The sequence below is a fragment of the Microbulbifer yueqingensis genome (assembly GCF_900100355.1).
Classification (GTDB): Bacteria; Pseudomonadota; Gammaproteobacteria; order Pseudomonadales; family Cellvibrionaceae; genus Microbulbifer; species Microbulbifer yueqingensis.
Map to the genome: position 1 here is coordinate 252,652 of NZ_FNFH01000001.1, position 115,343 is coordinate 367,994.

The 115,343-nt window shown below is 63.1% G+C and carries 111 protein-coding genes, 1 pseudogene and 1 riboswitch (2 of these 113 only partly in view); of the genes and pseudogenes, 51 read left to right on the plus strand and 61 right to left on the minus strand.

Annotation, left to right across the window (positions count from 1 at the left end; all coding sequences use genetic code 11):
- The 13 genes from BLT26_RS01125 to ffh all read right to left on the minus strand — a co-directional run.
- Positions 1–261: the 5' portion of a hypothetical protein gene (locus tag BLT26_RS01125; RefSeq protein WP_091506842.1), read on the minus strand. The gene continues 189 nt to the left of window position 1, outside the view; the window shows 261 of its 450 coding nt (coding positions 1–261); the start codon lies at positions 259–261; its stop codon lies beyond the left edge, outside the window.
- Between the two features lie 45 nt (positions 262–306).
- Positions 307–942, minus strand: coding sequence for a LysE family translocator (locus tag BLT26_RS01130; RefSeq protein WP_091506846.1), 636 nt, complete (start codon positions 940–942; stop codon positions 307–309).
- Positions 943–944: 2 nt separating this feature from the next.
- Entirely contained in the window at positions 945–1,856 is a 912-nt protein-coding gene (locus BLT26_RS01135) for a DMT family transporter (protein WP_091506850.1), read from the minus strand.
- 93 nt (positions 1,857–1,949) lie between these two features.
- Entirely contained in the window at positions 1,950–3,677 is a 1,728-nt protein-coding gene (recJ, locus tag BLT26_RS01140) for a single-stranded-DNA-specific exonuclease RecJ (RefSeq protein ID WP_091506853.1), read from the minus strand.
- A gap of 26 nt (positions 3,678–3,703) precedes the next feature.
- Positions 3,704–5,092 carry a threonine synthase gene (gene thrC, locus BLT26_RS01145; protein WP_091506857.1) on the minus strand — a complete coding sequence of 463 codons (1,389 nt, stop codon included), beginning with the start codon at positions 5,090–5,092 and terminating at the stop codon, positions 3,704–3,706.
- Positions 5,093–5,255: 163 nt separating this feature from the next.
- Positions 5,256–6,608 (minus strand): homoserine dehydrogenase, encoded by a 1,353-nt coding sequence (locus BLT26_RS01150; protein ID WP_245720574.1) that lies wholly within the window; start codon positions 6,606–6,608, stop codon positions 5,256–5,258.
- 295 nt (positions 6,609–6,903) lie between these two features.
- Positions 6,904–7,650, minus strand: a complete 747-nt coding sequence (locus tag BLT26_RS01155) for a DsbC family protein (protein WP_091506864.1) — start codon at positions 7,648–7,650, stop codon at positions 6,904–6,906.
- Positions 7,651–7,835: 185 nt separating this feature from the next.
- Entirely contained in the window at positions 7,836–8,729 is an 894-nt protein-coding gene (gene xerD / locus BLT26_RS01160) for a site-specific tyrosine recombinase XerD (RefSeq protein ID WP_091506867.1), read from the minus strand.
- 130 nt (positions 8,730–8,859) lie between these two features.
- The gene (gene rplS / locus BLT26_RS01165; RefSeq protein ID WP_281245462.1) at positions 8,860–9,216 is read right to left on the minus strand and encodes a 50S ribosomal protein L19; all 357 of its coding nucleotides are present in this window, start codon (positions 9,214–9,216) and stop codon (positions 8,860–8,862) included.
- A gap of 107 nt (positions 9,217–9,323) precedes the next feature.
- Complete coding sequence (gene trmD / locus BLT26_RS01170; protein ID WP_091506874.1) at positions 9,324–10,097, minus strand: tRNA (guanosine(37)-N1)-methyltransferase TrmD; 774 nt, start codon at positions 10,095–10,097, stop codon at positions 9,324–9,326.
- 4 nt (positions 10,098–10,101) lie between these two features.
- A complete protein-coding gene (gene rimM, locus BLT26_RS01175; RefSeq protein ID WP_091506878.1) occupies positions 10,102–10,641 on the minus strand; it encodes a ribosome maturation factor RimM in 540 nt (179 codons plus the stop codon).
- Positions 10,642–10,670: 29 nt separating this feature from the next.
- Entirely contained in the window at positions 10,671–10,910 is a 240-nt protein-coding gene (gene rpsP, locus BLT26_RS01180; protein ID WP_091506882.1) for a 30S ribosomal protein S16, read from the minus strand.
- Between the two features lie 194 nt (positions 10,911–11,104).
- Complete coding sequence (ffh, locus tag BLT26_RS01185; RefSeq protein ID WP_091506885.1) at positions 11,105–12,511, minus strand: signal recognition particle protein; 1,407 nt, start codon at positions 12,509–12,511, stop codon at positions 11,105–11,107.
- A gap of 220 nt (positions 12,512–12,731) precedes the next feature.
- Between ffh and BLT26_RS01190 the strand changes: the two genes are divergently transcribed.
- Together BLT26_RS01190 and BLT26_RS01195 are read left to right on the plus strand one after the other, a co-directional pair.
- Entirely contained in the window at positions 12,732–13,532 is an 801-nt protein-coding gene (locus BLT26_RS01190; protein WP_091506888.1) for a cytochrome C assembly family protein, read from the plus strand.
- An 88-nt stretch (positions 13,533–13,620) separates the two neighbouring features.
- The gene (locus tag BLT26_RS01195; RefSeq protein ID WP_091506891.1) at positions 13,621–14,895 is read left to right on the plus strand and encodes an HlyC/CorC family transporter; all 1,275 of its coding nucleotides are present in this window, start codon (positions 13,621–13,623) and stop codon (positions 14,893–14,895) included.
- 140 nt (positions 14,896–15,035) lie between these two features.
- On the opposite strand, the gene rnhB is transcribed toward BLT26_RS01195, so the two are convergent.
- From rnhB to rpsB, 15 genes are all read right to left on the minus strand, one after another.
- Positions 15,036–15,701, minus strand: coding sequence for a ribonuclease HII (gene rnhB / locus BLT26_RS01200; protein WP_091506894.1), 666 nt, complete (start codon positions 15,699–15,701; stop codon positions 15,036–15,038).
- Entirely contained in the window at positions 15,679–16,869 is a 1,191-nt protein-coding gene (lpxB, locus tag BLT26_RS01205; RefSeq protein WP_091506898.1) for a lipid-A-disaccharide synthase, read from the minus strand. The genes rnhB and lpxB overlap by 23 nt, the downstream gene beginning before the upstream one ends.
- Before the next feature lie 111 nt (positions 16,870–16,980).
- On the minus strand, positions 16,981–17,760 hold the full coding sequence (gene lpxA / locus BLT26_RS01210) for an acyl-ACP--UDP-N-acetylglucosamine O-acyltransferase (RefSeq protein WP_091506901.1): 780 nt from the start codon (positions 17,758–17,760) through the stop codon (positions 16,981–16,983).
- Positions 17,761–17,870: 110 nt separating this feature from the next.
- A complete protein-coding gene (gene fabZ, locus BLT26_RS01215) occupies positions 17,871–18,308 on the minus strand; it encodes a 3-hydroxyacyl-ACP dehydratase FabZ (RefSeq protein ID WP_091506905.1) in 438 nt (145 codons plus the stop codon).
- Between the two features lie 119 nt (positions 18,309–18,427).
- The gene (gene lpxD / locus BLT26_RS01220) at positions 18,428–19,498 is read right to left on the minus strand and encodes a UDP-3-O-(3-hydroxymyristoyl)glucosamine N-acyltransferase (protein WP_091506909.1); all 1,071 of its coding nucleotides are present in this window, start codon (positions 19,496–19,498) and stop codon (positions 18,428–18,430) included.
- A gap of 18 nt (positions 19,499–19,516) precedes the next feature.
- Complete coding sequence (locus BLT26_RS01225) at positions 19,517–20,032, minus strand: OmpH/Skp family outer membrane protein (protein WP_091506913.1); 516 nt, start codon at positions 20,030–20,032, stop codon at positions 19,517–19,519.
- Between the two features lie 79 nt (positions 20,033–20,111).
- A complete protein-coding gene (bamA, locus tag BLT26_RS01230) occupies positions 20,112–22,700 on the minus strand; it encodes an outer membrane protein assembly factor BamA (protein ID WP_091506916.1) in 2,589 nt (862 codons plus the stop codon).
- 192 nt (positions 22,701–22,892) lie between these two features.
- Positions 22,893–24,248, minus strand: coding sequence for an RIP metalloprotease RseP (gene rseP, locus BLT26_RS01235; RefSeq protein ID WP_091506920.1), 1,356 nt, complete (start codon positions 24,246–24,248; stop codon positions 22,893–22,895).
- A 57-nt stretch (positions 24,249–24,305) separates the two neighbouring features.
- Complete coding sequence (gene ispC, locus BLT26_RS01240) at positions 24,306–25,493, minus strand: 1-deoxy-D-xylulose-5-phosphate reductoisomerase (protein WP_091506923.1); 1,188 nt, start codon at positions 25,491–25,493, stop codon at positions 24,306–24,308.
- Positions 25,494–25,636: 143 nt separating this feature from the next.
- Positions 25,637–26,482, minus strand: a complete 846-nt coding sequence (locus BLT26_RS01245; protein ID WP_091506925.1) for a phosphatidate cytidylyltransferase — start codon at positions 26,480–26,482, stop codon at positions 25,637–25,639.
- Between the two features lie 36 nt (positions 26,483–26,518).
- Entirely contained in the window at positions 26,519–27,280 is a 762-nt protein-coding gene (gene uppS, locus BLT26_RS01250; RefSeq protein ID WP_091506928.1) for a polyprenyl diphosphate synthase, read from the minus strand.
- The gene (frr, locus tag BLT26_RS01255) at positions 27,280–27,837 is read right to left on the minus strand and encodes a ribosome recycling factor (protein ID WP_091506932.1); all 558 of its coding nucleotides are present in this window, start codon (positions 27,835–27,837) and stop codon (positions 27,280–27,282) included. The genes uppS and frr overlap by 1 nt, the downstream gene beginning before the upstream one ends.
- Positions 27,834–28,571 carry a UMP kinase gene (gene pyrH / locus BLT26_RS01260; protein ID WP_091506935.1) on the minus strand — a complete coding sequence of 246 codons (738 nt, stop codon included), beginning with the start codon at positions 28,569–28,571 and terminating at the stop codon, positions 27,834–27,836. The genes frr and pyrH overlap by 4 nt, the downstream gene beginning before the upstream one ends.
- A gap of 153 nt (positions 28,572–28,724) precedes the next feature.
- Positions 28,725–29,588, minus strand: a complete 864-nt coding sequence (gene tsf / locus BLT26_RS01265; protein ID WP_091506938.1) for a translation elongation factor Ts — start codon at positions 29,586–29,588, stop codon at positions 28,725–28,727.
- Between the two features lie 118 nt (positions 29,589–29,706).
- Entirely contained in the window at positions 29,707–30,453 is a 747-nt protein-coding gene (rpsB, locus tag BLT26_RS01270) for a 30S ribosomal protein S2 (protein WP_091508668.1), read from the minus strand.
- 387 nt (positions 30,454–30,840) lie between these two features.
- On the opposite strand from rpsB, the gene map reads away from it, so the two are divergent.
- The 8 genes from map (at position 30,841) to BLT26_RS01310 (ending at position 41,070) form a co-directional block, all read left to right on the plus strand.
- Entirely contained in the window at positions 30,841–31,611 is a 771-nt protein-coding gene (map, locus tag BLT26_RS01275; RefSeq protein WP_091506941.1) for a type I methionyl aminopeptidase, read from the plus strand.
- A gap of 81 nt (positions 31,612–31,692) precedes the next feature.
- Entirely contained in the window at positions 31,693–34,416 is a 2,724-nt protein-coding gene (locus BLT26_RS01280) for a [protein-PII] uridylyltransferase (protein ID WP_091506944.1), read from the plus strand.
- A 39-nt stretch (positions 34,417–34,455) separates the two neighbouring features.
- A complete protein-coding gene (dapC, locus tag BLT26_RS01285; RefSeq protein ID WP_091506949.1) occupies positions 34,456–35,628 on the plus strand; it encodes a succinyldiaminopimelate transaminase in 1,173 nt (390 codons plus the stop codon).
- Between the two features lie 111 nt (positions 35,629–35,739).
- Entirely contained in the window at positions 35,740–36,408 is a 669-nt protein-coding gene (gene nth, locus BLT26_RS01290) for an endonuclease III (protein ID WP_091506953.1), read from the plus strand.
- Positions 36,409–36,418: 10 nt separating this feature from the next.
- The gene (locus tag BLT26_RS01295) at positions 36,419–36,763 is read left to right on the plus strand and encodes an ArsC family reductase (protein ID WP_091506956.1); all 345 of its coding nucleotides are present in this window, start codon (positions 36,419–36,421) and stop codon (positions 36,761–36,763) included.
- A gap of 12 nt (positions 36,764–36,775) precedes the next feature.
- Positions 36,776–37,807 carry a 2,3,4,5-tetrahydropyridine-2,6-dicarboxylate N-succinyltransferase gene (gene dapD / locus BLT26_RS01300; RefSeq protein WP_091506963.1) on the plus strand — a complete coding sequence of 344 codons (1,032 nt, stop codon included), beginning with the start codon at positions 36,776–36,778 and terminating at the stop codon, positions 37,805–37,807.
- 88 nt (positions 37,808–37,895) lie between these two features.
- Positions 37,896–39,023, plus strand: a complete 1,128-nt coding sequence (dapE, locus tag BLT26_RS01305; protein WP_091506967.1) for a succinyl-diaminopimelate desuccinylase — start codon at positions 37,896–37,898, stop codon at positions 39,021–39,023.
- Positions 39,024–39,099: 76 nt separating this feature from the next.
- Positions 39,100–41,070 (plus strand): alpha/beta hydrolase family protein, encoded by a 1,971-nt coding sequence (locus tag BLT26_RS01310; RefSeq protein WP_091506970.1) that lies wholly within the window; start codon positions 39,100–39,102, stop codon positions 41,068–41,070.
- A 22-nt stretch (positions 41,071–41,092) separates the two neighbouring features.
- Here BLT26_RS01310 and BLT26_RS01315 read toward each other — a convergent pair whose 3' ends face one another.
- From BLT26_RS01315 to BLT26_RS01325, 3 genes are all read right to left on the minus strand, one after another.
- Positions 41,093–41,479 (minus strand): hypothetical protein, encoded by a 387-nt coding sequence (locus BLT26_RS01315; RefSeq protein ID WP_245720541.1) that lies wholly within the window; start codon positions 41,477–41,479, stop codon positions 41,093–41,095.
- Positions 41,472–42,023 (minus strand): flavodoxin, encoded by a 552-nt coding sequence (locus tag BLT26_RS01320; RefSeq protein ID WP_091508676.1) that lies wholly within the window; start codon positions 42,021–42,023, stop codon positions 41,472–41,474. Before BLT26_RS01320 ends, BLT26_RS01315 begins: the two co-directional genes overlap by 8 nt.
- A gap of 263 nt (positions 42,024–42,286) precedes the next feature.
- Complete coding sequence (locus BLT26_RS01325) at positions 42,287–42,763, minus strand: Spy/CpxP family protein refolding chaperone (protein ID WP_091506974.1); 477 nt, start codon at positions 42,761–42,763, stop codon at positions 42,287–42,289.
- 223 nt (positions 42,764–42,986) lie between these two features.
- Between BLT26_RS01325 and BLT26_RS01330 the strand changes: the two genes are divergently transcribed.
- The 3 genes from BLT26_RS01330 (at position 42,987) to BLT26_RS01340 (ending at position 45,897) form a co-directional block, all read left to right on the plus strand.
- Positions 42,987–43,691 carry a response regulator transcription factor gene (locus tag BLT26_RS01330; RefSeq protein ID WP_091508685.1) on the plus strand — a complete coding sequence of 235 codons (705 nt, stop codon included), beginning with the start codon at positions 42,987–42,989 and terminating at the stop codon, positions 43,689–43,691.
- Positions 43,691–45,064, plus strand: a complete 1,374-nt coding sequence (locus tag BLT26_RS01335; RefSeq protein ID WP_091506979.1) for an ATP-binding protein — start codon at positions 43,691–43,693, stop codon at positions 45,062–45,064. Before BLT26_RS01330 ends, BLT26_RS01335 begins: the two co-directional genes overlap by 1 nt.
- Positions 45,065–45,198: 134 nt before the next feature.
- On the plus strand, positions 45,199–45,897 hold the full coding sequence (locus tag BLT26_RS01340; RefSeq protein WP_091506981.1) for an SRPBCC family protein: 699 nt from the start codon (positions 45,199–45,201) through the stop codon (positions 45,895–45,897).
- 68 nt (positions 45,898–45,965) lie between these two features.
- Here the strand turns inward: BLT26_RS01340 and rluB are convergent, their stop codons facing one another.
- The 5 genes from rluB to BLT26_RS01365 form a co-directional block, all read right to left on the minus strand.
- Positions 45,966–46,838: a 23S rRNA pseudouridine(2605) synthase RluB gene (rluB, locus tag BLT26_RS01345; RefSeq protein WP_091506984.1), complete on the minus strand. Its 873-nt coding sequence runs from the start codon at positions 46,836–46,838 to the stop codon at positions 45,966–45,968.
- Entirely contained in the window at positions 46,835–48,004 is a 1,170-nt protein-coding gene (gene scpB / locus BLT26_RS01350; RefSeq protein ID WP_091506987.1) for an SMC-Scp complex subunit ScpB, read from the minus strand. Before scpB ends, rluB begins: the two co-directional genes overlap by 4 nt.
- Before the next feature lie 87 nt (positions 48,005–48,091).
- On the minus strand, positions 48,092–49,120 hold the full coding sequence (locus tag BLT26_RS01355) for a segregation and condensation protein A (RefSeq protein WP_245720542.1): 1,029 nt from the start codon (positions 49,118–49,120) through the stop codon (positions 48,092–48,094).
- Between the two features lie 77 nt (positions 49,121–49,197).
- Entirely contained in the window at positions 49,198–49,821 is a 624-nt protein-coding gene (locus BLT26_RS01360) for an L-threonylcarbamoyladenylate synthase (protein WP_091506992.1), read from the minus strand.
- Complete coding sequence (locus tag BLT26_RS01365) at positions 49,821–50,738, minus strand: PHP domain-containing protein (protein WP_091506994.1); 918 nt, start codon at positions 50,736–50,738, stop codon at positions 49,821–49,823. Before BLT26_RS01365 ends, BLT26_RS01360 begins: the two co-directional genes overlap by 1 nt.
- Before the next feature lie 277 nt (positions 50,739–51,015).
- On the opposite strand from BLT26_RS01365, the gene BLT26_RS01370 reads away from it, so the two are divergent.
- From BLT26_RS01370 to BLT26_RS01420, 11 genes are all read left to right on the plus strand, one after another.
- Entirely contained in the window at positions 51,016–51,753 is a 738-nt protein-coding gene (locus BLT26_RS01370) for a VC0807 family protein (protein ID WP_091506997.1), read from the plus strand.
- 47 nt (positions 51,754–51,800) lie between these two features.
- On the plus strand, positions 51,801–52,100 hold the full coding sequence (locus BLT26_RS01375) for a YciI family protein (RefSeq protein ID WP_091507000.1): 300 nt from the start codon (positions 51,801–51,803) through the stop codon (positions 52,098–52,100).
- Positions 52,101–52,161: 61 nt separating this feature from the next.
- Positions 52,162–52,848: a TIGR04211 family SH3 domain-containing protein gene (locus tag BLT26_RS01380; RefSeq protein ID WP_091507002.1), complete on the plus strand. Its 687-nt coding sequence runs from the start codon at positions 52,162–52,164 to the stop codon at positions 52,846–52,848.
- Positions 52,849–52,918: 70 nt separating this feature from the next.
- Positions 52,919–53,512 carry a peptidylprolyl isomerase gene (locus tag BLT26_RS01385; protein ID WP_091507005.1) on the plus strand — a complete coding sequence of 198 codons (594 nt, stop codon included), beginning with the start codon at positions 52,919–52,921 and terminating at the stop codon, positions 53,510–53,512.
- 3 nt (positions 53,513–53,515) lie between these two features.
- Complete coding sequence (locus tag BLT26_RS01390; RefSeq protein ID WP_091507007.1) at positions 53,516–54,274, plus strand: pyridoxine 5'-phosphate synthase; 759 nt, start codon at positions 53,516–53,518, stop codon at positions 54,272–54,274.
- Positions 54,274–55,158, plus strand: coding sequence for a Rossmann-like and DUF2520 domain-containing protein (locus tag BLT26_RS01395; protein ID WP_091507010.1), 885 nt, complete (start codon positions 54,274–54,276; stop codon positions 55,156–55,158). The genes BLT26_RS01390 and BLT26_RS01395 overlap by 1 nt, the downstream gene beginning before the upstream one ends.
- Entirely contained in the window at positions 55,155–55,934 is a 780-nt protein-coding gene (locus tag BLT26_RS01400; RefSeq protein WP_091507013.1) for a TrmH family RNA methyltransferase, read from the plus strand. The genes BLT26_RS01395 and BLT26_RS01400 overlap by 4 nt, the downstream gene beginning before the upstream one ends.
- Positions 55,935–56,148: 214 nt before the next feature.
- On the plus strand, positions 56,149–57,186 hold the full coding sequence (locus BLT26_RS01405) for an OmpA family protein (RefSeq protein ID WP_091507017.1): 1,038 nt from the start codon (positions 56,149–56,151) through the stop codon (positions 57,184–57,186).
- Between the two features lie 556 nt (positions 57,187–57,742).
- Entirely contained in the window at positions 57,743–59,731 is a 1,989-nt protein-coding gene (locus BLT26_RS01410; RefSeq protein WP_091507020.1) for a type IV pilus assembly protein FimV, read from the plus strand.
- 241 nt (positions 59,732–59,972) lie between these two features.
- A complete protein-coding gene (locus tag BLT26_RS01415; RefSeq protein ID WP_091507024.1) occupies positions 59,973–61,496 on the plus strand; it encodes an adenylate/guanylate cyclase domain-containing protein in 1,524 nt (507 codons plus the stop codon).
- On the plus strand, positions 61,489–62,550 hold the full coding sequence (locus BLT26_RS01420) for a tetratricopeptide repeat protein (RefSeq protein ID WP_139169347.1): 1,062 nt from the start codon (positions 61,489–61,491) through the stop codon (positions 62,548–62,550). The genes BLT26_RS01415 and BLT26_RS01420 overlap by 8 nt, the downstream gene beginning before the upstream one ends.
- A 107-nt stretch (positions 62,551–62,657) precedes the next feature.
- Here the strand turns inward: BLT26_RS01420 and guaA are convergent, their stop codons facing one another.
- Positions 62,658–64,235: a glutamine-hydrolyzing GMP synthase gene (guaA, locus tag BLT26_RS01425; protein ID WP_091507030.1), complete on the minus strand. Its 1,578-nt coding sequence runs from the start codon at positions 64,233–64,235 to the stop codon at positions 62,658–62,660.
- A 100-nt stretch (positions 64,236–64,335) separates the two neighbouring features.
- A complete protein-coding gene (gene guaB / locus BLT26_RS01430) occupies positions 64,336–65,823 on the minus strand; it encodes an IMP dehydrogenase (protein ID WP_091507034.1) in 1,488 nt (495 codons plus the stop codon).
- A 159-nt stretch (positions 65,824–65,982) separates the two neighbouring features.
- On the opposite strand from guaB, the gene xseA reads away from it, so the two are divergent.
- Positions 65,983–67,347, plus strand: a complete 1,365-nt coding sequence (gene xseA, locus BLT26_RS01435) for an exodeoxyribonuclease VII large subunit (RefSeq protein ID WP_091507037.1) — start codon at positions 65,983–65,985, stop codon at positions 67,345–67,347.
- An 84-nt stretch (positions 67,348–67,431) separates the two neighbouring features.
- A pseudogene (locus BLT26_RS16570) lies at positions 67,432–69,444 on the plus strand (MltF family protein); the annotation flags it as partial.
- A 250-nt stretch (positions 69,445–69,694) separates the two neighbouring features.
- Here the strand turns inward: BLT26_RS16570 and BLT26_RS16575 are convergent.
- The 4 genes from BLT26_RS16575 to pdxH all read right to left on the minus strand — a co-directional run bounded on the left by BLT26_RS16575 (position 69,695) and on the right by pdxH (position 74,506).
- On the minus strand, positions 69,695–70,672 hold the full coding sequence (locus tag BLT26_RS16575; RefSeq protein WP_091508689.1) for an NAD(P)H-quinone oxidoreductase: 978 nt from the start codon (positions 70,670–70,672) through the stop codon (positions 69,695–69,697).
- Between the two features lie 95 nt (positions 70,673–70,767).
- Positions 70,768–73,050, minus strand: coding sequence for a TonB-dependent receptor (locus tag BLT26_RS01450; protein ID WP_091507044.1), 2,283 nt, complete (start codon positions 73,048–73,050; stop codon positions 70,768–70,770).
- Positions 73,051–73,595: 545 nt separating this feature from the next.
- A complete protein-coding gene (locus BLT26_RS01455) occupies positions 73,596–73,874 on the minus strand; it encodes a cupin domain-containing protein (RefSeq protein WP_091507047.1) in 279 nt (92 codons plus the stop codon).
- Positions 73,871–74,506 carry a pyridoxamine 5'-phosphate oxidase gene (gene pdxH, locus BLT26_RS01460; RefSeq protein WP_091507050.1) on the minus strand — a complete coding sequence of 212 codons (636 nt, stop codon included), beginning with the start codon at positions 74,504–74,506 and terminating at the stop codon, positions 73,871–73,873. Before pdxH ends, BLT26_RS01455 begins: the two co-directional genes overlap by 4 nt.
- A 242-nt stretch (positions 74,507–74,748) precedes the next feature.
- On the opposite strand from pdxH, the gene BLT26_RS01465 reads away from it, so the two are divergent.
- The 7 genes from BLT26_RS01465 (at position 74,749) to BLT26_RS16660 (ending at position 81,782) form a co-directional block, all read left to right on the plus strand.
- On the plus strand, positions 74,749–76,359 hold the full coding sequence (locus tag BLT26_RS01465; protein ID WP_091507054.1) for a 5-guanidino-2-oxopentanoate decarboxylase: 1,611 nt from the start codon (positions 74,749–74,751) through the stop codon (positions 76,357–76,359).
- Positions 76,360–76,435: 76 nt separating this feature from the next.
- Positions 76,436–77,869: an aldehyde dehydrogenase family protein gene (locus tag BLT26_RS01470; protein ID WP_091507058.1), complete on the plus strand. Its 1,434-nt coding sequence runs from the start codon at positions 76,436–76,438 to the stop codon at positions 77,867–77,869.
- Between the two features lie 212 nt (positions 77,870–78,081).
- A riboswitch (SAM-I-IV-variant riboswitch) is annotated at positions 78,082–78,206 on the plus strand.
- 56 nt (positions 78,207–78,262) lie between these two features.
- The gene (locus tag BLT26_RS01475) at positions 78,263–78,478 is read left to right on the plus strand and encodes a hypothetical protein (protein WP_091507062.1); all 216 of its coding nucleotides are present in this window, start codon (positions 78,263–78,265) and stop codon (positions 78,476–78,478) included.
- A gap of 51 nt (positions 78,479–78,529) precedes the next feature.
- Complete coding sequence (gene kbl, locus BLT26_RS01480) at positions 78,530–79,729, plus strand: glycine C-acetyltransferase (RefSeq protein ID WP_091507066.1); 1,200 nt, start codon at positions 78,530–78,532, stop codon at positions 79,727–79,729.
- Between the two features lie 99 nt (positions 79,730–79,828).
- Positions 79,829–80,854: an L-threonine 3-dehydrogenase gene (tdh, locus tag BLT26_RS01485; RefSeq protein WP_091507069.1), complete on the plus strand. Its 1,026-nt coding sequence runs from the start codon at positions 79,829–79,831 to the stop codon at positions 80,852–80,854.
- A gap of 255 nt (positions 80,855–81,109) precedes the next feature.
- Positions 81,110–81,640 carry a superoxide dismutase family protein gene (gene sodC / locus BLT26_RS01490; RefSeq protein WP_091507072.1) on the plus strand — a complete coding sequence of 177 codons (531 nt, stop codon included), beginning with the start codon at positions 81,110–81,112 and terminating at the stop codon, positions 81,638–81,640.
- Between the two features lie 10 nt (positions 81,641–81,650).
- Entirely contained in the window at positions 81,651–81,782 is a 132-nt protein-coding gene (locus tag BLT26_RS16660; RefSeq protein WP_281245453.1) for a hypothetical protein, read from the plus strand.
- 27 nt (positions 81,783–81,809) lie between these two features.
- Here BLT26_RS16660 and BLT26_RS01495 read toward each other — a convergent pair whose 3' ends face one another.
- Complete coding sequence (locus tag BLT26_RS01495) at positions 81,810–82,520, minus strand: alpha/beta fold hydrolase (RefSeq protein WP_091508692.1); 711 nt, start codon at positions 82,518–82,520, stop codon at positions 81,810–81,812.
- A 208-nt stretch (positions 82,521–82,728) separates the two neighbouring features.
- Here BLT26_RS01495 and BLT26_RS01500 point away from each other — a divergent pair, with 208 nt between their 5' ends.
- The gene (locus tag BLT26_RS01500; protein WP_091507076.1) at positions 82,729–83,283 is read left to right on the plus strand and encodes a DUF1439 domain-containing protein; all 555 of its coding nucleotides are present in this window, start codon (positions 82,729–82,731) and stop codon (positions 83,281–83,283) included.
- On the opposite strand, the gene BLT26_RS01505 is transcribed toward BLT26_RS01500, so the two are convergent.
- Together BLT26_RS01505 and BLT26_RS01510 are read right to left on the minus strand one after the other, a co-directional pair.
- Positions 83,267–84,538 carry a cation:proton antiporter gene (locus BLT26_RS01505; RefSeq protein WP_091507079.1) on the minus strand — a complete coding sequence of 424 codons (1,272 nt, stop codon included), beginning with the start codon at positions 84,536–84,538 and terminating at the stop codon, positions 83,267–83,269. The genes BLT26_RS01500 and BLT26_RS01505 overlap by 17 nt on opposite strands.
- A 13-nt stretch (positions 84,539–84,551) precedes the next feature.
- Positions 84,552–86,096, minus strand: coding sequence for an FMN-binding glutamate synthase family protein (locus tag BLT26_RS01510; protein WP_091507082.1), 1,545 nt, complete (start codon positions 86,094–86,096; stop codon positions 84,552–84,554).
- A 188-nt stretch (positions 86,097–86,284) separates the two neighbouring features.
- On the opposite strand from BLT26_RS01510, the gene BLT26_RS01515 reads away from it, so the two are divergent.
- Positions 86,285–86,725, plus strand: a complete 441-nt coding sequence (locus BLT26_RS01515) for a hemerythrin domain-containing protein (RefSeq protein WP_091507085.1) — start codon at positions 86,285–86,287, stop codon at positions 86,723–86,725.
- Between the two features lie 82 nt (positions 86,726–86,807).
- Positions 86,808–87,902 (plus strand): PA0069 family radical SAM protein, encoded by a 1,095-nt coding sequence (locus tag BLT26_RS01520; protein WP_091507089.1) that lies wholly within the window; start codon positions 86,808–86,810, stop codon positions 87,900–87,902.
- 152 nt (positions 87,903–88,054) lie between these two features.
- Here the strand turns inward: BLT26_RS01520 and BLT26_RS01525 are convergent, their stop codons facing one another.
- Positions 88,055–90,424 (minus strand): nitric-oxide reductase large subunit, encoded by a 2,370-nt coding sequence (locus BLT26_RS01525; protein WP_091507093.1) that lies wholly within the window; start codon positions 90,422–90,424, stop codon positions 88,055–88,057.
- A gap of 17 nt (positions 90,425–90,441) precedes the next feature.
- Positions 90,442–91,131: an iron-sulfur cluster repair protein YtfE gene (gene ytfE / locus BLT26_RS01530; RefSeq protein WP_091507097.1), complete on the minus strand. Its 690-nt coding sequence runs from the start codon at positions 91,129–91,131 to the stop codon at positions 90,442–90,444.
- 145 nt (positions 91,132–91,276) lie between these two features.
- Between ytfE and BLT26_RS01535 the strand changes: the two genes are divergently transcribed.
- From BLT26_RS01535 to BLT26_RS01545, 3 genes are all read left to right on the plus strand, one after another.
- Positions 91,277–91,702, plus strand: a complete 426-nt coding sequence (locus BLT26_RS01535; RefSeq protein ID WP_091507100.1) for a YbaN family protein — start codon at positions 91,277–91,279, stop codon at positions 91,700–91,702.
- Positions 91,699–92,154, plus strand: a complete 456-nt coding sequence (locus BLT26_RS01540; protein ID WP_091507104.1) for an Rrf2 family transcriptional regulator — start codon at positions 91,699–91,701, stop codon at positions 92,152–92,154. The genes BLT26_RS01535 and BLT26_RS01540 overlap by 4 nt, the downstream gene beginning before the upstream one ends.
- An 88-nt stretch (positions 92,155–92,242) precedes the next feature.
- The gene (locus BLT26_RS01545; protein ID WP_091507106.1) at positions 92,243–92,560 is read left to right on the plus strand and encodes a GIY-YIG nuclease family protein; all 318 of its coding nucleotides are present in this window, start codon (positions 92,243–92,245) and stop codon (positions 92,558–92,560) included.
- A gap of 11 nt (positions 92,561–92,571) precedes the next feature.
- On the opposite strand, the gene BLT26_RS01550 is transcribed toward BLT26_RS01545, so the two are convergent.
- The 3 genes from BLT26_RS01550 to BLT26_RS01560 all read right to left on the minus strand — a co-directional run bounded on the left by BLT26_RS01550 (position 92,572) and on the right by BLT26_RS01560 (position 94,285).
- On the minus strand, positions 92,572–92,790 hold the full coding sequence (locus BLT26_RS01550) for a zf-HC2 domain-containing protein (RefSeq protein WP_091507108.1): 219 nt from the start codon (positions 92,788–92,790) through the stop codon (positions 92,572–92,574).
- Positions 92,791–92,807: 17 nt separating this feature from the next.
- Positions 92,808–93,407 carry an RNA polymerase factor sigma-70 gene (locus tag BLT26_RS01555; RefSeq protein ID WP_245720543.1) on the minus strand — a complete coding sequence of 200 codons (600 nt, stop codon included), beginning with the start codon at positions 93,405–93,407 and terminating at the stop codon, positions 92,808–92,810.
- Positions 93,408–93,589: 182 nt separating this feature from the next.
- Positions 93,590–94,285, minus strand: a complete 696-nt coding sequence (locus BLT26_RS01560; protein WP_091507113.1) for an SDR family oxidoreductase — start codon at positions 94,283–94,285, stop codon at positions 93,590–93,592.
- 12 nt (positions 94,286–94,297) lie between these two features.
- Between BLT26_RS01560 and BLT26_RS01565 the strand changes: the two genes are divergently transcribed.
- The 5 genes from BLT26_RS01565 to BLT26_RS01585 all read left to right on the plus strand — a co-directional run bounded on the left by BLT26_RS01565 (position 94,298) and on the right by BLT26_RS01585 (position 97,816).
- Positions 94,298–94,657, plus strand: a complete 360-nt coding sequence (locus tag BLT26_RS01565; protein WP_245720544.1) for a DUF3301 domain-containing protein — start codon at positions 94,298–94,300, stop codon at positions 94,655–94,657.
- A gap of 19 nt (positions 94,658–94,676) precedes the next feature.
- On the plus strand, positions 94,677–94,889 hold the full coding sequence (locus tag BLT26_RS01570; protein ID WP_091507120.1) for a DUF1653 domain-containing protein: 213 nt from the start codon (positions 94,677–94,679) through the stop codon (positions 94,887–94,889).
- A 115-nt stretch (positions 94,890–95,004) separates the two neighbouring features.
- The gene (locus BLT26_RS01575; RefSeq protein WP_139169348.1) at positions 95,005–96,072 is read left to right on the plus strand and encodes a saccharopine dehydrogenase family protein; all 1,068 of its coding nucleotides are present in this window, start codon (positions 95,005–95,007) and stop codon (positions 96,070–96,072) included.
- A 152-nt stretch (positions 96,073–96,224) separates the two neighbouring features.
- Positions 96,225–96,755, plus strand: a complete 531-nt coding sequence (locus BLT26_RS01580) for a phosphatase PAP2 family protein (protein ID WP_091507123.1) — start codon at positions 96,225–96,227, stop codon at positions 96,753–96,755.
- A complete protein-coding gene (locus tag BLT26_RS01585; RefSeq protein ID WP_091507126.1) occupies positions 96,752–97,816 on the plus strand; it encodes an MJ1255/VC2487 family glycosyltransferase in 1,065 nt (354 codons plus the stop codon). The genes BLT26_RS01580 and BLT26_RS01585 overlap by 4 nt, the downstream gene beginning before the upstream one ends.
- A gap of 41 nt (positions 97,817–97,857) precedes the next feature.
- Here BLT26_RS01585 and BLT26_RS01590 read toward each other — a convergent pair whose 3' ends face one another.
- The 8 genes from BLT26_RS01590 to BLT26_RS01625 all read right to left on the minus strand — a co-directional run bounded on the left by BLT26_RS01590 (position 97,858) and on the right by BLT26_RS01625 (position 105,114).
- Positions 97,858–99,201 (minus strand): ATP-binding protein, encoded by a 1,344-nt coding sequence (locus tag BLT26_RS01590; protein WP_091507129.1) that lies wholly within the window; start codon positions 99,199–99,201, stop codon positions 97,858–97,860.
- Between the two features lie 24 nt (positions 99,202–99,225).
- Positions 99,226–99,900, minus strand: coding sequence for a response regulator transcription factor (locus BLT26_RS01595; protein ID WP_091507133.1), 675 nt, complete (start codon positions 99,898–99,900; stop codon positions 99,226–99,228).
- Positions 99,901–99,937: 37 nt separating this feature from the next.
- Positions 99,938–100,288, minus strand: coding sequence for a PepSY domain-containing protein (locus tag BLT26_RS01600; RefSeq protein WP_139169349.1), 351 nt, complete (start codon positions 100,286–100,288; stop codon positions 99,938–99,940).
- Positions 100,289–100,403: 115 nt separating this feature from the next.
- Positions 100,404–100,937, minus strand: coding sequence for a glycine zipper 2TM domain-containing protein (locus BLT26_RS01605; RefSeq protein ID WP_091507140.1), 534 nt, complete (start codon positions 100,935–100,937; stop codon positions 100,404–100,406).
- A 78-nt stretch (positions 100,938–101,015) separates the two neighbouring features.
- A complete protein-coding gene (locus tag BLT26_RS01610) occupies positions 101,016–101,735 on the minus strand; it encodes an alpha/beta fold hydrolase (protein ID WP_091507143.1) in 720 nt (239 codons plus the stop codon).
- An 82-nt stretch (positions 101,736–101,817) separates the two neighbouring features.
- Positions 101,818–103,185, minus strand: coding sequence for an L-cystine transporter (locus BLT26_RS01615; RefSeq protein WP_091507146.1), 1,368 nt, complete (start codon positions 103,183–103,185; stop codon positions 101,818–101,820).
- A 122-nt stretch (positions 103,186–103,307) separates the two neighbouring features.
- Positions 103,308–103,772 (minus strand): TlpA family protein disulfide reductase, encoded by a 465-nt coding sequence (locus BLT26_RS01620; protein WP_091507150.1) that lies wholly within the window; start codon positions 103,770–103,772, stop codon positions 103,308–103,310.
- Positions 103,714–105,114, minus strand: a complete 1,401-nt coding sequence (locus BLT26_RS01625) for a YihY family inner membrane protein (protein WP_091507154.1) — start codon at positions 105,112–105,114, stop codon at positions 103,714–103,716. Before BLT26_RS01625 ends, BLT26_RS01620 begins: the two co-directional genes overlap by 59 nt.
- Positions 105,115–105,234: 120 nt before the next feature.
- Between BLT26_RS01625 and arsC the strand changes: the two genes are divergently transcribed.
- From arsC to BLT26_RS01660, 7 genes are all read left to right on the plus strand, one after another.
- Complete coding sequence (gene arsC / locus BLT26_RS01630; RefSeq protein ID WP_091507157.1) at positions 105,235–105,579, plus strand: arsenate reductase (glutaredoxin); 345 nt, start codon at positions 105,235–105,237, stop codon at positions 105,577–105,579.
- Positions 105,579–106,193, plus strand: a complete 615-nt coding sequence (gene wrbA, locus BLT26_RS01635) for an NAD(P)H:quinone oxidoreductase (RefSeq protein ID WP_091507160.1) — start codon at positions 105,579–105,581, stop codon at positions 106,191–106,193. The genes arsC and wrbA overlap by 1 nt, the downstream gene beginning before the upstream one ends.
- Positions 106,190–106,537 (plus strand): DUF2069 domain-containing protein, encoded by a 348-nt coding sequence (locus tag BLT26_RS01640; RefSeq protein WP_091507164.1) that lies wholly within the window; start codon positions 106,190–106,192, stop codon positions 106,535–106,537. Before wrbA ends, BLT26_RS01640 begins: the two co-directional genes overlap by 4 nt.
- 30 nt (positions 106,538–106,567) lie before the next feature.
- A complete protein-coding gene (sppA, locus tag BLT26_RS01645) occupies positions 106,568–108,427 on the plus strand; it encodes a signal peptide peptidase SppA (RefSeq protein ID WP_091507167.1) in 1,860 nt (619 codons plus the stop codon).
- A gap of 222 nt (positions 108,428–108,649) precedes the next feature.
- Positions 108,650–109,393, plus strand: a complete 744-nt coding sequence (locus BLT26_RS01650; RefSeq protein WP_091507171.1) for a glycine zipper 2TM domain-containing protein — start codon at positions 108,650–108,652, stop codon at positions 109,391–109,393.
- Between the two features lie 234 nt (positions 109,394–109,627).
- Positions 109,628–110,044, plus strand: a complete 417-nt coding sequence (locus BLT26_RS01655) for a helix-turn-helix domain-containing protein (protein ID WP_091507176.1) — start codon at positions 109,628–109,630, stop codon at positions 110,042–110,044.
- Between the two features lie 120 nt (positions 110,045–110,164).
- Entirely contained in the window at positions 110,165–110,413 is a 249-nt protein-coding gene (locus tag BLT26_RS01660; protein ID WP_091507180.1) for a superinfection immunity protein, read from the plus strand.
- 170 nt (positions 110,414–110,583) lie between these two features.
- Here the strand turns inward: BLT26_RS01660 and BLT26_RS01665 are convergent, their stop codons facing one another.
- The 3 genes in view from BLT26_RS01665 to BLT26_RS01675 are tightly spaced (at most 49 nt apart) and all read right to left on the minus strand, a layout consistent with a single transcriptional unit that may run on beyond the window.
- Positions 110,584–111,372 carry a CLCA_X family protein gene (locus BLT26_RS01665; protein WP_091507183.1) on the minus strand — a complete coding sequence of 263 codons (789 nt, stop codon included), beginning with the start codon at positions 111,370–111,372 and terminating at the stop codon, positions 110,584–110,586.
- A gap of 49 nt (positions 111,373–111,421) precedes the next feature.
- Positions 111,422–113,920, minus strand: coding sequence for an ATP-dependent DNA helicase (locus BLT26_RS01670; RefSeq protein ID WP_245720545.1), 2,499 nt, complete (start codon positions 113,918–113,920; stop codon positions 111,422–111,424).
- Positions 113,921–113,937: 17 nt separating this feature from the next.
- A protein-coding gene (locus BLT26_RS01675; RefSeq protein WP_091507186.1) for a VRR-NUC domain-containing protein crosses the window boundary here: on the minus strand, positions 113,938–115,343 show its 3' portion. 274 nt of this gene lie beyond the right edge of the window; the window shows 1,406 of its 1,680 coding nt (coding positions 275–1,680); its start codon lies beyond the right edge, outside the window — the gene reads right to left on this strand; its stop codon occupies positions 113,938–113,940.

The window sequence follows — 115,343 nt, forward strand, 5'->3', positions numbered from 1 at the left end:
CACTCCCGCGGCACTGAGCTGATTCCGGCTCTGCTCCAGTGTCGTGCCCCCGTTCTCACACTGCCGGTTGCCGCGGGCGCGGAAGACCCAGATCAGCTCCTCGGCCGGAACCGCCTGGAGCCCGTTTTTTTCCTCCTGCGCCGCAGCACCGTTATCGGCGGACGTATCCTCCGCAGCGGGAGTGTCTTCTTCCTCGCGCGGCGCGCAACCAAAAATGGCCAGCAGCAGGACTGCCGCCAGCAGGGTCCGGTATTTTTTCATGGGTTTATCTTCCTCCTTAAAGCGTGCGCCATTGCATGGCGCACGTTACCCGAATGCCAGCCAGCCTCCCACACCCAACATCAGGCTGCCGGCGACACGATTGATCGCCGTCACATTCTCACTGCGCTGCAGCAGCCGCCCGAGCCCCTGTCCGCCGCCGGCATAGATGAGCATGCACAGGGTTTCCAACAGCAGAATGATAGCAACCAGCACCGCTAACTGCGGCGCCAGCGGCAGGCTGTCGTTGATAAAGGGGGGCAACAGGGCAATGGTGAAGGCCCAACCCTTGGGGTTGGCCACCGCGGTGACGAATCCCTGGGTGGCGAGCGCGCGCCGCGCCGGCAGCGGCTCGTCTCCCCGTGCCGAGGGCGACACCATGACCATGCGCCCACGGGAGCGCCACATCTGCACGCCCACCCAGGCAAGATAGGCGCCGCCAACATACCTGAAGACGGTAAACGCTGCGGGGTATTTCAGTATCAGCGCCGCGATACCCAATACCGCCGATACCGCCACCAGCGCAACGCCGGCCAGCTCGCCGACCATCATCCAGGCAGTGCGGCGCACACCCACTGTCATACCCAGTGTCAGTGCCAGGGTCATACACATACCCGGTGTAATGGAGACAAGGAAAAAGGTTGGCACGAAGAGCGCCAGCAGAGACAGGTCGATCAGCCCCATGGTCAGTGGTGGGTTCCCGTGTGGTTGCCGTAATGGCTGACCAGCATACCAGCCAGCATCAGGCCGCAGCCAACCAGTTCGCGGGCGGTGAGCAATTCATTCAGCAACAGCCAGCCCGCCGCCAGGGCAAAGACGGCCTCCAGGCTCATGATCACCGTGGCGTGGGATGGGGCGGCATCGCGCTGGGCCAGCAGCTGGAAAGTGAAGGCGATGGCAGTGGAGAAGACCATCATGTAGGCGATGGGCCAGGCGGCGTCGGCCGCTGCCGACAGGGTGGGCTGCTCCACCAGCAGCGACGCCACCGCGGACAATAACCCACACACCAGGAACTGGATGCAGGCCAGCCGCAGCGCGTCGTAGCGGCGCACAAAGTGGTCTGCCGACAATACCTGCACCGCAAACACGAACGCACTGGCGAACACCATCAGGTCACCGATCAGCTGCGCCTCCGCGCTGAAATCCGCCAGCCAGTAGAGGCCCACCAGCGCCAGCCCGATGCCGGCCCAGGTCCAGCGATTGGTGCGGTGCCCGAGCGACAGGCCGATCACCGGCACCAGCAACAGGTAAAAGCCGGTGATAAAGCCGGCCCGCCCGGCAGCGGTGTACAACAGTCCGGCCTGCTGCAGGGCCGCCCCCAGGAACAGCCAGAACCCCAGCACCGCGCCGCCGGGCAGGCACCGCCGCCAGCTGTGGTTAACACGGTGGCCGCCGTCTTCACCCGGTTGCAACGCGCGGCGTGACGACAACCAGTAGACGAGGGGTACCAGCACCAGGCCGCCGAGGATAAAGCGCCAGGCGTTGAAGGCCAGCGGCTCGATATGGGCCATGGCGATTTTCTGCGGCACAAAGGCCAGCCCCCAGAACAGGGCAGCCAGCAGCAACAGGATTTCTGCCCGGGCTTGTTTGCGGTTCATTCGGGTATATCCACAGGGCCGCGCCGCCCCGGGGCGCAGCAATCCGGTTTATCGGGTTCGGGGAAGTTCCGCCGGCGACTCCCGGTCCCGCCCTCAGGCGGGTTCCAGGTAGTCCACCAGCAGCTGCAGCGATTCGCGACCGCGATATTCGTTGATATCGAGCTTGTAGGCCAACCTTATTTTTTCCGCGGGCGCGGGCCACTGCTCCGTGTCCACGTTGAAGGCGATGGCATCGATCGCCCGCTGCGGGTCTGCCTCCGGCGCGACTGTCATTTTCAGGTGCCGCTCGCCGACGATGCGCTGCTGCAGCAGCAGGAATTCGCCGTCGAACAGCGGCTCCGGAAAAGCCTGCCCCCAGGGGGCGCAGTTGCGCAACAGCGCAGCGGTGTGCAGGGAGAAGTCCGCCGGCTCCAGCTCACCGTCAGACTCGATCACCGCCTGCAGGCGGGACTCGTCCAGCCGCGCGCGCACCGCAGCCTCGAAGGCTGCACGGAAAGAATCGAGGTTTTCCGCCGGCAGGCTGAGGCCCGCCGCCATGGCGTGGCCGCCGAACTTGCTGATCAGGTCGGGGTGCGCCGCAGCCACATCGCTCAGAGCATCGCGGATGTGCAGACCGGGAATGGAGCGCGCGGAGCCCTTGACCAGGCCGTTATCACCCTCGGCAAAAGCGATCACCGGCCGGTGGAACTTCTCCTTGATGCGGCTGGCGAGAATCCCCACCACCCCCTGGTGCCAGCCCGGGTCGTAGAGGCACAGGCTCCAGGGAATGTCGCCGCCGAGCTGCAACTTCTCCAGTGCCGCCAGGGCCTCGCGCTGCATGCCCTGCTCGATCGCCTTGCGATCGCGATTGAGCGCGTCCAGTTCAGCCGCCAGCTCGCGTGCCTCCGCCGGGTCCTGCGTGAGCAGGCAGCGGATGCCGGTGCCGATGTCGTCCAGGCGGCCGGCAGCGTTGATGCGCGGACCGAGGATGAAGCCGATATCCGTGGTGGACAGGCGGCTCTGGTCGCGCCCGGCCACCTGCAGCAACGCGGTGATCCCCGGCCGGCAGTGCCCGGCGCGGATACGCGCTATACCCTGGTGCACCAGAATGCGGTTGTTGTGGTCCAGCGGCACCAGGTCAGCCACCGACCCCAGTGCCACCAGGTCCAGGTAATCGGCCATGTTCGGCGCCGCAATGCCGGTCTCGGCGAACCAGCCGCTCTGCTCCAGCGCCGTACGCAGGCGACTGAGCAGGTAAAAAATCACCCCTACCCCGGCCAGGTTCTTGCTGGGAAAGTTGCACCCGGGCTGGTTCGGGTTGACGATGGCATCGGCCTCCGGCAGCTCGCTGCCGGGCAGGTGGTGATCGGTCACTATCACCCGCATGCCCGCGGCGCGGGCAGCGGCAACGCCGTCGATACTGCTGATGCCGTTGTCCACCGTGATCAGCAGGTCGGGCCGGTACTCCTTCGCCACCTCGACGATTTCCGGGGTCAGGCCGTAGCCGAAGTCGAAGCGGTTGGGTACCAGGAAGTCCACTCCCGGCGCGCCCATGGCACCCAGGGCGAGTACCGCAAGCGTGCTGGAGGTGGCCCCGTCCGCGTCGAAGTCGCCGACTATCAGGATCTTCTGCTGCGCGCGCACCGCCTCCACCAGCAGCTCCACGGCCGCCTGCACGCCGCGCATCGTATCGGGGGCGTGCAGCCGGGCCAGGCGGTGCTCCAGGGCGTCCTCGCTGGTCACGCCGCGACCCAGCAACACGCGCTGCAGGATCCGGGGGGTATCAGAAGCAAAACGGCCAGTGGAGAGATCCACTGGCCGTCGCTGAATTTTCTTGGTCATTCTGTTTCAGCTGTTTGAATGCGTATTCACAGGGCAGTCGCCATGAAATCGTGGACCCGGCCCAGGTCGTTGGGCAATACCTTGTAGCGCTCTGCGCGCTCGAACAGGTCCGCCATATGGGGTGGCAACTCTATCTTGTGGGTCGGCAGCGCCCTGGCTACCGCCTCGGGGAATTTTGCCGGATGCGCGGTGGCCAGGCAAACCATGGGCTGGACCGCGGAGTGACGGGTACGTCGTGCCGCCTCCACGCCGATGGCAGTGTGCGGGTCGAGCAGGTAGCCCGTAGACTGGAATACCTCGCGGATCACCTCGACGGTGCGCGCATCGTCAACCCGACAGGATGAGAACACTTCCCGCGCACGCTGCAGCACATCCGGATCGAGCTGCATGGGCGCGCTGCGGTCAGCCAGCAGGCTGGCCACCGCCTCCCCGTCGCGCCTGTAGAGATCGAATAACAGTCGCTCAAAATTGCTCGACACCATGATATCCATGCTCGGCGACAGGCTGTGCACCAGCTCACGGGGCGAGTGGTCGTTGTCGCTGATACAGCGGTGCAGGATATCGTTGGCGTTGGTGGCAATCACCAGCTGGTCGATGGGCAGCCCCATCTTGCGGGCCAGGTAACCGGCGAAAATATCGCCGAAATTGCCCGTGGGCACCGAGAAATTGACCGTGCGATCCGGCGCACCCAGGTTCAGGGCCGCGTAGAAGTAGTAAACGATCTGGGCCATGATCCGCGCCCAGTTAATGGAGTTAACCGCCACCAACCGTCGCCCATCGGGCAGGAAGGACTGGTCGGCGAAGCTCGCCTTGACCATGTTCTGGCAGTCGTCGAAGTTCCCTTCCAGGGCGATATTGAACACGTTGTCCGACAGCACCGTGGTCATCTGCCGGCGCTGTACTTCCGACACCCGGTTGTGCGGGTGCAGGATGAAGATATCGATATTGTCGCAGTGGCGACAGCCCTCGATCGCGGCGGAGCCGGTATCCCCGGAAGTCGCACCCATCACCACCACCCGCTCGTTGCGCTCTTTCAGCAGGTGGTCGAACAGCTGGCCGAGGAACTGCAGGGCAAAATCCTTGAATGCCAGCGTGGGCCCCTGGAACAGCTCCAGTACCCACTCGTTCGGGCCGCTCTGCACCAGGGGCGCAACCGCCGGGTGGCGGAAATTACTGTAGGCGCGGTCGATGATGCCGCGCAGGTCGTCGTCGGCCACGTCCCCGCTGGCGAACGGCTGGATGATGCGGAATGCCAGCTCCCGGTAGTCGAGCCCCGCCATCGCGCGGATCTCGTCACCGGAGAACTGCGGCAGGGTTTCCGGGACATAGAGGCCGCCATCACTGGCGAGGCCGGTGAGGACCGTATCGGCAAAGGACAGGGACGGCGCGCGGCCACGGGTACTGATAAATTTCACGGCTATTTCAATATCTGACTTTGGAGAGTTGCCCAGACGCGGAGCCGGGGGGCCGGCAGGCAAGCAATTGCCGATGAGGCTGTTTGCCTGGTGGCTCCCGGCTGCGCGGCCGGTCGGGTTCGCGGCCATGGGCCGCCCCTACGGAAACTTGTGTGGGAGAAAGTCAGCCCAGCGGCTCGACACGGATGCGCACAACCTCGCCCTCGACCGTATCGAGCGCCTCGATCTGCGCCACCGCCTCCCGCAGGCGAGCCTCACGGGCGCGACTGGTGAGGATCACCACCGGCACCAGCGCCTCGCCCTCGGCGGGTTCATGCTGGATCAGGGCCTCGATGCTGATGCCCTGGTCACTGCAGATGCTGGCCACCTGGGACATGACGCCGGGCTTGTCATGGGCCGAGATACGCAGGTAATAGCTGGTCACCACTTCGTCCATGGGCAGTACCCGGGTGCCACCCTGGCTCCCCCTGGCCACCCCCGCCAGGGGTACCCGCTCCTCGGGGCGCGACTCCAGTGTGCGCGCCACGTCCACGATATCCGCGATCACCGCCGATGCGGTGGCCTCGGCGCCGGCACCGGCGCCATAGTAGAGCGTCGGCCCAACCGCATCACCACTGACCAGGATCGCGTTCATCACCCCGTTTACATTGGCGATCAGGCGCCGCTGCGGTATCAGTGTGGGGTGGACGCGGAGTTCCACGCCCTTTTCAGTCCCGCGGGCGATGCCGAGGTGCTTGATGCGGTAGCCCAGCTCGTCGGCGTAGCGGATATCCTCGCTGCTCACGCCGCTGATGCCCTCGGTGTAGACCTTGTCGAATGCCAGCGGCATGCTGAATGCCAGCGACGCCATGATCACCAGCTTGTGGGCGGCATCGATACCCTCGACGTCGAAGGTGGGGTCCGCCTCGGCGTAGCCAAGGTCCTGGGCCTGGCGCAGGGCCTCCTCAAAGCTGCGGCCCTTCTCCCGCATCTCGGTGAGGATATAGTTGCCGGTGCCGTTGATGATGCCCGCCAGCCACTGGATGCGGTTACCTACCAGCCCCTCGCGCAGCGACTTGATGATCGGGATACCGCCGGCCACGGCGGCCTCGTAAGCGATGGTCACACCCTTCTCCGCGGCCGCGGCAAACAGTTCGTTACCATGCTCGGCGATCAGGGCCTTGTTGGCTGTCACCACGTGCTTGCCGCTGGCAATGGCCGCCAGCACCAGCTCGCGCGCCACAGTGGTACCGCCGATCAGCTCGACCAGCACATCCACTTCCGGGTTGGCAGCGACATCGAAGATCTCGCGCGAGACGTCCACGCCGCTGGTGTCGCAGGCCGGATTGTCGCGGCGCGCGCCGATCTGCACTATCTCCACCGGTCGGCCGCAGCGGGCGGCGATCTCGTCGCGGTTACGCGCCATCACATTCACCGTACCACTGCCCACGGTGCCCAGGCCGCAGATGCCGATACGCACTGCCCGACGGGATTCGCCGCTGGTGTCCGGGGTGGTTGCAGGTGTGGTTTGTTCGATGGTTGCGCTCACAACTTCCCTCCGCGCAATCGGCCCCTGACACGCCCGACAGCCCGCGAGGAGCCGCGGGTGGCCTGTGCCGGGCCAGGCAATAGCGCAATAAGTAGTATAAAAATCGATGAAAGAGCGCCAACCTTACTGAGCAAACGGGGAAATTGTCAATAAAATTGCGCGACCAAATCAATCGCCCGGCAAATGGAGAGCACGGCCTGCGCCCTTTCCACCCGCCATAAACTAAAAAGGCGCCCACCGGCCACAGCCGGGGGCGCCCTGTGGAAACTTACCGGACCGGCGGTCAGATACCCAGCGCCTTTGCCATGGTCGCCGGGGGGACGTAGCCGGGCACCACGGTGCCGTCCTGCATCACAATGGTCGGAGTGCCACGCACATCGATCACCTCGTTACCCAGCTTGTACTGCTCGGCGACTGGATTGTCGTTGCACACCTTGAGCGGCACATTTTCGCGGTTCTTGAGTGCAGTCAGGGTCTTGTTGGGGTCATCGGCACACCAGGCGGTGGCAATCTTGCGGTAGCCGAGCGAATTCAGCCCCCCGCGCGGGAAGGCCAGGTAGCGCACCTCGATACCCCGCTTGTTCAGCTCGGGCACATCCTGGTGCAGCTTGCGGCAGTATCCGCAGTCCACATCGGTAAACACATACACGTGGGCCTTTTTCTTCCCCTTGGCGGGAAATACGATCATGTCATCGGTATCGAGTGACTCCATCACCCTGGCGCGCTTGCCGGCACGACGCTGCTCGGACAGGTTCACCAGCTCACCGCTTTTTACCTGAAAAAGATCGCCGTAGACAAAATGACTGCCGTCCTTCGATACGTAGAGGGTAGTGGTACCGTCCACCTCGATCTCGTAGAGGCCGTCAATCGGGCTCTCGCGTACTTCGCCGTAACTGGCCTTGGGGTTGGCAGACTGCAGCCTGGTCTTGATGGCTTTGGCCACGTCCGCATCGACTTCTGCGTGAGCACCCTGCACCAGCAGGCCCAACAGTGCGCCGACCAGGATCAGCGGCTTTCTTATCAGCGTCATTCTCTCTCTTTCCTCAGTCTCTTCCATTCGCTTCGACTTGCCCGACAGCGGCAGGTTCCAGCCAGTATGGCATGCTTCGACGCCATTCGTTATCCATGACGCGTTTTACAGCAAACCACAGGCTGATACCACCTTCGCTCCCCGGCGACAGCACGGCCGCGCCCAACGCCTGAAGCACAGAACACTCAGCCCCGGGGGTGGTGATCCTGGTGAAGCGACTTCAGGCGCGCCCGCGCCACGTGGGTGTAGATCTGGGTGGTGGACAGGTCGGTGTGGCCCAGCAGCAACTGCACCACCCGCAGATCCGCGCCGTGGTTAAGCAGGTGGGTAGCGAAAGCATGGCGCAGGGTATGTGGCGAGAGCGGCTTGTCGATTCCCGCCACTTTCGCCCAGTGCTTGACCCGGTACCAGAACGCCTGGCGAGTCATGGGGCGCCCGGCACGCCCGGGGAAACAGGTATCGGTCTCTCCCGGGGGCAACAGGCCGGGGCGCACTTGGGAGAAATAGCGCTGCATCCACCGCTGCGCCGTCTCCCCCATGGGTACCAGCCGCTCCTTGCCACCCTTGCCAAATACCCGCACCACCCCCTGGCGCAGGTTCACCTGGGACACGCGCAACTCCACAAGCTCAGTGACCCGCAGGCCGCAGGCGTAGAGTAACTCCAGCATGGTGCGGTCGCGCTGGCCGATTTCGCTGTCCAGGTCCGGCGCGGCAAGCAGCGCCTCGACATCCGCCTCCGACAGGGACTTGGGCAGGGGTTTTGGCAGCCTGGGATTTTCCACCAGCGCCACCGGATCCTCCCGCACCAGCCCCTGGCGCAGGCAGTACTGGTAAAAGCTCCGCAGCGCCGCCAGTGCCCGCGCGCTGGACCGGGCGGCGCGGCCGGCCCGGTGCCGCTCGCCGAGGAAGGCCAGTACGTCGGCGCTGCCGCAGCCCAGCAGGCCCGGCTTGCAGGTGGCTGCAAAGGCGCGCAGGTCACGGCCGTAGGCGGCCCGGGTGTGCTCGCTGGCACCGCGCTCGGCCCACAGCATGTCGAGCCAGGATTCGATCAGCTGGTTCTGTTCGGGGGGGAGTTGCATGGAGGCTATTAAACCACAGGGAAGGAGGCGGCGGGGCTCCCGGCCGCCCGCTCAACCTGACGCGCGAATAAGTCACGGGCATAAAAAAACCGGGGCATGGCCCCGGTTTTTCGCGTATCGCAGAGCGCTCTTAGTTGAGCTTCTCCTTGATGCGTGCTGCCTTACCAGTCAGGTTGCGCAGGTAGTACAGCTTGGCCTGGCGCACGTCACCGCGACGCTTGACCTTGATGCTGTCGATCAGCGGGCTGTGAGTCTGGAAGGTACGCTCCACGCCAACACCGTGGGAAACCTTGCGCACGGTGAAGGAAGAGTTCAGGCCGCGGTTACGCTTGCCAATCACCACACCTTCGAACGCCTGCAGACGCTCGCGGTTACCTTCCTTTACCTTTACCTGGATGACAACGGTGTCGCCCGGGGCAAAAGCGGGAACGTCGCTCTTCAGCTGTTCCTGCTCCAGCTGCTGGATGATTTTGTTGGTCATTTGGATTTCTCCCAAATACTAATATGTAGCTTCTCAGCTAGGTTGCCGGACTACTCTCGCCTCCCGGCGAATCCGACGTATCAATACCCCCGGCATACACCGGGAGCCAATGTTCACTTCTCTCCGCCACCGCTTTCGAGCTCGTGCCGGATCTCGTCCAGCAACGCGCCCTGCTCGTCGGTCAGCTCGATTCGCTCGAGAAGATCCGGTCGCCGCTGGCGGGTGCGCGCCAGCGCCTGCTTGAGGCGCCAGCGCCGGATTTTTTCGTGGTTACCGGAAAGCAATACTTCCGGCACCGACCTCCCCCGGTATTCTTCGGGGCGGGTATAGTGCGGGCAGTCCAGCAGCCCCTGGGCGAAGGAGTCCTCCACCGCCGACTGGTCGTGTCCGAGGGCTCCCGGTATCAACCGGGTAATGGCATCGACCATCACCATCGCGGCCAGCTCGCCACCACTTAAAACATAGTCGCCGATCGACCACTCTTCGTCGATCAGGGTCTCGACGATCCGCTCGTCGATCCCCTCGTAACGCCCTGCCAGCAGCACCAGGTTGCCGGCTGCGGACAGTTCCTCGACCCCGCCCTGGTCCAGCTGCCGCCCCTGGGGAGACAGGTAGATGGAACGGACAGCCTCACCGCCCTCTTCTGCCCAGGCCCGGGCAGCACCCAGGGCCTGGTACAGCGGTTCCGCCAGCATCACCATGCCCGGCCCGCCGCCGTAAGGGCGGTCGTCCACGGTGCGATGCCGGTCGCTGGTGAAATCCCGGGGATTCCAGCAGCGCACTTCCAGCAGGCCGTCCTTTACCGCCCGGCCGCTGATACCGTAATCGGTCAGGGCGGCGAACATCTCCGGAAAGATGCTCACCAGTGCGATTCGCCGGGCAGTCATGGCGTCAGAATTCCGGATCCCAGTCGACGGTGATCACACCGGCTTCCAGGTCGATATCGGTTATGTACTCCCCCGGCAGGTAGGGGATCAGGCGCTCGCGCCCGTCTTTGCCCCCGCGCACGACCATGACGTCGTTGGCGCCGGTCTCCATCAGGCGAACCACCTTGCCGAAGTCGTGCTCGCCGCCCTCGAAGTGGCTGACGACACGCAGGCCCTCGAGCTGGTGCCAGTAGTACTCGCCCTCGGCAAGCGCCGGCATCTGCTCCCTGGAGATGGCGATATCGCGCTGGCAGTAGCGCGCGGCCAGGTCACGGTCGTCCACATCCTTGATGTGCACGATAAGACCCTTGCCGTGGCGCCTGCCCCCGTCTATCTGCAGGGGCTCCCAGCCGTCCTCACCCCGCAGCCACCAGCCGTGGAACTGCAGGATATTGTCCATCGGCTCGGTATAGGAGTGGACCTTCACCCAGCCGCGCACGCCATATACGGCGGTTATGCGCCCGACTGTGACCAGTTCTCCGGAGGTGGATCCGCTCTCTGTCACGGGCGCACTCGCTGGGTTTCCGCGCGGACTCAGGCGGATTCTTTCAGCAACTTGCTGACGCGGTCGGATACCTGGGCGCCCTGGCCTACCCAGTACTCGACACGCTCACGATCGATGCGCAGGCGCTCTTCCTGACCGCGGGCGACCGGGTTGAAGAAGCCGACGCGCTCGATGAAACGACCGTCGCGGGATTTGCGGCTGTCGGTCACAGTCAGGTGATAAAACGGGCGCTTCTTAGCACCGCCACGAGCCAAACGAATGGTTACCATGTAGCTTTCCTGTAGGTTCAACACTGGGCGGTCGCGTTGGGCGACCGCTTACAACAACAAGCCGGCAGCTCACCCGGCTGAAAGGCGGCGTATTCTAAAGTAACGCCTGAAATTTGTATAGCGCTTAAAAGGCAGTCGAAAAGGGTTTTTTCAATCTCGCTCCCGGCAGCCGCTGGAGGCCGCCCGGAGGGGCCTTATTTCTTCCGGAAACCGGGCGGCAGGCCACCGGGCATGCCACCCATTCCGCCGGCACCGCCCATGCCCGGCATGCCACCCATGCCCCGCATCAGCTTGCTCATGCCGTTGCCCTTGAGCTTCTTCATCATCTTGCCCATCTGCTTGTGCTGCTTGAGCAGGCGGTTGAGATCCTGGACCTGGGTACCCGAACCGGCGGTGATGCGGCGCTTGCGCGAGCCGTTGAGGATATCCGGGTTGCGGCGCTCGGCCGGGGTCATGGAGCCGATGATGGCGTCCATGCGCTTGAATTCCTTGCCCATGTCCGCCTGCTGGGCCATCTGGGCCATGTTGCCCATGCCCGGCATCTTCTCCAGCAGGGAACCAAAGCCGCCCATGTTCTGCATCTGCTGCAGCTGGTCCCGCAGGTCCTCGAGGTCGAACCCCTTACCCTTCTGGACTTTCTTGACCAGTTTCTCGGCCTTGCCGCGGTCAATCTTCTGCTCCGCCTCCTCGATCAGCGACAGGATGTCGCCCATCCCGAGAATCCGGGAAGCGATACGGTCGGGGTGGAAGGTTTCGAGGGCATCGGTCTTCTCGCCGACGCCGATAAACTTGATCGGCTTGCCGGTGACATGACGCACCGACAACGCAGCACCGCCACGGGCGTCGCCGTCAGCCTTGGTCAGGATCACACCGGTCAGGGGCAGCGCGTCGTTGAACGCGCTGGCGGTGTTGACCGCATCCTGGCCAATCATGGCATCGATAACGAACAGCGTTTCGGCCGGGTCCAGCTCGTTGTGCAGCTCGCGAATCTCGCCCATCAGCTGCTCATCGATATGCAGCCGACCCGCAGTATCCACAATCAGCACATCGGCAAACTGGCGCCTGGCGGCGTCCATCGCGCTGCGCGCGATGTCCAGCGGCTTGTCCTCGGCCGCGGATGGATGGAAGAGCGCTCCCACCTCGCCGGCGAGGGTTTCCAGCTGCTTGATGGCGGCGGGGCGGTACACGTCGGCACTCACCACCATCACCTTTTTCTTCTCGCGCTCCTGCAGGTACTTGGCTAGTTTGGCCACGCTGGTGGTCTTACCGGCACCCTGCAGCCCCGCCATCAGGATCACGGCCGGTGGCTGCACCGCCAGGTTCAGCGGCGTGGCCGCCTCGCCCATCACCTGTACCAGCTCGTCCTGCACGATCTTGACGAACTGCTGGCCCGGGTTGAGGGCCTTGCTGACCTTCTGGCCCACCGCGGCAGTGCGCACCTGCTGGACGAAGGCCTTGACCACTGGCAGGGCGACATCCGCCTCCAGCAGGGCCTTGCGCACCTCGCGCAGGGTGTCGCGGATATTGTCATCCGTCAGGCGGGCCTTACCGGTGACCTTTTTCAGTGCCGTGGAAAGGCGATCACTCAGGTTGTCGAACATATTACGTCTCGATCTCTGTCTGGACCGGCCGGTCAGCGGCCGCCGGTCACGGCGATATTCATCAGGTTTTCAGGGTTCCGGGACGCTAAGCCGCCTCCGGGGCGCGGCAGTATAGCCCAGGAGCACCCCCGGCAGAAATAGCACCGGCCGGCACAGGCTTTCCAGTACCGGCGCGCTGTGCCACACTGCCGCCCTATCATAATGACAGACGGATTTATCGATGGCGGCGTTCGCTCACTGGACGGCAATCCTGCTTTACCTGGCCACGACGGTCGTGGCCGCCCAGACCGTATTCCGGCAACATCGCAGCCGCAACCCGCTGCTGCTGGTGCTGCTCGGCGGGGCACTGCTGGCGCACGGCGTATCCCTCTCCTTCACCCTTATCGCCCCCGGCGGCTATCGTTTCGACCTGCTGGCGATGCTGTCGCTGGTGGCATGGGTCGTCAACCTGCTGATCCTGGTCCTGGCCTGTCGCCACCCGCTTACCCTGCTGGTGCTGATCCTGGCCCCCCTGGGCGCCCTGGCCGAGCTGGCTGCGGTCCACTCCTGGGGCGAGGTAGCTCCCCGCCAGCGGCTGTCGGCCGGTATCGGCATGCATGCCCTGCTGTCCATCGCTGCCTACTCGCTGCTGGCCCTGGCGACGCTGCAGGCCATCTACCTGCACTACCTCAACCAGCAATTACACAACCACCGTCCCGGCGGGGTCAGCCGCTTCCTCCCGCCGCTGCAGACCATGGAATCGCTGCTGTTCGGCCTGGTGGCATTCGGGCAGCTGCTGCTCACCGCGTCGCTGGTGACGGGTTTCCTGTTCGTGGACAACCTGTTCGAGCAGGACCTGGTACACAAGACCACCCTGTCGCTGGTGGCGTGGGCGCTCTACAGCGTACTGCTGTGGGGCCACTGGAAACTGGGCTGGCGCGGCAACACCGCAGTGCGCTGGACCCTGGCAGCCTTCGCTGTGCTGATGCTGGGCTATTTCGGCAGCAAGCTGGTGCTCGAGGTAATCCTGCAGCGCGGCTGAGGCAAATCGTGCCCTCACCCGCGCGGCAGCTTGCGGCGCGGGAAATTCTGTTTCAATATCGCGGTTCGCAAATAACAAGAGCTTCCCCTTGAACGAGATACCTCCCGGCCTGCTGTTCAGCCTGCTGGCTGTGCTGATTGTCATTTCCGCCTTCTTTTCCAGCTCCGAAACCAGCATGATGGCGCTGAACCGCTACCGCCTGCGCCACCAGGCCAAGAGCGGCCACCGCGGTGCAAAACGGGCGATGGAACTGCTGGCGCGGCCGGACAAGCTGATCGGGGTCATCCTGATCGGCAACAACCTGGTCAACATCCTCGCCTCGGTGCTCGCCGGGGTGGTATTCACAAAGCTCTACGGCGACGCGGGCGTCTTCTATGCCACCGCTGTCCTGACCATCGTCATCCTGATCTTTGCCGAAGTAACCCCCAAGACCATCGCCGCCCTGCATCCGGAGAAGATCGCCTTCCCCGCCTCGCTGGTACTGCGCCCGCTGCTGTGGCTGCTGGCACCGGCTGTGTGGCTGGTGGGCAGTGTCTCCAACGGCCTCGCGCGCCTGGTCGGGGTGGAGGCCGGGGAACAGGCCGAAGCCGAACACCTGGCCCCCGAAGAGCTGCGCACCGTGGTGTTCGAGTCGGGCGCGCTGCTACCGAGCAAGCACAAGGGCATGCTGCTCAATGTGCTGGACCTGGACCAGGCCACGGTGGAAGACATCATGATCCCCCGCAACGAGGTGGTGGGGATCGACCTGGAGGACTCCGGAGACGAGATCCTGCAGCAGCTGGCTGAGAGCAGCTATACCCGCCTGCCGGTGTACGAAGGGGATATCAACCGGGTGATCGGGATCCTGCACCTGCGCCGCGCGGCACAGATCCTGCGCGAGGGACCGGAAGCCTTCAGCGCCGCGCAACTGAAATCGTTTACGGACGAGCCCTACTTCGTGCCGGAGGCGACCCCCCTGCCCACCCTGCTGATGAACTTCCAGAAGAAGAAGCGTCGCATGGGCCTGGTGGTGGACGAGTACGGCGAGGTGATGGGCATCGTCACGCTCGAAGACCTGCTGGAGGAAATTGTCGGTGACTTTACCGCCAGCCCCGTGCCCGGCGACGAGGAGGAGATCGTCGCCCAGGGGGACGGCTGGTACTCCATCGAGGGCGGCACCTCGATCCGCGACATCAACCGCACCCTGCACTGGGAACTGCCCACCGATGGTCCCAAGACCTTCAACGGCCTGGCGATGGAATACCTGGAGAGCATCCCCGACGGCAATATCAGCTTCTACATCCTTGATTACCTCGTGGAGATCGAGGAGGTTTCAGAGAAGATGATTACGAGGGCGAGAGTGAAGAAAGTCGCGGGGCGGTAAACTGCCCACACCGGGCAATATGGGCGGGCTTATCCAGCCTCCCGTAGCGCCCGCAAGCTTTTCAAGCCACAGCTCACCTTGATCAAATAACCGGTCACGCCGATCGGACGGGGGCAGGACAAGCCACGCCGGAAGGTTCGCTAAAACTCCATCACCAACTGCCGGACCGGTGCAAAGCTCTGCCGGTGAATGGGCGTGGGTCCCAGCTGCTCCAGCGCCTGCAAATGCGCTTTCGTCGGGTATCCCTTGTGGCCTGCCAGGCCATAGCCAGGGTACTGCACATCCAGCGCCACCATTTCCCGGTCGCGGGTGACCTTGGCCAGGATCGACGCCGCCGAGATCGCCTCTACCCGGGAATCACCCTTTACCACTGTATCGCAGGCATAATCCCAGTCCGGCTTGCGGTTGCCATCCACCAGCACGAACTCGGGCTGTAGCTGCAGATGCTCCACAGCCCGGCGCATGGCCAGCAGGCTGGCGTGGAGTATGTTGAGCTGGTCGATCTCTGCCACCGTGGCCCTGGCTATGGCAAAACAGCGCGCATTTTCGCGAATCTCCTCAAACAACTGCTCGCGGCGCTTTTCCGTGAGCTTCTTGGAGTCCGCCAGCCCGGCAATGGGGCGGTCCGGGTCGAGTATCACTGCCGCAGCGACGACGTCACCGGCCAGGGGCCCGCGACCGACTTCGTCGACCCCCGCCAACAAGTCCCCCTGATAACCACATATGTAGGGACCCGGCTCGCTTTTCTTCCCGCTCTTTCCGCGCTTAACCACCGCCACTCGATCAACCTCCGGGCTCTTGTTCATGACTGGGGTTGGTTTCCCGCGACGCGAGAAGCCCGCAGATAGCGTCGGCCGCACGCGAGGAGGCATTCCGCCGTAGCTGCTGGTGCAGCTCGGTGAACTCCCGCTGCAACTGGTCATACAGCAGCGGGTCATCAAAGTATTGCAGCAGCGCCGCACCGAGCGCTTCCGGAGTTGCGTCATCCTGCAGGATTTCCGGCACCAGCTCCCGCTGTGCCAGCAGGTTGGGCAGGGCCACCCAGGGCGTCTGCAGCATGCGGGAGAAAATGGCGTAGGAAAGCCGGGCCATCTTGTAAGCCACCACCATGGGCTTCTTCAGCAGCATGGTTTCCAGGGTGGCTGTGCCGGAGGCGATGAGCACATTGTCTGCCGCGGCCAGCGCGGTATGGGACTCGCCCTGCAGCAGGGTTACGTCCAGGTCTGCATAGCCCTCCAGCATCGCGGCCAGCTCGGCGTGGCGCGCTTCGTTTGCGGCCGGCAGCACGAACTTCAGCTCCGGGCGACGCTGGCGACACCAGCGTGCCGTCTGCAGGAACAACGGCCCCAGCAGCCGCACCTCACCGCCGCGGCTACCGGGCAGCAATGCTATCACGCGGTCTTCCGGCTCGAACCCCAGCTGTCGCCGTGCGCTCAGGGAATCGGGTTCGAGCGGGATTTCATCTGCCAGTGGATGACCGACAAAAGACACCGGTACCTCGTGCTCGCGGTAAAACTCCGCCTCGAAGGGCAGCAGCGCCAGCATGTGGTTCACGGCCCTCGCAATCTTCTTGATACGACCGCGGCGCCAGGCCCAAACCGAGGGGCTTACATAGTGTACCGTTGGTATCCCTGCCTGCTTCAGTGACTCTTCCAGTGACAGGTTGAAGTCCGGGGAATCGATGCCGATGAAGACATCGGGCGGATCCTGCAGGAAATGGTCGCGCAATGTGCGGCGAATCCTTAGCAGTTCCGGCAGCCGCTTGAGCGGTTCCACCAGTCCCATCACCGACAGGCGCTCCATGGGAAACAGGGACCTGGCACCCCGGGACAGCATGCGCGGGCCGGCGATCCCCTCCACCTGCAGGCCTGGAAAGCGGGATCGCATTTCTGCCACAAGGCCGGCACCGAGGATATCGCCGGACATTTCGCCGGCCACCATGCCGATACGCAAGGGTCTCTCTGCTTCGGTCACGCGCCAGGCTCTCCCTGAAAATAAACCGACAGGTGGTATCGCACGAACAATATTTGCCCCCACAACCTCAATCGAGGTACTGATACTGTTCCGGGAATCTGGCAGGGCGAATCAGCGCACAATGCCCCGGGTAGAGTTCTTGAGTGAATCGATCCAGGGCTGAACCACATCGGACTGCTCGCGGAGTTCATTGAGCGCCTCCAGCGCCTCCTGCAGCGTCAGGCCGCGGCGATAGACGATCTTGTAGGCCTTGTTGATGAGGGATATATCATCGCGGGAGAAACCGCGGCGGCGGAGCCCCTCGGCGTTGATGGTCTTGGCCTCAGCGGGATTGCCAGCGACCATGACATACGCGGGTATATCCTTGCCGATAGCAGCGCCCATACCGGTAAAGGCATGTTCACCGATGGTACAGTGCTGGTGCACCAGGCTGAACCCGCTGAGGATGGCCCAGTCCCGGATCTCTACATGGCCCGCCAGGGCCACATTGTTGACGAGGATGGTGTGATTCCCGATAACGCTGTCGTGACCCACGTGGGCGTATGCCATGATCAGGTTGTCGTTACCGATGGTGGTCTCGCCCCGATCCTGCACAGTGCCCCGGTGGATGGTAACTCCCTCGCGAATCACGTTGTTATCGCCCACCACCAGGGTGGTATCCTCGCCCTGGTACTTCTTGTCGGGCGTATCCTGACCCACTGAAGCGAACTGGTAGATCCGGTTGTTCCTGCCCAGCCTGGTAGGCCCTGTGAGCACCACGTGGGAGGCAATTTCACAGCCGTCACCGATCTCCACACCAGGCCCTATCACTGAATACGGCCCGATGGTCACCCCCGCACCGATGACAGCGGAATCATCGATAATCGCGGTGGGGTGGATATTCGTCTGCATGCTGTGTCCTACTCCCGGGGTTTATGCGGCCGGTGCCTGCGGCCCCGGCGCTTACGTCGCTGGATACAATTCTGAAAAAATAACGGTAGCGACCGCCAATTATAAATTGGTCAGACTTGTTTTACCGCACACAAAACATTGGCGGCTGCGGCCAGCTCGCCGTCCACGCTGGACTTACAGGCAAACTTCCAGATGCCGCGGCGCTCGGACACCACTTCGCTTTCCAGCTGGAGTGTGTCACCCGGCACCACCTGCCGCTTGAAGCGTACGTTATCAATACCCGCAAACAGGTACAGGAATCCGTCTTCAGGCTTCTGGCCCAGGGTCTTGAAACCAAGGATACCGGAAACCTGGGCCATAGCCTCGACGATCATCACACCGGGGAAAATTGGCGCCTCAGGAAAGTGACCATTGAACACCTCCTCATTCACGGTGATGTTTTTATAGCCTTTGATGTATTTCCCCTCTTCCAGCTCAACCACGCGGTCCACCAGCAGGAATGGATAGCGATGAGGCAGGTATTGACGAATTTCGCGCACGTCCATCATGGTAAATGTCCCCAGAAACCATTTCGGGGCGTGAATACGCCCCGAATAAAAAACAATCAAAGATGCTGGCCTGCAAGCGCTCCCGGCGCTGTCAGGCCCCGCTGTTCAATCCACCCGGCTCACTCGCCGTCGCCCGCTTCCGGGCGGTTGCCCTGGAGCGAGGCCACTTGCCTTTCCAGTTCCCGCAGGCGGCGCGACATCTGGTCGAGCTGTGCAAAACGCACTGCATTGCGTCGCCAGCTGCGGTTATCGGAAAAAGGCGTACCGCTGGAATAGGCCCCGGCCGTGTCGATGGATTTAGTGACCAGGGTCATGGCGGTTACGTGGGTGAAATCCGCCACCGTGACATGGCCCACCACACCGGCGCCGCCGGCGATCGTACAGTGTTTGCCGATGCGGGCGCTGCCCGCGACTGCGGAACAGGCGGCGATGGCTGAGTAGTCACCAATTTGCACATTGTGCGCGATTTGCACCTGATTGTCGATCTTGACCCCTCGCCCAATCACAGTGTCTCCGAGCGCCCCACGGTCAATGCAGGTGCAGGCACCCACCTCGACCTCGTCTCCGATCTCGACACCACCGAGCTGGTGAATCTTGGTCCAGCGTTTCTGGTGGGGGGCGAAACCGAAACCGTCGGCACCGATCACCGCCCCGCTGTGAATGACGCAGTCGCGGCCTATGGTGCAGCCGTGATACACAGTGACTCCCGCATGCAGGCGACTGCCGCGGCCGATGTCACTCCCCTCCCCCACCACGCAGCGGGGGCCGATAACAGCGCCGGACCCAATCCGGGCAGCCGCCTCCACAACAGCCCCGGGACCGATACTGGCAGATGGATCCACATCGGCATCCGGATGCACTGTTGCCGCAGGGTGAATACCGGGTACTGGCTCAGGAGCCGCGTCATAGACAGCGGTGGCAAGCGCGAAGGAATGGTAGGGGTCATCCACTACGAGGGCCGACACAGGGCACTCAGCGGCAAGATCAGCCGTAAGGATCACAGCACAGGCGCGAGTATCGCGGAGGAAGCGGCGATAGGTTGCGCTGGCTAGAAAGCTCACATCGGACGGCGTCGCATCCTGAAGAGTGCTGAGCCCCAGGGGAATATCCTCAGGACTGGCACTGGGCGCAAGATGCAATTCAGCACCCAGCTGGGAAGCCAGCTGGGCGAGGCTTGGTTTTTTTGACATTCAACTGTGCTGGCCGAATTACTTGTCCGCATTCATGCGCTTGACGACCGCAGCGGTCAGGTCAACATTGGGGCCGGCAAAATAAGCCGAGTTCGCGTCCAGCACCAGGTCCAGATTCTGCTCCTTGATGATGGCCTCCAGGGCGGTCTTCGCCTTCGGACCCATAGTCTTCTGGATCTCCTGGCCGACCTGGGCCTCCATGGCGCGCAGCTTCTTTACCGCGGTCTCGAAATCGGAGCGCTTGAAGTTCATCTTGCGCTGGTGCTCTGCCTTCTGCTCATCGGACCAGGTAACGGCATTTTTCTGCGCGTCCTCTGCCAGCTTCTGCACTTCGCCACGAATGGACTCCGCAGTACTCTGCAGCTTGGAATATTCGGAACTCGTCTTGAGTGCGTTGACCTTGGACTTTGCCGCCTCGGTGCTCATGATGGCCGCCTGCAGGTTGAATACCGCAACCTTGCTCTGCGCCATGGCAGCCCCGGAAAAGATGATTCCAACAAACAGGACTGCAATAATTTTTACTGATTTAAGCACGTCGGTTTCTCCATTTTGCTTACTTATATCACACGGCGGCTCTCACCGGCCGCCTGCTTCGAGTCGCTCCCGGGACAGATCAGAAACTGTTACCCAGGGAGAACTGGAATACTTCGACCTCGTCTTCGTCGTTCTTCTCCAATGCCTTGGCCACGCTGAAGGTGAGCGGGCCAAAACCGGAAATCCAGGTCAACCCGATACCTGCCGAGACATTCACCCGCTCGAGATCCACATCGTAGCAGTTGAGCTGGGATTCGCCACAGCTGGTATCAAAGACATTACCCGCATCGATGAAGAAAGCGGATTGCATCGATCGCTGGTCCTTGATGAACGGCAGCGGGAAAATTACCTCTGCGCTACCCTCCATCAGGATGTTGCCGCCGAAGGGCTGCGGTTCACGAAAAGACGGCTGCACTGCCAAGGTGTCTCCCGCAGCATTTTGCACGTAGCAGACCTCCGTAATCACTCCGTCTTCAGTCGCGCAGGCTACAGTCGCATAAGGCGTGGGGGGAGTCGAACGTGGACCGAGCGTATTACGCTCGAAACCGCGCACGGAGCCGAAGCCACCGCCGTAGAAGTTCTCAAAGAAAGGTAGCTCGGAAGTATCGCCAAAACTGTCAGCATAGCCCAGGCGCGTGCGCAACCGCAGCGTCAGGTCCTTGGTCAGAGGACGGAAGTACTGGGCAGTGTAGATAAACTTGTAATATTCCAGATCCCCGCCGGGTACTGCCACCTCTACCGAGGCACGTTGCGATGAGCCGCGGGTGGCCAGGATGCCCCGGTTGAGGGTCGAGCGGGCATAAGAACCGGTGACCGAGAAGGTATCAAATTCGTCTCCATTAACATCCACGAATCCGTCCAGGTCGGTGTTGAGCAAAGCGGGATCTACCGGCGCACTGAGATCGAGCGCCTCTCCGGCCGCGCGTGCCTCCTGCAGCTCGGGAGAAAAATAGCGTTGGGCCGCTTGATCGAAAACCACATCGCTGGACTGAATACTACTATCGATACCTTCTATCGGCCGGGGAGTTTCACTGATTTCCTTGACCGAATTGGTGCGCGTACCGAGTTCCAGGTGGCTGAAGCCGAAGTTGACGCCCACGCGGGAAATTTCGGAAATCGGGTAGCCGAAGTTCAGGCCGGCACCATAAGTTGTGGTGTTGTAGCTTGCCAGGTTGATTTCGGAGTAATCGCGCTCCTGGTAGAACACATTGAAACCGCGGCTGACACCATCCGGGGTGAAATAGGGATCTGTGTAGGAGAAGTTGGCAACGGTCTGGTAGCGGGAAGTGTTAATTGCCACACCAACCGATTTGCCCGTGCCGAGCCAGTTATTCTCCTGCACATTGGCACCAAGGACGATGCCGCTATTCTGGGCGTAACCTACGGTGCCACCGATGGTACCGGAGGGCTGCTCCTCGACTGTGTACTCCACGTCGATCTGGTCCGAGGTGCCCGGCACCTCGGTGGTTTCGACCTGCACTTCCTTGAAGTAACCCAGTCGCTCCAGGCGAACCTTGGATTGCTCGATGCGCGCAGACGAGGCAGATGATGACTCCATCTGGCGCATCTCCCGGCGGAGCACCTCGTCAGAGGTGCGGGTATTGCCACGGAAGTTGATTCGCCGCACGTAAGCCCGCTTGCCCGGGTCAATGAAGAAGGTCACCTTGACCGTCTTGTCTTCCTCATTGGGCTCCGGCATGCCATTGACCTCGGCAAAGGTATACCCCTCGTTGCCGAGCCGCTTGGTAATGTAGTCCGAAGTAGTGGTCATCAATACCTGGGAGAACGTCTGTCCTTCCCGCACCAGCAGGAGACGGCGGATCTCCTCCTCGGAAACCACCGGGTCACCGGCGAGATCGACTTCACTCACCTTGTAGACGTCGCCCTCGGTCACATTGACGGTAATAAAGACACTTTCCTTGTCCGGGCTCAGGGATACCTGGGTGGAATCAATCTTGAACTCCAGGTAACCGCGGTCGAGGTAATAGGACTCGAGGCGCTCCAGGTCGCCGGTGAGCTTCTCCCGGGAGTACTTGTCGTCACTACTCAGCCACGAGAGCCAGCCACTGGTCTGCAGCTCGAAAATTTCCTCGAGCTCCTCGTCGGAAAAAGCCTGGTTACCGACGATATTGATATGCTTGATGGCCGCGACGGAACCCTCATCGACGATCACCTTGAGTTCGACCTGGTTGCGAGGCAGCTCCTTGACCTCAGTCTTCACGCTGGCACCGTAGCGACCCTGCGCCACATACTGGCGCTCAAGCTCCTGCGCCAGTCCCTCGAGCGTCGCCCGTTTGAAAATCTGGCCCTCGGCGAGACCGTTCTCCGCCATGCCCTTGAGCAGGTCCTCGGTCTGGATGGCCTTGTTACCGGTGATCTCAATCTCGGAAATCGCCGGGCGCTCACGTACGGTGATCACCAGGACACCGTTCTCGCGACCAATCTGGATATCCTGGAAGTAGCCGGTGCGGAACAGCGCGCGCGTGGCGGTCTGGATCTCCAGGCTCTCGACGGTGTCGCCAACCCTTACGGGCAGGGCGGCAAATACCGTACCCGCCGAAACCCGCTGCAGGCCTTCCACCCGAATATCGTTAACCACGAACGACTGGGCAACCACGCTTACCGGCAGGGCCAGCCCAAGCGAGGCCGCTTTCAGGAAATCTTTCATCAACAAAATCCAAAGTGTTTATTCGCAATTCCAGTGGAGCTGGCCGCACGTTTGCGCCCGTCTCCCGCCCCTCCTCCGCGACGCGGGGGAGGGACCTGGGGACAGTGCCGTCTTTGTGCACCCGTCCCCGCCCCAGTGGGCCACCCCGCCACCACAAATGGACGGGGTTCAATGCTATGTAGCGCCACTGCGCTACAAACGCAGAATATCGTTATAAAGGGCCAGCCCCATGATACCCAGCACCAGTGCCATGCCAACCTGCAGGCCGATCATCTGCACCCGCTCCGACACTGGCGAGCCTTTGATTACCTCGATGCCATAATAGAGCAGGTGCCCCCCATCCAGCACCGGGATCGGCAGCAGGTTGAGTACCCCCAGGCTGACACTCAGGAGGGCCAGCAGCGACAGGAATGACTGCCAGCCGGCCTCCGCCGAAGTGCCGGCCACTTTAGCAATGGTGATAGGACCGCTCAAGTTCTTGGTCGATAGCTGGCCGAATACCAGTTTCTTGAGGCTGTTAAGGGTAAACAGGGTCTTGTCCCAGGTCTCCTTTGTCCCTTTCACCAGGGCCCCCAGCACGCCGTAGTGATACGTACGCACGCGGTCTTCAGGCCAGGACTCAACCACTGGCAAAACACCGATACGGCCTATCCGCTCACCGCTCTCCAGGGTCACCAGCGCCGGGATCACTGTCAGGTCAAGCCGCTCCCCGTTGCGCTCCACGCCAACCTTGAGAGGCTGATCGGCACGGGCACGCACATACCCGGTCCATTCCTCCCAGCTCTCAAAGACCCTGCTGTCAGTGGACACTATCCGGTCGCCGGCCTTGAGCCCGGCTGCGGCGGCCGGGCTCTCCGGGGTCACCTGTGCCAGGGTCATCGTGACCGGCGGGGTCCAGAGCTCCAGGCCGGTTTCCGCCACCGGGTCCGGCACCTCCTGGCCCGCCAGCCAGCGGTCGATATCGGCGACCGAGTGATACTCCAGGTCCGAATCCGGGTAGCGAACGGTAAACTCGATCGTGCCCGAGTCCCCCAGCCGGTTGGCCAGGCGCCAGTTGAGGGCCTGCCAGGTCGGCGTCGGCTGGCCATCGACGGCCAGGATCTCCTGTCCGGTCTCCAGACCCGCGCGGGCAGCGATGCTCCCGGGCTCTACCTCTCCCACTACCGGCACGGGCCCTGCAGTCCCGCCCATGAACACGGCCCAGAACAGCACAATGGCAAGCAGGAAGTTCGCAAGCGGCCCGGCCGCGGCAATGGCAATACGGGCCCACACATTCTTGCGATTGAAGGCCTGGCCGAGCTGTTCAGGCGGCACCGGCCCCTCGCGCTCATCGAGCATCTTTACATAGCCGCCCAGCGGAATGGCGGAGACAGTAAATTCCGTGCCGTGCCGGTCGTAGCGCGACACAAGGCGGCGACCGAAACCCACGGAAAAGCGCAGCACCTTCACACCGCAGAGTCTGGCGACCAGGAAGTGCCCGAATTCGTGAAAAGATACCAGGACCCCGAGAGCGACCAGCGCCCAGAGTACCGTCTGAATCAGATCCATAGTTACTCGTCAGTTAATGCCACTCTCGTGGCCCGGCTGCGATAATCCGGGCCCGCTTCAGGCGGACTCCAGCATCTCTGCAGCCAGGGCGCGAGCCCGGCTATCCGCATTTTCGACTGCTTCCAAGCCCGTCAGTTCAACCGCTGGCATGGATCCCATGACACGCTCGATCACTTCCGGGATGGCGGTAAACGACAGCCGGCCCTCGAGGAAGGCCTCTACCGCCACCTCATTGGCGGCATTGAGCACTGTGGGAAGGCTGCCGCCCGTGGCCATGGCCTCGCGCGCTAGCCGCAGGCATGGGAAGCGCCCCGGGTCCGGGGCCTCGAAGTCGAGGCGACCCTGGGCGATGAGGTCCAGCGCCGCCACACCGCTATCGATCCGCTCAGGGAAAGCCAGTGCGTGGGCGATCGGCGTACGCATATCCGGGTTCCCCATCTGCGCCAGCAGTGAGCCATCCCGGTACTGCACCATAGAGTGCACGATACTCTGCGGGTGAACCACTACCTCGATCTGGGCCGGTTCCGCGTCGAACAGCAGGCAGGCCTCAATAAACTCGAGCCCCTTGTTCATCATGGTGGCTGAGTCGACCGAAATCTTACGCCCCATAGACCAGTTGGGGTGGGCACATGCCTCATCCGGAGTCACGTGATGCAGGGAGTCCAGCGGGTGACGCCGGAATGGGCCCCCGGAGCCAGTCAGCAGGATCTTTTCCACCCCGGCGGCTGTCAGGCCGCCGCAGGGCTGAGGCAGGCACTGGAAAATCGCATTGTGCTCGCTGTCGATCGGCAGCATCACTGCGTCGCTGGCTGCGAGGGCCCGCATAAATACAGGCCCGGCCATCACCAGGGCTTCCTTGTTAGCCAGCAGCACCCGTTTGCCGGCCTCAACAGCCGCCAGGGTGGGACGCAGTCCCGCGGCGCCGACGATGGCGGCCATAACGGTATCCACCCGGGGATCGGACGCCACCCGGCATAGCCCCTCCACACCCCAGAGCACTTCTGTGGGCAACTCGCTGTCCGCCAGCATCCGCCGGAGCCGCGCCGCGCCTTCCTCATCAGCCACCACAGCAAATTCGGGCGCAAAGCGGCGGCATTGCTCGGCCAGCTGTTCAATGCGCTCGCGAGCGGTCAGCGCAAAGACAGAGTACCTCTGCGGATGACGGGCGAGCACATCCAGGGTGCTCAGGCCGATTGATCCGGTCGCGCCCAGTACGCTCACGGATTGTTGCTGCTGGGATTGCATAGATTCCTGCTTTACCTCTCTGGGCCCGCAATGTCCCACCCTGTTTGGGTAGAACTGCGGGAAATTCCGCGGCCTTCCGCGGATAGTTCGTACGGGCTTGCGCGACTAAAGCCCTGGCTTACGCAACTGAACTGAAGGTATGTTTAAAGATACTTCGGCAACTCACTGGCCAGTGCCGCCATGGTAAACACCGGCAGGGCCGCCGAAAGACTATCCAGCCGGTCGAGAATACCGCCATGCCCCGGCAGTATGCGACTGCTGTCCTTGATTCCCCGGTGCCGCTTGAACATGCTCTCTGACAGGTCGCCGATTACCGAGGCCACCGCCGTGACCAGGATCCCAAAGGAGAAAAGCGCACTGTTCTTGAAGGGCAGCTCGAGCAGGATGGAGACGGAAACAGCCAGGATCAGGCAGGCCGCCAGCCCACCGAAAAAACCCTCCCAGGACTTGCCGGGACTGACCTCTCGCGCGAGTTTGTGCTTGCCGAAGCGCCGGCCGACAAAGTAGGCGCCGACATCCGCGGCAACAACCACCGCGACCACAAAAAGGACCAGCCAGGCACCGTGCTCCTGCCCACGCAGGATGACCACTGACAGCCAGGCCGGCACCAGTACCACCAGGCCGATCAGGCCCCGGGCCCAGCGATTGCCCCACAGCATGGCACTGGCAGGGTAGCTCTGCACCCACAGGAAAGCGAGCGCCCACCAGCCGCAGGCCACGGCCAGGATATGCCGCGCTCGTGCGGTATCCGGGCTGCCAAAGTCCATTGCGAACACATATTGTGCCGCAGCGATCAGGGCGATCCCCAGGGCGCCGAGAAAGACGAAGCGCAGGGCGCGGTTGAGATTCGAGAGATTGGCCCACTCCCAGCCACCCAGCAGGATGACCGCTACCGTGGCGAGCGAGAACCACTGGATCGGCAGCAGGAACAGCGCGCCGAGAAACAGGGCCACCAATACCAGCGCGGTAATTATTCTTTGTTTTAGCACCGTAAAACCCTTTGTTGCCTAGTCATAGGATGGATGTCAGGCCTGCGCTTTCAGCCCACCATCACCACTGCGCCCGCCATAGCGCCTATCGCGTCGGGAGTAGGCGGCGATCGCCGCGTCCAACTCACCCTCACCGAAATCCGGCCAGAGGGCGTCGGTAAAGTAAAACTCGCTATAAGCCGCCTGCCACAGGATAAAGTTGCTGATCCGCTGCTCCCCGCTGGAGCGGATTAACAGGTCGACCGGTGGCAGGTCGGCCAGCTGCACATACTCTGCCAGTGTCTGCTCCGTAATGGAATCCGGCGTCCGGTTTCCCGCAGCCACTTCTTCGGCAAGGCGGCGCGCGGCGGCGACGATATCCCACTGCCCACCGTAGTCGGCTGCAATCACCAGGTTGCCCTGGGTACCGTCGGCGGTGACCGTTTCAGCCTCTTCGATAGCCCGCCGCAGGCGCGGCGAAAAGCGATCCCGGCGGCCGATTACCCGCAGCCGCACCCCTTCCTCCTTCATGCGCACTGCCTCTTTGCGCAGGTAGGAGTAAAACAGGCTCATCAGCAGCTCCACCTCTTTCGGCGGTCGCTGCCAGTTCTCGCTGGAAAAAGCAAAAAGGGTAAGCGCCTCGACCCCCCTCTCCTTGCAGGCGGAAACCAGGTCGCGTATCCGCTCGACGCCGGCCTTGTGACCGGCCGAGGGGGGCAGGCCACGCTGGGCCGCCCAGCGACCATTACCGTCCATGATAATGGCGATATGCCGCGGTCCCTCGCGGGTTACCTCTTCGGGGGAACCACCAACAGCCATCAGATTTCCATCAGGTCCTTTTCTTTCGCCGCCAGCGCCTTGTCTACGTCGGCCACATACTGGTCAGTGATTTTCTGGATTTCATCATTGGCCCGGCGCTCGTCGTCCTCGGAGATCTCCTTGTCCTTGAGCAGGGCCTTGACGTCCGCCAGTGCATCCCGGCGGATGTTGCGGATGGATACCCGGGCGGTTTCCGCCTCGCTCCTGGCCTGCTTGATGAAGTTCTTGCGGGTCTCCTCGGTCAGCGCCGGCATCGGGATGCGGATGACGGTCCCTGCAGTGCTGGGGTTGAGGCCCAGGTCGGATTTCATGATCGCCTTTTCGATCTCCGGTACCAGGTTCTTTTCCCACGGTGTAACGGAGAGGGTCCGGGCGTCCTCGACATTTACATTGGCGACCTGCGACAGCGGGGTGTCGGCACCGTAGTAAGAGACGTGGATACCGTCGAGGATGCTGGGGTGTGCACGGCCGGTACGGATTTTATTGAAGTTGCTACCCAGGGCGTCGAGGGCCTTGCCCATGCGCACCTTGGCATCTTTCTTGATATCTTCGATCACTGTCTCACTTCCTCTTCAATTAACGTGCCCTCTTCACCACCCACTACGATATTGAGCAGTGCACCGGTCTTGTCCATGCGGAAAACCCGCACGGGCATATTGTTGTCCCGGCACAGGCAGATTGCAGTTAAATCCATTACACCCAGCTTTTTGTCCAGCACCTCATCGAAGGTCAACTGGTCATAGCGGGTCGCCGTCGGGTCCAGTACCGGGTCGGCGGAGTAAACACCATCGACCTTGGTCGCCTTCAGTACCAGCTCCGCCTCAATCTCGATACCGCGCAGGCAGGCGGCGGAATCGGTGGTAAAGAAGGGGTTGCCGGTCCCGGCGGCAAATATCAGCACCTCACCGCGCTCAAGGTGACGCACGGCCGCCCGGCGGTCATAGTGGTCGACGATACCACTCATCTGGATCGACGACATTACGCGCGAGGAAATATTGGAGCGCTCCAGCGCATCGCGCATCGCCAGCGCATTCATCACCGTGGCGAGCATCCCCATGTGGTCACCGGTGACCCGGTCGAGCCCGGCCGCATGCAGTGCCGCGCCGCGAAAGAGGTTGCCACCACCAATCACAAGGCCCACCTGGACCCCGATGCCCACCAACTGCCCAATTTCCAGGGCCATCTTGTCCAGTACCTTGGGGCTGATACCAAACCCCTGGTCTCCCATCAGCTCTTCACCGCTGAGCTTCAACAGGATTCGCTTGTACTTGCGGTCTTTTACACCGGGCATCCTCTGTTCCTCACTAGCGCTGGCAGGTATTGCCGCCGAACATTACAACAATTTCGGTCATTTACACAGAGGGGTGCCGCGATGACCCCCTGAGAGCCCACCACAAGCACCCCTCTGCAGCTGGCCGCCCGCCGGGCGGCCACAAGTCATCGATTAAGAAGAAGATTTGACCTGAGCGGCCACTTCGGCGGCAAAGTCCACATCTTCCTTCTCGATACCCTCGCCCACCTCGAAGCGGACAAAGCTGACCACATCGGCACCGGCATCTTTCGCCAGCTTGCCCACGGTCAGGTCCGGGTTCTTGACGAAAGGCTGTTCCACCAGGCTGTTCTCCTTGAGGAACTTCTTGATACGGCCACCCATCATCTTCTCGACGATCTCAGCCGGCTTGCCTTCCATATCAGGCTGGGCCTTGATGATTTCCTTTTCCTTCTCCAGCACCTCGGCCGGCATATCTTCCGGCTTGTTGACCTGCGGGTTGACCGCAGCCACGTGCATGGCCACGTCACGCGCCAGCTCCTGGTCGCCGCCGCTCAGGGCAACGAGGGAAGCGATGCGGTTGTTGGAGTGGACGTAGGCGCCGACCACCGGAGCTTCAACTACCTGTACACGGCGCACGCCGATGTTTTCGCCAATCTTCTGCACCAGGGCCTCGCGGGCGGTTTCCAGCTCGCCGTCCATCAGTGCGGCAACATCTTCCTGGCGCTCGGAGAAAGCCTTCTCAACCACCTTCTCGACGAATGCCTTGAAGTTGTCGTCCCGGGCCACGAAATCAGTCTCGGAGTTAACTTCTACCAGCACGCCGTAGCTGCCATCCTCGGCAACCTTCGCAGCCACCACACCATCAGCCGCGGTACGGCCGGCTTTCTTGGCCGCCTTCAGGCCGGAGGCCTTGCGCAGGTCCTCAATCGCCTTCTCGATATCGCCATCGGCCTCGCTCAGGGCTTTCTTGCACTCCATCATCGGCAGGCCGGTGCGCTCGCGCAGTTCTTTTACCATAGACGCGGTAATCGCCATGATTCAATCCTCGGGGTTCGTTCGCTAATGAATAGGATTTGAAAAAAAGGGGCCAGTAGTGGGCCCCTTTCCAATTCGCAGTGCAACGCTTCACTGTCGCACCGCTGCGCCCTGCGATTTACTCCGCAGCGGCTTCGTCGTCGCTCGCTTCGACGTACTCGTTCTGCGCCGCGCTGCCACCTGCTTCTGCGGCGCCGGCGATAACGGCGTCCGCCACAGCGGTAGTGTACAGCTTGATCGCGCGAATCGCGTCGTCGTTGCCGGGGATGACGTAGTCCACGCCCGCCGGATCGCTGTTGGTGTCAACTACGGCGATCACCGGGATACCCAGCTTGTTCGCTTCCTGAATGGCGATGCGCTCGTGCTCGACGTCGATCACGAACAGTGCGTCCGGGAGGCCACCCATGTCCTTGATACCACCGATGGAGCGCTCGAGCTTCTCCATCGTACGGGTGCGCATCAGGGCTTCTTTCTTGGTCAGCTTCTCGAAGGTACCGTCCTGGGACTGGGCCTCCAGGTCACGATAGCGCTTGATGGAAGCGCGGATGGTCTTGTAGTTGGTGAGCATGCCGCCCAGCCAGCGGTTGCTGACGTAAGGCATGCCAGAGCGCTCGGCCTGCTCGCGGATGGACTTCTGCGCGGCGCGCTTGGTGCCGACGAACAGAATCTTCTTCTTCTGCGCGGCCATACCCTTGATCACCTGCAGGGCTTCGTTGAAAGCCGGCACAGTGTGCTCGAGGTTGATGATGTGGATCTTGTTGCGGGCGCCAAAGATGAACTGACCCATCTTCGGGTTCCAGTAGCGGGTCTGGTGGCCAAAGTGGACACCAGCCTGCAGCATATCGCGCATGCTGACTTGCGGCATAGGTAAAACCTCAATATCTACGGAAGCAGCCATCCGAGGCCGGCAGCTCCTTCCCGGGTTATATCCTCCACACACCCCATGCGCCAATCCCGTTGCAGATGCAGTTCCGGGACACCCAGGCACATGTGCCGGTGTATGTGAGACGTTTGTCAATGAATGTTCGCCCGGGGCCGACGGCCCAGAGCGGCGCGCTTTATACCATATCCAGCCAGGCGCTGGAAGCCAAAAAGCCGACAAGGCCCTCCCAGCGGCGGACCGGGCCACTCCCGGGCCCGGCAGGCCATGCCGGTTATGCCCGGCGCCACTGAATCCGCTACAATACCGCGCCCGCCGGGGCATTGCCCGGCTTCATGGACCCAGCAGCAACCAGCCCGGACAGAGTAGAGTATGACCACATCCATCAAGACCCCGGAACAGATCGCCAAAATGCGCACCGCCGGCCGCCTGGCCGCCGAGGTGCTGGAGATGATCGGCGAATACGTGGTTCCCGGCGTCACCACCGAGGAGCTGGACCGGCGCTGCCATGACCATATCGTCAATGTGCAGAATGCCATCCCCGCATGCCTGGGCTACCGCGGCTTCCCCAAGTCGATCTGCACTTCCGTCAACGAGGTGGTCTGCCACGGCATCCCCGCTGAGAACAAGACCCTGAAGAAGGGTGACATCATCAATATCGATGTCACCGTCATCAAGGACGGCTGGTACGGGGATACCAGCAAGATGTACTTCGTCGGCAACCCTGCGCCCCACGCCGAGCGACTGGTCAGGATCACCCAGGAATGCCTTTACCGCGCCATCGAGCTGGTGCGACCGGGCACCACCCTCGGCGATATCGGCCATGTAATCCAGCAGCATGCAGAGAAGAACTACTACTCCGTGGTGCGGGACTTCTGCGGCCACGGCATCGGTGACGTCTTCCACGAGGACCCGCAGGTGCTGCATTACGGCAAGCCCGGCACCGGCCTGGTCCTCGAGGAGGGCATGACCTTTACCATCGAACCGATGATCAACGCCGGCAAGCCGGACACCAAGGTACTGCGGGATGGCTGGACGGCAGTAACCGTTGATCGTCGCCTGTCGGCCCAGTGGGAGCACACCATGGCGGTGACCAGCGACGGAGTCGAAGTCCTCACCGCCCGCAGCGAAGAGAACTTCTGATTCGGGGCCAGGCCGACCCCTGACTCGCGGGTCTCCGCAGCCATCCGCAATACCGCCCAAGAGGGACCGAGGAACTGATCGATGCAGCTGGCCAACACCCCCTATTTCACACGCCCACTGTTCTTTTTTGACCAGGCCCGGTTCCGTCGCGCCCTTGCGGCGGGAGAGAAGCCGGCCCTGGAGATATTCAAGGATGCAGCCGGCGCTGCCGACACGCAGATGGAGCAGCGTTTTCGCGAGGGGGAGGACGTCCGCACCCTGGTCCACGAGCGGGCCCTGTTCGTCGACTGCCTGCTCCACTATGCCTGGCATCAGTACCAGTGGCCCACCGGCGTTGGCCTGTTGGCAGTGGGCGGTTACGGCCGCGGCGAACTGCACCCCCACTCCGATATCGACCTGCTGATACTCACCGGCGCCCAACCTGACCCCCAGGTGGTGGACAATATCGAGCGCCTGGTGGCCTTCCTGTGGGACCTGGGGCTCGATATCGGCCACTCGGTACGCTCCATCGAGCAGTGCCTGGAGATGGCGCGAAGTGACATTACTGTCGCCACCAACCTGATGGAATGCCGCACCGTGGTAGGCGACGACAAGCTGCGCGGGCAGCTTGCGGAACAGATGACGCCGGACCGGCTGTGGCCAGCCGATGAGTTTTTCGAGGCCAAGTCCGCCGAACAGCGGGAGCGGCACAGCCGCCAGAAAGGCTCCGAGTACAACCTCGAACCCAATATCAAGAATGCGCCCGGCGGCCTGCGGGACATCCAGACCATCGGCTGGGTGGCCAAGCGCTATTTCCAGGTGCGCACCCTCAAGCAGCTCCAGGGCAAAGGCTTCTTTACCGAGGAGGAGTTCGGCATCCTCCAGTCCGGTGAGGACTTCCTGTGGCGTGTGCGCTACGGCCTGCACCTGCTGGCCGGCCGCGCCGAGGAACGCCTGCTGTTCGATTACCAGCGCGAGCTGGCGAAGCAGTTTGGCTACGAGGACAGCGATACCCAGCTGGCGGTGGAGCAGTTCATGCACAGCTATTACCGCATCGTGATGGCACTGCGGGAACTCAACGATGTCCTGCTGCAGTTCCTCGACGAGGCCATCCTCCAGCGGGGCCAGAGCGAGAGCGTCACCCCCATTAACGAGCGCTTCCAGCTGCGCGACAATACCATCGAGGTGACCCAGACCGGCGTCTTCGTGGAGGACCCGTCGGCGCTGCTGGAAATCTTTGTACTGATGGCGGAAAACCCGAAAATCGAGGGTGTGCGGGCCTCGACCATCCGCCTGATCCGCGAGCACCGCCACCTGATCGACGACCACTTCCGTGCGGACCCGCACAACGCGGAACTCTTTATACAGCTACTGCGCGCCCCGCGGGGACTCTCCACCCAGCTCACGCGCATGACCCGCTACGGCATCCTGGGAAGGTACCTGCCCGAGTTCGGCCGCGTCACGGGCCAGATGCAGCACGACCTTTTCCACATCTACACCGTGGACGCCCACACCCTGCAGGTGGTGCGCAACATGCGCAGTTTCCGCGGTCCGGAAGCGTGGGAGAAATACCCCATCGCCGCCCAGATCATGGCGCGCCTGCGCAAACCGGAGCTGCTCTATATCGCCGGCCTGTACCACGATATCGCCAAGGGCCGCGGCGGCGACCATTCAATCCTGGGCATTCGCGATGCCGATGCCTTCTGCCGGCGCCACCACTTGCCGGCCCGCGACCGTCGGCTGGTCTGTTGGCTGGTGGAGAAACACCTGCTGATGAGCGCGGTCTCCCAGAAGCAGGACATCAGTGACCCCGAAGTTGTGCACGAATTTGCCCGCGAGGTTGGTGACCGGGAGCACCTGGATTATCTCTACGCGCTCACCGTGGCGGACATCAACGCCACCAATCCGGAATTGTGGAACAGCTGGCGCGCCAGCCTCATGCGCCAGCTCTACCAGGCCACCCAGGGCGCGCTGCGCCGCGGCCTCGAGAACCCCATCGACCGGGAGGAAATCATCGAGGAGACCCGCGCCCAGGCGAGCGCCAGCCTGCGGACACTGGGGCTGCCGCAACAGGCCGTCGAGGATATCTGGGCGCAGATGGGTGATGACTACTTCGTCCGCGAGAGCGCCGACAATATCACCTGGCACACCGCGGCCATCCACCAGCTGATGTGTGCCAGTGAAAAGGGCGAGGAGAACGACACCCTGGTCCTGACCAGGAACTCGGGACGCGGCGAGCATGACGGCGCCACCGAGGTGTTCGTGTACACCCCCGACCGCGCCAATGTCTTCGCGGCCGTGGTTACCGGCCTCGACATGCTCAACCTGAACATCCATGATGCCCGCCTCTACAGCTCGGCGTCCGGCTACACACTCGATACCTTCTATGTGCTGGACGAATCCGGCCAGCCACTGCTGGAGGACCCCACCAGGCTGGAGCAGATTCGCTCCACCCTGCAGGAGGAACTGGCACTGGTGGAGGATTACTCCAAGGTTATCAAGCGGCGCACGCCGCGCAGGCTGAAGATGTTCGAACTGGAAACACGGGCCAGCCTGTCCACCGAACCCGGCGACCACTACAGCACACTGGAAATCACCAGCGCCGACCGCCCCGGCCTGCTGGCACGCATCGCACGGATTTTTATCGACCACGACCTGCGCCTGCACAATGCCAGGATTTCCACCCTGGGCGAGCGAGTGGAAGATATCTTCCATATTACCGACGCAGAGGGAGAGCCCCTGCTGGACGAGTCCGCCAACCGGGAGCTGGAGGAAGCCATCTGCCGGGAACTGGACGCGCACCAGACTACCCAGCGGCCACAATGAGGCGGAAAGCGCAGGGATAACAACAGGCAGCGAATAACGATGAATCCGAATCTGGACAAATTACAGCCCTACCCCTTTGCCAAGCTGGCCAGCCTCAAGCAGGGCCTGGTGCCTGCCGACAAACCCCACATTGCCCTGTCGATCGGCGAACCCAAGCATCCGGCACCGGCCTTCGTGCGCGAGGCACTGGTAGACAACCTGGACCAGCTCGCCGCCTACCCGGCCACCCGCGGCCTCGATATCCTGCGCCAGACCATCAGTGACTGGCTGTGCAGCCGCTTCGGGCTCGGGGAGGTCTGCGCCGAAAGCCAGGTGCTGCCCGTAAACGGCACTCGCGAGGCCCTGTTCGCCTTTGCCCAGGCGGTGGTCTCGCCGGGCAGCCGCGTGGTGATGCCCAACCCCTTTTACCAGATTTACGAGGGCGCGGCCCTGCTGGCGGGCGCCACCCCCTATTTTGTCAACTGCTCCGCCGCGGAAGGATTTCGCCCCGATTTCGCCGCAGTGCCTGAAGCGGTGTGGCAGGATTGCGAACTGCTCTACCTGTGCACTCCCGGCAACCCCACCGGCGCACTGCTGGGGATGGATGACCTGCGCGACCTGATCGGGCTGGCCGATCGCTACGACTTCACCATCGCGTCGGACGAGTGCTACTCCGAGCTGTATTTTGACGAGGACGCCCCGCCACCGGGCCTCCTGCAGGCGTGCCGGGAGATGGGCCGCGACGACTACCGTCGCTGTGTGGTATTCCACAGCCTGTCGAAGCGCTCCAACCTCCCCGGGCTGCGTTCCGGCTTCGTCGCCGGCGATGCGCAGGTACTGGAGAAATTCCTGCTCTACCGCACCTACCACGGCTGCGCCATGCCGCTGCCGAGCCAGCACGCTTCTGTAGCGGCCTGGCGGGACGAGGAGCACGTGCGGGAGAACCGCGCCCTCTACCGGGACAAGTTTTCCGCGGTACTGGACATCCTCGACGGCTGCCTGGACCTGACAGTGCCCCCGGCAGGTTTTTACCTGTGGCCGCGCGTCGGCGATGGCGAACAATTCGCACGGGAATTGTTCGAGCAGCAGAACATCACCGTTTTGCCCGGCAGTTTCCTCGCCCGGGACGCGGCCGGGATAAACCCCGGGCGCGAATATGTGCGCATGGCACTGGTGGCAACCTTGGGCGAATGCATCGAGGCCGCGCACCGCATCCGCTCGTTCTGCACCTGACAGTCTTGCGCAAGTTTCCCGGCTGAGAATGGCAGGGAACAGAAACCTTTTGGCAGGCGGGGCCGGCTTCCCCGACAATCCGTCGGCTACAGGCACCCGATTGAAAATATCATGGCAGTAAAAAACCTACTCAAGAAAGAACGCGTCGATTTCATCCTGGACAAACTGGAGTCACTCTATCCCGAGACTCCGGTTCCGCTCGACCACACGGACCCCTACACGCTGCTCGTGGCAGTCCTGCTGTCGGCGCAGTGTACTGATGAGCGAGTCAATCAGGTGACCCCGGCCCTGTGGGAGCTGGCTGACAACCCCCGGGACATGGCTCGGGTGCCGGTCGAGGAAATCCAGCGGGTCATTCGCCCCTGCGGCCTCTCCCCCCAGAAAGCGCGGGCAATCAGCAGGCTGTCGCAGATACTGGTCAACGAATATCACGGGCGGGTACCCGAGAACATGGCCGCCCTGGAAACCCTGCCGGGAGTGGGCCACAAGACCGCCAGCGTGGTAATGGCCCAGGCTTTCGGCCACCCCGCCTTCCCGGTGGACACCCATATCCACCGGCTGGCCCAGCGCTGGGGCCTGACCAGCGGCAAGAACGTGGCCCAGACCGAAAAAGACCTCAAGCGGGTGTTCCCCCGCGACCGCTGGAACAAGCTGCACCTGCAGATCATCTTCTATGGCCGCGAGTACTGCACCGCCCGGGGCTGCGACGGCACCGTGTGCGAGATCTGCACCACCTGCTACCCCGCACGCAAGAATCCCAAGAAAACCAGAAAGGCATGACGGCACGACAATGATTACCCTCTATGGCATCAAGAACTGCGACACCGTGAAAAAAGCCCGCAAGTGGCTTGAGAGCAACGGCATAGACTACCGCTTCCACGATTTTCGTGAGGACGGCATGGGCGATGTGCCACTGCAGCAGTGGCTCGAGGAATTCGGCTGGGAGCAGGTACTGAACCGCCGCTCCACCAGCTGGCGTGCCCTGGAAGAAACGCAAAAGAACGCAATGGACAACAACGCCGCACTCGCGGCGGCCCGGGCAACCCCCACCCTGATCAAGCGTCCCGTGACCGCCTGTGGCGACCGGACGATTTTCGGTTTCCGGGAAGCAGCATTCAAAGAACTGGCGAACTAAGGAAGCACTGCAATGAGTGAGATTTACAGCATCGGATTCGGCGTCGGCACCTGTAATGGCAAAGGTGAGTGGCTGGAGGTCTACTACCCCCAGCCACTGCTGAAACCGGAAGCCGCCGTCGCCTCAGCAATCCAGGAGGTTCTCGGGATCGACAGCGGCAACCACGCCCTCGCCCTGGATCCGGCCCAGCTGCAACCACTGGCGGAGCGCCTCGCAGAGGCGGGGGCCAGTCGGCAGGCGGAAATCCTGCAGCAGTTTGCCCATACCCAGCGCCCGCTGGTCGCGGTGGTACTGCACGCGGACGAGGCGCCGGAATCGGTACCCGAGGCCTACCTCAAGCTGCACCTGCTGTCCCACCGGCTGGTGAAGCCCCACGAGACCTGTCTGGACGGCATTTTCGGCAAGCTGGTCAATGTGGCCTGGACCAACCAGGGTGCCATCGACCTGGCGGAACTGCCGCAGCGCCAGCTGGAGGCGCGCCTGAAGGGCGAACTGCTGGATGTCGACTGCGTCGACAAGTTCCCCAAGATGACCAATTACGTGGTGCCGCAGGGCGTGCGTATCGCCCATACCGCCCGCGTACGGCTCGGTGCCTACCTGGGCGAGGGAACCACCATCATGCACGAGGGCTTCGTCAACTTTAACGCGGGCACCGCGGGCCCCGGCATGATCGAGGGCCGCATCTCTGCCGGGGTGTTCGTCGGCGCGGGCTCCGACCTGGGCGGCGGTTGCTCCACCATGGGCACCCTCTCGGGCGGCGGCAACATCGTCATCTCCGTCGGTGAAAACTGCCTGCTGGGTGCCAATGCCGGCATCGGCATTCCGCTGGGGGATCGCTGCACCGTGGAAGCCGGCCTCTACATCACCGCCGGCACCAAGGTGGCGCTGCTGGACGATGCCGGCGAGCTGGTGGAGCACGTCAAGGCCCGCGACCTGGCCGGCAAGCCCGACCTGCTGTTCCGCCGCAACTCCACCAACGGTGCGGTTGAGTGCCTGACCAACAAGAGCGCAGTCGAGCTGAACGAGGCGCTGCACAGCAACTGAGCCGGCCCCGCCCCAGGCCCGCCCCGATACGGGCGGTGCCCCGGGGCCTTTTGCCACTTGAAGGAATCCACCCGAGGAACACCACCCCATGACCCCCACGGTACAACTCGCCAGTGACCTGATCCGCCGCCGCTCCGTCACACCCGAAGACGCCGGCTGCATGCAGCTGATGATGGAGCGGCTGGAAAAAATCGGCTTCCGAGCCACTTACCTGCGCCGGGGCGACACCGACAACCTCTGGGCCGTGCGCGGTGACAGCGGCCCCCTGTTCGCCTTCGCCGGTCACACAGACGTGGTACCCACCGGGCCGGAATCCAACTGGCAACACCCGCCCTTCGAGCCCGTAATCGAGGATGGCTACCTGTTCGGGCGCGGCGCGGCTGACATGAAGGGCTCACTGGCGGCGATGGTGGTTGCCTGCGAGGAATTCGTCGCCGCGCACCCCGACCACAACGGCCGCATCGCGTTCCTGATTACCAGCGACGAAGAGGGTCCCGCGGACAATGGCACGGTCAAGGTTGTGGAGTGGCTGGAGGAACAGGGGGAAAAGATCGACTGGTGCCTGGTGGGCGAGCCCTCCAGCACCGAACGGGTCGGCGACGTGATCAAGAACGGCCGCCGGGGATCCCTGGGGCTTGAGCTAACCGTGTTCGGGGTGCAGGGGCACGTGGCTTACCCGCACCTGGCCGAGAATCCGGTACATCGCCTCGCACCGGCGCTGGCCGAGCTGGCATCGGAAAAATGGGACGACGGCAATGACTTCTTCCCGGCCACCAGCTTCCAGGTGTCCAATATCAACGGCGGTACCGGTGCCACCAACGTGATACCGGGCGAGGTAAAGGTGATTTGCAACTGGCGCTTCTCCACCGAGCTGACAGCGGAAGAACTGCAGCGCCGCGCCCGGGCCATTCTCGACCGCCACGGCCTGAAATATGAGGCGAACTTCAAGCTCTCCGGCCAGCCGTTCCTGACCGCCAAAGGGGCACTGGTGGAAGCCGCGCAACGAGCCATCGAGTCCGTTTCAGGAGAGGCGACGGAGCTGTCCACGGCAGGTGGCACCTCCGACGGCCGCTTTATCGCGCCTACTGGCGCCCAGGTGGTCGAGCTCGGCCCGGTCAATGCCACCATTCACAAGGTCGATGAGTGCGTGTGCGCAGGGGACCTCGATACCCTGAAAGATATGTACCGTGAAATACTGTGTAACCTGGAAATGTGACGCAGTTCTCCCCACAGCCTTGCCCGACCGCTGTGCCCTAGCATAATCGTAGCAACACACACAGTGGAGCACGGTTATGCTTGGGCGCCGATTTCACCTGATCCTGCTTGTCATTCTCTCCCTGCCGGCATGGGGTACACCACAGGTGCCTCTGCGCGACCTGGTGAAACACGCCGAAATCCAGCAGGTAAAGATCTCGCCCAGCGGTACCCATATTGCGGTGCAAAAGCTGCATGAGGGTGAACGCGTCCTGGTCTTTATGTCCCTTAGCCCACTGGAAATCACCGGCACCCTGCGATTTCAGGGTAATGAAGAGGTCGGGGATTTCTATTGGGCCAACGATGAGCGAGTGGTTGCCGAGGTTCTCTCTCGGCGGGCCGCCCTCGAGGCACCGGTCAATTACGGCTCTCTCTACGCCATCAATTATGACGGCTCTCGCGGCAAGACTATTTTTGGCTGGGCGGCAGGAGAAATGCAGACGGGCTCGCACATCCGCCGGGCTGAAAGAACCAACGCGCACGCCATCCTGATTGACCCGCTGCTGCACAATAAGAAAGAGGCCCTTGTCTCCACTTATCCCTGGGACCGAAACTGGGAAACCCTTGGCGAGGTCCTCCGCGTGAATATCTATACCGGGGTGCGGAGACGAGTGGCGAGTCTTCCCCAGGTCGGCGGGCGCGCCTTCACCGACGGACGCGGCGAACTCCTGTTTGCCAATGGCACTGACCAGGACGACGAGTACCAGCTGTTCCGCCGGGATGGCATAAACTGGAAAAAAGTGGAGCACCCCGCACTCAAGCGCGGCACGCCGGTTGGCTTCAACTACAGTGAAAATACTGCCTACCTGATCATCGACCGCAAGGGCGACACCGAGCAGCTGGTACGACTGGATATGGAAAGTGGCGAAGTCATCCCGGTTTTCAGCCATGAATTCGCAGATATTTCTGAAGTAATCCGTGAGCCAGTGGCAAAGCAGCCGGTTGGCGTCTATATCGATCCTGACCAGCCCCAGGCACAATTTTTCGACGAAACCGGTGACTTCGCCGCGTTTTTTCGCGGGCTAAAGAAAGCCTTCACGGGTTACCGGATCAGCTTCACCAGCTTCACCGACGACGGGCGCAAGGGCATCCTGGAAGTAACGGGCGATCGCCTTCCCGGGGATTATTTCCTGGTGGACCTCGAGACCAAAAAGGCCGAATTCCTGCTGGCCTCCGCCCGCTGGCTCGACCCTGAAATGCTCAACCCGATGCAGCCCCATTCATTCACTGCCGAAGACGGTATGCGCATCGGCCTCTACCTGACCTTCCCCCGGAACCGCGAGCAAAACCTGCCGATGGTGGTGATGCCTCACGGCGGTCCCCATGCCCGTGACTATTGGAGCTACGATCAAGACGCCCAGATTCTTTCCCAGAATGGTTACCTGGTGCTGCAGGTGAACTTCCGGGGCTCAACGGGGTATGGGGATGGGTTCTTTGCTGCCGGCCGACGGGAATGGGGCGGTGCTATTCAGGAAGATATCGCCGCGGCCGCTCGCTGGGCCATTGCACAGGGGTACGCCGACCGCGACAGAATCTGCATTTATGGGGCCAGCTTCGGCGGCTACTCGGCAATGATGAATCCTATCCGCAATCCGGGCCTCTATCAGTGCGCGGCCGGCTACGTGGGCGTATACGACCTTGCCATGTTGTTTGAGAAAGGGGATATCCCGAGACGCGATCGCGGCATCGCCTTTCTCGAGAAAGAGCTGGGGCAAGACCCGGAATTTCTGCGTATCAACTCGCCGCTGCACAATACGGAACAGCTCCAGCTACCCGTATTTATCGCCCACGGCGGACAGGATGAGCGCGCACCGGTCGAGCACGCCGAGGCTATCCTCGAGAAGCTGCAAAAGGAGGGGCGACAGGTTGAGAGCCTGATATTACCCAATGAGGGACACGGCTTTTACAGCGAGGAAAACAACCTGCAACTGTATAACCGGCTACTGACATTTCTGGATCGCCATATCGGTGTGGGAGCCGCAGAGAAAAAAGCACCGGCTGACAATTAAACGGCTGCTGCTGGCGGGTGCCTCAGTGGAGCCGTCCGCGGGAGCCGGCATCCGCGTGCTGTGCCGGCTCTTCCAGGGCGTGGGTCATCACGAAGTAATAAGCAACCTGCGGCTGCCCCTGCACTTCCACCACCAGGTCGAAATTGAACTCGCCCTTTTCTCCCGGGGTGACCTGTACCGAGCTCACATGTTCGGGCTCGATAAACAGCTCCGCCACCAGCCGCTTGCCGCGCACCACCTGCACCAGAAGCGTACGGGCATCCTCCTGGCTGAACCGCCAGTGATAGTCGTCATCGTCGTAGACCACGGAGTCTGCGGTCCCGGCGCGCAGGATGCAGTTCGGATGCTCCGCCAGCCAGGTCCAGAATTCCTGAAATGACAGTGAGGTCTGCATCGCGTGTTCAGTCATCGAGCTCGCTCACACTGTCCGCGCCCCCTTCCAGGCCGAACTCTTCGGCCACCTGGCGGCACCACTGGTTGAGCCGGGTTGCGGTGAGCTCCTCCTGCTGGTCCTCGTCGATCGCCAGGCCAACGAACTTGCCCTCCCCCTCGATCTCCGCCTTCGATGCTTCAAACTCGTAACCTTCGGTCGGCCAGTGGCCGACGATCGCCGCACCGTTGGCGACAATCACATCGTGCAGCATACCCATGGCATCGAGGAAGTAGTCGCCGTAGCCGAACTGGTCACCCAGCCCGAACAACGCCACCGTCTTGCCGCTGAAGTCGATCTCCTGCACATCCTCCCAGAATTCCTCCCAGTCGGACTGGATCTGGCCGAAATCCCATGTGGGGATGCCGAAGATGAGCTGCTCGTACTCGCCGATCTCCAGTTGAGTCACATCGGCAATGTCGTGGACGTCGACCCGGTCCTCACCGAGGCGGGCACGGATGCGTTGGGCCACGCTTTCGGTGTTGCCCTCGTCACTGCCAAAAAACAAGCCGATCTTGCTCACAAACACTCCTCTCACTGCGAATCTTCCCGGGAGGCGGGACAGGTCCTGACCCGGGGGTCGGGCACCGCCGGTGGCCGGGGCGCGGTATTTTCCCAACAATGCCCGCCTACAGCAAGCGCGGACGGGCGCGGCCCAGAGTCGCGGGAGGAATTACCGTAAAAGTGAAATGCCCCCATAGGCGGGGGCAAGGGGGAGGACCTGCCGGGCACCGGGAACGCCCGGAAGCAAGCGGGGCGGCCGGCCCGGCGGGAAGGTCTGGCGGGTTACTGGCTGTCGGGGCGCTTCTGGCGGCGCTCCTTCCAGCGGTCCTTGCGCTCACTGTGCATCTGTTCCAGCTTTGCCTTCTGCTCATCGGTCAGTACAGCCTTGAGTTGCTCATGCATTTCCCGGCGCTGGCGCATTTTTTCGATTTGCAGCGCCCCCAACCGGGAGGCAAGCTCGTCGAGCGTCGCCTGGTCGGCACCGGAATCGAGAGCCTCGCTCACCTCCTCCCGAACCTTGTGCATTTCCTCGCGAAGTTTGCGATGTTCGGCGCGATTCGCCTCGTGATTGGCCTTTATCTGGGCTTTTTGCTCCTCGGTCAATTCCAGCTTTTCTGCCATCCGCTCCAGCATTCGCTCGTGGTGCGGCCCCTTGTCCCCGTGGTGACCATGGTGATCAGCCATGGCAAAGCCGGGAATGGCCAGGGCTGATGCGACCACCACGCTGGCCGCCATTGTTTTCCAGTTACTCACGTTCATCTTTCGCTCCTCTCTGTCCAGGTTGCCCGTCTATCCAGCCCGTTACCTCTCGCCCTGCGGAGCAGGGTTATTGACGGACGGTAAGTGCATGGTAGAACCGCGGGGCGTAAACAGGGGATAACTGCGGTAAACAACTGTTAAGAACGGTAAACCGCGCGGCAATGGCAACAGCAGGAGCCTGGCCTTCGAATATAATGCCGGCAGTAAACACATGGAATTGACTATGAATCGAATCCTGCTGGTCGACGACGACCGGGAACTGACCGACCTGCTGGCCGAATACCTTACCGGAGAGGGCTTTGAGGTAACGGTGGCGAACGACGGAGGAAGTGGCCTTGAGCTGGCGCGCAGCAATAACTTTGACGCTCTGGTGCTGGACGTGATGCTGCCGGTACACAACGGATTCGACCTGCTGCGCAAACTGCGTGAAGACGCTGGCGCGGCGGGATCCCTGCCCGTGCTGATGCTCACCGCCCGGGGCGATACCGTGGATCGTATCGTCGGGCTGGAGATGGGCGCCGATGACTACCTGCCCAAGCCATGCAACCCACGCGAGTTGGCGGCACGCCTGCGCGCGGTTCTGCGCCGCGGCCGCGCCGAGCGCCCGGCAGAGGACGACCAGCTCGGTAGCGGCCCGCTGCGCCTGCGCCCGTCGGAACACCAGGCGTACTGGGACGAGCAGCCACTGGCCCTCACCGGGGCAGAATTTTCCGTGCTGAAAGTGCTGGTACAGCAGGCCGGGGAGGTGGTCAACAAGGAAACCCTCACCGAGAGCGCGCTCGGCCGCAAGTTGATGCCCTACGACCGGTCCATCGATGTGCACGTCAGCAATATCCGCAAGAAACTCGCCGAGCGGGGTGCCAGTCGGGACCTGATCATCAATATTCGCGGCGCCGGCTATATGCTGACCCAGAGTACCGGATCCTGATGCGCAGCCTCTTCTGGAAGATGTTTTTCGGCGCCTGGCTCACCGCCATGGTCATGGTGGTGAGCACCATTTACATCACGCACATGGGCGACTTCGGTGATCCCCGCCAGAAGGAGCGCTGGGAAGTATCCGCGATGGTCAGCGAGCTGACGCGCAATATGCGCCGCGCCCGCCGCCACGGGCCCGAGCATTTCCGCTACTGGCTCGGCCGCCAGCCGCGTGAATTCCGCGATCGGGTATTTGCGCTGGGTCCCGACGGCCGTGAAATCCTCGGCCGCCCTATTCCATCGGAAATGGCACCGCTATTCCAGAACCTGCACTTCCGCAACCGCGAACTCCGCACACTCGTCGACAATAAACCCACCATCGGCTTTTTCATTCCCATGCGCGAGCGCGGGGGCCTGCGGGTAGCGTTTATCGCCGGCAAGAGCAAGCAGGAACTGCTGCTGCTGTTCCTCTGGAACAATTTCTGGCCCATCCTGCTGTTATCGATGCTGGCATCCGGTGCCGTCTGCTACTGGCTGGCGAAGTACCTGAGCCGGCCGCTCGACAAGCTGCGTACCGCTACCCGGCGCGTCGCCGCCGGGGAACTGGACTACCGCGTTGCGCCGGCATTGCAGGGACGGGGCGACGAGCTGGCTGACCTTGCCCACGATTTCGACTCCATGACAGCACAGCTGCAGGAATCGATGGCCGAGCAGCGCCGGCTGATCAAGGATGTCTCCCACGAGCTGCGCTCACCCCTGGCTCGACTGCAGGTCGCGCTGGGAATCGCCCGGCAGAAAGATACCCGCGGCCTGGAACAGGAACTGGAGAAGATCGGCAAGGCCGCCGATTACCTTGAGGAGATCATCGCCGACATCCTGTCCATGCCCGTCACCGGCAGCGACGAGCGCAAGCTCGATGACGTAGTAGAGATAAACAGCCTGATGTCGGCTCTCAGTGAAGACCTTCGGGACGAAGCGGAACAGAGAGGCATCACCATCGAACTTTACCCGTGCAACCGGGAACTACTGGTGGCCACCCGCGGTAGCACGCTCACGGCCGCGCTCGAAAACATCCTGCGCAACGGCATCAAGTACAGCCCGGCAGACAGCCGTGTAACAGCCACTATAGGAGCCGGCGAGGCCAGTTGCCTGGTTCGCGTGGTCGACTCGGGCAGCGGCGTGGCAGATGAAGACCTGCAGGCGATTTTCCGCCCCTTCTACCGCACCGATGATGCCCGCACCCGCGAGAGTGGTGGTATCGGGCTGGGCCTGGCAATTGCACAGCGCACTGTCCAGCAGCACGGCGGCCAGATTACTGCCAGCAATGCGGCCGGGGGTGGGCTCTGCGTGCAGGTAGAGTTGCCCCTGGTCGAGCTCGACATGTAATGCCGGCCTGCCCCCCCGGCCGATATGGTACGTTGGCCTGTAGCCGGCAAGACGCTAAACTCCTAATGCCCGACGGGCCAACGACACGCCCCGCGTGCGGCCCGGAACAATATCGATAATCGAAAGGCCCTGATATGCGCTGGATTCTCTACATTATTGGACTGCTCGTATTGCTGGTTATGGCCGGATTCCTTTTTCCCCGCGAGGTCAATGTCGAACGCAGTGTTTACATCGACAAGCCGCCGGCAGCGGTATTCCCCACCCTGAATAACCTGCGCAATTTCAATAACTGGTCGCCCTGGTATTCCATCGACCCGACTACCGATTACATATACAGCGGCCCGCGCCAGGGAGTCGGTAACAAGATGTCCTGGAACAGCGACAACCCCAATGTCGGCCGCGGCAGCCAGACCATCATCGACAGCAAAACCAATTCCCTGGTGCGCACCCACCTGGACTTCGGCGCGCAGGGCACGGCCATGGCCGAATTGCAACTGGAGCCCCAGGGCAGCGGCACCAATGTCACCTGGACCTTCAACAGCGACATGGGCAGTGGCCCCATCGCGCGCTGGATGGGACTGGTGGTTAAGAATATGGTGAGCGACTCCTACGAGCGCGGCCTGAGCAAACTGAAGAAATACATCGAGTCCTCTGCCGAGGTTCCTGAGGAAGCACCGGGACTTGATAACGGCTCCGATGAGGCGCTTCCCCCCGAGGGCGAGCCGGGCACCGGTATGGAGGTGGACCCCGGCAATGTGGATGAGGATATGGAAACCCACATCATCGAGGAAGAGGGTGAAGAGGCGGTAGAGGAAAACCGCCACGGCAGCTGAAAAAAAGCCCGCTCGAGCGGGCTTTTTTACGGGTCATACTGCCACCTGCGATGACAGGGAATGGCAGCCTAGCGCCTGCCCGACGGCTTTCCCGACTTGCGCTGCGCGGTGGCCGGTGGCTTGCGCAACTTGCGGCGCTGCCGCTGGAGACCCTGTTTTTCCGCCTGCGTCAGCGGCCGCTGGCCGAGCTTCGGCAACCCTGCCGTCTCGCACAGGTCGTCGATATCCGCTGGCTCCATCTCGATCCACTGGCCGACACGCACCTGCGAGGGAATAAACACGTTGCCATAACGCACCCGCTTGAGGCGGCTGACCCGCACCCCCTGGGACTCCCACAGTCGCCGCACCTCACGGTTGCGCCCTTCCATCACCACACAGTAGAACCAGCGGTTGTTGCCCTCGCCCCCGCTCTCGACGATATCGGTGAAGCGGGCCACCCCGTCATCCAGCAGGACACCGGTCAGCAGGCGCTGCTTCATTTCATCGTCTACCTGCCCCTGGATGCGCACGAGATACTCCCGGTCTATTACCGAGGAGGGATGCATCAGCCGGTGGGCAAGTTCACCGCTGTTGGTAAACAGCAGCAGGCCACTGGTGTTGAAATCGAGCCGGCCCACCGAGATCCAGCGCCCCGTCCGCAGGCGCGGCAGGCGATCATAGACCGTCGGCCGGCCCTCCGGGTCATGGCGCGAGCAGATCTCCCCAACCGGCTTGTTGTAAAGGATGACGCGACAACGCTCTTCCTCCGGCATCTGCAGGCGTTTGCCGTCGAGCTCGATCAGGTCGTCTTCCGTTACCCGCTCGCCCAGCTTCGCCACGGTGCCGTTGACGGTTACCCGCCCGGCCTCGATGGCACGCTCCATCTCGCGCCGGGAGCCGAGACCGGCCCGGGCAAGTACTTTCTGCAGTTTTTCGCCCACAGGCGTGGTGCCTTCACTCATGTATTCGTGGTTTCCGGTTGCATATGTTCCCGCGACTCATCGTCGCCCTGGTCCCCGGCCTCGCGCGGTTCTTCTTCAATCCCCATCGAGGCGTCCCCATCGCCGGCATCCTCGCCGGCACCCTCACCGAACAGGCCGCTCGCGGGGAGTGAGGCGGTGAGGGATGCGGCCATGGCCCGGGAGTCGACTACCTCCTCTTCGGGCCCAAGCGGGACTTCGGTCGGGGTCGCTTCGCCGGCGTTTTCCGCATCCGGTTCCAGTCCGACTACCTCTTCTTCCGCGTCCTCACCGAAAATGGTCGGTTCTGCCGGGTCGTCGATTTCGCCTGCTTCAGCAGGTTCGGCATCCCCTTCGGTGCCATCGGCTTCAGCTACCCCTTGTGGCGGCGCCTCATCTTCTGCAGGTTCTGCGCCGGCGGCATTTTCGCTGGCCGGGGTCCCGTCATCGGGCTGCTCGCCTTCTTCGGCATCCCCGGCAGGCGCTACCGCCTCTGTTTCGCCCTCTTGCGGGTCGAGGTTCTCCTCCGCATCCGCCACCATTGCGGCTGACTGATCGGCGCCTTCCCCAGAGTCATTGTCTCCGGCGGCCAGGTCATCGCCGGCCCCGCCCAGGTCCAGGGACTGGTTCAGGCTCTCGATATCACGGATCTCAGCCAGTGTCGGCAGCTCGTCGAGGCTGCGCAGGTTAAAGTAGTCGAGGAATTCCCGGGTGGTGGCGTACAGGGAAGGCTTGCCGGGCACGTCACGCTGGCCCACCACCTTGATCCAGCCGCGCTCGGTGAGGGTCTTAACGATATGGGAGCTGACCGCCACGCCGCGGATCTCCTCGATATCACCGCGGGTGATGGGCTGGCGGTAGGCGATGATCGCCAGGGTTTCGAGGATCGCGCGCGAGTATTTCTGCGGTTTTTCCTCCCACAGCCGGTTCACCCAGGGTGCCAGGTCCTCCGGTACCTGGTAGCGCCAGCCGCTGGCGACCTGCCTGAGTTCGAAGCCGCGCTCGGCACAACTGTCGGCAATATCCTGCAGTACCTGCCGCAGCTCGCTTTTTTCCGGGCGTTCACCCTCATCGATCAGCGATAGCAGCTTGTCCTCGTTCAGCGGTTGTCCCGCGGCCAACAGGGCGCCCTCAACGATACGGCGCAGCAATTCTGGAGCGATAGTCATCTGTTGTTCTCTAGTCCAAGCCGCCCGCGGGCCGGGGCCGCGGGCTGGTAAAACTCTTTATGGGCAGCGCATACAGGGTCGGGCCCTTCAGTCCAGCACTGCCTCGGTAGCCTCTTCCTCCGGGAACGGCGGTTCCTCGTCCGCCGGCACCGTGGCCTGCTCGGGCTCCTGGCCGGCGGCGCGCACGTGAATCGGGCCGAATGCCTCGTTCTGCACCAGCTCCACCAGCGATTCCTTCACCAGCTCCATCACTGCCAGGAAAGTGACCACTACCCCGAGTCGCCCCTCTTCCACCGTAAACAGGCTCACAAAGGGCACAAACTGGCGGTGCCGGATCCGGTCGAGGACCTGGGTCATACGCTCGCGCGTGGAGAGCTTTTCCCGTTCCACCTGGTGGCTCTCGAACATGTCGGCACGGCGCAGCACATCCGCCAGCGCCACCAGTACTTCCTTGAGCTCCACTTCCGGATCCGGGCGGGTGATATTGCGGTCGGGGGCCTGGGCCTCAGCCTGGTGGATATCCCGCCCCATACGGGGCATTTCGTCGATATCCTCGGCCGCAGTCTTGAATCGCTCGTATTCCTGCAAACGGCGGATAAGCGCGGCGCGGGGATCCTCGCCCTCCTCCTCCTCGGCCTCCGGGGGGCGCGGCAGCAGCATGCGCGACTTGATCTCGGCCAGCATGGCCGCCATCACCAGGTACTCCGCCGCGAGCTCGAAGCGCATGGCGGTCATCATGTCCACGTAGCCCATATACTGGCGGGTGATATCGGCCACGTTGATTTCGAGGATATCGAGGTTCTGCCGGCGGATCAGGTACAGCAGCAGGTCGAGCGGGCCCTCGAAGGCCTCGAGGATCACCTCCAGGGCATCCGGCGGGATGTACAGGTCCGCCGGCAGGTCGGTGAACGCCTGCCCCTGGACCATGGCGAAGGGCATTTCCCCCTGGCGCGGATGGCCGGCCGTGGCGCCTGCCAGCGCCTCAGGGGTACCACCGCCTTCCGCGGTGTCCTCGCCGGCGCCGGGGGCAGCCTGCTGCCCCCCTTGCCGCTCTGGATCAGCCAGTTCGGCGAGTACCTGTTCCTCGGCCTCGGCTAGTAACTCTTCACTGGACACTCTGTCCCACCTTCGAAAACGCAAACGCAGGATTATACAACGGTACAGGCGCCTGCACCGAGGGTTTCAGCCATGGCTCAGGCGAATATCTCGTCGACGGAGCCGCAGCCCTCGCGGACCAGTACCGGTTCATCGCCGGTGAGGTCCACTACCGTGGTCGCCTCGAGGCCGCAGAAACCGCCATCGATCACCAGCTCGACCTGGTGCTCGAGGGTATCGCGGATATCGTAGGGATCGGTCAGTGGCTGGGTATCACCGGGCATGATCAGGCTGCAGCTCATCAGCGGCTCTCCCAGCCGCTCCACCAGTGCCTGCACGATGGGGTTGTCCGGTACCCTCAGGCCAATAGTCTTGCGCTTGGGATGCATCAGCCGGCGGGGCACCTCGGCAGTGGCGGGCATGATAAACGTGTACGGGCCCGGCGTATGGTTTTTCAGCAGGCGAAACATCTGGTTGTCGACCTTGGCGTAGCTGGCCAGTTCCGACAGGTCGCGGCACATGAGGGTAAAGTTGTGCTTCTTGTCCAGCTGGCGCAGGGCACGGATGCGCTCCAGTGCCAGCTTCTCCCCCAACCGGCAGCCTATGGCGTAGGCCGAGTCAGTAGGGAATACGATCACCCCGCCAGCGGCGACGATATCCGCGGCCTGGTTGATCAGCCGGCCCTGAGGATTCTCCGGATGGATCTGAAAGAACTGCGCCACTATTCCCCCTTTTGACTCTGCTGCGGCGAGCCGCCGGCCCGCTTCCCGGCGCTAGTTTGCCACAGATTCCAGACCGGCTCGACGTCCGCCGGCAGGTGCACGCAGCCCAGCTCCCGCCAGGGCTGGCCGGGCTGGTGGAAGTCGCTGCCGAGTGAGCAGTGCAGCCCGGGGCCGTACTGCTCCAGCAGTCTCCGCAACTCGGCAGTCTGCACCGGGTTCTGGCGGCCGGAGAGCAGCTCCACCGCAGCGCCGCCAGACTGCTGGAACTCCGCCAGCAGGCTGCCCAGTCGGGTGCGGGTGAGGTTGTACTTGAGGGGGTGGGCGAGTACGGCTACCCCGCCGGCGGCCCGTATTGACCCGACAGTCTCAGCCAGTTCCGGCCACTCCATGCGGACGTCGCCGACCTTACCCGGCCCCAGATAGCGCTTGAAGGCCTGCTGTTCGCTCTCGACATGCCCCGCCTGCACCAGCCAGCGAGCGAAGTGGGGCCGGCCGAGAACGGCATCCCCCGCAAGCGCGCTCGCGCCGGCCAGCGCCCCGTTGAAACCGCGGCTCTCCAGTCGTGCGCCAATGCGCTCGGCGCGGGCACTGCGCAGCCTGGCGCGCAGGTGAATGGCATCGTGCAAGGCCCGTGCGCCGGGATCGACATCGAGCCCCACGACATGCACGGTACGACGCCCCCAGGCGGCGGTCAGCTCGATCCCGGCCAGTACCGTCACCCCTTCGGACTCGCCCGCGGCGCGCGCGGCAGTGACACCGGCCACAGTATCGTGATCAGTCAGGGCCAGCAGGGTAACGCCCTGCGATTTCGCCCTCGACACCAGCGCCACAGGACTTAAAATACCGTCCGAAGCTGTGCTGTGACAGTGGAGGTCCACGCTGCCGCGCAGGGCATGTGCGGGCAAGTCTGTCGCCATGTAAACTCTCTCGGCCGAATGCGGCTGGCCGGGCGGCGCGGCTTCCCGGCAGGGAACCATTACCCGGCACCGCTGTCTCACCTGATTCAAGTTGCGCCCGGCTATGCCGGGAGCGAGGACGGGCCGAGAAGGATAGGCTGCGACCCATTGGTCCCGGAACGGGACCGGACACCAGCCGGCACGCCGCCACCGACCCGGGGCGGTTTATCCGGCCGGCAGGCTGTGTTTACTGCAGGAACTGCAGCAGCTTGTCGTGGCATTATCACCGGAACCGAGCATGACCGAAACCAAGCCGACCAGTCCAGCCACCGCCGAGCGGCCCGCGACCGATAAGCCGCAGCGGGAAAGCCTGCTCGCCAACCTGTTGCTGAACATCGTCATCCCCACTGTCATCCTGACCAAACTGTCCGGTGATGACTGGCTGGGCACCAAGTGGGCGATCGTGGTGGCCCTGGCTTTCCCTCTCGCCTACGGCGCGCGCGACCTGATGCGCTCAGGCAAGGTTAACTTCTTCTCCGCCCTTGGCGTGATCAGCATCCTGTTGACCGGCGGCATCAGCCTGCTGGAACTGGATGCCAAGTACATCGCCATCAAGGAAGCGGCCATCCCGGGCCTGCTGGGTGTGGCCACCGTGGCGTCACTCTACACGCCCTGGCCACTGGTAAAGACCCTGCTGTACAACGACCGGGTACTGGACACCGGCAAGATAGCCGAAGCTCTCGCCGGCAAAGGTAACGAGAGCGCCTTCGAGCGTACCCTGCGGCAGGCTTCCTGGATGATCGCCGGATCCTTTTTCCTGTCATCGACGCTCAATTACATTCTCGCCAAGGTACTGCTGCAAAGCCCGCCCGGCACCGAGGCCTTCAATGCAGAACTTGGCAAGATGACCGCGCTCAGCTTTCCGGTGATCGCACTGCCTGCGACCGTCATACTGATGCTGGTATTGTTTTTCCTGTTTCGCCGGATCGGCAAGCTGACCGGCCTGAAGCTTGAAGAAATCGTGACTCAGCAGTAACCAGAAATTCCAATAACTTATTCGCACAGACAAGGGCACACTCACGCATGTGGTACGCAATTATCAGCGAGGACGTCGCCAACAGCCTCGACAAGCGCAAGAGCGCGAGGCCCGAGCACCTGGCACGACTCAACCGCCTCAAAGAGGAAGGCCGCCTGCTGATCGCCGGCCCCTGCCCGGCGGTCGACAGCGAGGACCCGGGTGACGCCGGTTTTACCGGCAGCCTGGTAGTGGCCGAATTCCCCTCACTGGAGGAGGCCCGGGCCTGGGCAGATGCGGATCCTTTTGTCGCCGCCGGGGTCTATGCGTCCGTGACAGTAAAGCCATACAAGCTGGTGCTCCCCTGAGCGCCGGCGACGATTAAAACAACTTTGAAATTCACACTCCGATAAAAACAGCTTTAGCAGAATGATGAAATCCTTGACCAGTCTCTCGGCAGCAGTCCTGCTCGCCATCAGTATTCCCGCTGCGGCCCAGAGCGGCAGCACCCGTTACATTACCGACCAGCTGCACGTACCCATGCGTTCCGGCAAGGGTAACGAGTTCCGTATCCTGCACCGCGGCCTGCCCAGCGGCACCAAGCTGACTCTGCTCGAGGACGCCCCTGACGACGGCTGGTCGCGGGTGCGCACCCCGGGTGGCGAAGAGGGCTGGGTACGCCGCCAGTACCTGGTAAGCGACCCGGTGGCATCCATCAAACTGCAACGCGCCGAGGCCAACCTCGAGCGTTTCGAGAAAATGGAGGGCAACCTGGGTGGCGAGGTGCGGCGCCTGGAGGCCGAGAACCAGAAACTGGAAACGGCCCTGGACGCGCAAAAGCTGAAGTCCGCCCAACTGGCCGATGAACTGAAAGAACTGAAAAGGCTGTCCGCCGACGCCGTGGCGCTCAACCAGCGTCACCAGAAGCTGCTCAACCAGCACGAACTGCTCAAGCAGGAGCAGGTCATGGCCGAGGCCGAGATCCAGCGCCTGTCCGGCAGCGACACCCAGAAATGGTACATGTACGGTGCCTTCTCCGTAGGACTCGGTGCTATTCTGGCGATGATTGCCCCGCACCTGCGCCCGCGCCGGCGCCGCTCTGAATGGGCCAACTGAGAGCGGGCCAACTGACGTGACCCCACGGGCCCCTGGCGGGGCCCGCTACCAACCAAGGAGCAAGGTTGTCATGCTAATAAGAAAAGTCGCCGCCGCCCTGTTCGCAGGCCTGCTGGCCGTGGGCGCCCATGCCGGCGAAAACCGCCCCCAGGTCGAACTGAAGACCGATCTCGGCACCGTCCGCATAGAGCTCTACGCGGACAGAGCCCCTGCCACCGTGGAAAACTTCCTGCAGTATGTCGACAGCGGCTTTTATGACGGCGTCATCTTCCACCGGGTAATCCCCGGCTTCATGGCCCAGACGGGGGGTCACACGTTCGATTTCCAGGAGAAGGAGACCCGGGAGCCGGTGGTCAATGAGTCCGACAATGGACTGCAAAATGTGCGCGGCACCCTGGCTATGGCGCGCACCGAGGAGCCGGACAGCGCCACCTCGCAGTTCTACATCAACTACGGGGACAACAGGCGCCTCGATGGCAGCGCGGACAAGCCGGGATACACTGTGTTCGGCAGGGTCATCGACGGCATGGAAGTGGTGGACCGGATCGGCGAAGAGCCCCGCGGCCTCTACCGCGCCTTCCCCGACGCCCCCAATACACCAGTGCGCATCCTCGAAGCCCGGCGGGTGGAAGCCGGCGAAGTGGCCAGCAAAGAGGAGGAGTGACCGTTGATCGATCTCAGCGTGAATCTCAACAAAATCGCCCTGATCCGCAACTCCCGCGAGGGTAACTACCCGGACGTGGTGGCCCATGGCCGCACCTGCCTCGACGCCGGTGCCCAGGGCCTGACAGTGCATCCTCGCCCGGACCAGCGCCATATCCGCCCCGGCGATGTGCGCGACCTGGCAGGACTCTGCCGTCCGGTGGAGGGAGTCGAGTTCAACGTGGAGGGCAACCCCTTCGCCGGCCCCATGGGCGACTACCCCGGGCTCCTGCCACTGGTGATGGAGACCCTGCCCGACCAGTGCACCCTGGTACCGGACAGCAATGACCAGCTCACGTCAGACCACGGCTTCGACCTGAAGCGGGACGGCGACCGCCTGGAGCCGATCATCGCCCGCCTGCGCGAAGCGAATATCCGCGTGAGCCTGTTCATGGACCCGGACCTTGAGCAGATTGGCCTGGCACGCGAAGTGGGCGCCGACCGCATCGAGCTCTACACCGGTCCCTATGCCGATGCCGTCGCCCGGCAGAGCCCGGAGGTGGAGAGCATTTTCGCGGCGCACTGCGCCGCTGCAGAGCATGCGCTGCAACTGGGGCTGGGTGTGAATGCCGGCCATGACCTGAACCTCATCAACCTGCCGCGCTACCGCACCCTCCCGGGGCTGCAAGAGGTTTCCATCGGCCACGCGCTCACTGTTGACGCCATCGCCATGGGCCTCGGCAACGCGGTAAATGCCTACCTGAACTGCCTCGCCGGCAACTGATGCGCACACTGAATATCATCGGCGCCGGCAAGCTGGGCCGGACCCTGGGACGTCTCTGGCAGGAGCGCGGGGTATTCCGGGTCGGCGCAATCTGCAACAGCTCCGTCGCCAGCGCAGATGAGGCGGCACGCTTTATCGGCGCCGACCACACCGGCGCCCTGCCCCGGGCCTGCCCTGCCATCGCGGAAATGCCCGCCGCCGATTACTGGTTGGTAGGCACTGGCGACAGCCGGATTCCGGCAGCCGCCCGGGAACTGGGAGAGCGGCTACAGGGCACAAACAGCACCGTCTTCCACTGCAGCGGGGCCCTGGGCTCCACGGTATTATCCCCCTGCCGCCCTGCCGCGCTGGCCAGTGCCCACCCGGTGCACAGTTTTGCCACCCCCGAGCAGTCGCTGCGCTCCCTCGCCGGCAGCACCGTGGCTCTCGAGGGAGACGAGCAGGCAGTCGGCGACCTGCGCGAGGCTTTCTCCGCACTGGAGTGCCGCACGCTGGAGCTTGCCGGCACCGATAAGCCCCTCTACCACGCCGCCTCAGTACTGGCCTGCAATTACCTCACCGCGCTGCTGGACCTGAGCCTGCGCGCCTATGCGGCGGCCGGCATCGAGCGACACCAGGCGCTGGAAATGCTGGGCCCCATCGTCACCCAGACCCTGGCCAACAACCTGCGTCTTGGCCCCGAGGCGGCCCTGACCGGCCCCATCGCCCGGGGCGACCTGGAGACGGTGGCTGCCCACCTGTCCGCACTGGAAACCACTGATCCCACCCTGCTGAGTTGCTATCGGGAGCTGGGGCGCGCCTGCGTGGAACTGGCCGGGCGACGGGGCCTCGACCGCGAGGCGGCAGCCAGACTGGAACAACTCTTGAGCGAACCCAACCATTGAAAGACTCCCCCGAATACCTGCAGAAGCGCGCCTTCTTCGACAGCCTGCTGACGATTTACGGACGCAAGCCCGTGCTCGAGGCACTGGAGGATTTTTCCCTGCCCGTGCACAAGCTGCATCTCGCCGACAGCAACCGGCGCGACCAGGTTATAACCCGTATCGAGCAGCTGGCACTCGAGCGACAGATCGAGGTAGCCCACCACGACCGCAAGTCACTCTCCCGCATTTCCCGGAATGCACGCCAGGACCAGGGGGTCGCGCTCGACCTGGCGCCGCCGCTGTATGGCTCGGCCAGTGCGTTCCTGCACGACGCAGCCAGCGCGGGTAAGAATTACGAGCTGCTGGCCCTGGACGGCATCACCAACCCCCAGAACCTGGGCATGATCATCCGCTCGGCCTGCGCCGGTGGCATCGACGGCATCATCCTGCCGCGCAAGGGCTGCGCCCAGATAGACCCGCTGGTGATAAAGGCCAGCACCGGTACACTGTTCAAGACCCGCCTGCTGCGCTGTGGCGACCTCGCGCCCACCCTGGCGCAGTTCCGCGAACGGGGCGCGCGCGTGTACGGCCTCTCCTCCCACGCACGCGAGACCCTGGCCAGCATCGGTACCGGGAAGCCGACGGTATTCGTACTCGGCAACGAGACCCACGGTGTCAGCAAGAGCGCAGCCGAGCAGTGCAGTGACAGCCTGCGCATCCCGATGCACAACGATGTCGAAAGCCTGAATGTGGCGGTTACCGCCGCGCTGATCTGTTTCCGCCACCAGCTGGGCTGATCGCCGCCGGGGCCCTCACCGGATTGGGCCGCCGGCGCCCGCTTCCCTCCCCCAGCGCGTCGATCATTCAGAAGAATGTATTCTCGCGCCAATTTCTTGGATAAAAGTCGCGACTGGGCTAAATATCCCAGAGGCGCCGCATAAACCGGGAAAGTTTTCCCAGTTGTGCATCGCGCAAGGAACGACACCTATAACATCCACAAGGAAGTCACCGATGCAAATCACCCGCCCCCTGCTTGTCGCCGCTGTACTGGCTGCCAGCCTGCCGGCCGGCGCCGCCGGCCCCGACGACGGTTACCTGGACCTGGTCCCCTACTTCACCCGGGTCGACGGCGAGCGGGACACCGATCCCGATGCACTCGGCCTGCGGGCCGCGTACGGATGGGGCTACGAGGGCCCCTGGTACAACGAAGTGCAGATATTCGGTGCCATCCTGGAAACCAACGAGTCCGAGATGACCGATTTCTACATGTCCGGCATCGGCTTCGATGTCGCGTACAACTTTGGTGACCGCCAGTGGTATACCCCCTACCTGCTCGCCGGCGTAGGCATCGCCCGCAACGACGTGATCCCCGATGTGGACGACCAGACCGAGGGCTTCGTCAACTTCGCTGCAGGCTTCACCACCGAGGAAATATCCCGCCGCGGTATCCGCCTGCGCGCAGAGGTACGCTACCTGCATGACTTCTTCCAGGGCGGGCGCAACGACTGGCAGCTGGGCTTTGGCGTCAGCATCCCGCTGCGCTGTCCCCCGCCTCCGGTCGTGGCGATGGCACCGCCACCGCCACCCGAGCGTGGGCCGGTGGAGGTAAAGATGGCCGACTCGGATGGCGACGGTGTATTCGACCGGGACGACCGCTGCCCCGACACCCTGCCGGGCGCGCAAGTGGACAGCGAAGGCTGCGTGATTGCCGACCAGACCATCACCCTCGAGGCGGTGCGCTTCGAGCTCAATTCGGACCGCCTGACTCCCGGGGCCCGCGATGAACTGCTAACTACGGTGCGGGCGCTGCGCAGCCAGCCCGGCACGGCGGTGGAGATCGCCGGCCACACCGACAGCCTCGGCAACGACAATTACAACCTGAGACTGTCACAGAAGCGTGCCAATTCGGTGCGGGCCTTCCTGATCAGTAACGGCATCGACGCCGGCCGTATCACGGCAAACGGCTACGGCGAACAACAGCCGGTGGCGTCCAACGACACCGAGGCCGGACGCGCGCTGAACCGCCGGGTGGAAATGCGGTTCCGCTGACGCTTCCGGGCAGGCGTGCGGGAGAATTTCCGTACGCCTGCCTTATATGGTCCCCAATACTCATGTGTTCTTGCCGGGGACAGTCGCCGGGATCTGGAGCCGCTTCCGCGCCGGTCATTTCCCCACCTTCTTTTTACTGGACAGAATCCTAACCAGGGTCTACCCCGTCCACAGAATCTGTGGATAACTCTGTGGGCAATGCACGGGAAAATCCCGCCAAACCGCATGATTCGGTTACCGCGTCTTTGTGAAGAAATTTTAATCAAAGAAATAAAGCGATAAAAATCAATAAGTTAGAAAAGACACTGAAAACTGGTTGACAAAAGAACGCGCTAAATTCGGCTATGTGACAAGAGCATTAACCTTGTGGAAAGTCTTGACACGCAGGGGTTAGGCCAAGTGGGCCGGGACCGCTCCCTCCCTCTCGGTCGCGGCAGGAGCTTGCAGTTCCCTTAATTAGACGGGGCCGGAGATACGGTGAATTTCGTTGTTGGTGTTATTGGAAACCTTCTCGATCAGCTTGCCCAAAATTGCTGGGCCACCGGAAAAAAATGTAATGGATCTACGCCACGCCCTGCCACGAACGCCAGGGGCCGCAACACTGATTGCGTTGATACTGCAAATCCCCCTGCTTCTCGCCAGCGCGCCCTCCCTGGCCTTGGGGCTGGGCAATGCCTCGCTCAAGACGGCCCTCGGCTATCCGCTCGCTGTTGAAATTCCCATACTGGACCGCAGCGCTTCACTGGGTGTGGAGCAAGTCAGGGTCCACCAGGTTCTCGGTCTCGATGCGGAGCAGATGGGCTACGATCTGGCCGCCAGTGCCCAGCCCCTGTTGATCAGTGTCTATGAGCAGTCTGGCGGCCTTACCATCCAGGTAAAGTCGGCTGCGCCTGTATATGAGCCTCTCGTGAGCTTCGTCCTGGAGCTGAGCTGGCCCGGTGGCACCCTCTACCGCGACTACAGCCTGCTGCTGGACCTGCCGCCTGCCGCACCCAGAAATCCGCCAGCAACCGAGGCCCGAACCACCAGCCCGGAGGCGCAACCAGCCGTCATGGCGCGCCCCTCCCATACTGGCAAGCAATGGCGCGTGGAGCCCGGTCAAAGCCTCTGGCGCATTGCCCGCCGGATACAACCCGACCCCCGCATCCCGCTGGATACCGTAATGGCGGCCATACATGAACGTAATCCTCACGCATTCCTCAACGGCGACATGAACCGGCTCCAGGCCGGTGCGCTGCTCAATCTGCCAGGAGCCGCTGATTACTCTGCGCCGCCAGCCAGCGCAAGCCGCCCAGCCACTGCAGCGTCAGCCCTGGCAGGGCAGGAGCCACTCCCTCCGACAGCGGATACTGCCTCCCCCACGGCCCAAACCGAGCAAGCACGCCGGGGCCGCCTGCGCCTGTCTGGCAGCCCGACCGCAACCAGCGGCGGCCACACCGTACGTCTTAGTGAAGAAATTGATGCCATGAAAGAGCAGCTCGACAAGGTCAACCGGGAAAATGCGCAGCTGCGCCAGCAAATCCAGCGCATCAAGGCCAGCGAATACCTGGCCGTGATGCAGGAAATGCTGCAGCTGCAGGAACAGCGCATCACCCAGCTTAAAGCGCAACTGCGTACTGACGCCGTTGACATGGACGACGCGGGCAGCGCCGGTACCACTCCTGGCGGCATCAGTACCCCTGCGTCGCCGGCCCCGGCCGTCGTTCGCGAACCTGCTCCGAGCTATGCAGCCCTGCTACTCCTGATCCTGGCCGGTATCGCCGGGGGTGTCGTGCTCAGCCAGGTACCGGCCTGGATTCAGAAGCGCCGCATGGCTATATCCCGCTGGCCAGAGGACCGGGCTGTTCGCTTCAATACGCTCACCACCCACTGGCGCGGCGAATTCCCGCCGCCTGCCCCGGAGCCGTATGTAACTGGAGCGGAGGAAAGCGGAATGGAGCCTGTTGCCGATCAAGAGGAGGGCCAGGAAAGTGCTGGCGGCACTGCAACGGCCGGGCCCGAGCATCTTTTCGGAAAACTACGATTGGATGGGTCATTCGGCGGGGACTCCGCAAAGCGCTCGGCGCAAAGCAGCCCACCGAGCGAGGGCGTAATGGCACCAGATTTTGCTACATACGATGAGCTGCCCCTGGACGAAGTGGCACCACCTGCCGCGGAACCTGCGTCCGGGGCGATGCAGAGCGAGGCGACAGAAAGTGGCGATGCCGGTGTGAGAAGCTCCACCAGTAAGGAAAGCGGCATGGAGGCTGCGGGCGGTGGAGAGGAAAGCCTGGAAAATGCCGCCAGCCCTGCTCGCCCGAGCCCGGAAAGCCTTTTCGAGGACCTGCAGTTGGACGAATCCTTCGGCCAGGACTTGGCCAATTCGTCACCACACAGCGGCCTGCCCGGCGGTGAAGATCTGGTGCTGGATTTCGTTGCATTTGACCAGCTGGCCGTGGGCGAAATTGATACCGCAGCTGCGGAACCCGAGCCCGCCGCCGAGAGCGACGTTGGCGAGAGCGGCGATATCAATCTCACAAGCGCCAGTAGCAGGGCGGGGACTTAATTGCCCTGCGGCAAGGACCAGCCCCCGGCAAGAGCCCGGCTTACCGGCGATCATTGGCGCATGGTGCTCGACTGCCCCCCCTTGAACAGCCCGAACCGCTCGATAAACTGGCTTATGGACCTGACCGGCAGGTCGGACACCGCCGGTAGCGAGACTTGAATCACAGTCCTACCGCGGCCCAAGAACTGCTATAGTCCATTCCCGCTCCGCTACACATAACCAATAATGGAGAAGGCTCCAGTTGAAAACCAAGGTCACAGCCATCTTGCGAACCGTTGTCAGCGTGCTACAAGCGCGCCTGAACCGGTTGTGGCCTGGCCATTTCCCGATCGCGTTCAAACTGGCGCTGGTCATGACCTTCTTGCTGGTCCTGGGGATGGCAAGCCTGGGCCTGTTTATCAGTAACAACCAGAACCAACTGATGCGGGCGCAGCTGGATGATTTCGGCCACACCATGGCGCTGCAGCTGGCGAAACTGGCCAGTGAGCCGATCCTGGCGGAGGACAGCCTGCACCTGCGCATGCTGACCGCCAATCTTAGCCAGGATGACAAAGTCCTCGGGGCCGGCATCTACGCTCATAACGGTGAACTGCTGTCGGCGGCCGGCATCCAGCCGGACCGGGCGGGTAGCGTTTCCGGTGCAGCCGGGGTGACATCCCACCCCTGGTTCCGGCGCACGGCGGACAGGCCGCCGGAGCGGTTGATCAGCTTTACCGCGCCAGCCATCTACCAGGACGTCCGGGTCGGTTCGGCAGTGGTGACCTTGTCCGCGTCGCTAATGGACCAGGCCGCGGCCGAGGCCCGCCATGCGATTGTCTACGCCACACTGGCCATGACCTTACTGGCGTCCCTGCTGGCCTATTGGCTGAGCCGGCGCCTGTCCCTGCCGATACACAACCTGATGGAAGCGACCCGGGCCATCGACCGCGGCGACCTGGCGACCCGAATCGACGACCGTCGCAACGATGAAATCGGCTTTTTAATCGAAGGTTTCAACAATATGGCGGCCGGGCTGTTGAAGAAATCGCAGGTCGAGCAGGTCTTTTCCCGCTATGTGTCAAAAAACGTCGCCGACAAGGTGCTGGCCAACCTGGACGAGATCCGCCTGAGCAGCAGGCCGGTCGAGGCGACCGTACTGTTCGCCGATATCGTCGGGTTTACCGCAATGTCGGAGAAGCTGGAGCCGAGCCAGGTCTCCGAACTGTTGAACGAGTATTTCTCCTGTATTTCAGGCGCCTGCTCGTTGTATGGCGGCGTAGTCGACAAGTTTATCGGCGACTGCGCGATGCTGGTTTTCGGCGTGCTGGAGGACGACTCCGACCACGCATTCAACGCGGTCAGTTGTGCGGTATTGATCCAGCGGCTGGCGGCGCAGTTAAACGAGCAGCGCCGCGCTGCCGGCGAGCCCGAAGTACACTTCCGCATTGGCATCAACAGCGGCGCCATGCTGGCCGGCAACCTGGGCTCCGACGACCGCATGGAGTACACGGTGGTCGGGGATTCCGTCAACCTCGCCTCCAGGTTATGCTCCGTAGCCAAGTCGGACCAGATCATTATGCGAGAAGAGCTCTTTAATGTTCTGCAGCCCCGCGTCACTGCGCAAGCCGTACAGACCCTTTCGATCCGCGGCAAGTCAGCGCCGGTGAGGATCTATTCGGTGCAAGACATCCATCGCAAATTTCAGTCACTGCTGCAGGCCAATCTGCAGGGGCTACTGAACCATCGGGCCAATAAACATTGCCCACGGACTGTCGCCCATGCCTAGTCTGGTCCGCCCAATCCTGCTATGGCTGCTGTTATTGCCACTGTTGCCGGCCTGTAGCCTTATGCCGGCGCAACAGCAGGCGCTGGAAGGTTTACCGCCTGCGGCGCTGGAAGAAGCCCGCCGGCAGTCGGCCGAGCTCGACCAACTGCAGCAACTGGATATTGCGACGCCGGCTCAACAAAAACAAATCAAACAACTGCACAGCAGCCTGGAGCAATTCGAGCGTGACGTAATCCGCGCTGCGAGCCGGCTGGAGCAACAGGACGACTGGCACGGCGCCGAGCAGATTCTTCATCGCGCGACCAGCGCGCTGCCGGACAGCCGGGTACTGGATTCGGCGCGAGAGCAATTGGACGAGCGACGCCAGTTGCGCGAAGAGCTGGTGCGTATGGAACTGTCGATTCATCGCGGCGAGCAGTTGCTGAAAGACGCCAAAGCCTACGAGCGCCTGCGGCAGCTCAAGGGCCCCGGCCTGGTGACCTCGCTGGAACTGAAGCTGTACCAGCGGAAACGCCACAAAGCGGCAGAGGAGCTGCAGTATTATGCGCAGCGGGCATTGGAACGGCAGGACTATTCGCTGGCCCGCCGCGGCCTGCAGATTGCACAGCGGTTGTACGGCGACGACTATCAGTCTGACAATATCGAGCGCGACCTGGCCGAGGCCAACCGCCAGCTTCGCAAGGCGAAACGGCCACCAGCCAGGAGCTCCGTGGACAATAAGGCAGTCGTGGAAGTGCAGCAGGCGCTGGATACCGGCGATCTGCTCGGCGCGCGACAGCAGCTAAACCGGCTTCTGCAGCGGTGGCCGCGGAATCCCCAACTGCTGGATTTGCAAGAACAGTTCCGCACGCGTCTAAGCGCCAGGGTCGAAACCGCGATCAAGCGGGGCAATGAACTATACAGCCGGGGCGATATCAGCGGCGCCCTCGATGTCTGGCGCGAAGCCAAAAGCCTGGACCCGGATAACGTCGAGTTGCAGGCCAGCATCGCCCGGGCAGAAAAATTACTGCAAAACCTGCGGGCCCTGTCGACGCCGTCGAATGCCGAATCCTGACCGCCAATCACCTCGGACAGCATCCAGGCTGTAGCCACGCCAGCATCCGGGCGCAGCCTTGCGCCCTCGCCCGGATTCCCCGCTTCGTTTCAAAGCCTGGTAGTCACTTACTCCCACTCGATGGTGGCCGGCGGCTTGCTGGATACGTCGTAGACCACTCGCGAGATATGCTCTATCTCGTTGATGATGCGGTTGGAGACCTTCTCGATCAGTTCATACGGCAGGTGCGCCCAGCGGGCGGTCATGAAGTCGACGGTCTCGACGGCCCGCAGTGCGACGACATATTCGTAGCGACGACCGTCTCCCACCACGCCCACGGACTTGACCGGCAGGAAGACGACAAAGGCCTGGCTGGTCTTGTGGTACCAGTCCGCCTTGCGCAGTTCCTCGATGAAGATGGCGTCGGCCTCGCGCAGGATATCCGCGTACTCCTTTTTCACCTCGCCCAGAATACGCACGCCCAGGCCGGGGCCCGGGAAGGGATGGCGATAGACCATGTCGTACGGAAGACCCAGTTCCAGGCCGATCTTGCGCACCTCGTCCTTGAACAGTTCGCGCAGCGGCTCCACCAATTCCATTTGCATTTCTTCCGGCAGGCCGCCCACATTGTGGTGTGACTTGATCACATGGGCCTTGCCGGTCTTGGCCGCGGCGGACTCGATCACGTCCGGGTAGATGGTGCCCTGGGCCAGGTAGTTCACATCCTCGAGCTTGGCCGCCTCCTCGTCGAACACCTCGATAAAGGTATTGCCGATAATCTTGCGCTTGGCCTCCGGCTCGTCCTCGCCCGCCAGGCGCGACAGGAACAGGTCTTCCTTGTCCGCGCGGATCACCTTGACGCCCATGTTGTCGGCGAACATCTCCATCACCTGGTCGCCCTCTTCCTTGCGGAGCAGGCCATTGTCGACGAACACACAGGTCAGCTGGTCGCCGATGGCCTTGTGCAGCAGTGCCGCCACCACCGAGCTGTCGACACCGCCGGAAAGGCCCAGCAGCACCTTGGACTCGCCCACCTGGTCGCGCACCCTGGCGATGGAATCCTCGATGATGTTTGCCGGGGTCCAGAGTTTCTCGCATTTGCACAGGCCGATGACGAAGCGCTCATAGATGCGCATGCCCTGCAGTGTATGGGTCACCTCGGGGTGGAACTGGACGCCGTAGAAATGCTTTTCGGGATGATACATGCCGGCGATCGGGCAGGACTCCGTCGAGGCCATCAGCTCGAAGCCCTCCGGCATCTGCACAACCTTGTCACCGTGGCTCATCCACACATCCAGCAGCCCGTGGCCGTCGCCATCCAGGTGGTCCTTGATGTCATCGAGCAGCGCAGAGCTGCCCTCGACCCGCACCTGCGCATAGCCGAATTCACGGATATTGCTGCCCTGCACTGCACCGCCCAGCTGGTGCGCCATGGTCTGCATGCCGTAGCAGATACCCAGTACCGGTACTCCCAGCTCAAATACTGCGTCCGGTGCCCGCGGGGAGCCCTCTTCCGGTACCGACTCGGGGCCGCCGGCAAGGATGATGCCCTGCGGGTTGTACTCGCGGATCTCCTCGTCGGTCATGTCGAAGGCGCGGATCTCGGAGAATACGCCCAGCTCGCGCACGCGGCGGGCAATCAACTGGGTGTACTGGGAACCGAAGTCGAGAATCAGGATTCGGCTGGCATGGATATCTTGGGACATGGCTTACTCGATTGTTACAGGGTGGAGGCCCAGAAACTGCGAGCGGACCCCGTGGGTCCGCTCGCCATCAATCATGATAGTTACTCAAATAAAGGCGCTATCAGCGACCACCGACAGGGTAGTTGGGCGCCTCTTTGGTGATCTGCACGTCGTGCACATGGGACTCGCCCATACCGGCTGCGGTGACCCGCACGAACTCGGGCCGGGTGCGCATGGTCTCGATATCCACGCTGCCGGTGTAGCCCATCGCGGAACGCAGGCCACCCATCATCTGGTGCACGATGACAGACAGTGGTCCCTTGTAGGGCACGCGGCCCTCGATGCCCTCGGGCACCAGTTTCTCGGCGCCCTTGCTGGCATCCTGGAAGTAGCGGTCGGAAGAGCCCTGGGTGCGGGACATGGCGCCCATGGAACCCATGCCGCGGTAGGACTTGTAGGTCCGCCCCTGGAAGAGTTCAACCTCGCCCGGCGCCTCCTCGGTGCCTGCCAGCATGGAGCCCATCATCACGGAATGGGCACCGGCCACCACGGCCTTGGATATATCGCCGGAGAAACGGATGCCGCCATCGGCGATCAGCGGCACGTCAGTGCCCTCCAGTGCCTTGGCCACTTCTGCAATGGCGGTAATCTGCGGGACGCCGATACCGGTGACGATGCGGGTGGTACAGATGGAACCGGGGCCGATACCGACCTTTACGGCATCTGCGCCCGCCTCCACCAGCGCCCTGGCCGCCTCGGCGGTGGCAATGTTGCCGCCGATCACGTCCACCTGCGGGTGCATTTCCTTGATGCGACGCACGCGGTCGATCACGTTGCGGGAATGGCCGTGGGCGGTATCAACCACCAGCACGTCCACCCCGGCTTCCACCAGCGCCGCCACACGGTCGTCGGTGTCCGGGCTGGTGCCGACAGAGGCACCTACGCGCAGGCGGCCATCGGCATCCTTACAGGAATTGGGGTATTGCTCGGCCTTGTTGAAATCCTTGACGGTAATCAGGCCGCGCAGCTCGAAATCACCGTTTACCACCAGCACCTTCTCGATACGGTGACGGTGCAGCAGCTCCTGCACCTTGTCCGGTGCGGCGCCTTCTTTCACGGTCACCAGTCGCTCGCTGGGAGTCATGATGCTGGCCACGGTAGCGTCCAGGTCGGTCTGGAAACGCACGTCGCGGCTGGTGACGATACCCACCAGGTTGCCCTTTTCCATCACCGGCACGCCGGAGATATTGTGGTGGGTGGTCAGGGCAATCAGCTCGCGCACCGTGGCGCTGGACTCGATGGTGATCGGGTCCTTGACCACGCCGGCCTCGAACTTCTTGACCGCGCGCACTGCCAGCGCCTGGTCCTCGATCGACATGCTTTTGTGGATGATGCCGATACCGCCTTCCTGCGCCATGGCGATGGCCAGGCGGGATTCGGTAACAGTATCCATCGCCGCGGAAACCAGCGGGATGTTGAGGGAAATATTGCGGGACAGTTTGGTTTTCAGGGACACGTCCTTGGCGGTGACCTCGGAGTAACCGGGCACAAGGAGGACGTCGTCAAACGTGAGAGCTTCGCGCGCGATGCGCAGGCCAGATTCAGACATGGACACTCAAACCTCGAGATAGCGGGATTGGGTATCGGCGCGATTATAGCGCCTAGATCGCCGGCGTCAAAAGACTATTTGCTTTTTTTGCCAAATACCTTTACCTGCCACAGCGTTACTGCAATATTGGCCCGCCCCGAGGACTACCGCGAGACTTCTATGCTCACTGGCAACCGATCCACGCCCGCTGGCACTAACGCCAACCGCAGCGTCCTGACGGTCAGCGACCTCAACCGCGAGGTCAAGCACCTGCTGGAGAGCAGCATTCCGCTGCTGTGGGTCAGCGGCGAGATCTCAAACTTTGCCGCCCCCACCTCCGGGCACTGGTACTTCACCCTGAAAGACGCCCGGGCCCAGGTCCGCTGTGCCATGTTCCGCGGCCGCAACCGTGCGGTGCGCTTCAGGCCCGAAAACGGCCGCGAGGTACTGTTGCGGGTGCGCGTAGGGCTTTACGAAGGCAGAGGCGAGTACCAGCTGATCGTCGAGCATATGGAAGAGGCGGGACTCGGCGCCCTGATGCGCCAGCTGGAGGAGCTCAAGGGTCGCCTGCAGGCCGAGGGCCTGTTCGACCCTGAACGCAAGCAACCGCTGCCCTTCCTGCCGGCCAATATCGGTATCGTCACCTCCCCCACCGGGGCGGCGATACGGGACATGATCCATGTACTGGCCCGGCGCCATCCGGCGGCCGACATCGAGCTGTGGCCGGTCGCCGTACAGGGCCGCGAAGCGGCGCCGCAGATCGCCGCTGCCATCCACCGGGCGGGGCGGCTCGGTCGGCACGACCTGCTGATCGTCGGTCGCGGCGGCGGCTCCCTGGAGGACCTGTGGCCCTTCAACGAGGAGGTTGTTGCCCGTGCCATCGCGGCCTGCCCGATTCCGGTCATTTCCGCCGTCGGGCACGAGACCGACACCACCGTCTCCGACCTGGTGGCCGACGTGCGCGCACCCACCCCCTCTGCGGCCGCCGAACTGGCCAGTGCCAATGCGGTGGAGCTGCGCCAGGGCCTCGCCGCCCTCCGGGAGCGCCTGGCGCGGGCTGCGCTGATCCAGCTGCGCCACCTCCACCAGCGCCTGGAAGCCACCCGCAATCGTATTCGCCACCCGCGGGAGCAACTGCAGAACCGCGCCCAGCGCCTCGACCACCTGGAGCTGCGCCTGCAGAGCGCCGGACGGCGCAACCTTGAGCTCCGCCGGCGCGAACTCTCAGCCGCACTGCGCGCCTTCGGCCATTTCCATCCGCAGCGGGACCTTCAGCGGCGACAGGCCGAACTGGCCCAGCTGGCGCAACAGCTGCACCGGGGCATGGGGCAGTTGCTGGAGCACCGTCGCGAGCTCCTCGGTCACGCCGCCCAGCTGCTGAATAATGTCAGCCCCCTCGCGGTCCTGGAGCGCGGCTATGCCATTGTTCAGGACGAACGGGGTGAGGTGGTGAAGCAGGCCGAAACACTGGAGCCGGGCCAGCGGCTCCAGACGCGGGTTGCCAGTGGCCGGTTCTCGTCGATCGTGGAAGAAATCCTCGACTGACCTTGCCCCGCCCCCCGGAGCGCAAAATGGCGCATCCGCACTCCCACCCTACACTAGGGGCCGTGGAAGCTGCCGGAGCATGCCATGGTGACTGACAAGACAGCCTTGCGACGCACAGCGCACTCATGCGCCGTGGTCTTCTGTGTCCTGCTCGCCTGCCTGGCCCTGTCTTCCTGCGACCGGGGAGAACCCGGCCAGGGTACTCCCGTTGGGGAACAGCCCGGCCTCGCACCCGCCACCGGCGGCACGACAGCGCCCCGCGAACAGAGGGAGGATCGTGCGGCAGCCCGGGAAGACGAGACGGTCCAGAAAACGGAATACATCGAGAAGGGAGACCTGGCGGCACTGAAAAAGCGCGGCATCATCCGCTTTGTCAGCCTGACCGCGGACGACCAGCAGTACCTGCCGCGCAAGGCCATCGTCACCCAGACCCACCGCCAGCTGGCCAACAGGCTGGCCGAGAGGCTCAAACTCCAGGGCCGCTGGATGATAGCCAGGACCCCGGAAGAGGCCCTCCAGATGGTGGCGGAAGGGCGAGCGGATGTATTCGCCGATAATGTGAGTGACACCGAGCAGCGGCGTGAAATCGTCAGTTTCACCATCCCACTGCTGCAGACGCCAGACGTGCTGGTCAGCGGGAAGAAAGGGCCCGACATCAGCGACCCCAAAAACCTGCGGGGCACTGAGCTTATCGTCCTCGCGGGCAGCTCCTATGCCGATCGGGCCCGCGAGCTGGTAAAAAAATACCCGGACGCCAACCTGTCGGTGCGCGAAGTCTACCTGGTGGACGAGCGCGATACCCTGTTCGACCTGGTGAGCAAGGGCGACAACGCGGTCACCATCCTGCACAAGAACATCGCCGAGGACACACTCCAGTACCGCGACGACCTGAAAATCGGTGCGGTCATCACGGAGCCGGAGGACATCGCCTGGGCTGTGCGCCAGGACGCCAAGCAGCTGCGGACCCGGATCAACAACTTCCTGACCCGCACCCTGGTCACCAGCGTGCCTGAGCGCACCTCCCACTGGTACGCCATCAAGAAGTCCGGCGTACTGCGCTTCGCCACCTATAATGGCCCGCTGAGCTACTACCTCTGGAGAGGCGTGCTGCGGGGCTTCGATTACGAGATGGCGCTGGCATTTGCCGAAAAGCACGACCTGGCCCTGAAGATCGTGGTGGTACCCAACGAGGAAGACCTGGTCGACTGGGTCGTTGACGGTCGCGCGGACATCGCCGGGGCATCCACCACCATCACCCGGGCGCGCATGGAAAAAGGGGTGCAGTTCAGCGTGCCCTTCCTCGAGACGCCCCAGCGCATCGTCACCAACCGCAACAAGCCCCCCATCGAGACCCTTGGCGACCTGGCCGGCCGCACCCTGACCCTGCGCGCCTATTCGTCATTTATCGAGACGGCACGGGTATTGCAGAAAAACGGCGTGGACGTGGAGATCGATGTGGCTCCGCCGGATATGTCGTTCGCCACCATCCTCAACAAGGTGGCGGAAGGCGAGTTCGACGCGACCATCGAGGACGCCTATATCGCCGAAATCCAGGCGGCCCTGCGGCCCGACCTGGATATCGGCATGCAGGTCAGCGACCCGCTGCCCCAGGGGTGGATGGTCAAGCAGGGCCACAAGGACCTGCTGAAACAGGTCAACCGCTTCATGGAAAAGTTCGCCGGCAGTGACGAATACAAGAAACTGTTCGCGGCCTACTTCAAACCCGACAAGCACCTGGTACAGAAAATCAATGCACGGGTGGTGCCGGGCGAAGACCTGTCGCCCTACGACAAGCTGGTCAAGAAGAATTCCCTCGAACGCGACTTCGACTGGCGCCTGATTACCGCGCAGATGTGGCAGGAGAGCAACTTCAATCCCAAGGCAACATCACCGGTGGGCGCGCAGGGACTGCTGCAGGTGATGCCGCGTACGGGCGAGGACATGGGCTATCCGCCGCCGCTGTATGATCCAGACAAGAACCTGCAAGCGGGGGTCAAATACATGGAATGGGTCCGCAACCGGTTCAAGGATCCGCTGCCCGAGGATGAGAAACTCTGGTTCACCCTCGCCTCCTACAACGCGGGCCTGGGGCATGTGCAGGACGCGCAGATTCTCGCCGAGGAGCTGGGGCTGGATCCGACTAAGTGGTTCGACAATGTGGAAGTGGCCATGCTCAAGCTGGAGCAGCCCGAATACTTCGAAAAGGCGCGCTACGGCTACGCCCGCGGCGCCGAGCCCGTCGCGTATGTGCGCAAGATCAGCAAGCTCTATGAGGCATATACCAACATGGCCACCGGCGACGTGGCCATGGGCCAGGCCCGCGCCGGGGGTTCCCCGCCCGCTGCGGCTACGTTGTCAGGACGATCTTGCCGATATGGCTGCTGGACTCCATCAGCCTGTGGGCCTCAGCTGCCTGCCGCAATGCAAACGTCTCCGCTATCCGCGGGCGCACCCTGCCCTCCTCAACCAGCGGCCATACCGTTTGTTCCAGGGCGCTGGCTATGGCCGCCTTCACCTCCGCTGAGCGGGGGCGCAGAGTAGAACCGGTAAGCGTCAGCCGCTTGGCCACCATCGGCCAGAGGTTGACCTGTACTTCCGCTCCCTGCAGGAAAGCGATGTTGACGATGCGACCATCGGTAGCGGCGAGGCGAATATTGCGGTTCACGTAGTCCCCGCCCACCATGTCCAGGATAACGTCCGCGCCGTGACTATCGGTCAGTGCACGCACCACCTCGACAAAGTCCTCCTCGCGGTAATTGATTGCCCGCTCCGCCCCGAGCTCCTCGCAGGCCGCACATTTTTCTGCCGACCCCGCGGTAGTAAAAACCCGCGAGCCCAGCGCGCTGGCAATCTGGATGGCGGTGGTGCCGATTCCAGATGACCCGCCGTGCACGAGCAGGATCTCACCGGGCTGCAGGTGCGCACGGTCGAAAACATTGGTCCATACGGTAAAACAGGTTTCCGGCAGTGCAGCCGCCTCCGCCATCGACAGGCTTTTCGGCACGGGAAGGCACTGGCCAGCCGGGGCGACGGCGAACTCGGCATAGCCGCCGCCATTAGTGAGCGCACAAACCCGGTCGCCCACCTTCCAGCGGGACACCCCGCTTCCCACTTCGACCACCTCACCGGCAACCTCCAGTCCGAGCACCGGCGATGCATCCGGGGGCGGGGGGTAGAGCCCCTGGCGCTGGGCCACGTCCGGCCGGTTGACGCCCGCCGCCGCCACCGCGATCAGCACTTCGCCCTTCCTCGGCTCAGGCTTTTCACCCGTCGCGAGTTCCATCACCTCGGGGCCGCCGTGCCCTTGCAGGTTGATAAAACGCATCAAAATTTCTCCCTTGAACTCTTTCAACTGGCCCAATAAAAAAGCCCGGCATTGCCGGGCTTTCAGTCTATGCCATTTGCGGCAGGCTGGTGAAGTTACAGGTCGTAGGTGAGTTCCACGCCCATGACCCGGCCCTTGTTGAGCGGGGTGAAGCTGGCACCGAGTCCTCCGAGGGTCGGGGGCAACTGGGTGTTGTTGCCCTCGGTGACCTCGTCGAGCATATTCCTGCCGAACAGGGTCACCCGGTAGCTACCGGCATCCGGAGAATAACCGATGCTGAAGTCCAGCATGTCTGCCTCCGACAGCATGCCCCGGTTATTGTCGGTATAGGGAGACGCATCCCGGTGGTTAAAATTAATCCGCGACGTTACCGCACCCGCGGAACCCAACTCCAGGTCGTGCACGAGGCCCACGCCGTAGGTCCAGGGGGCGAGGCGCGGGATATCCAATCCCAGGTCTACATCGTTCACCACTCCGTCGCCGCTGATATCGCCCCTCACACTGTCATAGTCTCCGTCTACATAACCGACGTTGAATGTGAACAGCAGGGTATCGCTGGCCGCGGCCATGGCCTCGAATTCTGCACCCTGGATGGTGGCATCGGCGGTATTGCGGATGTACTGGACCACCGAGAATACCGGATCGGGCAGGTTTTCCTCCCGCTGCATATCGTCGATGGTGTTGTGGAAAAGCGCCAGGTTGGTGCGCACGCGCCCATCCAGCCACTCAGCCTTGCCGCCAAGCTCGAAGCTGGTCTGCTCCTCCTGGTCGGTGGGGCCCGGCTGGTATAGCAGGCCGGTGTTGCGCATGTTGTAGCCACCGCTGCGGAAGCCTTTGGTCCAGTAGCTGTAAAGCTGTGCGTCGTCGCTCACCTGCCACTGCAGCCCGACCTTCGGTGTGAAGGCGTTCCAGCTCTCGCTGTCACTGAAATCGTAGGCGGCACAGCCGTCGAGGTCGCACAGGGTGTTGCTGGCCACAACGGGGTTGATGGTGGCAATCTCAGCATCCTTCTCTTCCCTGGAATAGCGGCCACCCAGGGTCAGGATCCAGGACTCGTTCAGGTCGATATCCGCCTGGGCAAATACCCCCAGGGCCTCGTGGTCCTGCAGGCCGCCACCCGTGATATCCAGCCCGTTCAGCGGCAGCAGGCGGTTCTCGAAATACTCCAGCTCCTGGGAGAACCAGTAGACACCGGTGGTCAGGGAGGTGGGCCCGAAACGACCGGCGTAGCGCAACTCATTGCTGAGCTGGCTCTGGTCTACCCGGGTGTTGGCATGGAATGCGGTAATCGGCAGGGAGTCGATATCACCGAGCCCGACGGCACCGTACTCGCGCCAGGCGAGGATATTGGTGATGGTACCGTTACCGAAGGCCACATCCTGGTTGAACTCGGTGATGACGTGGGTCCACTCGTCTTCCTGGAAGCCCTCCTCGTTCTGGGCCACCTCGAATGAATCGCTGCTGTTATCCCAGTCTGTGACACCAAATGCGGCAGCGATCTGGGGCGCCGTGTATCCAGGGATAAGACCGTCATTGGTAGGGACCCATACAAATTCGTTACCCCGATTCTGGGCCACCACACCATCGGAATCCATCTTGCCGTGCTCCATGCGCACAAGCAGATCGGCCGTCTCGGAGAGCTGGACACTGACGCTCGGGCGAATGAAGAAGGTATCAGATGCACCTGCGCTGTCGTTGCCGGTATAGACATTCTCGAACCAGCCCTGGTCATCGTTGTAATAGGCAGTGAAGCGACCATTGACGGAGTCGGAAATTGCCCCGTTCACGGTGCCCGCAGCGACGGTGTCCAGGTTATCGGTGGTGGAGAGCTTGAACCTGCTGCTGAATTCCTCCGTGGGGCGGGCCGTCCGGATTACCACCGCACCGCCGGTGACGTTGCGGCCGAACAGCAGGCCCTGCGGTCCGCGCAACACCTCGATCCCCTCCAGGTCGAACATGTCGGTTACCACACCGGCATTCACCCCCATGTACATACCGTCGACGAACACGCCCACGGTCGGGTCAATAGACGGGATGGAGCTGTTGACGCCCAGGCCACGCACGGTGAAATTGGCGGTGTTTTTAACGGTGCCGACATCGTCGAGTTGCACGTTCGGCATCTTGAAGGACAGGTCCTGCAGGTCCTTGGTCTGCAGGGCTTCGAGCTGGTCGCCGGAGTAGGCAGTGGCCGCTACCGGCACCTCTTGCAGGCGCTCGGCCTCGGCCCGCTTGCGCGCGGTAACCTGGACTTCTTCCATGATGGTGCCCACTGCGCCCTCGGCGGCGTGGGCGGGCATGCCGCTGGCAAGCCAGAGGGTGGCTACCGAGCAGGCAGATACGAGGGTGGATACGTTCCTTGAATTGAACTGACGTCCCATTTTCTCTCTCCATTGCGATTGCGTTCTTTATTTTTGTCGCGACAACGGAAGCACTGCGATCGTACTGCATGCCCCACCTGTTGTTTTTGCTTTAGGGGCTCGACGAGTGATCGCGATTCTCTCGACCACCCGCGGGAACAGCAACGGGTGATATCCGAAGCTTACAACTAGTAAGTGAGGGGAGAAAGGAATTTTGTCTGGAAAAAGCTTCCTGGTAACGCAATAAGTCCTGCCTGCATGGAAAGGCAGCTCGCCAATTTGCCGCGCAAGCGGCGATTATCAGAGCGGTGAATATTCTCCATTCACCGAAAATATAATGCAGAGGAAAAACAGAAAAATTTTGGCGGGGAAAAATCCAGCTTTAGACCAGCCGGTCAATAATTTTGCGGCGTATCCGCACGGGTTGGTCGAGCCGACTCCAGTAGACCAAAGGATATGAATTGACCGAAGGGAGAATGACAGCGAAAGCTGATGTGCCGGTTAGGCACATGCCCTCGCTGTACGCATGGAAGCTTCCGCAGCAGTGCCGGGATATCAGCCGCACCTCAACTGCGATAGCCGTAAAGCCACCGCGCCATAGTGCCGCCGGTATTGCGCACCGAGTGGCTCGCCCCTGCCGGGATGAAAAGCTCCTCGCCAATGGCCGGGTGGGAAACGCGTCCGTCAATCTCCACCTCGATAGTTCCCTCCACGGGCATCAGTAATTCGTCCACCTCGTGCACGAAGTCCTCCCACCGCTGTCCCGGCGGGTCCGTCCAGAGGTCACAGGAAAACCCCCGGGCAGACCAGTCAGCGGACACGGCTGCCCTGTCCGGCTGTGTCACGGTGACAGCCTCTCCACCTTCCAGCTTCCGTCATCCTGCAGCAGGTACATAAAGCGATCGTGAAGCCGGCTGGCCCTGCCCTGCCAGAATTCCACTGTGTCCGGCACCACCCGGTAACCGCCCCAGAAGTCCGGTAAGGGCACTTCATCCGGAAAGCGCTCCCGCGTCTGCAGGAAGGCTTTTTCCAGTTGCTCACGGGACTCCACCGGTTCACTCTGGTGTGACGCCCAGGCCGCGAGCTGGCTGTCCCGCGGCCGCGTCTGGAAATAGGCTTGCGCCTCCTGCCGGTCGAGTTCCTCCGCACGGCCATAGATGATGACCTGGCGATCCAGCGCGTGCCACGGGAACAGCAGGCACACCTGCGGGTTGGCGGCGATATCCCTGGCCTTCTGGCTCTGCAGGTTGGTAAAGAAGGTAAATCCCTTATCCCCGTATCCTTTCAGCAGTACGACCCGCTGTGAGGGCCTGCCATTCGCATCGGCGGTGGCCAGTATCATGGAGCTGGGATCCGAAAGGCCCGCGGGGGCCAGTTCCTGCAACCATTTGTCAAATTGCTCCAACGGGGTATCGCATAGGTCCGCGCGGCTCAGGCCGCCGCTGACATATTCCCGACGCCACTGATCAATTTCCATCCAATCCTATTCCTTGTTCTGCAGGGTTCGACATGCAGCTAGTCTATATCTTCCCGGGCGTCTTTTCCCGGTTGCCACCAGCTGCGCGATTTTCCTTCTCAGGGCGACAGCCGATGCCCAATTATCCGGTGTTTTTTCCCCGCCTGGTGCAGAGTCTGCGGACGCTTGCGGCCTTCACGGGCGGCCGCTAGGCTCCTTGCCACTTGCTAACCAATAAGTCCAAATCAAGGAACAGAGCAGTTATGTCCTCCGCGCCAACCTGTGCCCAGGTGCTTATGCGCCTGCTGCGTGAACACCAGGTAGAAAAAGTCTTTGGCATTCCCGGTGTCCACACGATTGAGCTCTACCGCGGCCTGCCCGGTAGTGGCCTGCAACACGTGACCCCGCGCCACGAGCAGGGTGCCGCCTTTATGGCCGACGGCTACGCCCGTGCCAGCGGCAAGCCCGGGGTCTGCTTCCTGATCACCGGTCCCGGCCTCACCAACGCTGCCACCGCAATGGCCCAGGCCTTTTCCGACTCTATCCCCATGCTGGTGATTTCCGCGGTCAATCGCCGCGAAGACCTCGGCATGGGTCGCGGGCGCCTGCACGAGCTGCCCCGCCAGAGTGACGCCAGCCGCGGTTACTGCATATGGCAGCACTCACTGACCGACGCCGGACAGTTGCCGGAAGTCATTGCCCGCGCCTTCCAGCTGCTGTGTTCCAGCCGCCCCGGCCCGGTGCATATCGAAATTCCCATCGACCTGTTTCCCGCGGCCATGCCCGGCAAACTGGAAGATTACCGCGCCTGCCCCGCTCCCGCCCTACCCGCGCCCAATGCCGCCGCGGTTGAGACTGCTGCCGGCTGGCTGCAGGAAGCCGAGCGCCCGGTAATCCTGCTCGGTGGTGGCGCCCAGGCCTGCAGTGAAAGTGCTACCCGCCTGGCCGAGCAACTGGGTGCACCGGTGTTCCTGTCGCTGGCGGCCAAGGGTATCGTGGACGAGCGACACCCCCTGTGCGGCGGCGCCAACCTGAGTTTCGATTGCGTGCGTGAACGGGTGGAAGGGGCCGACGTGGTCCTCGCTGTGGCCACCGAACTGGCCGAGACCGACCGCAACCTGGTCCGGGAAAATTATGATTTCAAGGGCCGCTTGATCCGTGTCGACATCGACCCGACGCAACTGGTTTGCAATGCCAATCCGGACCTGGCCATCTGTGCCGACGCCGACGCCACCCTGCGCCAGCTTTCAAGCGCCCTGCCTGCCGGCGGGGCCGAAGAGCATGAGGCGGTGAAGGAGGAGGTCGCACAACTGGTGAGCGCCTGTCGCAAGGAATGGTGGCCCGGTTCTGAAGAGCGCTTTCCCTGGGTCCAGGCGCTGCGAGAAGCATTGCCCGAAGACGGCGTGCTGGTAACAGATTCCACCCAGCTGGCTTACAACACCAATCACGCACTTCCGCTATACAGCGCGCGCAGCCACCTTACCTGTACCACGGGTTACGGCACCCTGGGCTTCGCCCTGCCCGCGGCCGTGGGTGCGCGACTCAGTGGTGCGCGCGAGGTGGTTGCACTGATCGGCGACGGTGGCCTGATGTTCACCCTCGGCGAGCTGGCGGTCGCGGTGGAACAGCGGTTGCCGCTGCCGATACTGGTCTGGAACAATTCCGGCTATGGCGAGATCCGCGACTTTATGGACGCGGCAAGCGTACCGCAGGAAGGCGTCAACCTCGTGACGCCGGACTTCGTCGCCCTGGCTAAATCCTTCGGGGCCGAGGGCTGTCGGATCGAGCGGCCGGAACAGCTCCGCGAGGCGGTTGCGGATGCACTGCGACGCAAGATGCCCACGCTGATCGAAATCACCGCGCCCCGAGACTGATTCAGGGGGCATGCCGGAACCTGGGGGCATAGCCCCGGCAACCGGGTGAACAGAACTATTGCAGAGAAATTGAGACATGACCGACTTCAGCAAGATGCACACGGACAAACTGTATTTGAATGGCCAGTGGCAGCCGTCCCGGGGTGGCGACTTACATGCGGTAATCAACCCCGCCACCGAGGAGGAAATCTGCAAGGTGGTCCAGGGAACCGCCGAGGATGTGGATATCGCCGTGGCCGCTGCCCGCGAGGCCTTCAAAACCTGGCGCAACACCAGTGCCGCCGAGCGCAGGGACTACCTCCACGCCATCGCCGACGCCATGGAGGCGCGCAAGGAGGACCTGATCGATGCGGTGTCCCGGGCGCTGGGCTGTCCGCCCCACATCAGTGAGTGGCTGCACGTGGACGGGCCCATCTATGCGGTGCGTTACTACGCCGACCGCGCGCAGCTGATGGAGAAGACCGAAAAGGCTGCCCACTCGCTGGTCCTGCGCGAGCCGGTAGGGGTTTGCGGTTTCATCACTCCCTGGAACTATCCGCTGCACCAGTTCGTGGGTAAGGTGGCACCGGCGCTGGCCGCCGGCTGCACCATGATCACCAAACCGTCGGAAATGACCCCGCTGCAGGACTATGTCATGGCGGAGATCATCGACTCCGTCGGCCTCCCGGCCGGGGTCTTCAACCTGCTGCCCGGGGCCGGCCCCATCGTCGGCGCCGCCCTCTCCGCCCACCCGGATATCGACATGGTCTCTTTCACCGGCTCCACCCGTGCCGGTATCGAGGTAGCCCGGGCAGCGGCCCCGACGGTCAAGCGCGTGACCCAGGAACTGGGTGGAAAGTCACCCCTGATCATCACTCCGGATGCCGACCTGGAGACGGCGGTGCGCTGGGGCTGTGAGGACGTATTCATCAACAGCGGCCAGACCTGCACCGCGCTCACCCGCATGCTGGTCCCCGCCGACCACTACGAGGAGGCGGTGGAAATAGCACGCCGCGTGGCCGAGGAAATCTCGCTCGGCACTGGCCCGGACGATTTCATGGGCCCGCTGTCCTCGGCCCGCCAGCGGGACATAGTGCGCGGTTATATCGAGAAAGGCATTGCCGAGGGCGCGCGCCTGGTGACCGGCGGTGCGGAACAGCCCGAGGGCTTCAGCAAGGGGTTCTATGTCAAACCGACCGTATTCGCGGACGTGACCAATGACATGACCATTGCCCGCGAGGAAATCTTCGGCCCGGTGACCTGCATGATCCCGTACCGGGACATGGACGAGGCCATCGCCATCGCCAATGACACCGAGTACGGGTTGTCCAGCGGTGTCTGGGCAAAGGACGCGGAGAGCGCCCTGCCGGTGGTGCGCCGTATCGAGGCCGGGCTCTGCTTCGTCAACGGGGGCGAGTTCAACTACGACGCCCCGTTCGGCGGCTACAAGCGCTCCGGCAATGGGCGTGAATTCGGCGATGCCGGTCTCGACGAGTTTATCGAGCTGAAATCCGTCCAGCTGCCGGCATAAAATACTGCGCCGCCCCACCCCGGGGCGGCGCAGTCGGGCATCTTGGGAAATCGTAGCGAGCGGGTGGCTGGTGGAGTCCGCCGGAGCGGAGCAACCGGAGCGTACATACAGTACGTGAGGATTGTGAGCACCGCCGGACGCCACCAGGCGCACGCGCAGTAGATTTGCGGAGGTGCCCGGTTGACTGCCCGTTCCGGCCCCGCTATCTTTGCCTCCAACATCAAGAGAGTGGCTGACGCCAACGCCAACCTGCCGACCGGGGCAAGGTGGTTTTCTCACCGCATGGGGATATGCGGGAGAGATGGGACCCAGGAACTGGGTAATCCTGCCGGATCTGCGAACCCGATTTCGCCGCTTCCACGTCAGCCCTCCAGTTTTATCAATGGAGGGACCATGTCCGTATCACCGCTCAGCAGTTCAGACGTTATCGAAATAGAGATTGCCAGCCAACGCAGCCGCACCGCCGTACGCGCCGTGCGACGGGCCGACCGGCAATTGCTGTGGCAGCTACTGTTCGAAACGGCGGAAGAGGCACTACAATTCGCCACCAACTGCCGCGCCAGCCGGGATCCCATTACGGCCCACAAGGCCTGCGAACTGGCCGGTTAACAGCTAGACTAAGCGCCAAAAGCGCCAGTTTGAGGAGCTAACAACAAGACCATGTCCAAGCCAGAACAATTCTTCCAGCACCTGCGCGATGAACTGAAGCAGATCGAGGCCGACGGCCTCTACAAGCGCGAGCGCATCATCACCTCACAGCAGGCGGCGCAGATCCAGGTAAACAACGAGGCCGAAGTACTCAACTTCTGTGCCAACAACTACCTGGGCCTGGCCAACCACCCCGACCTCATCGAGGCGGCCAAGGAGGGGCTGGACCAGTACGGCTTTGGCATGGCATCGGTGCGCTTTATCTGCGGCACCCAGGACATTCACAAGGCGCTCGAGTCGCGGCTGTCGGAATTCCTGCGCACCGAGGACACCATCCTCTACACGTCCTGCTTCGATGCCAATGGCGGCCTGTTCGAGACGCTGTTGGGCCCGGAGGATGCGATCATCTCCGATGCGCTGAACCACGCCTCCATCATCGACGGCGTGCGCCTGTGCAAGGCGAAGCGCTACCGCTATGCCAACAACGACATGGCGGACCTGGAAGCCAGGCTGCAGGAGGCCGACTCCGCCGGCGCGCGCACCAAGCTGATCGCCACCGACGGTGTCTTCTCCATGGATGGTGTCATCGCCAACCTGAAAGCCCTGTGCGACCTGGCCGACAAGTACAACGCCCTGGTGATGGTGGACGATTCCCACGCAGTGGGCTTCCTCGGCGAGCACGGCCGCGGCACCCACGAGTACTGCGACGTGATCGACCGTGTGGATATCATCACCGGCACCCTGGGCAAGGCCCTGGGCGGCGCCTCCGGCGGTTTCACTTCCGGGCGGAAGGAAATCATCGATATGCTGCGCCAGCGCTCGCGCCCTTATCTTTTCTCCAACTCGGTGGCGCCCGCTATCGTCACCGCCTCCCTGAAAGTCCTCGACATGCTGATGGAGGGCGGCGAGCTGCGCGAGAAACTGCGCGAGAATTCCGCCTACTTCCGCGAGCGCATGACCGCGGCCGGCTTTGACCTGGCCGGGGCCGACCACCCGATCATCCCGGTGATGATCGGCGACGCCGCCCTCGCCCAGCAGATGGCCGACAAGATGCTGGAGCGCGGCATCTACGTAGTGGGCTTCTTCTACCCGGTGGTACCCAAGGGGCAGGCCCGCATCCGCACCCAGATGTCTGCCGCCCATACCCGCGAGCAGCTCGACCGCTGTATCGATGCGTTTGTGGAAGTTGGCCGCGAGCTCAATATCATTTAATCCTGTTTACGATCGCGGCCATGGGCTGCTCCCGGGTCCCGCATAGCGGGCGGTGGGAGCGGCCCATGGCCGCAATCCATGCATATTCTGGCACCAAACATGAAAGCACTTTCCAAACTGAAGTCCGAACCGGGTATCTGGCTCACCGAAGAGGAGGTTCCCGAGCCCGGGCACAACGACCTGCTGATCAGGATCCGCAAGACCGCCATCTGCGGCACCGACATGCACATCTACAACTGGGATGAGTGGTCCCAGAAAACCATCCCCGTTCCCATGGTGGTGGGCCACGAATATGTAGGTGAAGTGGTTGGCATGGGCCAGGAAGTGGCCGGATTCGAGATCGGCGATCGCGTCTCCGGCGAGGGGCACATCACGTGTGGCCACTGCCGCAACTGCCGCGCCGGGCGGCGACACCTGTGCCGCAACACCTATGGCGTGGGCGTGGACCGCCAGGGTGCCTTCGCAGAATACCTGGTGATCCCGGCACTCAATGCCTTCAAGATCCCGGACAATATTTCCGACGAGCTCGCGTCAATTTTCGACCCCTTTGGCAACGCGGTACACACCGCCCTGTCCTTCGACCTGGTGGGCGAAGATGTGCTGATTACCGGCGCCGGCCCAATCGGCATAATGGCCGCAGCGGTGGCCCGCCACGTGGGCGCGCGCCATGTGGTTATCACGGATATCAATGACTACCGCCTGGAACTGGCGAAAAAGATGGGAGCCACCCGCACCGTCAACGTCAGCCGCGAGAAGCTGGCAGACGTGATGAACGAGCTGGGCATGAGCGAGGGCTTCGACGTGGGCCTGGAAATGTCCGGCGTGGCAGTTGCCTTCCGCGATATGCTCGAGGCAATGAACCACGGCGGCAAGATCGCCATGCTGGGCATCCCCCCGGGCGAGATGGCCATCGACTGGAGCCAGGTGATCTTCAAGGGGCTGATCCTGAAGGGTATCTACGGCCGCGAGATGTTTGAAACCTGGTACAAGATGGCGAGCCTGATCCAGTCGGGCCTGGACCTGTCGCCGATCATTACCCACCAGTTCCCGATCGAGGAATTCCAGCAGGGCTTCGACACCATGGGCTCCGGCGAGTCGGGCAAGGTTATCCTGGACTGGCAGTAATCCCCACTTGCCACCCGGCCCACGGGCCGGGTGCTTCGCCCTCCGGGCGCCCCACCTTCATTCTCTCCGGTTTCGCTGCGCCCCGCCGCGGGACCGGCTGTCCCCTGGCTACCCGCCAGGCGTGCTGACCGACCTGCTGACCGGGCAGTTTCGGCCAACTGGTTCTAAACTCTGGTGACAGACCAGAAGCGGTGAATTCTACGCCAGACACCGGTTTGGCAGTGCCGCACCCACCGAGTTTGAGGAGAGCAGATCATGAAACCTAGCTGTCGTTTACTTCTGGGCGCCGCGGCTCTGTCGCTGGCTTCTTTTGCGCATGCGGACGTGGTCATCGAGATGCACGCGGTGAGCAAGGACGGCGTGGGCAAGCCCATTGGCAAGGTGGTGGCCACCCAGTCAAAGTACGGCGTGGTCTTCACGCCGATGCTCGAGGGCCTGCCCTCGCGCGGTACCCTCCACGGCTTTCACGTGCACCAGAATCCCAGCTGCGAGCCGGCCGAAAAGAATGGCAAGGTAGTGGCCGCCCTCTCCGCCGGCGGCCATTACGACCCCAAGAGCACCAATCGCCACAGCTTTCCCTGGGGGACCGGCCACCTGGGCGACCTGCCGGCACTCTATGTGGATCAAGACGGCAAGGCTTCCAGCCCGGTGCTGGCCCCGCGCCTGAAGCTTTCGGACCTGAAGGGCCGCGCATTGATGATCCACGCCGGCGGTGACAATTACTCGGACGAACCCAAGGCCCTGGGCGGTGGCGGTCCCCGCGTCGCGTGCGGCGTGATCCGCTGAGAGCACCGCGATGGCGCGCCTGGCGGTAGTCCTGTTCCTGGTCCTGCTGTTGCTGGCCCTGGCAGGGGCCATCCAGCAATGCAGCAAGGACGACCGCCAGGTATCGGATGAAGCGCCAACCACCGGGGCGGGCGCGGACTGATATCCCGGCCCCGCCCCCTTACCGTTATCAGCGGATCAGGGACACCTGTCGCGCGTAGGTGTACTCCTGCAGCCCGAAGTGACCATACGGGTAGCTGTAGGTGGCGTGCTCGCCGGCGATGCGGCTCGAGTGAATACCGCCTACGGTGCACACTCCCGTGGCACAGACAATCTGGTCCGACCAGCTCTTGATCGAGTACACCCGGTTGGCGATTGGCCTGCCGTAAAGCCAGTCGAGGAACGGGCTCGAGACCGACAGTCCGTAAGTGCCACAGGTACTGTTGTAGACGTTGAACGGATAGGTTCCGCATGTCCACAACCCGCGATAGGCCCCTGCCACACCGACAAAGGCATCCACCCAGTTTTCCCGGCCGAGCTTGATGATCTGCTGTGCCGCCAGGGTCACTCCCATCGAGTGCCCGATCACATCGATTTGCCCGCTGCACGAGGTTTCAATCGCCAGCTCGATGGCATCCCGCACCGGGATTTCCTCCGGGCCATCGTGGTTGTTGCAGGCAGCACAGGACTTTGAACCCCAGTCCGGCCGGAAAATCTGCGCGGCGGCGTAACCCTCTCCCAGCAGTGCCTGGTACGTGTTGTCCCAGTCCGCCGGCGAGCCGGTATTGCCGTGTACCAGCACCACGCTGTCCAGGCAGGCGGCCGCCCTTACCGGGACCAGCAGGCACCAGAAAAGCAGCATCGGGATGAGCAGGCGGGATATATGTGTTTTGTCGTTCATGGTTTCTCTCTCGCTGGAGGCGTCCCGGCTATGGCGCGCCGGGGTAATGCCGATGGATTGCAAGCCCGACAGCATCACCCCGCATCCCTCGTGGGGCGAACCAGACCCTCGCTGCTACAATTCTCGGCATTGGCGGTGGCAGTGGAATCCGACCTAGGTGGCACTTGGTCGCGTCCGGCCACCCTCCTTTGGCTCGCGGGCAGGTCCCATGGCACGTTTTTTCTCGATTCTGGCGCTAGCGCTGGTGATTATTGCCGGGGTGGCTTACCTGTATTTTTCCAGCCGGGAAGTCGAAGTGCGCTTCAGCGAGGCACAGATACAGCAAGCCCTGCAGCGCAGCCTGCCGGTGACCCGGACCTACCTGGTGATATTCGAGCTGACCCTGGACAACCCCCGCGTAGAGCTGGCCGAGGATACCGGTCGGGTGCAGGCCGGCCTCGACATCACGCTGGCGATCAACTCCCGGGAGGGCAGCAAGGATTTTCGCGGCTCTGCAGACATTTCCGGCGTGCCTTCGTTTGCGAGCCCGGAAGCGGCATTTTACCTGCAGGCGATTGAAGTAGAGCGTCTGGAAATAGCCGGGTTGGGAGATGAGCAACTTGAACGGGCGCGCAGCGCCGTACAGCTGGCCCTGTCCGAATACTACCGGCACCACCCCATCTACCGGCTGAAAGGCGAGAGCATCCGGCAACGCCTCGCACGCATGGCCCTGAAGGATGTCGAGATCGATGGCGACGAGGTAGTGATTACTCTCGGGCCCTAGCCTTTTCCGCAGCCTCGGCGGCAGATATCTTGTTGATGAGGAACCGACTGGTGGTCCCCTGCACCAGCAGGGAAAACAGCACCACGCCAAATACCATCGACTGCACCGTGTACCAGTAGGGAAGCTCGGTAGGCAGGGCGAGCACCAGCGCCAGCGCGATCACTCCGCGCAGCCCGCCCCAGCTCAAAACCACCCGCCAGGGCTTGGGGATCGGCGGGCCCACATAGCCGCTCAGCGGCGCTACCAGGAAGATAGCCAGTGCCCGCGCACCGACTGCGCCGGCAATCGCCATCACCATCGCCAACCACTGCTGGGTAAACATAGCGGGAGTAATTACCAGCCCCATGATCACGAAGACCAGTGCGGTAAATAACAGTGCCAGCCATTCCCAGGTCGACCCCGCGTCGGCCAGGTACGTCTTTTCCTGCTCCCGCAGGCAGGCACGCGCGACAATGGCGCAGGTCATCACGGCCAGGATACCCGAGACGTGCAACACGTGCTCGGCCAGGTAGAAAGTCCCGAATGCCGACAGTACCAGTGCCACCAGCGCAGCGCCGGCCGAGCGCAGGAAGAGCACGACGATTGCCGTCACCAGGCCACAGAGGAGCCCCAGGGCCAGGCCACCGAAGAAAATCACCACGAAATACAGCGCGATGGCGCCTGCACCGGCCAGCGGTTCGCCGGTGCTCGCCGCACCCTCCATTACACTGTGGCTGGCCACACCGAGCACCAGCGAGAACAGCACGATCGCAGCCGCATCGTTGAACAGGCTTTCGCCCTCCACCAGTGTCAACAGTTCCTCGTCCGCGTCCGTTTGCCGCAGCTTGTTGATCACTGCCACCGGATCGGTAGCGGCCAGGATGGCGCCAGTGAGGAAAGCTGCGATCCAGGGAAAGCCCGGGTGGTCGATGCCGTAATAGAGCAGTACGCCGGTCAGCAGCGCCGTTATGACCATCCCCAGGGTGGCCAGGAGCACAATCGGGCCCAGCCAGCGTTTCAGTAGCGCCGGCTTGATGCGCCAGGCGGCCTCGAAGATCAGCACCGGCAGGATTACGAAAAAGACCAGCTGCTGCATGTTGTCGGCGCGGATGCCGGTGTCGAAATCGATCACTGGCAACAATATACCCGCCCCCACCCCGGCGATCAGGCATCCGAGGGTATTGTCGGTGCGCAGCACTCGCGCCAGGACCAGCCCGGCCAGGGCAGCCACCGCCATATACAGCCCCTGCCCCACCAGGACGGTAACGCCTTCCATCTTTGCGCCTCTCCTATTCCACGCCGCGGTCGCTGGCGATGACGGACTTCGGCTTCACTTCCGGCACCAGCTCACTGAGCGGCACAGCCATGCCGCGCTCATTGATCACCTCCACGTGGTGGCGGCGCAGCTGGCGCGGTTCCGTAACACCGCAGGAATGCGCGATATAGCCGACCTCGTAAGCCATATTGCGGGCGTAATTGTAGACCCGCTCTGCCTTGTTCACCGGGTCCAGCCCCTGCTGTAAATCGGGGTTATGGGTAGTGACGCCAGTGGGACAGGTGTTCCTGTTGCATTGCATGGCCTGGATACAACCGAGGGAAAACATGAATCCGCGCCCGCAATTGACGAAGTCCGCGCCCATCGCAATTGCCCAGGCCACCATCGATGGCGTCAGCAGCTTGCCGGCACAGATTACCTTGATGCGCCCGCGCATACCGTACTGGTCCAGCAGGTCCACCACCAGCGGCAGGCTGCGGTTAAGGGGTAGCCCCACGTAGTCCATCAGGCTCTGGGGCGCCGCACCGCTGCCGCCATCGGCACTGTCGATAGTAATAAAGTCCGGCGCGCTCTCGGGGCCACGCAACTGGATCGCCTCGCACATCTTGTGCAACCAGTCGGTGGATCCGATCACGCACTTGAAGCCGGTGGGCTTGCCGGTGACATTGCGAATGCGCACGATCATATCCAGCAACCCGTCCACAGAATCAAACTCGGGATGACCATTGGGGCTGATGGAATCCTCACCCTCGGGGATTCCCCTCACCCGGGCTATTTCCCCGGTGACTTTAATCCCCGGCAGGATTCCCCCCTTGCCGGGCTTGGCGCCCTGTGACAGCTTCAGCTCGAACATCCGCACCTGCTCATGCGCCGCCACCCGGGCCAGTTTTTCGTCTGACAACAGGCCCTTTTCATCGCGCACACCATATTTGGCGGTCCCGATCTGGAAGACGATGTCGCACCCCCCTTCCAGGTGGTACGGCGCCAGCCCCCCTTCACCGGTGTTGAGCCAGACGCCGGCCCTGGCCGCACCGTGGGACAGGGCCTTCACCGCCGGTACCGACAGGGCACCGAAACTCATACCGGAAATATTGAAAAACGAGCTGGTGGTGTAGGGCTGCGCGGCAAACCCCTCCCCCACCGTGACCGGCGTCGGCGGTACCGCATCCTTTTCCAGTGTCGGGAAAGGATCATTGAGGAAGAGGACATCTCCCGGCTGGTTCAGGGGGCGCGTAGAACCGAACGCCAGCGTGGAGTCCACATTCTTGGCCGCGCGGTAGACCCAGCTGCGCTGCGCGCGATTGAACGGCAATTCCTCCCGGTCGAGGGCAAAGAAATACTGGCGGAAAAACTCGCCCAGGTGCTCGAATTTGTAGCGCAGGTGGCCGATCACCGGATAGTTGCGGCGGATCGCGTGCTTTGTCTGGCTTATATCGGACAGGTAGAGGTAGACGATGTACAACACCAACAGCACCAGCGCAAATGCAAACAGTAGCGCGAATACCTGCAAAACCTGCACCGCGAAGGCACGAATGGCCTCTACTGCCGCCAGGTCCATAAGCTCTCTCCCCCTGAAAATTCCGTCTGCTTGTGCAGGCAAGCGTACTACGCCCGGCATATCACTCCCAGTCTTGCATCCGGGACGCCACCCGACCGGCACGCATGAGGCCCCCCTGGCCTAAACTCCCTGTTCAGGCGCAGCGCCTGCACCCGGGTCCCCACCTTCCATCACCAGCGGGAGCAACCATGGACATCTACGAGCGACTGAAGAAAGACCACGAAACACAGCGCGAGCTGGCCGCCGACATCATGCATACCTCGGGCGACAGCCCCGAGCGGAGATCGCTCTGGAAAGATTACCGACGCGAGGCCGAGGCCCATGCGGCAGCGGAGGAACAGGTGTTCTACGCCGCCCTGATGGAGAAGCCGGCCGGCCAGGACAAGGCGCGGCATAGCGTGGCCGAGCACAAGCAGGCTGCAGACATCATCGAGGAACTCGCCGATGTGGATATGGGCAGCGGCGGCTGGATCCAGAAGTTCGAAAAGCTCAAGGAGCTGCTGGAGCACCACATGGACGAGGAGGAGCAGGAAATCTTCCAGTGTGCCAGGCAGGTCATCGATGACGACCGTGCCAGCGAGATGCCCGGGGAGTTCGACCAGCGCAAGAACAGGGAGCTGGGATCCTGACCCGGAGGGGGACTCCGCTCTTGCGCCGTGAGTAGGTCGCACCCTAAACTGTACATCCATACAGCATTCGGCGTTATCCCCCATGGCCAACGACCACTCCGCCAATCCCCTGCGCCCCAGGACCGGGCGCGGAGCCGCCAGTAATCTCGCCGGCCGTTTCGTGCCGTGCACCAGCACCCGCGAGGGTGACGGCTGGGAAACAGAGCTGGAACCGCTCGAACGCCTGGAGACCGAGGCGGTCGAGGAGAAAGCAAAGAGTATCATCGCCACCAATCGCTCCCCGGACCTGCCGTTCAGCCAGTCCATCAATCCCTACCGGGGCTGTGAGCACGGCTGCATCTACTGTTACGCGCGGCCGGCCCACGCCTATATGGACCTGTCGCCGGGCCTGGACTTCGAGAGCCGCCTGTTTTACAAGGCCAACGCCGCCGAATTGCTGGAGCGGGCCCTGCGCCGGGAGAGTTACCGCTGCAGTCCCATCGCACTGGGCTCCAATACCGACCCCTACCAGCCACTCGAACGGGAAAAGCAGGTGACCCGCCAGTTGCTGCAGGTAATGCAGCGCTTCAACCAGCCGGTCACCATCGTCACCAAGGGACAGCTGATCCTGCGCGACCTGCCGCTGCTGGCGGAGATGGCACAGGACAACCTGTGCCGGGTAGCCATCAGCGTCACCACTCTCAGCAATGACCTGAAACGCAGGCTGGAGCCCCGCACCGCGGGGCCCGCCGCCCGGCTGCGCGTCCTGGAGACGCTGTCACAGGCCGGTATACCCACTGCGGTCATGGCCGCCCCGATGATCCCGGCCCTCAACGACTGCGAGCTGGAGGATATCCTGTCGCGGGCAACCGGCGCCGGGGCCACCCGGGCCGCCTATATCCTGTTGCGCCTGCCCCACGAGGTGGCGCCGCTGTTTCGCCAGTGGCTGGAGGTGCACTACCCGGAGCGGGCCGCGCATGTAATGAGCATCGTGCAGCAGAGTCGCGGCGGCCGCGACTACCAGAGCGATTTCGCCCAGCGCCAGGCCGGCACCGGCGTCTTCGCCCGGCTGCTGCAGCAACGCTTCCGGGTGGCCTGCCGGAAACTGGGCCTGAACACAGGGGACGAGGGACTGGATTGCAGCCGCTTTCGCCGGCCGCCACGCCCCGGCGACCAAGGTGACCTGTTCAGTTTGTAAGGCATTTGCAGGGATAAAGGGGGTGGCTGCAGGGGCCTGGCACCCCGGCATACGCCGCTAGCGCCGCCACATAAAAAAGGCGATGCAATGCATCGCCTTTCAGCCAGGCCGGGGAGCCCAACTCCCCGGTTACGATTGAGGGGGCGGGTGCGCTAGCGCGTCTCGCCGCTATCAGCCAGTTGACCGGCTGTCATCTCGGCACCGGCGCTGAATCCCGGTGTGGTCTCTCCCGCATACTCCGGGAAGCCCCCGCGGCCGGAAATCGCCCGGTCGCCGGAAATCGTGCTGTCAGTTACCAGCAGTCCCTTGACCACCTGCCAGGCCACCGCCAGCGCGCCGACGATAAACACCACGTCGCCGATAGTGCGCACCCAGCGCAGGGTCTGCAGCAGGCCGCCCTGCATAAAGCCCTCGCTGCGCGCATACCAGAGTCCCTCGGAGGCGCTGGCGACGAACTGGATGATGCCGACCGGCAGCAGGCTGGTGAACAGCATCAGCACCAGGCCGCCGTTCAGCCACCAGAAAGCGGTTTTCATCAGCTTCTCGTCAAACACCAGTGACGGGCGGATATAGCGCAATACCAGCAGGGTGAAGCCGAGCGCGAGGAAACCGTAGACCCCGAACAGCGCCGCATGGGCGTGGGTGGCGGTGGTATTCAGGCCCTGCACATAGTAGAGCGCGATCGGCGGGTTGATGGAGAAGCCCAGCACGCCGGCGCCCAGCATATTCCAGAAGGCCACGGCGACGAAGAACATCAGCGGCCACTTCAGCTGCTGCATCCAGGGCGCGCGGCTCTTGAGGCTGTAATGCTCCCAGGCTTCGTAGCCCAGCACGATCAGCGGTACCACCTCGAGCGCACTGAAAGTCGCGCCTACCGCCATCACCGGCGTAGTAGTGCCCGAGAAATAGAGGTGGTGGAAGGTACCCGGTATGCCACCCAGCATGAACAGCGATGCCGAGCCCAGTGAAGCAATAGTAGCCAGGCGCTTGGATACCAGCCCCATGCTGCAGAAGATGAACGCCAGCGCCGCGGTGGCAAAGACCTCGAAGAAGCCCTCTACCCACAGGTGCACGATCCACCAGCGCCAGTACTCCATGATGGAGATGTGGGTCTTCTCACCGTAGAAGAAGCCGGCACCGTAGAACAGGCCGATGGCGATCACCGACGCCGTCAGCAGGGCGAGCAGGTGCTTGTCACCCGGCTGGCGCAGCGCCGGCACTATCGCGCGGAGCATCAGCACCAGCCAGAAGGCCACGCCAGTGAACTTGCCGATCTGCCAAAGGCGGCCAAGGTCAACGTATTCATAGCCCTGGTGTCCCAGCCAGAAACTCCACTCGGGCGGCATCACCTGGGCGATGGCCAGGTAGTTGCCGATAAACGAGCCCGCGACCACCGCCACCAGGGCCCAGAACAGGATGTCCACACCAAGTTTCTGGTACTTCGGGTCCCGCCCGCCATTGATGATCGGCGCCAGGAACAGGCCCGCGGCGAGAAAACCAGTGGCGATCCAGAATAGCGCCGACTGGATGTGCCAGGTGCGCACCAGGCTATAGGGGAACCACTTCGATGTATCTATCCCGTAAAAGCCCTGCCCCTCTACCGTGTAGTGGGCAGTAAAGCCACCCAGGAAGACCTGGAAGGTGAAGAGGGCCACCACGATAAACAGGTATTTGCCCAGTGCCCGTTGCGAAGGCGTGAGGGCGAAGCTGGTGAGCGGATCGGTGGCGGGCGCCACGGGATCCTCTTCGTCCTTGCTGCGGGCAAAAGACCAGACCCATACCAGGCCGCCGATGCCAGCGATCAGCAGCACCACGCTGACAATGGACCAGACGATATTTTCCGCGGTCGGCACATTGTCGATCAGCGGCTCGTGGGGCCAGTTGTTGGTATAGGTGGCCCCGCCCGGTGTCCGCTCGGTCGCCGCGGCCCATGCCGTCCAGAAGAAGAACTCGGCCAGCCGCTCGCGGCGCTCGGCATTCGGCAGGGTCGCCTCCTTCATGGCGTAACTGCTGCGCGTCTGCTGCAGTTCCGGCGCATCGCCGAACAGGCGGTGGTAATACCCGGCAGTAGCGCGGATGGCCTCGAGCCGCCTTTCGGACACTACCAGCTCACCGGTCTGCGGGTCGAAGCTGTTGCTGCGATAGGCCCGCTTCAGCGCATACTGCAGGGCATTCTGCTGCGCGCCGTCCAGCTCATCGTAAGGCTGGCCGTAATTGTCCTGCGCGGCCAGCTCGAGCCAGTTCACCAGCTCCCGGTGCAGCCAGTCGGCAGTCCAGTCCGGCGCCTGGTAAGCGCCGTGGCCCCAGACCGAGCCCAGCTGCATTCCCCCCACCGACTGCCATGCAGTCTGGCCGTCGAGGATACTCTCCCGCGTCATCAATACCGTGCCCTGCTCGGACACCACCTGGTCCGGTATCGGCGGGGCGGCGCGGTAGACCTCCTTGCCGACATAGCCCAGGATTCCGAAGGTCACCGCGAGGATCGCTATCAGCGTCCACCACAGCTTGTAATACTTCTTCATGATTTCCCCCTAAGCCCCTAGCATGCGCGCGGGCTTGTGCTCTGTGTGCTCTGTAAGTTGCGTGCAAAGAGAATGTCGTTTTCGAGCCGGATATGTTCCTGCAGGTCGGCCCTGAAGGCCTCCAGCCCCCGGTAGAGGGCGCGCCAGGTATTGCATGCGCCCGCCGGTGCGGTTATGCCATCAGTCAGGCGGTCGATGCCTTCGATAGCCGCCGCATGTTCGTCGTGTTCGTGCAGCATCACCTGGATCGGGCCGGCGGCCATGGCACCCTGCCCCCGGGCCAGCATGGGAAACAGGATCTGCTCCTCCTTGGCCATGTGCTGTTCCAGCTCGCGGGACATCGTCTGCAGGTGCGCAGCCAGCCCTCGCGGGCACTGCGGCTTGTCGCCATGGACCGTCTCCACCCGATCGGCGAGCCGCTGCAGCTCGGCCAGCTGCTCGCGATGCACCTGGTGAAAGCGTTCGAGCAGGTGGTTGATCAGTTCCGCATCGCTGGCCTGTCCCCAGTCCCGGGATTCTTCCTGCCGGCCCGCCAGGCCGGACAACTCGGCGAGGATCGCGTCCCCGTCCAGCCCCTCCGCCCTGATTGCCTCGCCCAGTGGCCTGTCACCCCCGCAGCAGAAACTCAGCCCCCGCCGGTTGAATACGGCACTGGCACCCGGAATGTCCCGGGCCAGCTGCTCCAGGGGCACGTCAAGAAAGTTCATCAGAGTCTCCCATTACCCATTAACTCTTTTTGGTAGGTGCGGGGCTCGCCCCGCAAAGAAGTATTTCAAATACATCTTTATGGTGGATTGTAGCTGCCGCCCCATAAGATGTAAACTATATGCATCTTATTAGTTGAGTGATTGCATGACATCCATGTTGATGAGTTACCGGGAATGGGGGGTGCGCAAGAGGGCCTACCTGCTCTGTGCCTGGCTCTGCCTGGCACTTGCAGCGGCCGGGGCCTTCCTGCCGCTGTTGCCAACGACACCGTTTCTGCTGTGCAGTGTGTGGCTCAGCGTCAAGGCGGATTCCGGCCTGGCCCACTGGCTCGTGAATCACCGCCGCTTCGGGCCGCCCATCCGTCGCTGGCAGAGCGAGCGGACACTCGCACGTTCCACCAAGTGGCTGGCCACTGCCATGATCACGGCAAACTGGCTGCTGCTGTGGGTCCTGGGCGCCAGCCTGCCCCTACTGGCGGCGCTCGCCGCCGGTTTCTGCGCGGCACTGGCTATGATCTGGCGTATTCCCACCACCCGGCCGGGCGTTGGAACCCGGGAGAACGAAGCATGAATATCACCCGCTACACCGACTATTCGCTACGAATCCTGATCTACCTGGCAGTGCACGGGGAGGGGCTGTGTACCATCTCGGAAATCGCCGAGAGCTACGGGATCTCCAAGAATCATCTGATGAAAATCGTCCAGGAGCTGAATGCGAAAGGCTATATCCAGGCGGTGCGCGGCAAGAACGGCGGCCTGCGGCTTAACCTGGATCCGGCAGAGATCAATATCGGCAAACTCGTGCGCGAGACCGAGGACGAAAGTCGGATGGTGGAGTGCTTTGGAAGTAACAACCAGTGCGTGATCACACCGGCATGCCAGCTCAAGGCGATACTCGGCCAGGCACTGGAGAGCTTTTTCATCACGCTCGAGCAGTACACCCTGGAGGACCTGGTCGGCGGTGGGCAGAGGCCGGTGCTGGCGGAGCTGCTGGATATCAGGGACGCCGCACAGAACAAATAGCGCCGGCGGCGAGGAGGGACAGCGCCGGGTTTAAATCCGGGGCGGCTTCAGGGAGAATACCGCTTTCCCCGCAGCCTGGAACACCCGTTTGCAACACTGGTCTGTTTACCTTATCCGCACTGCCCGGGGCACACTGTACACGGGTGTGACCAGCGATGTGGAACGCCGCTTTGCCGAGCATGCTGCCGGCGGCGCCCGGGCGGCCAAGGCACTGCGCGGTCGCGGCCCGCTCACGCTGGAATTTCACTGCGAGGTGGGAAACAGGTCAGCGGCGCTGCAGCTGGAGGCTCACATCAAGAAGTGGCCCCGGTATTGGAAAGAGGAGCTGATTTGCGGCCGGCGACAGCTGCCCGCCCTGAACCGGGCAGAGGAGTTAGCGCCGGCAGATCCCGCCCATACAGACTGACCCCCTCACCACTAATCATCCCTGCTCCGGTCCGGGGGAGTCTCCACAGCGTCCCGCTTCCCGGCGGCATATGCCCGCGAGATTTTCCGCAGGCTGGCCATGTGGCTGGAGAAATTGCGGCAGGCACCGCACATCATCAGGTGAAAACGCAGGCTGGCACGCTCACTGAAATCGAGCGGTCGCTCCTGCGCCTCTGACAGCAGTCGGGTGACTTCGCGACAACTTTTCATACGTATTCGTACCTCCCCTAGCCTCGCTCGGCAAACCAGTTATTTTCCAGGCACTCCCGCAGCCGCAGCCGTGCCCGGTGCAGGGTGACGTTCAGGTTACTCACTGAAATTTCCGCCGCCGCGCAGATTTCATGGCTTTCCAGCTCGATAAATTCCCGCATCATGAATACCTGTGCCTGGCGCCCGGGCAGGTGGTCGAGACAGGTCTCGAAAATGCGCCAGAACTCGCGGTCGTCCACTGCCGATTCCGGGTCAACCCATGGCACCGGCCGTTCCTCGGGACGCCAGTGGCCGCGGCGGGTGAACAGCTCGTCCAGGTCGCTCTCCTCACCTGTCGTACCCACCAGCCTGTCCGCCTCCACATAGCGACTGCGCTGGCGCAGCACGTCGGCGATCTTGTTTTTCAGGATGGCGAATACCCAGGTCTTCAGGGCCGAGCGGCCGCCGAAAGAGCGCGCGCTTTTAAGGGCGCCCACCAGCGCCTCCTGGACCGCGTCTTCCGCCAGGTCCTGGTCGCCCAGTTGCAGGGTCGCAAAGCGCTGCATCTGGCTGCGCAGGCCCTCAAGGTACTCCGGGTCCGTCAGCGCTGTCGCGCCACCCGCCACATGTTCGCTCACTCATTTCTCCTGAATCAGGAAGCCGGCCCCTGCGGCCAGACACCATCACCCGACCTGAACGACATCAGGGCAAACCGGGCAGCCTTATGCCGCGGCAATAACCCGGTTTACCCCCTACTGTCGGACGGGCCACCTGTTTTCTTACAGTCGGGCCCGCGCATCGTCCGGCCTCCGCGGAAAACTCACCACGGAATCTCGCTGCCGTCGTAATTCATAAAGTGGCCACTTAAATCCATACCTGCGCCAAGCATTACCCCCCTGAGGCCGGTGGCGCTCTCTTCCGCAGAAATCAGCGCATTGGGGCCACCCATATCGGTCTTGACCCAGCCCGGGTGCAGGGCGATCACGCTGATGCCTCTCTCCCGCAGGTCGACGGAGAGGCTCTTCACCACCTGGTTCACGGCTGTCTTCGAGCTGCGGTAGATATAGCCGCCGCCGGAGCTGTTATCGGCAATACTGCCCACCTTGCTGCTCAGCACCGCGATTACCTTGCGTTCGCTGGCGGCCACATTGTCACAGAAGGTCTCGGCCAGCATGTAGGGCGCAATGGTGTTGGCCTCCAGCACCTTGCGCCACTCTTCCCGATCGACGCGACCGAACAGGGTGCCCTTGGGACCGTAATAGCCCGCATTACTGACCAGGATATCCAGGGGCTGGTCGCCCAGCTTCTCCGCCAGCTGCGCCATCTGGTCGTAGTCGGTGACATCCAGTTGGTGTACCTCCAGTTGCGGATATTCCCCTTCGAGGGCGTGCAGCCCACCGGCTTGGGCCGGGTCGCGGCAGGTGGCGAACACGCGCCAGCCATCGGCAGCGAACTGGCGGGTCATTTCCAGGCCAATCCCGCGATTGCAGCCGGTAATGAGTACTGTGCCGGGCATAAGGGCTCCTTCGTGTTATTCTTGAACGCCAATCATAACAAGCCTGCGGACATGTATTATTCTCTCGGCGATCTCCTGTGGATTTTCCTGCTGGCACTGTTCGGCTGGTATCTCTGGGCCGGCATGGCCGCCAAGGAACTCGCGCGCAGGGCCGCCGCCAGCCACTGCCGGCAACTGGGTGTCCAGCTGTTGGACGACACCGTGGCCCTGGTGCGTACCAGGGTGCGACGCAACCGCAACGGCCGGCTGGCCCTGCAGCGCCAGTACGAGTTCGAGTTCACCTCCACGGGGGAACGGCGCTACAGCGGCATCGTAGTGCTGCATGGCAACCGCGTGGAACAACTACAGCTGTCTCCCCACCACCTTGCCTGAAACCGGACCGGAACCAAACATGCAACGCGGAATCTATCGCCACTACAAGGGCGCCCTTTACGAACTGTTGGAAACAGCCACCCACAGCGAGACCGGGGAACGGCTGGTGGTTTACCGGGCACTCTACGGAGATTACGGTGTCTGGGTACGGCCGCTGGAGATGTTCGCCGAGTCGGTGGAGCAGAATGGCCACCCCGCACCCCGCTTCGACCTGGTGAAGGCATTTGACTAGGCAGTTATCGCGCCAGTAATGTTGCCCCCCTCTGTGGAACATTGTGACGGCTCATCAGAGCCCGGCCACAACGGAACCTTAAAAAACTCAAGCAGACACTGGATAAGGTCACTCGGTGAACGACAAGAAAATAATGATCTACGGTGCCTATGGCTATACCGGCGAGCTCATCGCCCGTGCCGCCGTGGCCAAGGGATACCGGCCGGTGCTGGCCGGTCGCAATGCGCAGAAGCTGCAGCCCCTGGCTGAAGAGCTGGGCCTGCCGGCGATGGCCATCAGCCTGGACGCCACCGAGACACTGGAACGCATGCTGGGCGATATAGACGTGGTGATTCACTGCGCCGGCCCCTTCTCCGCCACCGCCGAGCCGATGATGCGCGCCTGTATCGCCGCAGGCGCCCACTACCAGGACATCACCGGCGAGATGCGGGTCTACCAGCAGGCCAATGACCTGCATGCAGAGGCCCAGGCCGCCGGCGTGGTGCTCTGTCCCGGGACGGGCTTCGACGTGATTCCCACCGACTGCCTGGCCGCCGCTCTGCATCATGCCATCCCGACCGCCACCCACCTGACGCTGGGATTCGATTCCGATTCCAGCTTCAGCCCGGGCACCGCCAAGACCTCGATCGAGAGCCTGGGCGTGGGCAGCGCCGTGCGCCGCAATGGCAAGGTCGAGATCATCGAACACGCCTCCCTGACGCGGAAGATCGATTTCGGCCGCGGCGACAAGTTTGCCGTCGCCATTCCCTGGGGCGACGTGGTGACCGCCTACTACTCGACCCAGATTCCGAATATCGAAGTCTACATTCCCATGAGCCCCCGCCGGGCGAAGAAGCTGAAACGCCTCAACAAGCTTCGCTGGCTCCTGCGTATGGAATGGGTGCAGAACTGGCTCAAGAACCGGGTTGAGAAATCCGTGAAGGGGCCGAGTGAGGAGAAGCGTGCCGAGCAGCAGACGTGGGTCTGGGGCGAAGTGCGTAACGACCGTCGCGGCGAGCGCAAGATCGGCCGGGTGGTTACTGCCAACGGCTACGATGTAACCGTACATGGCTCACTGGCGGTGATGGAGTACCTGCTCAGCTATGAGGGGCCGGGCGGCTACTTTACCCCGTCGAAGTTGTGCGGGCCCGAGCTGGTGGAGAAACTTCCGGGCTCCGGTACGATCAAGATCGGTATCGACTGATACTGCAATCCGCCCCGGGGGCCAGCGTGTCCCCGGGTCCTCCCTGCCTTATCCCCCGTTGTTATTCCCCTGGTTTACAGGGCGAGGCCTGTTTCACGATCCTGACATCAATCGGTCAATTCCGCGCAATATTGCCTTCGTAACGTGGCGGCATGCGAAGCTTACCTGTGACCCTGAAAACGATCGATGTCTCCCTGGTGTTGCACATGGCAGACCGGGCGACGCGGCCGGCCTGTCGCAGGAATTACCTGTTGCTGTCCCGCTCCGCGGACGGCTGGCTCTACCTGCTGTCTCCGCTGGCGATGGCTTTGTTACAGGCCCCGGCGGCCGCGCTGCAGTTCCTATATCTCTGCGGCGGCGCCTTCGCACTGGAAAGAGCTCTTTACTGGAGCACAAAGAATTCCATCCGCAGGCTGCGCCCACCCCAGGCCATTCCGGGCATGCGCCCGGTGATCGTGGCCCACGACCGCTTCAGCCTGCCGTCCGGCCATACCTCCGGCGCCTTCCTGTTTGTCACGGTGCTGTCCCAATCGCTCAACCCCCTCTGGCTGCTGGGTTATTTCTGGGCCGCGGGTGTAGGGGTATCGCGCGTAGGCCTGGGCGTGCACTACCCTACTGATGTCTGCGCCGGCGCCGCCCTTGGCACCAGCGTGGGCCTGTTAACTTGCAGGGCCTTGTTGTGAAAATTCTTTACGGGGTGCAGGGAACCGGCAACGGCCATATCTCACGCGCCCGCGCCATGGCCGCGGCACTGGAAAAGCACCCGGCGCTGGAAGTGCAATGGCTGTTCTCCGGCCGTCCGCGGGAAAAACTGTTCTGCATGGAGGCTTTCGGCGATTACTGGTGGCGCGAGGGCCTCACCTTCGTCAACCGCAAGGGCCGGATCGACCGGCTGGCGACGGCCCGGCAACTGCGCCCGCTCCGCCTGTGGAGGGATATTGCAGAGCTGCCGGTACAGGACTTCGACCTGGTGATCAGCGACTTCGAACCCGTCACCGCCTGGGCGGCGAAACGCGGTGGCGTGCCCAGCCTGGGGCTCGGACACCAGTACGCCTTCAATTTCGCCATCCCGGCCCCGCGGTTCAACTGGATCGCGCGTGGCATCATGCGTGCATTCGCACCTGCTGGGCAAAGCCTGGGCATGCACTGGCACCATTTCGGCCATCCCATATTGCCTCCCATTGCACGGCCCCATGGCCGGGCGGAAAACGGGGAACATATCCTGGTATACCTGCCGGTAGAGCACCACGAACCACTGCTGGAAGAGCTGGGCAAGTTGCCCCACCGCTTTATCGCCTACGGCATTCCCACCGACCTGCCTGCGGCAGGGAATATCCAGCTGAAGGCGCCGGCGATCAAGGAGTTCCAGCGGGATGTCGCCAGCGCGAAGGCGGTGATCTGTAACAGCGGTTTCGAGCTGATCTCCGAGACACTGGCCCTGGGCAAGCCTATCCTGACCAGGCCCCTGGCCGGCCAGTTCGAGCAGGAAGCCAATGCCCGGGCGCTGGAGGAGCTGCAGCTGGCAAAAGTAGTAGAGCGGATTGATGCAGATACCATTGGCGGCTGGCTGGACAGGTTGCCCGCCGGAACCAGAATCCTGTGGCCTGATGTAGCGGAGAGTATCACCCGCTGGCTGGCCGACGGTCGCCGCAAGGATACGGCAGAGCTGGCAGCACAGCTGTGGGCGCAGGTCATTCCCGGCCCGGAAGCGGGCCGGCTAGCGCTCGGTGACATTGTGGACTGACTAGTGGACTGAGAGGCAGGCGCGGCGCCTAAGCCCTGCAATCAGAGATCCACGCGGATCTCCGCCCCGCCCAGGTCGGATTCCGCCACCGAGATCTCGCCCTTGTAGCTCTCGACGATGTCGACCACCACCGCCAGGCCGATTCCCTGCCCCTGCTGCTGCTGGTCGGCGCGAACCCCCCGCTGGGTCACCCTGTGCCAGTACTCCTCACTGATACCCGGTCCGTTGTCCGCCACGGCGATGTGCAGGCTGCGGCCGTCCTCGCCATTGGCCACGCGTACACTGATCCTCCCATCCCCGTACTTGTAGGCGTTGTCGAGCAGGTTGCCCAGCAGCTCCATCAGGTCGCCCTCGTCGCCGTAAAACAGCGCCTTCTCCCCGCAGTCGACGGTGACTTCAGCCGGCTTGTCCCGGTAGACCTTTTCCAGTGCGCCGAGGATTTTGTCCAGCAGGGGTCTCACCTCGACCCCGCGCAGGATCGACTTGGGCGAACTGGCAACGGCGCGCTGCAGCTGGTAACTGATAATGCTGTCCATGCGCTGCACCTGCTCGATCAGGTTGGTATAGGCCTCGCGCGGGTCGCGGGAGAAATTCAGTCCCTTCAGGACAGCCAGCGGTGTCTTCAGGCTGTGGGCCAGGTCGGCGAGGGTATTGCGGGTCTTGTCGCGCTGGCGGCGCTCGTTCTCGATCAGCAGGTTCAGGTTGTCGGTAAGCGGCCTGAGTTCACGCGGGAAATTGCCCTGCAGCCGGTCACTGCCGCCGCGTTGCATTTCCTGCAGCGCACGCGCCACCGACCGCAGCGGTGCCAGGCCCCAGCGCATCACCAGCCACTGGGTCACTATCAACAGCAGCGCCCCCAGCCCCAGCCAGCGCCACATGGTGGAGCGAAACTGCTCCACCTGCGCCAGCAGCGGCGTCGCATCCTCGAGCACGATAAAGGTGTAGCGCTGCTCGTTGTCCAGGCCCCAGGCCACCCCCTGGCGAAAGGTACTGTAAAGACCGCTGTCGCCCAGGTTCATCTGCGCAAACACCTCGCGTCCCTGTGGCAGCGGGTGCGAGGGCAGCTGGTCCATGGCCAGCGCGGACTCCGAGCGCCAGATAATGCGTCCACGCTGGTCCGCCACCACCCCCACCAGGCCCGAATCCGGCTGGTTGAAGCGCTGTTCGGGCAACGCCGGCGGAAGTCGCAGGCTGTCGCCCTCCGGCTCCGCCACCGCCAGCAGGGTATATACGTGTAGCTGCAGCTCGCGCTTCTTTGCCTCCGCCAGTGAGGTGCGGTAGGCGTGTTCCAGCACCGTGGAAATAAACACAAGGAAGGCCACCAGCACCAGCGTGGTGACCAGTAACAGGCGCCCCTTGAGGGAGTTGAACCAGAAGGAAAACACTGTTCGCGCGACCGCCCGCAGCGGTTATTCCGGGGCCACGAAGCGGTAACCCCGGCCGCGCAGGGTCTCGATCGGCTTGAGCGACCCGGCCGCCTCCAGCTTCTTGCGCAACCGGCCGATAAAGACCTCGATCACGTTGCTGTCACGGTCACAATCCTGTTCGTAAATGTGCTCGGTCAGTGTGGTCTTGGAGACCACCTCGTCCGGGTGCAGCATCAGGTATTCCAGCACCTTGTATTCATAGGAAGTGAGATCGAGCTCGGCTTCGGCCACTCGCACGCGCTGCGACGAGGTGTCCAGCACGATGGGGCCGGCCTTGATACTGGGAGAGGAAAAGCCGGCGGAGCGGCGCACCAGTGCGTTCAGGCGCGCAAGCAGCTCCTCGGTATGGAAGGGCTTGACCAGGTAATCGTCGCCCCCGGCCTCCAGTCCCCTCACCCGCTCCTGCCAGTGGCCGCGGGCAGTGAGGATCAGGATGGGGAAATGCTTGTCTTCGCGGCGAAGGGTCTCGATCACCTCTATGCCGTCCACGCCCGGCAGGCCCAGGTCCATCACCGCCACGTCGTAGGGAAACTCGCGGCCGAAGTAGAGGGCCTCCTCGCCGTCCGGCGCCTCGTCCACGGTGTAGCCCGCCTCGCGCAGGGAGTTTGCCAGCTGCTGGCGCAGCAGCTCCTCGTCTTCCACCAACAGTGCGCGCATCTCTCCCCCTCTGGATCCTGGTTATTGCCGCGGCGGCTCAGCGCATGATGCGGCCACTCTGCTTGTCCACGTAGACCACATAAACCTGGCTTTTATCCGACAGCCCCTTTACCCGGTATGCCGGGCGACCCTTGCGGGTGGTCTCCGACACCGCCAGTATCTTGCCGCCATAGCGCCGCTTCACCAGGGCCGCGGCCTGCTCGCGGGAGATCTCCCGCTGCTGGGCCCGCTGGACCGGGGCGTGCTGGATGGCAGCAAAGGGGTAATCCGCGGCGGGCTGCGGCACAGGCACAAGGTGCACCGCGGCCTGCAGCGGCGCAGCGCCGAGGCCCATCAGCAGTGCCAATACAAGCTGCGTTTTCCGGCAAAGGGCACAAAAAGATTTCACGGATGCTACTCCTGTCAGCACTAACTCTGTACTCGCGGTCGGTTATTCATCCCTGCGCGTCGCGGTTCTCCCGCTCGCAGGCGCGACCCCGGATCCGGCCTGGGGACCCGCAGCCTCACCACGCCGGTGAGATATCCACGCGAACCCTGATTCTATCGCCGGGGTGACCGTCGGTGCGAGTCATATATTCCCTGCCATTATAACGATAGCGAACATCGTACCCGACCAGCTCCCGGCGGGTAACATATTCGTCCACCACCTGGCAGCGCTCCTCGGTCACATAGCGGGCATTGTTGCGGCTGCTGATGGTATGGCCGATACCCGCGCCGATGGCGGCCCCGGCCAGGGTCCGGGCGTTGCGTCCGCGGCGGTGGTGCCCAGCCTTGTTGCCGATGGCAGCGCCGATCAGGCCACCGATCAGGGTGCCGGCAGCTGAACCGGGCCCGGGGCGTACCGCCTGCTGCTGCCAGCACTGGGTGCGCGGCTCGACCACCTGGATGTCGTTATAAACAGGGATTACTTCGGTCACCCGGGCGTAATCATAGCCAGCGTCACCGTAGTAGCCCCGGTCGCCCGCGCTCACGGTGGTACTGAACCCCACCAGCCCCGCGACCAGCGCGACAAAAAGGAATTTCTTGTGCAAGTTCATGATCCGTCTCCCACATTGATCACCAATGGGAGCACTTTAGGGGGGAGTCACTGAATCGAAGCTGAACCCGCAGGCAATTCACTCCGTATCCAGGGCGGGCCCGCGGTCCAGCCAGGCGAGGATTTCCCGGGCCAGCTCGGCCGGGGCCTCCAGGGGCAGCATGTGCCCGGCACCGGGAAGTTCCCGTACCCGCAGGTCCGGTCGGCGGCGCTGCAGCGCCGCCAGCCAGTCCCGGGTCACCAGGGTGTCGTACTGGCCGAAACAGAAGGTGACCGGCATATCGAGCTCCGCCAGGGGGCGGGCCAGGTCGGCCCGCTCACTCGTGGCCCCGAGCTGGGACACCAGCGTAGCTTCCCCCTGCGCCGCATCCATGGCGCGCATGGTGGCGGCAATATCCTCCCGCTCCCGGTTGGCCGGCGCCACCATGGCGGCAATCTTGCGGTCGCTGATCCCGCTGTAGCCGTGGCGGCTCACCCAGTCCAGCAGCTGCCGGCGCTGTCTCAGCTCCGCCTCGGGCAGGGCGCGGGGGGTGTTGGCACAGACGAACAGGCGCGCCACCCGCTCCGGGTGCGCGCACGCCAGTGCCGCCGCCAGATAGCCACCCAGGGAGAAGCCCAGCAGGTTCACCGGCCCTTGCGGCAATCCGCCTACCAGGCCATCGAGCATCTCCTGAATGCTGTCCCCGCGCGGGATAGCGAGGTGTCGCGGCTCGACTGGCGCCAGCTGCGGTTCGAGGGCCTGCCACAGGCGCTCGTCGCACATGGTGCCGGGTATCATGATCAGTGGAGTGGATCGCATGGCCTGGCCAAAAACTCGGTTTTCTTCTCAAACCGGGCTCATTCTACCAGCCCGGCGCCACATTCACCCGGGCCCCGGCCGGTCAGCCGGTGACCGCCTCTTCCGCCGGGGGCAGCCGGTCTCCCAGCCAGCGCTGCGACAGGGTGCCGGCTGTCATGGCGCCATTGACGTTCAGCGCGGTGCGCGCCATATCGATCAGGGGCTCAACAGAGATCAGCAGGGCTGCAATGGTCACCGGCAGCCCCATGGTAGGCAGGACCACCAGCGCCGCGAAGGTGGCACCACCGCCGACGCCGGCAATGCCGAATGAGCTGATCACCACCACCGCCACCAGGCTGGCCAGCCACAGCGGGTCGAGCACATCGATGCCCATCGGCACTGCCACCATCACCGCCAGCATCGCCGGGTAGATACCGGCGCAGCCGTTCTGGCCGATGGTGGCGCCGAAGGAGGCGGAGAAGTTGGCGATCGCAGGGGAATTGCCCAGCTCGTCGATCTGGGTCTCGACGTTCAGCGGAATGGTGGCGGCACTGGAGCGGGAACTGAAGGCAAAGACCAGTACCGGCCACACTTTGGCAAAATAGTGCAGCGGGCTGATCCCATTCAGCAACAGCAGCAATCCGTGAAACAGGAACATCAGGCCGATGGCGAGGAAAGAAGCCACCACGAAGCCCAGCAGGCTGAGAATGTCGGCCCAGCTGGAGCTGGCGATCAGTTCGGTGACCAGCGCCATCACCCCGTAGGGGGTGAAGGCCATTACCAGCCGCACCAGCTTCATGATCCACACCTGGGCCAGCGAGACCGCCTCTTCTATTTTTGCCCCCTGGGCGGGACTCTCGCGACGCACGCCCAGCGCCGCCAGCCCCAGCAGCACGGCAAAAATCACCACCGCGATCACCGACGTGTCCCGGCTGCCCGAGAGGTCGGCGAAGATATTCTCAGGGATGAACGAGACCAGGATCTCGGGGATACTGAGCCCGCTTACCTGTCCCATGCGCTCGCTCAGGACTTCTGCCCGCGCCGCCTCGCGTGAGCCTTCCACCAGGCCTTCCGCCGACAGCCCGAACAGCTGCGCCATAAATACCCCGACCAGTGCCGCCACCGCGGTAGTGCCCAGCAGTACCGCCAGTACTGCTGCGCTGACCCGACCCAGCGACTGGGTATCGCTGACCCGCACCACTGCGGCCAGGATCGACACCAGCACCAGCGGCATCACCAGCACATACAACAGGTTGACGTAGCCATCGCCCACCAGCGCCACCCAGGGCAGCACCTCGCTGCGGGCCACGCCCCAGCCCCGCGCCAGCTGCAGCAGGCCGCCCAGTGCCAGGCCCAGTAGCAGGCCGGCAAACACCGCCGGCGCCAGGCTTTCGCGACCGCGGTGCCAGCGGCCGAGCGGCCACATGAGGCCGAAAAACAGCGCGAGGAAAAAAATGGAACCCAGGTCCATGGCCACCCCTAAATTGTCTGCCCAGGAAAAATCGCGCCGGATGCTAACAAGCGCGCCGGGCCAACATATAGTTGCTTTCGTTATAGCCTTAGAAGCAGATCACTTCTGGAACAGGCACGGTCTCAGTCTGCTTCACCTGCGGAAGACAGGCTGGCCACGGCGCGCTGCAGGTCTTCCTCCGTCTGGGGCCCCACCAGGGTCGTCACCCAGCGCCCGTCACTGTCGATTACCAGGGTGGTGGGCAGCACCTCCGGGCGCTGCCGGCCCCAGGTCGCGGAGGGGTCGCTGGCCAGCACCGGGAACTCGATGCCCAGCTCCTGCGCCTGGGCGCGGGAGCGCTCGGGCGCGGGGGCGTCGTAGTTGACCCCCAACACCAACACATTTTCATGCTCGCGATCAAAACGATTGAGTTCGGGGATTTCCTCGCGACAGGGCTTGCACCACTCGGCCCAGTAATTCACCAGCAGGATCTTGCCCGTGGTATCGATACTGCCGCCGTCCAGGGTGGCAAGCCCCGCGCTGCCGCGGTCACACCCGCTTATTACGACGGCCCAGAAAAGAAAGGCTACCCATCCCCTTGTCATCATCTTTCGACTTACTGCTCTCGGTCGCACTCTTGTCACTCCCCTGCTTGCTTTTGCTTTTCCTGGTGGTAGTGGAGCCCTTGCCGCGCCGGCTGCGGCTCTTGCCGCCCTTGTCACCCTCGTCACCGTCGCTGGCGGCATCGCGAAACAGCTCGCCGACGGTGAGATCCAGTTGGTCGGCAGTGAAGTCCCGTACCGCATTGAATCTTCTTTCCAGCTCAGAGAACCACGGCTGTCCCTGCAGCGCCGCCTGGCTTGCGGACGACAGCGGAGCGGGGTTCAGCCAGCTGGCGAGCTGCGACAGCTTGATGGAATAAAGGTCGCGCTGCAGCACATAGTCGTTGCGATCGGTCAGGGTAAACACCTTGTGGCGCTGCAACACCTCGCGGATCCGGCGCCACTGGGCCGGCGTAATGCCCGCGCGGGAAATATCCCGGTCCCGCAGCGGCATCCCCTGCTGGTATTTCCGGAAGGCCTCCCACAGCAAAACCACAGTTGCCACCACATCCGAATACCTGCGCCCCTGGGCGGCGGCATCGTAAGCCGACAGCATGCGCACCAGCACACAGCCGGCCAGGACGATCATCCAGGTGAGATACACCCACATCAGGAACAGGGGTACGAATGCAAAGGCGCCGTAGATTGCCTGGACCGAGCTGCGTGCCACCATGATACCGAACAGGTTTTTTGCCGTTTCAAAGGCAAAGGCCGTGACCAGGCCCCCGACGATCCCGTAGCGCAGCGGTACGCGACAGTTGGGAACGGCCACAAACAGCAGCGTGAATGCCGCTGCCGTCAGCAGCAGCGGCAGGACCCCCAGCACCACAGGCACCAGGCCCATGGTGCCGCCCTCCGGCAGGAAGAGCTTCTGCGATATCAGGTACGTGGACATGGCCACGCCAGCGCCGAGCAAAATGGGGCCCAGGCTGAGGATCGCCCAGTACAGCAGGAAACTGGATACGCCACTGCGGCCGCTGGGGATATCCCAGATACTGTTGAAGGTCTCCTCGATATTGCGCAGCATGAACCCGGCCGTAACCATCAGGATGGCCACCCCGGCGCCGGTCAGCCGCTGTGCCTGTGACGAGAAGCTGCGGACATATTCCTGCACCTCGCGACCGCTCGCAGGCACGAAATGCTCGAAGATCTGCTCCTGCAGCTTGTCCTGCAGGCCGGCAAAATCGGGGAACAGCGACAGCATGGCGTAGCTGACAGTGACCAGCGGCACGATCGCGAACAGGGTCATGTAGGTGAGCGCCGCGGCGTTCTGGCGGCAGTTTTTCTCGTTGAACAGCGTCCACAGGGAAACCAGGAAGCGACGCCAGCGATGTACCTGTTCGGTCATGGGGAGTTCCGTATCTCTGACCTGCCGGTGAATACCTCCGCACCGGCGGCTATATAGTTTTTTTTCGTGTTAAGACTGTGCCTGATAGAATACGCCAAACCATAACAGGATACCCTTGTCATGTGGACGATTTACCATAACCCCCGCTGTTCAAAATCTCGCCAGACCCTGCAGCTGTTGCAGGACAAAGGCGTCGAGCCGGAGGTTGTGCTCTACCTGGAGACGCCGCCCGACGCCGCCACCCTGCGCGAGCTGCTCAAAAAACTGGGCATCGACGCGCGCGAGCTGCTGCGCACCGGTGAAGACGCCTACAAGGAACTGGGCCTCAAGGACAGGGACCTGGCCGAGGACGACCTGATTCGCGCCATGGCCGAGCACCCGAAACTGATCCAGCGCCCCATTGTGGTCAAAGGCGAGCGCGCCGTACTCGGTCGCCCACCGGAAAACGTGCTGGAGCTGCTCTGATGTCCGGCGATACCGAGAATTACATCCTGGTGCTTTATTACAGCCGCACCGGCTCCACGGCAAAAATGGCCGCGGAAATCGCGCGCGGCGTCGAGGCCGGCGGGGTTCCCGCGCGGCTGCGCACCGTGCCTCCGGTGTCGCCCGATACCGAGGCCAGCGCCCCGCCGGTGCCCGATGAAGGCGCGCCCTACTGCCGCCCGGAGGACTTGCGCGAGTGCGCCGGGCTGCTGATGGGCAGTCCCACGCGCTTTGGCAATATGGCGGCACCGCTGCGCTACTTCCTCGACCAGACCGGCGATATGTGGCTCGACGGCAGCCTGGCGGGCAAGCCTGCCGGGGTGTTCACCTCCACCGGCAGTATTCACGGCGGCCAGGAGACCACGTTGCTGTCGATGATATTGCCCCTGCTCCACCACGGCATGCTGATCGCCGGGATCCCCTATTCCGAGCCCCGCCTCATGCGCACCACCAGCGGCGGCACCCCCTACGGCGCCTCCCACTGGGCCGGCGGCACCGAAGATGCGCAGCTGACCGAAGACGAAACCGCCCTCTGCCGTGCCCAGGGCACCCGGCTGGCAGAGCTGGTGAAGAAGCTGGGAGGCAGCGACCGATGAGCGCTACCATTGCCCGCAAACTGGCATTTGCCCGGCGCCTGAACTGGGCCTGCTACGCCGGCCTGCTGCTGTTGTTCGCCATCTGGAACCTGTTTCTGGAAGGCGGTTCGCTGGTCCTGTGGCTGTTGCAGACGGTACCCCTGCTGCTGGTGCTGCCGGGGATGCTGAAACAGCGCTACCGCAGCTACCTGTGGCTCTGCTTTATCCTGCTCATTTACATCTGCGCCAGCATAGTCGACGTAATGATGCCCGCGCGCGGCTGGCAGGATGGCGTACTGCTGGTCCTTAGCCTTACCCTGTTCTTCTCGGCCATGATGGCCAGTCGCTGGCAGCGTATGCTTTAGGGTGCGCCACCTATCAAGGAGATAAGAGGTTTGACCGAATCAACCCATCGAAAAGGATTCATCCGCCGCTTCTTCGGCGGAATCGGCGCCGCCATCACCTGGCTGCGCCGCGTGTTCACCAACCTGCTGTTCCTGCTGGTGCTGTTGTTTCTGGGGCTTGTCATCTTCGGCAAGGATGAACAGCTCACCATTCCGCAGGGCGCCGCCCTGCGCGTGGCGCCCACCGGCTTCCTGGTGGATGAAGTAACGCCGCCGCGGAGCCTGCCCGAACTCCTGGGCGGCCCGCCGGGACGCGTGGAGACACGGGTGAAAGACCTGGTGGACGCAATCGATTACGCCGCCAAGGACAAGCGCATATCTTCCGTGGTGCTGGAACTCGACTACATGATGGGTGCCAGCCTCAGCAAGCTGGAGGAAGTGGGTGCAGCGCTGCAGCGCTTCAAGGCCGCGGACAAGCCGGTCTACGCCGTGGGGGAAAACTACACCCAGGCCCAGTATTTCCTCGCCAGCCATGCAGATGTCATCTACCTGAACCCCATGGGCTCGGTGCTGCTGACCGGCTTCGGCAATTACCGCAATTATTTCAAAAGTGCACTGGACAAGCTCAAGGTCAACTTCCACGTGTTCCGCGTTGGCGATTACAAGGATTTCGTGGAACCCTTCACCCGCGACGACATGTCGCCGGCATCCCGGGACAACAACCAGCGCTGGCTCAACGAGCTGTGGACCGAGTACACCGAGCAGGTGACCGGGCTGCGCAACCTGCCGCCGGAAGCACTCGATGGCTTTATCAATGAGCTGCCCCAGCGCCTCGAGGCCCACTCCGGCAGCTGGGCCGAGGCCGCCCTCGACCAGCAGCTGGTCGACGAGCTGGCGGGCCGCCGCGTCGCGGTGGACAAGCTGAAGGAAACCATCGGCGCCGGGGAGGACGACATCGGCTACAGGGGCATCGACGCCCTCAAGTACCTGCGCAACCAGAAACTTACCCATGTGCCCAAGCCGACCGGGAACAAGATTGCGCTGGTCGCCGCCACCGGAGCCATCGTCGACGGCGAGGCTCCCGCAGGCCAGATCGGCAGCGCCACCCTGGGCAAGCTGATTCGCCAGGCCCGCGAGAAAGACGTCAAGGCGCTGGTGCTGCGCATCGACAGCGGGGGCGGCTCGGCATTTGCCTCGGAGGCCATCCGCCAGGAGCTGCTGGCCACCCGCGAGGCGGGCATCCCGGTGGTGCTGTCCATGGGCAGCGTGGCCGCCTCCGGGGGCTACTGGATCGCAGTCGGCGCGGACCGGATCTGGGCCGCCCCCTCCACCATTACCGGGTCTATCGGCGTGTTCGGCGCCTTCCCCACTTTCGAGGAATCCCTGGAGTCGCTGGGCATCTACAACGACGGGGTGGGCACCACCGAGCTGGCCGGCGCCATGCGCCTCGACCGCCCGCTGCCCGACAACGCCGCCCGCATCCTCCAGCAAGGTGTCGACAACACCTACGAACGCTTCCTGCGTATCGTCGCCGAGGCCCGGGAAACCACCACCGAGGAGGTCCACAAGATCGCCCAGGGCCAGGTCTGGACCGGCCGCGCCGCACAGCAACTCGGGCTGGTGGACGAGCTGGGCTACCTGAACGACGCCATCGCCTCCGCCGCCCAGCTGGCGAAGCTGGAGCAATACGAGGTGGTGGAGATCAAGCGCCCGCTTACCCCCGGCGAATGGCTGGTAAGCGCCCTGTCCGACAATATCGATGCCCGAGTCACCGCGGGCCTGGAAGCGAACCTTCCGCTCGGCGCATGGCTCGCCAGCCTGCAGCCGGCCCTGGAGCCGCTGGCCGAACTGCGCAGCTTCCGCGATCCGCGGGCGCTCTACGCGCGCTGCCTGGCCTGCCGCGCTCCCTGACCTCCCCCCACCCCGCGGCAGGCGGCTCGCCTGCCGCGGCTTCCCTTACCGGGTGTCACTTAAAAGGGTGATCCCGGTCGCATCCCCGGCCCCCGGCGCTCCTTTACGATGGAACCAATTGGTAAAATCGACGCCATACCACCGGTGCCATCCGTCCGCATGGCCGCGCGCGCATGATGACGGGAAATACCGATAACCAGATCAACCCCTAACGAGGTGCCCATGAAGAAGCTGGCGCTACTGACCTCCCTGCTGCTGTGCGGAAGCCTGTCCGCCGCCGTATTCGCCGAGCCACCCGAGGGCCGCGGCTGGAAAAAGCACAAGCACAAACACGAGCACTACGCCGCCAAGGAAGAATACTGGGACGGCAACTGCAAGGTGGAGCGCAAGTGGAAGCGCAATGGCGACTACGAGGAAGAGCGCAAGTGCCGCGGCGACCGCTATTACGACGACCACGAGCACCGCCGTGTGGATGTGGTGGTGCTGCCGCCCTGGTTCGACCAGCGCGCGCCCGAGCCCGAGTACCGCCCGGAATGGCGTCCCCAGCCGCGTCGCACTTCCACCCGCTGTAACAGCGAGAAGGTGGGCCGGGTGCTGGGCGGCATCATCGGCGGCGTGATCGGCCACCAGATCGGCGACGGCCGCGGCAATACCGCCGCCACCATCGGCGGCGCCATCGCCGGCGTGCTGGTGGGCGGCAAGATCGGCGAGCGCATGGACCAGCGCAACCAGGCCTGCGTGGCCCAGGCGCTTGAATTCGCGCCGGAAGGCCAGCGCATCACCTGGGACAGCGAACAGGGCCACGAGCGCTACGCGGTCACCCCCGGCCCGGTACAGCAGCGCGGCGACCGCTACTGCCGCCCGTTCACCGCCGAGGTCATGGGTTCCGGCGAGCCGGTAGTCACCAACGGCTCCGCCTGCCGCCAGCCCGACGGCACCTGGGTGCAGTCCCAGCAGCGTCTCTGACACACCTGCGTGCGGGACCGGCGGCAATCGCCGGTCCTATTGCCGGTCTTCCCCCGGCCGGCGCCCCCTCTTCCCAATGGACAGCAGAAGCCCACCAACCGCACAGCAGAAGCTGCCGCTGCTGCGCGCCATATGTTTAAAAAATGATCGTGTCGTAGTGGTGGCGGCCACATGACGTCACCGACAGCAGCTTAAATACCTGATTGTTTCCTCGAACGGAGGTGAGGAACTGGAATGATTGTCAAGAAGCTAAGAGAAAAGCACAACTGGTCCCAGGAGCAGCTAGCAGTACTGGCTGGTGTAAGCCTGAGAACCATTCAAAGAGTTGAAGCTGGCAATAAGGCCAGTCTGGAGACTCTCAAGTCCCTCGCCTCTGTTTTTGAAGTAGAACTTACGAAACTGACAGAGGAAATTGTAGTGATTGATAAAAAAAGCGGAGAATGGAAGTCTGAGCCATGGTACATAAGGCTGTTTTTACTTGGTGTTAGAAAGCGCTCTCACATGGTTGCGATAGAATATCTCTTACTGGCGCTTGGTGCACTTTCCTGGCTTCTAGTTAAGCCCATGGCAATTACGGCACCACTCGCTTTTTTCTTCGCATATACCAACTCCAAGTTGGTGGCATACATTGATAAAAGAGCGTACTGGTAAGCACGCACGGCATCAGGGCCTGCAAACGTCGCGAAAGCGCGACTGGTGCAATTTTGCCCTCCATCCCAGCACCCCTTACCGGGCGTACTATTTATCAGCGAGGAAAAATAGGTGGATTTAATGAACAATCTGTTTGCAGGTGATAACTACGGCGCGATAGCGATGGCTTTTGCCGTTGTTGTCCTGTTGTGGTTTCTGCCCGCAGTGCTCGCGTTCTTCTTCAACCGCAAGCATTTTAAATTGATACTGCTCGCCTGCATTCCAGCAGGGTTCTCCTTAATAGCGTGGGGAGGAGTCCTGGCCTGGGCTACAACTGGTAAAGTCGTGGACAAATACGCTGATCGCGCCAATCAGGCCTCAAAAACCTGAGGGGCACAGTTATCAGGTGGGGGTTAAAGCCGGTATATCTCTGCTTAAATAGCGCTGCCCCTCGATCCAAAACCAATCACCGAGGTATACCTCATGCCAGAACCATCGACAGAATTCTGAGTGCTCTTAAAGGTTTAAATCCCACGCACTTACTCAGGGCATCGATTTTTTCAACCACCGGCTCCCGTATTCTTCCACAACGCCGCACCAAGAACAGAAAAGTAGTCCCTGAACGCTGCATTGATCTGCTGCCGATGGCGGCCGGTGGGATAGAGCCCCACCCGTGCCTCCTCCGTAGCCTTGGTGCCGGCCACCAGGAAATTGTTGCTGATCGACGCATCCTGCACGAAGGCCTCGAAGGCGCGGGCGCATAGCTCCGCCGGTTCGCTGTAGTAGACACAACCGTTCGCCCGGTCCATTCTGGCGGACACGCGGAACAGTTCACTGGGGTTCTCGCCGTCCTCGTCCAGCATGACCGCCCGGAAGCAGGCAAACAGATAATCGTTCAGCGTATGGGGCACCGGGGTGGCGTCGCGCAGCCATGCCTCGGAGGCGAACATGCCCGGGCGCGCATCGCTGAAGGCCTTGTCGGCCAGGTAGTGGTCCAGGGCGTGGAACCACTCGTGGGCGATGGAGCCGGGGCCGGCATTCTTGGCCAGCGAGAAGGTCCTGGAGGCCGGATGGTAATGGGCCGAGATGCCGCGGCGCCCGCCCTTGCCGTATTGGAATGACAGGCTGCCTCGCAGGGAAACCAGGCTTTCCGGGCCCTGCAGTATCGCCATCAGGTCGGCGAGGGCGTCGTAGAAGAGGCCGGCGGCGCGGTCGCGCTCCTGCTGTGTTACCCAGCGGCCGATAGTGATGGAACTGAAGCCGAACCGTCGCCTCACATCGGTGAAGGTGACCGGCTGCCCTTCCTGTCGGGCCGGGCCGCTGCGATAGAATTTGCGGTCTAATACCATTGGTTTCGCTATCGTATTAGCTATTGCAATAAAAACTTCGCCGCCGGCCTCACTCGCCGGCGACCGTCTCCCAGAAATTGCCGAGACCGTCGGACAGTTCTTCCGCCCTGCGGCAGAGCCGGGGTTGCCAGTGCTCCGGGTACAGGTTTCGGTAGAAGGGGTCGGCAAAACGGTAGTCGGCCAGGATCACCACGCCGCGGTCGGACTCGGTGCGGATCACCCGCCCGGCTGTCTGCAGCACACGGACCAGGCCCGGGTAGCGGTAGGCGGTATCGAAGCCGTCACCGCCGGCATTCCCATCTTGCGCCTCACTGGCCCGGCGCAGCAGTTCCTGCTCCTCGCTCACCTGGGGCAGCCCCACACCGACGACGATGGTACCCACCAGCTGCTCTCCCACATAGTCGATGCCCTCCCCGAACACGCCGCCCATAATGGCGAATCCCAGGCTCCTGCGCCCCACGGTGAAGTACTCCAGGAAGGCGGCACGCTCCCCCTCCCCCGCCCCGGCCTGCTGCATCACCAGGCCGATTTGTGGGTAGCGCTCCGCGAAGCGCTCCGCCACCTGCTGCATAAAGCGGTAGGAGGGGAAAAACACCAGGTAATTGCCCGGGCGGCTTCGGTACACCCTCCCCACCATATCCACCAGTGCATCGGTAGCGTGCTCCCGGGCCCGGTAACGGGTATCCACATAGGGGCAGAGGAATATCCCCAGCTGCCCGGAGCGGAATGGCGAGGGCAGCGCCAGGTAGGGCGCGTGCGGTTGCAGGCCCAGCTGGTGGCCGACATAGGCGCGCGGCCGCAGTGTGGCGGAAAAGGCAATTACCGCGTGAAATTGCCGGTAACACTCCTGCAGGTAAGCACCGGCATTCAGGCACAGCAGCTTCAGCTCTTGCTCCTCCCAGCGTGCGCCCCGCTTCGCAACCCGCGTCAGGCAGGTGTGCCGATCCGAAAGCAGCTGCTCGATGCAGAGGTAGCGGTAAACTTCCTTTAGCCACTCAGCGATTTCCTCCGGCGGCGCCTGGGCCTGCTCGGCCAGCAGGCTGACCTCCGCCACCACCTTGTCGGCCGCGCGGGTGACGGCCTTGGGCCTGTGTTCCGCCTCATCCAGGGCCGTCACCCACACCTCGGAGTCCGGCCCGGCCGCCTCCTCGCGTCGCTGCGTCACCCACTTGTCCAGTGCACGCACCAGAGACTGGATGCGCCGGTACAATCCCGGATGTGATCTCCTGCAGGCCGCCGCGGCGCGGCGACTTTCGCTGCGGGTAAGGACGGCACTGAACATCCCGCGCGCGCGGTCGCCCAGGTTGTGGGCCTCGTCCACCAGCAGGGCCCGCCGCTCGTCCTGCTCCTGGAATACGGTCAGGCGAACCAGGGGATCGAACACGTAATTGAAATCGCATACCACCAGGTCGGCCCAGGGCAGCATCTGCAGCGACAGCTCGAACGGGCACAGCTGCCACCGGTCCGCCACCTCTGCCACTACCTCCGGCGTCAGCAGCGGCTGGCCCAGCAGCTCGCGGCGCGCCTCGGGCAGGCGGTCGAAGAAGCCCCGCGTGCGCGGGCAGATACCGTCCTCGTCCCTGCTGCACAGGCCCAGGCGGCAGGCACAAGTGCGGTCGCGCGCCTGGATCTCCAGCAGGGACATTTGCAGCCCGCCCCCGTGCAGGCGCGCCGCCGTCTCCCGCACCACCTGGCGACCGGAGTTCTTCGCGGTGAGGTACACCAGCTGGTCCACCTCGTTCTCCCCCAGCGCCTTGACGGCCGGGAACAGGGTGCTGACCGTTTTGCCGATACCGGTGGGCGCCTCCACCACCAGCTCGCCGCCGTCGCGCAGGCAGCGGTAGGCGGCTACCGCCAGCTGTCGCTGGCCGGTGCGGTATTCGGGAAACGGAAAGGCCAGTGCGCGGGCCGATGCATGCACCTGCTGCCGGTGGTGCTGCCAGAGCCGGTGCCACTGGATATATTCATCCAGGGCCGCGCGGGCGAAAGCCTCCAGCTCCGGCCAGCTGAACTCGCGCAATTCCGTATGGGTTTTCTTCTCTTTCAGGTTGTGCCACAGCATCTGCAGGGCCACCCGGTCGTCGGGGCCGGGGCTCTCACCCGTTTCAGCCTGACGCTGCAGGAAATAACAGAAACCGTAGACCTTGAGCTGGGCCCAGTGCAGCTGCCGCTGGCCCTCGCGCAGCTGCTCGGGCGGGCAGTAGGTGGTCTTGATCTCATCCAGCTGTACCGGCCGGTGCAGGTCCACGGCAGGGTGAAAGATATCGACGCGGCCGGTGAGAACCACCGCCTGCCCGTCGCAGCACAAGTGTGCCTGCAGGCGGTATTCCGCCTCGCTGCCCGACGGGCGCTTCTTCTGCAGCTTCTGGTGCGCCCGGATGCCCTCCTGGGCCGTGGGGCCTACGGCATTACCCACCAGGTCGCCGCGGCGACAGGCAAATGCCACCAAGTGGCGCACCGACAACTGGAGAGTGTCTTCACCTGGACCGGCTGCCTGCGGGTCCAGCGCCTGGGAGTCTCCCTCCCGCACTTCAACATGCTCGCTCAAGGCTGTTTCCTGCCCGCTCAAGGCTGCCACTCCACATGCAGGACCCGGTGGGGAATCCGGTGGCGGGCGAAGAACGCCAGCCAGCGCAACTGGTTCTGCTGCAGCCGGTCGCCGGGCCCCTTCACTTCCACCAGCTCGTAACCGCGCCGGGCCGGGAAGAGGACCAGGTCCGGCAGGCCATTGCGATGATGGCTTATGTCACCCAGCATGCGACGGAACAGCTGTCGCCAGTGTTCGGGCGGGATGCGTTCCAGTGCCAGTTCCAGCAGGTCTTCCGGCAGGGCCTCCCAGGCCACCAGCGGGTTGGCGATGCCGTTCTTCTCCCGGTAGTGCTGCCACACGCGCCCGGCCAGGCTGCCGCGGTCGAGTTCGGCCAGGCGCTGCTCGAACGCAGCCCGGCGCTGCGGGAAAAAGTCGGGACTGCGGAAATCGCTGGGGGCAACCTGGAAGGGATTGAAGAAGGCCCCGGGCACCGGCGCGAACAGGATGTCCCAGGTGTAGAGCCCCAGCACCCCCTTGAACAGGCTGTTCTCCACATAGAAGCACTGGGCGGGCGATACGTCGGGCTCCTCCTGCAGGTGGGCCGCCGCCAGCAGCTCGACCCGCTCTGGCAACCGGGGCAGCGCCACGGTTTCGGTAGGCGGCCGGGGCCGGGATGGGGGCTCCCACCCCTCTGGCTGTCCCGCCTTTTTGGCGGTGCGGAAGCCAAAGCTTTCCGCGAACACCTGCTCGGCCTCATTGTGCGGCTCCGCCAGTATCTCGCGGCAGATGGCCAGCGCGGCCTCGATATCGCCCCGCTTGGCGGCAATCCGCGCCCGGCGTTCCCGCGCCGGTGGGCGGGTACAGTGCCTGTAGAGCTGGTCGGCCGCGTCCAGGGCCTCCAGTCGCTCCAGCTGGCGCGCCAGCGCCAGGCGCAGCCGGTCGACCCGCCGGTGCAGGGTGGCGTCGCCCTCGCCGGCTTCCGGCAGCTGTTGGGCCAGCGCCGTTATCTCGTCGGCACCGGCCTCGAGTGCGCCATCCAGCTGCTCCAGGCAGCGGTAATAGCGCAGGTGCCGGTCGATCTGCGCGCGGTTCTGGAACGGCAGGTGTTCCCGCTCCAGCGGGTACTTCTCGTAGCGGTAGAGGCCCAGGTCACGCAGTACATAGTCGGTCAGGTCCTGACGCAGGTTGCCGAAGAAGCACAGTTTGAAGGTGTCGAAGTGCTCCGCCGCCTGCACGGCCAGCAGGGAATCATTCCCCAGCAGCGTCCTGCGCAGCGATTCCTGCTCGTCCTCGCTCCGCTCCAGCAGGGCCTGCTCCAGCGCTTCGCGCTTCATTGACCTGGGCAGGGAGACGGGGCTGCAGGCCTGCAACTCGGCCTTGGTGAACAGGGGCAGTATTTCTTCCAGCAGTAGCTCGGGGTTCCGCCGCAGCAGGCCGGCCT

Coding starts and splice junctions, on each gene's coding strand:
- BLT26_RS01280 (WP_091506944.1), top strand. CDS start 31,693: ATGCAGCTGGCCAACACCCCCTATTTCACACGCCCACTGTTCTTTTTT.
- xerD (WP_091506867.1), bottom strand. CDS start 8,729: ATGCAACTCCCCCCCGAACAGAACCAGCTGATCGAATCCTGGCTCGAC.
- trmD (WP_091506874.1), bottom strand. CDS start 10,097: ATGACTGCCCGGCGAATCGCACTGGTGAGCATCTTTCCGGAGATGTTC.
- BLT26_RS01610 (WP_091507143.1), bottom strand. CDS start 101,735: ATGCGATCCACTCCACTGATCATGATACCCGGCACCATGTGCGACGAG.
- lpxA (WP_091506901.1), bottom strand. CDS start 17,760: ATGCAGACGAATATCCACCCCACCGCGATTATCGATGATTCCGCTGTC.
- rnhB (WP_091506894.1), bottom strand. CDS start 15,701: ATGAACAAGAGCCCGGAGGTTGATCGAGTGGCGGTGGTTAAGCGCGGA.
- BLT26_RS01410 (WP_091507020.1), top strand. CDS start 57,743: ATGGATCTACGCCACGCCCTGCCACGAACGCCAGGGGCCGCAACACTG.
- kbl (WP_091507066.1), top strand. CDS start 78,530: ATGTCCAAGCCAGAACAATTCTTCCAGCACCTGCGCGATGAACTGAAG.
- dapE (WP_091506967.1), top strand. CDS start 37,896: ATGACCCCCACGGTACAACTCGCCAGTGACCTGATCCGCCGCCGCTCC.
- pyrH (WP_091506935.1), bottom strand. CDS start 28,571: ATGCCCGGTGTAAAAGACCGCAAGTACAAGCGAATCCTGTTGAAGCTC.
- BLT26_RS01295 (WP_091506956.1), top strand. CDS start 36,419: ATGATTACCCTCTATGGCATCAAGAACTGCGACACCGTGAAAAAAGCC.
- BLT26_RS01665 (WP_091507183.1), bottom strand. CDS start 111,372: ATGGTATTAGACCGCAAATTCTATCGCAGCGGCCCGGCCCGACAGGAA.
- BLT26_RS01550 (WP_091507108.1), bottom strand. CDS start 92,790: ATGAAAAGTTGTCGCGAAGTCACCCGACTGCTGTCAGAGGCGCAGGAG.
- recJ (WP_091506853.1), bottom strand. CDS start 3,677: ATGACCAAGAAAATTCAGCGACGGCCAGTGGATCTCTCCACTGGCCGT.
- BLT26_RS01625 (WP_091507154.1), bottom strand. CDS start 105,114: ATGACCGAACAGGTACATCGCTGGCGTCGCTTCCTGGTTTCCCTGTGG.
- pdxH (WP_091507050.1), bottom strand. CDS start 74,506: ATGGAAATTGATCAGTGGCGTCGGGAATATGTCAGCGGCGGCCTGAGC.
- BLT26_RS01370 (WP_091506997.1), top strand. CDS start 51,016: ATGACCGAAACCAAGCCGACCAGTCCAGCCACCGCCGAGCGGCCCGCG.
- rpsP (WP_091506882.1), bottom strand. CDS start 10,910: ATGGTAACCATTCGTTTGGCTCGTGGCGGTGCTAAGAAGCGCCCGTTT.
- fabZ (WP_091506905.1), bottom strand. CDS start 18,308: ATGATGGACGTGCGCGAAATTCGTCAATACCTGCCTCATCGCTATCCA.
- sodC (WP_091507072.1), top strand. CDS start 81,110: ATGAAACCTAGCTGTCGTTTACTTCTGGGCGCCGCGGCTCTGTCGCTG.
- BLT26_RS01500 (WP_091507076.1), top strand. CDS start 82,729: ATGGCACGTTTTTTCTCGATTCTGGCGCTAGCGCTGGTGATTATTGCC.
- xseA (WP_091507037.1), top strand. CDS start 65,983: ATGCTCACTGGCAACCGATCCACGCCCGCTGGCACTAACGCCAACCGC.
- BLT26_RS01450 (WP_091507044.1), bottom strand. CDS start 73,050: ATGGGACGTCAGTTCAATTCAAGGAACGTATCCACCCTCGTATCTGCC.
- BLT26_RS01135 (WP_091506850.1), bottom strand. CDS start 1,856: ATGAACCGCAAACAAGCCCGGGCAGAAATCCTGTTGCTGCTGGCTGCC.
- guaA (WP_091507030.1), bottom strand. CDS start 64,235: ATGTCCCAAGATATCCATGCCAGCCGAATCCTGATTCTCGACTTCGGT.
- BLT26_RS01420 (WP_139169347.1), top strand. CDS start 61,489: ATGCCTAGTCTGGTCCGCCCAATCCTGCTATGGCTGCTGTTATTGCCA.
- rpsB (WP_091508668.1), bottom strand. CDS start 30,453: ATGCCGCAAGTCAGCATGCGCGATATGCTGCAGGCTGGTGTCCACTTT.
- ytfE (WP_091507097.1), bottom strand. CDS start 91,131: ATGAACTTTCTTGACGTGCCCCTGGAGCAGCTGGCCCGGGACATTCCG.
- tdh (WP_091507069.1), top strand. CDS start 79,829: ATGAAAGCACTTTCCAAACTGAAGTCCGAACCGGGTATCTGGCTCACC.
- BLT26_RS01475 (WP_091507062.1), top strand. CDS start 78,263: ATGTCCGTATCACCGCTCAGCAGTTCAGACGTTATCGAAATAGAGATT.
- BLT26_RS01470 (WP_091507058.1), top strand. CDS start 76,436: ATGACCGACTTCAGCAAGATGCACACGGACAAACTGTATTTGAATGGC.
- BLT26_RS01395 (WP_091507010.1), top strand. CDS start 54,274: ATGCGCACACTGAATATCATCGGCGCCGGCAAGCTGGGCCGGACCCTG.
- BLT26_RS01505 (WP_091507079.1), bottom strand. CDS start 84,538: ATGGAAGGCGTTACCGTCCTGGTGGGGCAGGGGCTGTATATGGCGGTG.
- map (WP_091506941.1), top strand. CDS start 30,841: ATGACCACATCCATCAAGACCCCGGAACAGATCGCCAAAATGCGCACC.
- BLT26_RS01335 (WP_091506979.1), top strand. CDS start 43,691: ATGCGCAGCCTCTTCTGGAAGATGTTTTTCGGCGCCTGGCTCACCGCC.
- BLT26_RS01315 (WP_245720541.1), bottom strand. CDS start 41,479: ATGACTGAACACGCGATGCAGACCTCACTGTCATTTCAGGAATTCTGG.
- guaB (WP_091507034.1), bottom strand. CDS start 65,823: ATGTCTGAATCTGGCCTGCGCATCGCGCGCGAAGCTCTCACGTTTGAC.
- BLT26_RS01385 (WP_091507005.1), top strand. CDS start 52,919: ATGCTAATAAGAAAAGTCGCCGCCGCCCTGTTCGCAGGCCTGCTGGCC.
- uppS (WP_091506928.1), bottom strand. CDS start 27,280: ATGGCTGTTGGTGGTTCCCCCGAAGAGGTAACCCGCGAGGGACCGCGG.
- BLT26_RS01580 (WP_091507123.1), top strand. CDS start 96,225: ATGCGAAGCTTACCTGTGACCCTGAAAACGATCGATGTCTCCCTGGTG.
- wrbA (WP_091507160.1), top strand. CDS start 105,579: ATGTCCGGCGATACCGAGAATTACATCCTGGTGCTTTATTACAGCCGC.
- tsf (WP_091506938.1), bottom strand. CDS start 29,588: ATGGCGATTACCGCGTCTATGGTAAAAGAACTGCGCGAGCGCACCGGC.
- ispC (WP_091506923.1), bottom strand. CDS start 25,493: ATGCAATCCCAGCAGCAACAATCCGTGAGCGTACTGGGCGCGACCGGA.
- BLT26_RS01570 (WP_091507120.1), top strand. CDS start 94,677: ATGCAACGCGGAATCTATCGCCACTACAAGGGCGCCCTTTACGAACTG.
- rluB (WP_091506984.1), bottom strand. CDS start 46,838: ATGAGTGAAGGCACCACGCCTGTGGGCGAAAAACTGCAGAAAGTACTT.
- BLT26_RS01495 (WP_091508692.1), bottom strand. CDS start 82,520: ATGAACGACAAAACACATATATCCCGCCTGCTCATCCCGATGCTGCTT.
- BLT26_RS01535 (WP_091507100.1), top strand. CDS start 91,277: ATGACATCCATGTTGATGAGTTACCGGGAATGGGGGGTGCGCAAGAGG.
- dapD (WP_091506963.1), top strand. CDS start 36,776: ATGAGTGAGATTTACAGCATCGGATTCGGCGTCGGCACCTGTAATGGC.
- lpxD (WP_091506909.1), bottom strand. CDS start 19,498: ATGTCAAAAAAACCAAGCCTCGCCCAGCTGGCTTCCCAGCTGGGTGCT.
- rseP (WP_091506920.1), bottom strand. CDS start 24,248: ATGGATCTGATTCAGACGGTACTCTGGGCGCTGGTCGCTCTCGGGGTC.
- BLT26_RS01525 (WP_091507093.1), bottom strand. CDS start 90,424: ATGAAGAAGTATTACAAGCTGTGGTGGACGCTGATAGCGATCCTCGCG.
- scpB (WP_091506987.1), bottom strand. CDS start 48,004: ATGACTATCGCTCCAGAATTGCTGCGCCGTATCGTTGAGGGCGCCCTG.
- dapC (WP_091506949.1), top strand. CDS start 34,456: ATGAATCCGAATCTGGACAAATTACAGCCCTACCCCTTTGCCAAGCTG.
- BLT26_RS01620 (WP_091507150.1), bottom strand. CDS start 103,772: ATGATGACAAGGGGATGGGTAGCCTTTCTTTTCTGGGCCGTCGTAATA.
- BLT26_RS01130 (WP_091506846.1), bottom strand. CDS start 942: ATGGGGCTGATCGACCTGTCTCTGCTGGCGCTCTTCGTGCCAACCTTT.
- BLT26_RS01325 (WP_091506974.1), bottom strand. CDS start 42,763: ATGAACGTGAGTAACTGGAAAACAATGGCGGCCAGCGTGGTGGTCGCA.
- BLT26_RS01375 (WP_091507000.1), top strand. CDS start 51,801: ATGTGGTACGCAATTATCAGCGAGGACGTCGCCAACAGCCTCGACAAG.
- arsC (WP_091507157.1), top strand. CDS start 105,235: ATGTGGACGATTTACCATAACCCCCGCTGTTCAAAATCTCGCCAGACC.
- BLT26_RS01560 (WP_091507113.1), bottom strand. CDS start 94,285: ATGCCCGGCACAGTACTCATTACCGGCTGCAATCGCGGGATTGGCCTG.
- ffh (WP_091506885.1), bottom strand. CDS start 12,511: ATGTTCGACAACCTGAGTGATCGCCTTTCCACGGCACTGAAAAAGGTC.
- BLT26_RS01330 (WP_091508685.1), top strand. CDS start 42,987: ATGAATCGAATCCTGCTGGTCGACGACGACCGGGAACTGACCGACCTG.
- BLT26_RS01650 (WP_091507171.1), top strand. CDS start 108,650: ATGAAGAAGCTGGCGCTACTGACCTCCCTGCTGCTGTGCGGAAGCCTG.
- BLT26_RS16660 (WP_281245453.1), top strand. CDS start 81,651: ATGGCGCGCCTGGCGGTAGTCCTGTTCCTGGTCCTGCTGTTGCTGGCC.
- BLT26_RS01605 (WP_091507140.1), bottom strand. CDS start 100,937: ATGAACTTGCACAAGAAATTCCTTTTTGTCGCGCTGGTCGCGGGGCTG.
- BLT26_RS01340 (WP_091506981.1), top strand. CDS start 45,199: ATGCGCTGGATTCTCTACATTATTGGACTGCTCGTATTGCTGGTTATG.
- bamA (WP_091506916.1), bottom strand. CDS start 22,700: ATGAAAGATTTCCTGAAAGCGGCCTCGCTTGGGCTGGCCCTGCCGGTA.
- BLT26_RS16575 (WP_091508689.1), bottom strand. CDS start 70,672: ATGCGTTTTATCAACCTGCAAGGGCACGGCGGCCCCGAGGTGATGGAA.
- BLT26_RS01155 (WP_091506864.1), bottom strand. CDS start 7,650: ATGACGCTGATAAGAAAGCCGCTGATCCTGGTCGGCGCACTGTTGGGC.
- BLT26_RS01655 (WP_091507176.1), top strand. CDS start 109,628: ATGATTGTCAAGAAGCTAAGAGAAAAGCACAACTGGTCCCAGGAGCAG.
- BLT26_RS01515 (WP_091507085.1), top strand. CDS start 86,285: ATGGACATCTACGAGCGACTGAAGAAAGACCACGAAACACAGCGCGAG.
- nth (WP_091506953.1), top strand. CDS start 35,740: ATGGCAGTAAAAAACCTACTCAAGAAAGAACGCGTCGATTTCATCCTG.
- BLT26_RS01365 (WP_091506994.1), bottom strand. CDS start 50,738: ATGGCGACAGACTTGCCCGCACATGCCCTGCGCGGCAGCGTGGACCTC.
- BLT26_RS01510 (WP_091507082.1), bottom strand. CDS start 86,096: ATGGACCTGGCGGCAGTAGAGGCCATTCGTGCCTTCGCGGTGCAGGTT.
- BLT26_RS01660 (WP_091507180.1), top strand. CDS start 110,165: ATGAACAATCTGTTTGCAGGTGATAACTACGGCGCGATAGCGATGGCT.
- BLT26_RS01540 (WP_091507104.1), top strand. CDS start 91,699: ATGAATATCACCCGCTACACCGACTATTCGCTACGAATCCTGATCTAC.
- BLT26_RS01615 (WP_091507146.1), bottom strand. CDS start 103,185: ATGGACCTGGGTTCCATTTTTTTCCTCGCGCTGTTTTTCGGCCTCATG.
- BLT26_RS01640 (WP_091507164.1), top strand. CDS start 106,190: ATGAGCGCTACCATTGCCCGCAAACTGGCATTTGCCCGGCGCCTGAAC.
- BLT26_RS01465 (WP_091507054.1), top strand. CDS start 74,749: ATGTCCTCCGCGCCAACCTGTGCCCAGGTGCTTATGCGCCTGCTGCGT.
- BLT26_RS01595 (WP_091507133.1), bottom strand. CDS start 99,900: ATGCGCGCACTGTTGGTGGAAGACGAGGAGCTGCTGCGCCAGCAGCTG.
- BLT26_RS01405 (WP_091507017.1), top strand. CDS start 56,149: ATGCAAATCACCCGCCCCCTGCTTGTCGCCGCTGTACTGGCTGCCAGC.
- BLT26_RS01310 (WP_091506970.1), top strand. CDS start 39,100: ATGCTTGGGCGCCGATTTCACCTGATCCTGCTTGTCATTCTCTCCCTG.
- BLT26_RS01190 (WP_091506888.1), top strand. CDS start 12,732: ATGGCGGCGTTCGCTCACTGGACGGCAATCCTGCTTTACCTGGCCACG.
- BLT26_RS01380 (WP_091507002.1), top strand. CDS start 52,162: ATGATGAAATCCTTGACCAGTCTCTCGGCAGCAGTCCTGCTCGCCATC.
- BLT26_RS01520 (WP_091507089.1), top strand. CDS start 86,808: ATGGCCAACGACCACTCCGCCAATCCCCTGCGCCCCAGGACCGGGCGC.